The organism is Paenibacillus sp. MT86, from assembly GCF_058792535.1.
This window is the reverse complement of the sequence record NZ_CM179499.1, coordinates 152,501-267,843: the sequence shown is the minus strand read 5'-3', so window position 1 is coordinate 267,843 and position 115,343 is coordinate 152,501. Positions and strand designations below refer to the sequence as shown.

Annotated in this window: 97 protein-coding genes, 9 tRNA genes and 1 rRNA gene (2 of these 107 running past the window's edge); 20 read left to right on the top strand and 87 right to left on the bottom strand. The window is 52.7% G+C overall.

Annotated elements, in window-relative coordinates; genetic code table 11:
* Positions 1-249 carry the 3' portion of an ArsR/SmtB family transcription factor gene (locus AC3RCL_RS01240; RefSeq protein ID WP_492534245.1) on the top strand. It extends 870 nt beyond the left edge of the window, so the window shows 249 of its 1,119 coding nt (coding positions 871-1,119); the start codon falls outside the window, past its left edge; its stop codon occupies positions 247-249.
* A gap of 306 nt (positions 250-555) precedes the next feature.
* Positions 556-1,410, top strand: coding sequence for an alpha/beta fold hydrolase (locus tag AC3RCL_RS01235; protein ID WP_492534243.1), 855 nt, complete (start codon positions 556-558; stop codon positions 1,408-1,410).
* A 1,401-nt stretch (positions 1,411-2,811) separates the two neighbouring features.
* Here the strand turns inward: AC3RCL_RS01235 and metG are convergent.
* The 3 genes from metG to AC3RCL_RS01220 all read right to left on the bottom strand — a co-directional run bounded on the left by metG (position 2,812) and on the right by AC3RCL_RS01220 (position 5,374).
* Positions 2,812-4,452 (bottom strand): methionine--tRNA ligase, encoded by a 1,641-nt coding sequence (gene metG, locus AC3RCL_RS01230; protein WP_492534241.1) that lies wholly within the window; start codon positions 4,450-4,452, stop codon positions 2,812-2,814.
* A 368-nt stretch (positions 4,453-4,820) separates the two neighbouring features.
* Positions 4,821-5,141: a sigma-70 family RNA polymerase sigma factor gene (locus tag AC3RCL_RS01225; protein ID WP_096774927.1), complete on the bottom strand. Its 321-nt coding sequence runs from the start codon at positions 5,139-5,141 to the stop codon at positions 4,821-4,823.
* 56 nt (positions 5,142-5,197) lie between these two features.
* Positions 5,198-5,374: a hypothetical protein gene (locus tag AC3RCL_RS01220; protein ID WP_492534238.1), complete on the bottom strand. Its 177-nt coding sequence runs from the start codon at positions 5,372-5,374 to the stop codon at positions 5,198-5,200.
* Between the two features lie 158 nt (positions 5,375-5,532).
* Here AC3RCL_RS01220 and AC3RCL_RS01215 point away from each other — a divergent pair, with 158 nt between their 5' ends.
* A complete protein-coding gene (locus tag AC3RCL_RS01215; protein WP_492534236.1) occupies positions 5,533-6,450 on the top strand; it encodes an ArsR/SmtB family transcription factor in 918 nt (305 codons plus the stop codon).
* Positions 6,451-6,803: 353 nt separating this feature from the next.
* Here AC3RCL_RS01215 and AC3RCL_RS01210 read toward each other — a convergent pair whose 3' ends face one another.
* The 9 genes from AC3RCL_RS01210 to AC3RCL_RS01170 form a co-directional block, all read right to left on the bottom strand.
* Positions 6,804-8,150 carry a glycoside hydrolase family 30 protein gene (locus tag AC3RCL_RS01210; RefSeq protein ID WP_492534234.1) on the bottom strand — a complete coding sequence of 449 codons (1,347 nt, stop codon included), beginning with the start codon at positions 8,148-8,150 and terminating at the stop codon, positions 6,804-6,806.
* Positions 8,151-8,261: 111 nt separating this feature from the next.
* On the bottom strand, positions 8,262-9,905 hold the full coding sequence (locus AC3RCL_RS01205) for a type 2 periplasmic-binding domain-containing protein (RefSeq protein ID WP_492534232.1): 1,644 nt from the start codon (positions 9,903-9,905) through the stop codon (positions 8,262-8,264).
* 96 nt (positions 9,906-10,001) lie between these two features.
* Positions 10,002-10,886 carry a carbohydrate ABC transporter permease gene (locus AC3RCL_RS01200; RefSeq protein WP_090910332.1) on the bottom strand — a complete coding sequence of 295 codons (885 nt, stop codon included), beginning with the start codon at positions 10,884-10,886 and terminating at the stop codon, positions 10,002-10,004.
* Between the two features lie 23 nt (positions 10,887-10,909).
* The gene (locus tag AC3RCL_RS01195) at positions 10,910-11,899 is read right to left on the bottom strand and encodes an ABC transporter permease (protein ID WP_492534230.1); all 990 of its coding nucleotides are present in this window, start codon (positions 11,897-11,899) and stop codon (positions 10,910-10,912) included.
* A gap of 121 nt (positions 11,900-12,020) precedes the next feature.
* Positions 12,021-13,040 carry a LacI family DNA-binding transcriptional regulator gene (locus AC3RCL_RS01190; protein ID WP_492534228.1) on the bottom strand — a complete coding sequence of 340 codons (1,020 nt, stop codon included), beginning with the start codon at positions 13,038-13,040 and terminating at the stop codon, positions 12,021-12,023.
* A 174-nt stretch (positions 13,041-13,214) separates the two neighbouring features.
* Positions 13,215-14,027 (bottom strand): aminoglycoside phosphotransferase family protein, encoded by an 813-nt coding sequence (locus AC3RCL_RS01185; protein WP_492534226.1) that lies wholly within the window; start codon positions 14,025-14,027, stop codon positions 13,215-13,217.
* A complete protein-coding gene (locus tag AC3RCL_RS01180; RefSeq protein WP_492534224.1) occupies positions 14,020-16,239 on the bottom strand; it encodes a DEAD/DEAH box helicase in 2,220 nt (739 codons plus the stop codon). The genes AC3RCL_RS01185 and AC3RCL_RS01180 overlap by 8 nt, the downstream gene beginning before the upstream one ends.
* On the bottom strand, positions 16,236-17,573 hold the full coding sequence (locus AC3RCL_RS01175; RefSeq protein ID WP_492534222.1) for an ATP-binding protein: 1,338 nt from the start codon (positions 17,571-17,573) through the stop codon (positions 16,236-16,238). Before AC3RCL_RS01175 ends, AC3RCL_RS01180 begins: the two co-directional genes overlap by 4 nt.
* A gap of 62 nt (positions 17,574-17,635) precedes the next feature.
* A complete protein-coding gene (locus tag AC3RCL_RS01170; RefSeq protein WP_012818455.1) occupies positions 17,636-19,537 on the bottom strand; it encodes a TerB N-terminal domain-containing protein in 1,902 nt (633 codons plus the stop codon).
* Between the two features lie 139 nt (positions 19,538-19,676).
* Between AC3RCL_RS01170 and AC3RCL_RS01165 the strand changes: the two genes are divergently transcribed.
* The gene (locus AC3RCL_RS01165; protein ID WP_009590185.1) at positions 19,677-20,339 is read left to right on the top strand and encodes a M50 family metallopeptidase; all 663 of its coding nucleotides are present in this window, start codon (positions 19,677-19,679) and stop codon (positions 20,337-20,339) included.
* Positions 20,340-20,550: 211 nt separating this feature from the next.
* A complete protein-coding gene (locus AC3RCL_RS01160) occupies positions 20,551-23,232 on the top strand; it encodes an S-layer homology domain-containing protein (RefSeq protein WP_492534219.1) in 2,682 nt (893 codons plus the stop codon).
* A 156-nt stretch (positions 23,233-23,388) separates the two neighbouring features.
* Here the strand turns inward: AC3RCL_RS01160 and AC3RCL_RS01155 are convergent, their stop codons facing one another.
* Positions 23,389-26,157 carry a glycoside hydrolase family 2 protein gene (locus AC3RCL_RS01155; protein WP_492534217.1) on the bottom strand — a complete coding sequence of 923 codons (2,769 nt, stop codon included), beginning with the start codon at positions 26,155-26,157 and terminating at the stop codon, positions 23,389-23,391.
* Between the two features lie 147 nt (positions 26,158-26,304).
* Between AC3RCL_RS01155 and AC3RCL_RS01150 the strand changes: the two genes are divergently transcribed.
* The gene (locus AC3RCL_RS01150) at positions 26,305-27,237 is read left to right on the top strand and encodes an ArsR/SmtB family transcription factor (RefSeq protein ID WP_096777156.1); all 933 of its coding nucleotides are present in this window, start codon (positions 26,305-26,307) and stop codon (positions 27,235-27,237) included.
* A gap of 142 nt (positions 27,238-27,379) precedes the next feature.
* Here the strand turns inward: AC3RCL_RS01150 and fhuB are convergent, their stop codons facing one another.
* Both fhuB and AC3RCL_RS01140 read right to left on the bottom strand, forming a co-directional pair.
* The gene (gene fhuB, locus AC3RCL_RS01145; RefSeq protein WP_492534214.1) at positions 27,380-29,485 is read right to left on the bottom strand and encodes a Fe(3+)-hydroxamate ABC transporter permease FhuB; all 2,106 of its coding nucleotides are present in this window, start codon (positions 29,483-29,485) and stop codon (positions 27,380-27,382) included.
* Positions 29,482-30,516: an ABC transporter substrate-binding protein gene (locus AC3RCL_RS01140; protein ID WP_492534212.1), complete on the bottom strand. Its 1,035-nt coding sequence runs from the start codon at positions 30,514-30,516 to the stop codon at positions 29,482-29,484. Before AC3RCL_RS01140 ends, fhuB begins: the two co-directional genes overlap by 4 nt.
* Positions 30,517-30,833: 317 nt before the next feature.
* Between AC3RCL_RS01140 and AC3RCL_RS01135 the strand changes: the two genes are divergently transcribed.
* From AC3RCL_RS01135 to AC3RCL_RS01125, 3 genes are all read left to right on the top strand, one after another.
* Entirely contained in the window at positions 30,834-31,052 is a 219-nt protein-coding gene (locus AC3RCL_RS01135; protein WP_090910343.1) for a helix-hairpin-helix domain-containing protein, read from the top strand.
* 78 nt (positions 31,053-31,130) lie between these two features.
* Positions 31,131-31,532 carry an ArsR/SmtB family transcription factor gene (locus AC3RCL_RS01130; protein WP_374705890.1) on the top strand — a complete coding sequence of 134 codons (402 nt, stop codon included), beginning with the start codon at positions 31,131-31,133 and terminating at the stop codon, positions 31,530-31,532.
* Between the two features lie 116 nt (positions 31,533-31,648).
* Positions 31,649-32,773, top strand: coding sequence for an NADH:flavin oxidoreductase (locus tag AC3RCL_RS01125; RefSeq protein ID WP_492534210.1), 1,125 nt, complete (start codon positions 31,649-31,651; stop codon positions 32,771-32,773).
* A 108-nt stretch (positions 32,774-32,881) separates the two neighbouring features.
* On the opposite strand, the gene aroC is transcribed toward AC3RCL_RS01125, so the two are convergent.
* A complete protein-coding gene (gene aroC, locus AC3RCL_RS01120) occupies positions 32,882-33,940 on the bottom strand; it encodes a chorismate synthase (protein WP_492534208.1) in 1,059 nt (352 codons plus the stop codon).
* Positions 33,941-34,049: 109 nt separating this feature from the next.
* On the opposite strand from aroC, the gene AC3RCL_RS01115 reads away from it, so the two are divergent.
* Positions 34,050-34,934, top strand: coding sequence for a LysR family transcriptional regulator (locus AC3RCL_RS01115; RefSeq protein ID WP_492534206.1), 885 nt, complete (start codon positions 34,050-34,052; stop codon positions 34,932-34,934).
* A 168-nt stretch (positions 34,935-35,102) separates the two neighbouring features.
* On the opposite strand, the gene AC3RCL_RS01110 is transcribed toward AC3RCL_RS01115, so the two are convergent.
* The 13 genes from AC3RCL_RS01110 to AC3RCL_RS01050 all read right to left on the bottom strand — a co-directional run bounded on the left by AC3RCL_RS01110 (position 35,103) and on the right by AC3RCL_RS01050 (position 53,787).
* A complete protein-coding gene (locus AC3RCL_RS01110; protein WP_492534204.1) occupies positions 35,103-37,358 on the bottom strand; it encodes an FAD-dependent oxidoreductase in 2,256 nt (751 codons plus the stop codon).
* A 52-nt stretch (positions 37,359-37,410) separates the two neighbouring features.
* Positions 37,411-38,238 carry a carbohydrate ABC transporter permease gene (locus AC3RCL_RS01105; RefSeq protein ID WP_012818444.1) on the bottom strand — a complete coding sequence of 276 codons (828 nt, stop codon included), beginning with the start codon at positions 38,236-38,238 and terminating at the stop codon, positions 37,411-37,413.
* 12 nt (positions 38,239-38,250) lie between these two features.
* Complete coding sequence (locus AC3RCL_RS01100; protein ID WP_009593631.1) at positions 38,251-39,132, bottom strand: carbohydrate ABC transporter permease; 882 nt, start codon at positions 39,130-39,132, stop codon at positions 38,251-38,253.
* A 274-nt stretch (positions 39,133-39,406) separates the two neighbouring features.
* Positions 39,407-40,738 carry an ABC transporter substrate-binding protein gene (locus AC3RCL_RS01095; RefSeq protein ID WP_192570089.1) on the bottom strand — a complete coding sequence of 444 codons (1,332 nt, stop codon included), beginning with the start codon at positions 40,736-40,738 and terminating at the stop codon, positions 39,407-39,409.
* 152 nt (positions 40,739-40,890) lie between these two features.
* The gene (locus AC3RCL_RS01090) at positions 40,891-41,703 is read right to left on the bottom strand and encodes a response regulator (RefSeq protein WP_192570090.1); all 813 of its coding nucleotides are present in this window, start codon (positions 41,701-41,703) and stop codon (positions 40,891-40,893) included.
* A 70-nt stretch (positions 41,704-41,773) separates the two neighbouring features.
* The gene (locus tag AC3RCL_RS01085; RefSeq protein ID WP_192570091.1) at positions 41,774-43,558 is read right to left on the bottom strand and encodes a sensor histidine kinase; all 1,785 of its coding nucleotides are present in this window, start codon (positions 43,556-43,558) and stop codon (positions 41,774-41,776) included.
* A 302-nt stretch (positions 43,559-43,860) separates the two neighbouring features.
* Complete coding sequence (locus AC3RCL_RS01080) at positions 43,861-45,711, bottom strand: S-layer homology domain-containing protein (RefSeq protein ID WP_192570092.1); 1,851 nt, start codon at positions 45,709-45,711, stop codon at positions 43,861-43,863.
* Positions 45,712-46,545: 834 nt separating this feature from the next.
* Positions 46,546-47,835, bottom strand: coding sequence for a phosphopyruvate hydratase (gene eno, locus AC3RCL_RS01075; RefSeq protein WP_009593642.1), 1,290 nt, complete (start codon positions 47,833-47,835; stop codon positions 46,546-46,548).
* A gap of 49 nt (positions 47,836-47,884) precedes the next feature.
* On the bottom strand, positions 47,885-49,429 hold the full coding sequence (gene gpmI / locus AC3RCL_RS01070; protein WP_012818439.1) for a 2,3-bisphosphoglycerate-independent phosphoglycerate mutase: 1,545 nt from the start codon (positions 49,427-49,429) through the stop codon (positions 47,885-47,887).
* Positions 49,430-50,182: a triose-phosphate isomerase gene (gene tpiA / locus AC3RCL_RS01065; RefSeq protein WP_012818438.1), complete on the bottom strand. Its 753-nt coding sequence runs from the start codon at positions 50,180-50,182 to the stop codon at positions 49,430-49,432. It lies immediately after the preceding gene.
* A gap of 79 nt (positions 50,183-50,261) precedes the next feature.
* Positions 50,262-51,443, bottom strand: coding sequence for a phosphoglycerate kinase (locus tag AC3RCL_RS01060; RefSeq protein WP_012818437.1), 1,182 nt, complete (start codon positions 51,441-51,443; stop codon positions 50,262-50,264).
* A gap of 195 nt (positions 51,444-51,638) precedes the next feature.
* Complete coding sequence (gene gap / locus AC3RCL_RS01055) at positions 51,639-52,643, bottom strand: type I glyceraldehyde-3-phosphate dehydrogenase (RefSeq protein WP_009593640.1); 1,005 nt, start codon at positions 52,641-52,643, stop codon at positions 51,639-51,641.
* A gap of 100 nt (positions 52,644-52,743) precedes the next feature.
* The gene (locus AC3RCL_RS01050; protein ID WP_009593661.1) at positions 52,744-53,787 is read right to left on the bottom strand and encodes a sugar-binding transcriptional regulator; all 1,044 of its coding nucleotides are present in this window, start codon (positions 53,785-53,787) and stop codon (positions 52,744-52,746) included.
* Between the two features lie 257 nt (positions 53,788-54,044).
* Between AC3RCL_RS01050 and AC3RCL_RS01045 the strand changes: the two genes are divergently transcribed.
* Both AC3RCL_RS01045 and clpP read left to right on the top strand, forming a co-directional pair.
* Positions 54,045-54,119 (top strand) — tRNA-Arg (locus AC3RCL_RS01045).
* A gap of 162 nt (positions 54,120-54,281) precedes the next feature.
* On the top strand, positions 54,282-54,878 hold the full coding sequence (gene clpP / locus AC3RCL_RS01040) for an ATP-dependent Clp endopeptidase proteolytic subunit ClpP (RefSeq protein ID WP_009593635.1): 597 nt from the start codon (positions 54,282-54,284) through the stop codon (positions 54,876-54,878).
* A gap of 483 nt (positions 54,879-55,361) precedes the next feature.
* On the opposite strand, the gene AC3RCL_RS01035 is transcribed toward clpP, so the two are convergent.
* From AC3RCL_RS01035 to AC3RCL_RS01010, 6 genes are all read right to left on the bottom strand, one after another.
* On the bottom strand, positions 55,362-56,435 hold the full coding sequence (locus AC3RCL_RS01035; RefSeq protein WP_492534197.1) for a PdaC/SigV domain-containing protein: 1,074 nt from the start codon (positions 56,433-56,435) through the stop codon (positions 55,362-55,364).
* A gap of 627 nt (positions 56,436-57,062) precedes the next feature.
* Positions 57,063-58,115, bottom strand: coding sequence for an ABC transporter substrate-binding protein (locus AC3RCL_RS01030; protein WP_492534195.1), 1,053 nt, complete (start codon positions 58,113-58,115; stop codon positions 57,063-57,065).
* A gap of 65 nt (positions 58,116-58,180) precedes the next feature.
* Positions 58,181-58,987, bottom strand: coding sequence for an ABC transporter permease (locus AC3RCL_RS01025; RefSeq protein ID WP_096777144.1), 807 nt, complete (start codon positions 58,985-58,987; stop codon positions 58,181-58,183).
* A complete protein-coding gene (locus tag AC3RCL_RS01020) occupies positions 58,988-59,836 on the bottom strand; it encodes an ABC transporter permease (RefSeq protein WP_009593648.1) in 849 nt (282 codons plus the stop codon).
* Positions 59,833-60,804 carry an ABC transporter ATP-binding protein gene (locus tag AC3RCL_RS01015; RefSeq protein ID WP_009593655.1) on the bottom strand — a complete coding sequence of 324 codons (972 nt, stop codon included), beginning with the start codon at positions 60,802-60,804 and terminating at the stop codon, positions 59,833-59,835. Before AC3RCL_RS01015 ends, AC3RCL_RS01020 begins: the two co-directional genes overlap by 4 nt.
* Positions 60,805-61,209: 405 nt before the next feature.
* Positions 61,210-61,971 carry an SIMPL domain-containing protein gene (locus AC3RCL_RS01010; RefSeq protein ID WP_036664940.1) on the bottom strand — a complete coding sequence of 254 codons (762 nt, stop codon included), beginning with the start codon at positions 61,969-61,971 and terminating at the stop codon, positions 61,210-61,212.
* Between the two features lie 272 nt (positions 61,972-62,243).
* Between AC3RCL_RS01010 and AC3RCL_RS01005 the strand changes: the two genes are divergently transcribed.
* Together AC3RCL_RS01005 and AC3RCL_RS01000 are read left to right on the top strand one after the other, a co-directional pair.
* Entirely contained in the window at positions 62,244-63,683 is a 1,440-nt protein-coding gene (locus tag AC3RCL_RS01005) for an amino acid ABC transporter substrate-binding protein/permease (protein WP_492536236.1), read from the top strand.
* Entirely contained in the window at positions 63,676-64,404 is a 729-nt protein-coding gene (locus tag AC3RCL_RS01000) for an amino acid ABC transporter ATP-binding protein (RefSeq protein WP_012818432.1), read from the top strand. The genes AC3RCL_RS01005 and AC3RCL_RS01000 overlap by 8 nt, the downstream gene beginning before the upstream one ends.
* A gap of 1,331 nt (positions 64,405-65,735) precedes the next feature.
* On the opposite strand, the gene AC3RCL_RS00995 is transcribed toward AC3RCL_RS01000, so the two are convergent.
* The 8 genes from AC3RCL_RS00995 to AC3RCL_RS00960 all read right to left on the bottom strand — a co-directional run bounded on the left by AC3RCL_RS00995 (position 65,736) and on the right by AC3RCL_RS00960 (position 73,868).
* The gene (locus AC3RCL_RS00995; protein WP_492534192.1) at positions 65,736-66,815 is read right to left on the bottom strand and encodes a sensor histidine kinase; all 1,080 of its coding nucleotides are present in this window, start codon (positions 66,813-66,815) and stop codon (positions 65,736-65,738) included.
* Complete coding sequence (locus AC3RCL_RS00990; protein WP_492534190.1) at positions 66,815-67,495, bottom strand: response regulator transcription factor; 681 nt, start codon at positions 67,493-67,495, stop codon at positions 66,815-66,817. The genes AC3RCL_RS00995 and AC3RCL_RS00990 overlap by 1 nt, the downstream gene beginning before the upstream one ends.
* A 44-nt stretch (positions 67,496-67,539) precedes the next feature.
* Entirely contained in the window at positions 67,540-69,330 is a 1,791-nt protein-coding gene (locus AC3RCL_RS00985; protein ID WP_492534188.1) for an ABC transporter ATP-binding protein, read from the bottom strand.
* Between the two features lie 322 nt (positions 69,331-69,652).
* Positions 69,653-69,922 (bottom strand): HPr family phosphocarrier protein, encoded by a 270-nt coding sequence (locus AC3RCL_RS00980; RefSeq protein ID WP_006207570.1) that lies wholly within the window; start codon positions 69,920-69,922, stop codon positions 69,653-69,655.
* Positions 69,923-70,023: 101 nt separating this feature from the next.
* Positions 70,024-70,953, bottom strand: a complete 930-nt coding sequence (gene whiA / locus AC3RCL_RS00975; RefSeq protein ID WP_009593666.1) for a DNA-binding protein WhiA — start codon at positions 70,951-70,953, stop codon at positions 70,024-70,026.
* 5 nt (positions 70,954-70,958) lie between these two features.
* Complete coding sequence (locus AC3RCL_RS00970; RefSeq protein WP_175320789.1) at positions 70,959-71,900, bottom strand: gluconeogenesis factor YvcK family protein; 942 nt, start codon at positions 71,898-71,900, stop codon at positions 70,959-70,961.
* Positions 71,901-71,957: 57 nt separating this feature from the next.
* Positions 71,958-72,866: an RNase adapter RapZ gene (gene rapZ / locus AC3RCL_RS00965; protein WP_009593644.1), complete on the bottom strand. Its 909-nt coding sequence runs from the start codon at positions 72,864-72,866 to the stop codon at positions 71,958-71,960.
* 51 nt (positions 72,867-72,917) lie between these two features.
* Positions 72,918-73,868 carry an ROK family glucokinase gene (locus AC3RCL_RS00960; protein ID WP_009593637.1) on the bottom strand — a complete coding sequence of 317 codons (951 nt, stop codon included), beginning with the start codon at positions 73,866-73,868 and terminating at the stop codon, positions 72,918-72,920.
* A gap of 312 nt (positions 73,869-74,180) precedes the next feature.
* Here AC3RCL_RS00960 and AC3RCL_RS00955 point away from each other — a divergent pair, with 312 nt between their 5' ends.
* Genes AC3RCL_RS00955 through AC3RCL_RS00940 form a run of 4 tightly spaced genes read left to right on the top strand, consistent with a single transcriptional unit; the run spans position 74,181 to position 77,644 of the window.
* Positions 74,181-75,104, top strand: a complete 924-nt coding sequence (locus tag AC3RCL_RS00955; protein WP_012818426.1) for an ABC transporter ATP-binding protein — start codon at positions 74,181-74,183, stop codon at positions 75,102-75,104.
* A gap of 2 nt (positions 75,105-75,106) precedes the next feature.
* Positions 75,107-75,853, top strand: a complete 747-nt coding sequence (locus tag AC3RCL_RS00950; RefSeq protein ID WP_012818425.1) for an ABC transporter permease — start codon at positions 75,107-75,109, stop codon at positions 75,851-75,853.
* Between the two features lie 20 nt (positions 75,854-75,873).
* A complete protein-coding gene (locus tag AC3RCL_RS00945) occupies positions 75,874-77,100 on the top strand; it encodes a sensor histidine kinase (RefSeq protein ID WP_340962582.1) in 1,227 nt (408 codons plus the stop codon).
* Positions 77,033-77,644, top strand: a complete 612-nt coding sequence (locus AC3RCL_RS00940; RefSeq protein ID WP_340962580.1) for a response regulator transcription factor — start codon at positions 77,033-77,035, stop codon at positions 77,642-77,644. Before AC3RCL_RS00945 ends, AC3RCL_RS00940 begins: the two co-directional genes overlap by 68 nt.
* Before the next feature lie 125 nt (positions 77,645-77,769).
* Here AC3RCL_RS00940 and AC3RCL_RS00935 read toward each other — a convergent pair whose 3' ends face one another.
* From AC3RCL_RS00935 to AC3RCL_RS00860, 16 genes are all read right to left on the bottom strand, one after another.
* Positions 77,770-78,783 carry a serine hydrolase domain-containing protein gene (locus AC3RCL_RS00935; protein WP_096777136.1) on the bottom strand — a complete coding sequence of 338 codons (1,014 nt, stop codon included), beginning with the start codon at positions 78,781-78,783 and terminating at the stop codon, positions 77,770-77,772.
* Positions 78,784-78,925: 142 nt separating this feature from the next.
* Positions 78,926-79,273, bottom strand: a complete 348-nt coding sequence (locus AC3RCL_RS00930; protein WP_492534183.1) for a LytR/AlgR family response regulator transcription factor — start codon at positions 79,271-79,273, stop codon at positions 78,926-78,928.
* Positions 79,274-79,309: 36 nt separating this feature from the next.
* On the bottom strand, positions 79,310-82,390 hold the full coding sequence (locus AC3RCL_RS00925; RefSeq protein ID WP_492534181.1) for a hybrid sensor histidine kinase/response regulator: 3,081 nt from the start codon (positions 82,388-82,390) through the stop codon (positions 79,310-79,312).
* Between the two features lie 218 nt (positions 82,391-82,608).
* Positions 82,609-82,806 (bottom strand): hypothetical protein, encoded by a 198-nt coding sequence (locus AC3RCL_RS00920; RefSeq protein WP_012818421.1) that lies wholly within the window; start codon positions 82,804-82,806, stop codon positions 82,609-82,611.
* Between the two features lie 318 nt (positions 82,807-83,124).
* Positions 83,125-83,301: a hypothetical protein gene (locus AC3RCL_RS00915; protein ID WP_009595674.1), complete on the bottom strand. Its 177-nt coding sequence runs from the start codon at positions 83,299-83,301 to the stop codon at positions 83,125-83,127.
* Between the two features lie 103 nt (positions 83,302-83,404).
* The gene (locus AC3RCL_RS00910) at positions 83,405-84,154 is read right to left on the bottom strand and encodes a DUF3891 family protein (RefSeq protein ID WP_192570105.1); all 750 of its coding nucleotides are present in this window, start codon (positions 84,152-84,154) and stop codon (positions 83,405-83,407) included.
* Positions 84,155-84,179: 25 nt separating this feature from the next.
* Complete coding sequence (locus AC3RCL_RS00905) at positions 84,180-84,383, bottom strand: DUF4177 domain-containing protein (RefSeq protein ID WP_009595662.1); 204 nt, start codon at positions 84,381-84,383, stop codon at positions 84,180-84,182.
* 70 nt (positions 84,384-84,453) lie between these two features.
* A complete protein-coding gene (locus tag AC3RCL_RS00900) occupies positions 84,454-84,915 on the bottom strand; it encodes an NUDIX domain-containing protein (protein WP_492534177.1) in 462 nt (153 codons plus the stop codon).
* A 184-nt stretch (positions 84,916-85,099) separates the two neighbouring features.
* Positions 85,100-85,576, bottom strand: coding sequence for a hypothetical protein (locus tag AC3RCL_RS00895; RefSeq protein WP_012818418.1), 477 nt, complete (start codon positions 85,574-85,576; stop codon positions 85,100-85,102).
* A gap of 48 nt (positions 85,577-85,624) precedes the next feature.
* Positions 85,625-86,311 carry a cytochrome c oxidase subunit 3 family protein gene (locus tag AC3RCL_RS00890; protein WP_192570106.1) on the bottom strand — a complete coding sequence of 229 codons (687 nt, stop codon included), beginning with the start codon at positions 86,309-86,311 and terminating at the stop codon, positions 85,625-85,627.
* A gap of 35 nt (positions 86,312-86,346) precedes the next feature.
* A complete protein-coding gene (locus AC3RCL_RS00885) occupies positions 86,347-87,453 on the bottom strand; it encodes a VanZ family protein (protein ID WP_492534175.1) in 1,107 nt (368 codons plus the stop codon).
* A gap of 294 nt (positions 87,454-87,747) precedes the next feature.
* On the bottom strand, positions 87,748-88,161 hold the full coding sequence (locus AC3RCL_RS00880; RefSeq protein WP_492534173.1) for a hypothetical protein: 414 nt from the start codon (positions 88,159-88,161) through the stop codon (positions 87,748-87,750).
* A 120-nt stretch (positions 88,162-88,281) separates the two neighbouring features.
* Positions 88,282-88,851, bottom strand: a complete 570-nt coding sequence (locus tag AC3RCL_RS00875) for a GNAT family N-acetyltransferase (protein ID WP_492534171.1) — start codon at positions 88,849-88,851, stop codon at positions 88,282-88,284.
* Positions 88,852-88,894: 43 nt separating this feature from the next.
* The gene (locus tag AC3RCL_RS00870; protein ID WP_492534169.1) at positions 88,895-89,389 is read right to left on the bottom strand and encodes a GNAT family N-acetyltransferase; all 495 of its coding nucleotides are present in this window, start codon (positions 89,387-89,389) and stop codon (positions 88,895-88,897) included.
* A gap of 278 nt (positions 89,390-89,667) precedes the next feature.
* Positions 89,668-90,009 carry a DUF2642 domain-containing protein gene (locus AC3RCL_RS00865; RefSeq protein ID WP_492534167.1) on the bottom strand — a complete coding sequence of 114 codons (342 nt, stop codon included), beginning with the start codon at positions 90,007-90,009 and terminating at the stop codon, positions 89,668-89,670.
* 123 nt (positions 90,010-90,132) lie between these two features.
* Entirely contained in the window at positions 90,133-90,951 is an 819-nt protein-coding gene (locus AC3RCL_RS00860; protein WP_492534165.1) for a methyltransferase domain-containing protein, read from the bottom strand.
* 185 nt (positions 90,952-91,136) lie between these two features.
* Between AC3RCL_RS00860 and AC3RCL_RS00855 the strand changes: the two genes are divergently transcribed.
* Both AC3RCL_RS00855 and AC3RCL_RS00850 read left to right on the top strand, forming a co-directional pair.
* Complete coding sequence (locus AC3RCL_RS00855; protein ID WP_012818408.1) at positions 91,137-91,592, top strand: GNAT family N-acetyltransferase; 456 nt, start codon at positions 91,137-91,139, stop codon at positions 91,590-91,592.
* Between the two features lie 85 nt (positions 91,593-91,677).
* Positions 91,678-92,160 (top strand): spore coat protein, encoded by a 483-nt coding sequence (locus tag AC3RCL_RS00850; RefSeq protein WP_096777125.1) that lies wholly within the window; start codon positions 91,678-91,680, stop codon positions 92,158-92,160.
* Positions 92,161-92,281: 121 nt separating this feature from the next.
* Here the strand turns inward: AC3RCL_RS00850 and trxB are convergent, their stop codons facing one another.
* The 28 genes from trxB to AC3RCL_RS00710 all read right to left on the bottom strand — a co-directional run.
* Positions 92,282-93,235, bottom strand: coding sequence for a thioredoxin-disulfide reductase (gene trxB / locus AC3RCL_RS00845; RefSeq protein ID WP_071219455.1), 954 nt, complete (start codon positions 93,233-93,235; stop codon positions 92,282-92,284).
* A 123-nt stretch (positions 93,236-93,358) separates the two neighbouring features.
* Complete coding sequence (locus tag AC3RCL_RS00840) at positions 93,359-95,041, bottom strand: tetratricopeptide repeat protein (protein WP_251500858.1); 1,683 nt, start codon at positions 95,039-95,041, stop codon at positions 93,359-93,361.
* Between the two features lie 143 nt (positions 95,042-95,184).
* Complete coding sequence (locus AC3RCL_RS00835) at positions 95,185-96,135, bottom strand: ribose-phosphate diphosphokinase (RefSeq protein ID WP_012818404.1); 951 nt, start codon at positions 96,133-96,135, stop codon at positions 95,185-95,187.
* Positions 96,136-96,301: 166 nt separating this feature from the next.
* Complete coding sequence (gene hisJ / locus AC3RCL_RS00830; protein WP_492534162.1) at positions 96,302-97,141, bottom strand: histidinol-phosphatase HisJ; 840 nt, start codon at positions 97,139-97,141, stop codon at positions 96,302-96,304.
* Positions 97,142-97,153: 12 nt separating this feature from the next.
* Entirely contained in the window at positions 97,154-97,855 is a 702-nt protein-coding gene (gene hisIE, locus AC3RCL_RS00825) for a bifunctional phosphoribosyl-AMP cyclohydrolase/phosphoribosyl-ATP diphosphatase HisIE (RefSeq protein WP_492534160.1), read from the bottom strand.
* Positions 97,852-98,610 (bottom strand): imidazole glycerol phosphate synthase subunit HisF, encoded by a 759-nt coding sequence (hisF, locus tag AC3RCL_RS00820; RefSeq protein ID WP_096777122.1) that lies wholly within the window; start codon positions 98,608-98,610, stop codon positions 97,852-97,854. The genes hisIE and hisF overlap by 4 nt, the downstream gene beginning before the upstream one ends.
* A 70-nt stretch (positions 98,611-98,680) precedes the next feature.
* Complete coding sequence (gene hisA / locus AC3RCL_RS00815; protein WP_492534158.1) at positions 98,681-99,412, bottom strand: 1-(5-phosphoribosyl)-5-[(5-phosphoribosylamino)methylideneamino]imidazole-4-carboxamide isomerase; 732 nt, start codon at positions 99,410-99,412, stop codon at positions 98,681-98,683.
* A gap of 37 nt (positions 99,413-99,449) precedes the next feature.
* Positions 99,450-100,058, bottom strand: coding sequence for an imidazole glycerol phosphate synthase subunit HisH (gene hisH, locus AC3RCL_RS00810; RefSeq protein WP_192570114.1), 609 nt, complete (start codon positions 100,056-100,058; stop codon positions 99,450-99,452).
* Between the two features lie 3 nt (positions 100,059-100,061).
* Positions 100,062-100,667, bottom strand: a complete 606-nt coding sequence (hisB, locus tag AC3RCL_RS00805) for an imidazoleglycerol-phosphate dehydratase HisB (protein WP_009595657.1) — start codon at positions 100,665-100,667, stop codon at positions 100,062-100,064.
* 65 nt (positions 100,668-100,732) lie between these two features.
* Entirely contained in the window at positions 100,733-102,016 is a 1,284-nt protein-coding gene (gene hisD / locus AC3RCL_RS00800; RefSeq protein WP_492534155.1) for a histidinol dehydrogenase, read from the bottom strand.
* Between the two features lie 120 nt (positions 102,017-102,136).
* Entirely contained in the window at positions 102,137-102,778 is a 642-nt protein-coding gene (gene hisG / locus AC3RCL_RS00795; RefSeq protein WP_213579892.1) for an ATP phosphoribosyltransferase, read from the bottom strand.
* 53 nt (positions 102,779-102,831) lie between these two features.
* The gene (locus AC3RCL_RS00790) at positions 102,832-104,025 is read right to left on the bottom strand and encodes an ATP phosphoribosyltransferase regulatory subunit (protein WP_492534153.1); all 1,194 of its coding nucleotides are present in this window, start codon (positions 104,023-104,025) and stop codon (positions 102,832-102,834) included.
* A 347-nt stretch (positions 104,026-104,372) separates the two neighbouring features.
* Positions 104,373-105,599 (bottom strand): acyltransferase, encoded by a 1,227-nt coding sequence (locus AC3RCL_RS00785; protein ID WP_012818395.1) that lies wholly within the window; start codon positions 105,597-105,599, stop codon positions 104,373-104,375.
* A 180-nt stretch (positions 105,600-105,779) separates the two neighbouring features.
* The gene (locus tag AC3RCL_RS00780) at positions 105,780-106,286 is read right to left on the bottom strand and encodes an acyltransferase (protein ID WP_096777118.1); all 507 of its coding nucleotides are present in this window, start codon (positions 106,284-106,286) and stop codon (positions 105,780-105,782) included.
* Positions 106,287-106,299: 13 nt separating this feature from the next.
* Positions 106,300-106,950, bottom strand: coding sequence for a pyrophosphatase PpaX (gene ppaX, locus AC3RCL_RS00775; RefSeq protein WP_036663929.1), 651 nt, complete (start codon positions 106,948-106,950; stop codon positions 106,300-106,302).
* Positions 106,951-106,957: 7 nt separating this feature from the next.
* Complete coding sequence (lgt, locus tag AC3RCL_RS00770; protein WP_192572724.1) at positions 106,958-108,097, bottom strand: prolipoprotein diacylglyceryl transferase; 1,140 nt, start codon at positions 108,095-108,097, stop codon at positions 106,958-106,960.
* Positions 108,098-108,118: 21 nt separating this feature from the next.
* Positions 108,119-109,057 (bottom strand): HPr(Ser) kinase/phosphatase, encoded by a 939-nt coding sequence (gene hprK / locus AC3RCL_RS00765; protein WP_009595669.1) that lies wholly within the window; start codon positions 109,055-109,057, stop codon positions 108,119-108,121.
* Positions 109,058-109,583: 526 nt separating this feature from the next.
* Entirely contained in the window at positions 109,584-110,708 is a 1,125-nt protein-coding gene (locus AC3RCL_RS00760; RefSeq protein ID WP_012818391.1) for an ABC transporter ATP-binding protein, read from the bottom strand.
* Between the two features lie 108 nt (positions 110,709-110,816).
* Positions 110,817-112,031, bottom strand: coding sequence for a PucR family transcriptional regulator (locus tag AC3RCL_RS00755; RefSeq protein WP_492534149.1), 1,215 nt, complete (start codon positions 112,029-112,031; stop codon positions 110,817-110,819).
* A 151-nt stretch (positions 112,032-112,182) separates the two neighbouring features.
* A tRNA-Lys gene (locus tag AC3RCL_RS00750) sits at positions 112,183-112,255 on the bottom strand.
* 7 nt (positions 112,256-112,262) lie between these two features.
* Positions 112,263-112,348, bottom strand: a tRNA-Tyr gene (locus AC3RCL_RS00745).
* Positions 112,349-112,360: 12 nt separating this feature from the next.
* Positions 112,361-112,433, bottom strand: a tRNA-Phe gene (locus AC3RCL_RS00740).
* A gap of 206 nt (positions 112,434-112,639) precedes the next feature.
* Positions 112,640-112,716, bottom strand: a tRNA-Asp gene (locus AC3RCL_RS00735).
* A 13-nt stretch (positions 112,717-112,729) separates the two neighbouring features.
* Positions 112,730-112,805: transfer RNA gene (locus AC3RCL_RS00730), tRNA-Thr, on the bottom strand.
* A gap of 24 nt (positions 112,806-112,829) precedes the next feature.
* Positions 112,830-112,905: transfer RNA gene (locus AC3RCL_RS00725), tRNA-Val, on the bottom strand.
* Between the two features lie 9 nt (positions 112,906-112,914).
* A tRNA-Met gene (locus AC3RCL_RS00720) sits at positions 112,915-112,991 on the bottom strand.
* Between the two features lie 32 nt (positions 112,992-113,023).
* Positions 113,024-113,115 (bottom strand) — tRNA-Ser (locus tag AC3RCL_RS00715).
* Positions 113,116-113,197: 82 nt separating this feature from the next.
* Positions 113,198-115,343: ribosomal RNA gene (locus AC3RCL_RS00710) — 23S ribosomal RNA — on the bottom strand (it continues 901 nt past the right edge of the window).

The window sequence follows — 115,343 nt, the reverse complement described above, 5'->3', positions numbered from 1 at the left end:
TCCAAGCAGCTGTCCGTGGAAATTCGGCGTGACGGGAACATATACCGGCAGGAATACCGGCACGGCATACCGCAGACGGGTCTTTTGACGGTTGGTTTGACTCAAGAGACGGGAACCAGCGTGACGTTCAAGCCCGAGCCGGAATTGTTCAGCTCGGCCTTTGAATTTGACCGCATCCTCGAGCGCAAGGACGCGATTGCCGCGGATTATCCTGCACTTGCCCTGACCATTCGGAACACCGCTGAATAAAGTGGATTTTCGAAGCGGTCCTAATTTGTATACTTTGCTTTTTTTGCAGCAGCAGCATATTGGGTCGACAGGCATTCCAAGCATGCCCCGGCCACGTGCCGTGTGCACAGGGAGCAGTTTCGCACGATGTATGAAAGCCTGGTATCCGGTACACCGAGTGCCTGCGCTCCTATGCTATACTGAGCTTGAACGAACGTTAATCGAGGTGATATAGAATGCTGGAACGTTCTATGGAGAATGTAATGGAATCCGAACAGGAAAGGGGCTGGTGCGATTAAAATATAAAACGAAACGAGGACGATACACATGAATACGCAAGATACGGTAATGAGCGAAGGTTTTGCATTGAATGTTTCCATTCGCGGGAACGGCAAGCCCATATTGGTGGTGGGAAGCAGCGTTTACTACCCCCGCTTGTTTTCGGAGCAGCTTTATACGTCATTTCAATTGATTTTCCTGGACCATCGAGGCTTTGTGGAGCCTCCTCGGACACTGGAACCGGAAGACTGTACGCTGAATAAGGTTCTGGATGATATCGAAAGGGCAAGACAAGCGCTGGTACTGGAGGATTTTATCATATTGGGGCATTCGGGACACGCCTTTATGGCGCTGGCGTATGCCCAAACCTTTCCGGAACGCGTCAGCAAGGTGATCCTGCTGAATACGGCACCCTCCAATAGTCCGGAGCGGCAGCAGCAGAGCATCGCTTTTTTCAATGAGACGGCAAGCCCTGAGCGGAAACGGCAGTTCGAAGCGGATATCGCTCTGCTGGAGGAGGATATCCGAAGGGAGCCTGAACGGCGGTTTGCTCATATGTGCATTCGGATGGGAGCCCACAGCTTTTATGATTATGCCTTTGATGCGGCTTGGATGTGGGATGGGGTCTTCACCAGCATGCCCGTCTTGGATCATTTATGGGGAGAAGCCTTCGCGCGGCTGAATCTGATCGATTGCCTGGAAGAGGTCGATATCCCCGTCTTCATCGGTCTAGGACGGTACGACTATTTGGTCGGCCCCGTGTCGCTATGGGATGCCGTAGACGGCTTGCAAGCAAACGTGAGAAAGGTCGTTTTTGAGCAAAGCGGCCATAATCCGATGTTCGAGGAGCCTGAGCTTTTCAACGCCGTCTTGACGGATTGGATTCACGAAACGGATCGCTGATCTTGTAAAAGCTTGAATGAAGAGGAGCCCGCGGCATTCCCGCTGGGCTCCCTTTGTATTTACTGGTCTTCAAGCGGCGTACTCTCGCTTCATAAGGCTTCAAAGGCGCATCGTCCGATGCTCTACTCGCTCAAAGTCGCTCTTTTTGGGTCGGATGCGGACACTGGTTCCGTTATTGGGTGATATTCGGGTCTCTTTGGGGCCAATAAGCGGGTATGGACCCGCCATTCGCTGATTTTCGTTCCTTTTTGAGTCCATGTGGACACTGGTTCCGCTATTTGCTGATATTCGGGTCTCTTTGGGGCCAATAAGCGGGTATGGACCCGCCATTCGCTGATTTTCGTTCCCTTTTGAGTCCATGCGGACACCGGTTCCGCTATTTACTGATATTCGGCCTCTTTGGGGCCAATGCGGACATAGGATCCGCCATTCGCTGATTTTCGTTCCTTTTGAGTCCATGCGGACACTGGTTCCGCTATTTACTGATATTCGGGCCTCTCTTGGGCCAATGCGGACATAGGATCCGCTAATTCAGCTTTTACACGGTTGAATCCCAGTAAATTTTGAATATAGCGGATCTCCTGTCCTCAAATCGCTGCAATATGGCTAAAAACATAGAAATAACGGAACCATTGTCCTCCAAACGTCACAAATCCAGACCCATCCAAACCGCAAACCTCCATCACTCACGCGACGTTGCTTCATCAGTTTTCGCCCATTGCCAAAGTTCCCCTACTACTCTGCTCCATTGTTCCTCGACTCTTGATACTTTGTTCCATCGATCCGACCCTTGATACTCCGATTCCTCGATCCCCAACTCTTGATACTCTGCTTCATCAATCCTCGGCTCTCGATACTTTTCTTCCTCGATCCTCACGCTCTTGTTACTTTGCTCCATCGATCCTCGGCTCTTGATACTTTGCTCCATCGATTCCCGACGTGATACTCTGCTTCATCGATCCTCGCCTCTTGATACTTTGCACCCCCGATCCCCGACTCTCGATACTTTGTTTCCTTGATCCCCGACTCTTATTACTCTGCTCCCTCGCTCCTCGACTCCCGATACTTTTCTTCCTCGATCCTCACGCTCTTGTTACTTTGCTCCATCGATCCTCGGCTCTTGATACTTTGCTCCATCGATTCCCGACGTGATACTCTGCTTCATCGATCCTCGCCTCTTGATACTTTGCACCCCCGATCCCCGACTCTTATTACTCTGCTTCCTCATTCCTCGACTCTTGATACTTTCCTTCCTGACTCCCCGACTCTCGATCCCTAGACTCCTTGATCTCTACACACATCGCAGGGCTCAGACACGAACACGAATCGCATCATGACCACGATAGCTCCCACCCTCCTGCTGGATCTGACCCGCTGGATGGGCAGCGGAGAGTTCCCCCATTAAAGGGACAGCTCCCCCAGCCGACGGCTCTCCTCCTCAATCCGGCTTGGATCGATGCGCTCAAACAACAGCTCCACCCCATGAATCGGCCTGTCGGCCGGAACGTGGCACCACTTCCACGCAGGCGGCTCCAGCGAGAGAAAGTCCCGGATCCTATCGCAAGAGAACGGAATGAACGGCTGCAGCAGGTTTGCCAGATTGGCCATAATCAGAATGCAAGTGTACAGCGTGGTCCCACAGGCGGCTCGATCCTCCTTGACCTGAATCCACGGCTTCCGTTCATCAAAATATTTGTTAGCCTGGCGCACCACGCTGAAAATCAACTCCAACGCTTCTTTCAGTCGACCCTCCTCAATAAGCGCCCCGGCCTGTCGGTACAGTTCCTCCACCCGGCCCTGCCACTCATCGGATATGCTGCCCTCAGGCACTTTCCCGTCAAACGCTTTGTTCGCAAACACCAGGGTCCGGTTGACCAAATTCCCGAACGCGCCAAGCAGCTCGCCGTTATGGCTGTGAATGAACTCCCTCCACGAGAAATCCGCATCCCGCTTCTCGGGACCGTTTGCAAGGAGGAAATAACGAACCGAGTCCGGCTGATACCGGCTTAACAAATCCGGCACCCATATGGCCCAATTGCGACTGGTCGAGAATTTCTTCCCTTCCAGTGTCATGTATTCGCAAGAAATGATCCGATCCGGTTGATGCAAATCCCCGGCTCCCTTAAGAAGCGCGGGCCAAATCAACGTATGAAACGGGATATTGTCCTTTCCATGAACATAGTAGGCGGTCACTTCGCCCTGCCCCTTGCGCCAAAAGGGCTCCCAATCGCCGCCCGTCTCCGCGGCCCACTGCTTGCTGGCGGACAAGTAGCCACTGACCGCTTCGATCCAAACATAGATTTTCTTATCCTCGAAGCCCGGAACCGGGACGTCCACGCCCCAGGTCAGATCCCGCGTAGCCGCCCGATCCTGAAGTCCTTCCTCCAAGTATCTTCGGGTCATGTGCACGGCATTATCCCGCCAGCCTTGGGCGTTGCTCAAATCATCCGCCAGCTCAGCTTGGAAATGCGACAACGATACATAAAAATGCTCGGTGGGCCGCTCCACCGGCGGGTTCCCGCAAATTTTGCAGGTCCTGTTCGTCAGATCGGACGGATCAAGCATCGTGGAACAGGCATCGCATTGATCCCCGCGGGCCCTGCTCCCGCATACGGGGCAATCTCCTTCCACATAACGATCCGGCAGAAACCGCCGATCGGTTTCGCAATACGTTTGCAGCACGGTTTTACGGTACAGATGGCCGTTGTCCAGCAGCTTCAGGAACAGCTCCTGTACCACGCCATGGTGAAACGCCTGATCGGTTCGCGTGTATAAATCGTAAGAGAAACCCAGCTGTGCAAAGCACTCCGCAAACTCCGCATGGTACCGATCGGCAATATCCCCCGGCGTCACGCCCTCTTGAATCGCTTGCACCGCCACCGGCGTGCCGTGGCAATCGCTGCCGGATACGTACAGGACGCTATCGCCCTTCGCGCGGAAATAACGCGCCAACACGTCGCCGGGCAGGAGACTGGCAAGCCGCCCCAAATGTAAAGATCCGTTGGCATAAGGCCAGGCACCGCCGATAAAAATGTTCGTCATATCGTTCATCCTCCTTTTTTATGGACAACAAAAAAAGCCCTCATCCCAAAGGGACGAGAGCTTATGGCTCACGTGGTACCACCCAATTTCATTCATGCCTTGCGGCATTCACCTCTTCGGGTACGACGCCAATATATCGCGTGTATACCCTAGCACGTTAACGGGTGCGGGTTCCGGCACAGCCTACAACCCCAAGCAGGGTTTCGGTGCACAGCTCAGAGACCATATTCCCGAGGCTCCTTCTTTACCCCTTTTCACCTGCCGGGGCTCTCTGTTCAAAGACGCTGCCAAGGTACTCTTTCTCTTCATTGCTTTTGTCTCGCGTTATTCAAGTTACTGGAAATCATACTCGAATTTCACGGAAGAAGTCAAGGGGACGAATGCGCAGCTTTTCTTGCTCTTTCCCGGCCGTCCCGTATCGCTCCTAGCTTCTTGCCCAGCATCATTTTAAGCTTCTTTCGGGCTCTGCTCATGCGGTTCCGGACATTTTCGGGCTCAATCTGCAGCACCTCCGCAATTTCCAAGGTGTTGAAATCCTCGTAGTAGTACAAATACATCGGTTGTCTTAAGGTTTCGGGCAGCCTAAGCACGGCAGACAACAGCTCGTCATGGTTTTCTTCGCTGTACATTATCGATTCAGGCACCTGTACGGCGCACTCGCTTAAACGATTCTCAGCCAAAAGATCCATTCATTTCAACTCCTTATTCCCGTAGATGGATATGGATCGGTTCTTCCTTGTGCCCGTTAGTTCAAATTTCGAGCACTTTTCTTGACCGGCTGAAATTGCCTTCTCTTCGTTGGAAAGAAGCGTGCCAACAAACGTACCCGATCATGCGTATATTTCCAGGACTCTCCCGCCTCTCGATCCAACTCCGCCTGCTGCTGCTTGATGAGAGATTCCACAACGAACCAATTGGTCATATCCAGTCACTCCTCTTCCCTCGCTCGTTAGTTCATATTTTTTTGAACTAAATATTTAAGTTCAATTATATATGAACTAATAAAAAGTTCAATATTTATTTTCCTTGGGATGTGGTATCATAAAAATGGAATAATGAGTGCTGGAGGAGAGGATGATCATGACTCATATCAGAGTTGACTATTCGCCTGTTCACGAGCTGGTAACCAGCTTGTTCACATATGCAGATAATAAAAACCAAATGCATGATCTAGGGAATAAATGGAGGAAAGAAATTCAGAAGAATCTGCCCGCGTCTTTTACGGATAAGCTGGAAGAGCTGGACCTGTGCGAGATCGTTGCTTATCTGCACCTGGTTATCGTAGACAGCCCGAAAAAAGACAACATCGAGCGTTTTCTTGCCTGGTTTGCCGATTTAGGAGAAGGGCAATTGTACGAAATCCTAGCGCCTTATCTAGAAGGCGGATTTCCGATGGGGCTGAAAACATTCCGGGATCAGAGCCTTGAGATCATGACGGAGTGGCACCGGGCCTATACGATCTTGCCTGAGATTCACGACCTGCTGGGGCGTTCCGCCGCCCGCATGAAGCAGCGGAGCCGGGAGCTTTCCTGTATTGATCTGATCGATGAGGCAACGAACGGGATCGTGCTCGATCTTGAAGACGAATATAGCGCCATTCTTCTCATCCCTACTTATCACATCAAGCCGTTAAACCGGATTGACGAAGTGGGCAATCAACAGCTCATTATCAGTTATGCCGTAGACGATGAGCAGCAGGACGAGGATACGCCGACCAACCAACTGCTGCGCATGACCAAGGGATTGGCTGACGAGAAGAGGCTCGTGCTGCTGCACATTCTCGCTGACGGCCCCGTCACGTTTACGGAATTACAGCAGAAGACCGGACTTTCCAAGAGTAACCTGCACTACCACCTTTCCTTGCTTAAAACCGCGGGTCTTTTGCGCATGCACTTCAAAATGCCGAATGAACGATATAAATACAGCGCAAGACCGGAATCCTTCACTCAGCTCAAGTCTTTCCTGGAGTCTTACGTGTTCGGTCTGACAAAAGAATAAGCGTAACGTACTTTCCCGCACGATTTCGGGAACACAGCGACAGTCATGCAAGAACTACACGCAAAGAGGCTTCCCTCTTTAGGAAGCCGGTACAGGATGTAAGGCGAAATGGCGAGTATAAAATAGCCTGCCGCATTAATAAAAACATCGATCGATATCCCCGGAAGGCAGTCCGTATACCGGAACGGAGCGTTGTCTTGCGAGATCAGGACCATAAGCTCTAGAGGTTTATACGTTCCGTTCTCTAACGAAAAAAAGAAAAAAGCCTGGAACCATCGTTCCAGGCTTTTTATCATTCAGTTATAGAGGTCGCAGCTTTCAATCAGTTGCTGTTATAGAGGCCCCGCCTCCAATCAGTTGCTCTCCATCTTGACTGTCAGCGCGCTCTTGGCCGGCATTTCCAGCTGCAACGCTTCTTCCCCGCGCAGCTGGATCGCCACGCTCTCCGGAGCCTCGCTGTCGTTGAACAACACGACGGCAATCGAGCCGTCCGTGTTCTTGAAGGCTACCGAACGGATGAACTCATGGCTGGTAGATGCCACACGCCGCGCTTTGGGACGGATCACCTTGCTAAAGTGCGCCAGCGCGTAGTAATCCAGCGTATAGGTAAGCTCCTTCGTCTGCTGATTCACCGTCACGATGCCGCGGCAGGTGCTTTTGCCAAAGCCCGGCACGGTAGGTCCGTTCTTCTCGTCCAGTGCCATATTCCACAGCACGTAAGATTTACTGTGATTGCGGAGAATCTCGATTCCGGTCCGCATCACATTGGAGAAGGCTTGCTCAAACGGCGGAATCCACTCCCCGCCCGATCCTTCCGTAAAATGAACCTCTTTCCCCGGGAATGCCTCGAAGACTTCCGATTGGGCCGACGGCTTGCCGCCGTACCAGTGCCAGGCAACCCCATCCACCGCGTCGGCCGCTTGCTCAAATACGGTCAGCGGGTAGTCCGGCTTGTCCCAGTTATGGTCATAACAGAGAATCTTCGTACCGATGCCGTTCTTTACGAATTGCGGCTTCAGATGGTTCTTGATGAAATCGCTCTGCGCCTCGGGCAGCATGATCATGCCAGGATAATGACCAGGCGAGTATAATGCCTCATTTTGCGGTGTAATTGCATAGATTGGCAGCCCGTTGGCTTCATACCCTTTGATGTAACGTAAAAAATAATTAGCATATACCGAATAGTATTCGGGTTTCAGTTCTCCGCCGATCATCGACCCGCTCGTCTTCATCCAGCCGGGCGGGCTCCACGGGGAACCCATCAGCTTGACATCCGGGTTCAAGCGGAGCGCTTCCTTCAGGAGAGGAATGATATCTTCCTCGTCATGCGCAATGGAGAACTGCTCCAGCTCTACATCCGTCTGGCCCTCAGGCATATCATTGTAGCTGTAGAAGTCACGCGCGTAATCCGATGCCCCCATCGGCTGGCGGAGTACGGATAACCCGATCCCTTCGTTTGGATCGAACAGCTGCGTCATGAGCTCGGAACGCTGCTTCGTCTCCAGCACCTGATGGATCAAATAAGCAGCGGAGTCCGTGAAGGACGCGCCGAAGCCGTCCATCTCCTGAAACGTCTGCTCCTCATCGATGACAACCTTATGCTTCGCTGCACCCGTAGTTACGGGCGTCAGCTGCGCCTTGTCTTTCTTCACGAATAATTCTTCTTCACCGTTTGATTGGTAGATGGTGATGTTCAGCATGTTGTTTCCCTCCAGGTTTCTTGTGTCTTCCTACCCATGGCCTAACGAAGATAACTTGGAAAGAGCCCCTCTCCTGTCAAGAAAGGGGCCCCTCCATTCATTAACGCAAACTTATTTCAGCCCCAGCTTCTCTTTGTTCGCCTTCATCTTCTCGTTTCGGACTTCGACGATTTTCTCCCAGTTGTTATCGTCCAGGAACTTTTTATAATCGTTCAAGAGGCTATCGAAGGTTGCGTCGTCCTTCGAGCGAATCATGCTGACGAGCGTGGAGTTCCATTTCGTATTAATGGCCGTCAGGGAGCGCGCTTCCGGCGTGCCCTGATCCGGGTTGATATTCTCCAAAATAAAGTGCGGCGTCAGCTTGCCTTTGCCCCATTCCTGCATTTGCTTGATCGCATCCGGGAAAGCATCCCCGCTCAGCGCCTTGTGGCGGTCATGTCCGAAGAACATGAATTCGCCCATGCGGTAGTCCTTCTTGAACGTATCCGGATTGTTCATCTGAAGCTCCTTCACGTCTGGCAGGAATTCCACCGTTCCGTCCGCGTTCACTTGGTAAGTCTCACCTTCGATGCCATAGTTCATCAGCATTTGTCCTTCTTCGCTTAACAGGTACGTGAAGAGCTGAATGGATTTGGCAGGGTCTGCGTTCTCTTTCGTGATAAAGCTGATCATCCAGCCCGTGATACCGGATTGGTTCAAAGTCGGCGCATGTCCGACCGTGCTTTGCGGTCCGTCAATTGCGATGTACTCTTTGCCTTTGTTGTTGCTGTAGAAGCTCTGCAGGTTTCCGCCCTGCTGCGGCGTGCCGTCCAGCATGATCGTTGCGTATTTGCCCGCCTTCACCTTCTCTTCAAAAGCCGTTCCGTCATCGGCAAAGCTGTCATCGCTGATCGCGCCGTCACGGTATACGGTATTGAACGCCTTCACCCAAGTCAGATAATCTTCATCCAGGTTCCGGTTATAGAAGCCGCCGTTCTCGTCTTCCAGCGGCACGCCGATGAAATCCTGCAGCACGTCGCCGAGCGAGCCCGTTCCTTCGCCGATGGAGTTGAAGCCCAGTGGAATCAGGGCAGGGAATTGCTTCTTGATATCCGCGAGAGCAGCCTGGAATTCCTCAGGCGTTCCCATCGCAGGCTTGCCGATAGCCTCGTACACGTCCTTGCGGATGATAAATGCCGTTTTGGCAGGAATGTTGCCGCTGTCATAGTCTTCCTGCGTATTGGAATAGTTCGGGTATCCGTACGTTTTGCCGTCCTTCAATTGGAACCAGTTGAGGGTATCCTGCGCCGCTACCTTATTGAAATAAGGGTCATATTTCTCGGCCAGATCGTTCAGCGGCAGCGCCCATGTAGCCGCTTTTTGCACGATCGGGGAGTTCGAGTCAAACGTCGTGATCAAATCCGGCATATCCCCGCCGGCAAAAAACGTATTCAATTTGGTATCGTCACCCGTAATGAATTTGATATTGATATTCAGGTCTTCCTTGATCTTCTTGGTGACAACGTCCTTGCCGAAATCCGTGTTCCACCAGTCCGCATTCACGTACCAAGTCAGCTCGGTGGTCTCTTCTTTTTTGTCCAGCTGCCAAGCCGGCTTTTCCGGATCCGGCGTATACCGGTCCTCGATCGAAACCCAATTCTCCTTCTTGGAGCCGGAGCCCCCCGATCCGCCGCAGCCGCTCACAACCAGCACAACGGCCATCAAAGCCGTAAGCAGCGTAAGTCCTCTCTTACCCATAGCCTTGTTCATCAACATCCTGTAACCCTCCCTTTAAATAAAAGCGCTTTCTCAATAAACCCTTGTCTTTACAGGCTTGCTTCTGTTCCACTCCCTTAAAGAGCTGCGGCTTCGCTACTCTTTAACAGCTCCGAGCATCATGCCGGAGATAAAATATCTTTGTAATATTGGATACATCACAACAATCGGCAGCGTCGTCACGACAATTGTTGCTAGTTGGACCCCTTTGGTCGTCGTCTGAATCGCGACCGAACCGATATTTTGCATCGATTGGGTCTGGGACTGCACAATAATCTCATACAGCATCATCTGTAACGGATACAGCGACTGATCCGTGATATACAATTTGGTGGTCATAAAATCGTTCCACTGCCCGACTCCGTTAAAGAGGGCAATTGTGGCCATGGCCGGCATGGAAAGCGGAATGAAGATGCTCAGGAATATTCTCCAGTCGCCCCCGCCGTCGATCTTTGCCGACTCTTCCAGCGAATCCGGCACGTTGCGGAAGAAGTTCATCAGAATGATAACGTCGTAAAAGCTTAACAGAGCCGGGATGATATAAACCCAGAAGCTGTTTAGCAGCCCCAAGTCTTTGATCAACAAGTATGTCGGAATCATGCCGCCCGAGAAAAACATGGTGACAACGCCCATCGCCACGTAAAACTTGCGGCCGCGGACGTATTTTTTACTCAAGCCGTAACCCACCATGGCACAGAAGAACACGTGCGTGATGACCCCGATCACGGTTTTCGCCACCGAGATGAAGAAGGCATTCCATATGTTGGCATCCCTGAACACGGCCTGATAATTCTCAAGGGAGAACTCGGTAGGCCAGAAGATGAACCCGCCCTCGGCAAGGGACCTGCCCGAGCTGAAGGATGAGACGACGACGTTCCATAACGGAACGACGATGATGATCGTAAACGTAACCAGTAAAATGATGTTGATCGTATCAAAGATCCGGCTGTCGAGATCTCCTTTTGCTGCTTTGAAATTCACCGTTATACCCCCTTCTGCATGACCTATAGAACGGATTGATTATCGTTTAATTTACTGGTCACCTTATTCGCCGTAACGAGCAGAATGACGGAGATGATGGATACGCCCAAACCAACCGCTGTGGCATAGGAGAAATCTCCCTGCGTCATACCCATCCGGTACACGTACGAGTTAATGACTTCGGCCTTTTCACGGTTCTGCGAATTCATGAGCACCAAGGTTTGATCCAGATTCGATCCCAATAAACCGCTTACAGTCAGGATCAAATTCAAGCTGATAATCATCTTCATGTTCGGCAGGGTGATGTTCCAGATTTGTCTCAAGCGGCTGGCCCCGTCGATTCTTGCGGCCTCGTAGTAGGTAGGATCGATCTTGGCCATGATCGCCAGGTACAGAATCGTTCCCCAGCCGGCCTCTTTCCAAATATCCGACAGGGTTGCAATCCACCAATACTTGCTTGGATCGAGCAAAATGTTTTGCGGCTGCGAGATCAGTCCCAGAGCAAGCAATATTTCGTTGAACAGGCCGGATGTCGAGAACCAAGTAATGAGCATGCCGCCCAATACGATCCAGGACAAGAAGTGAGGCAGGTACGAGACGGTTTGGACGAATTTTTTGAAGCGCCCCATGCCAACCTCGTAAATCATAATGGCCAGAATAATCGGAATGACAAAGCCGATCGCCAATTTCAAGAAGCTGATGCCCAGCGTGTTGACGACGGAGTCCCAGAAATACTTGTCCGACATAATGATCTTGAAATTGTCCAGGCCAACCCACGGCGCGGAATCCAGCGTATCGATAACGGTGTAATTTTTAAACGCAATCGTCAAACCGTAAATCGGTATGTAGCAGAAGATGAACATGAAGATGACGCCGGGAATGATCATCGATTGAAGCTCCCATTGCCGCTTATAATCAATTAAGAATTCCTTGATCCTCTGCCCCATGGGCTTCTTCCCGGTGGGTTGAACCGCTCCCGTGCCGGTTGACTGAACTGCAGCTGTTTTGCTCACCTGCTTAACCCCCTTTGATCAAAAACGTTTCGCAATAAAAACGTTTTTATTTTTTGCGAAAAAAACCCCTAATTTTTAAAATCATTTAAAAAAAACAGTTTGACGCAATCGTTCCCTTCAGCTAAACCGGTTCATTCCGATTTATCTTCACATGACTGGAGCCGCGAACGACCAGTTCTCCCGGCAGCTTCTGAATCTTCCCCTTCTCTTTCTTCTGAATCATGCGCACCAGATGATCCACGACCAGAATTCCCTGTCTGGCAATCTGGTTGCGAACGGTCGATAGAGGCGGCGTAAAATACTGCGCGATATCGATATCATCGAAGCCCACGACGCTGACGTCTTGCGGAACCTCGTATCCGTGGGACTTCAGGGCCCGGATGCAGCCGATGGCGCTCACGTCGTTACCGGCGAGAAAAGCATCCGGCACTTTGCCTGGGTGTAAGTGAAGAAACGATTTGACGGCGTTATAGGAACCCTCTTCCTCGAAATAGCCTTGCAGTATGTAGTCTCCGTCGATCGGGAACTGACACTCCCGGAGCGCAGCCAGATACCCTTCCTTCCGCTGCACGCTGTCAAACATCGTATCCACGCCGGAGATGTAGGCAATCTTCTTATGCCCCAGGCTGATCAGGTACTTGGTTGCTTCATAACCGGCTACGTAAGAGTCGAATATGATGCTGCCCATCGTCTCGTTCTGAACCTCGCGATCCAGGAAAACGGCCTTGATCTTATCCTTCTCCATGGCAGCGATGTCTTTGTCGTCGATCTTCAGCTCTTCGAAGATAATGACGCCGTCCACCCGGCCGCCCATAATATTGCTCATGATCACCTGCTTATCCTTCGTCACAAACACGTTCAAACCATAACCCAGACGGTCACATTCCCGTGACATCGACTCCACCAATGTGTAGAAGTAAGGCCCTGACACGCTTGTTGTAAAGAAGCCCAGCATCTTGGTCTTGCCCGACTTCAACAGCTTTCCGTTCAGGTTAGGTACGTAATTGAGCCGCTCCGCCACCTTCAGCACATGGGATTTGGTCTCCGGGTTCAATACATCTACGTCATTCAATGCATTCGAAACCGTAGAAATGGAGACTCCGGCTTCTCTTGCCACATCCTTGATCGTTACTTTACCCATATAACCATTCCATTTCCTTTGCGATAAAAACGTTTTTATGTTCATAAGTTACCACATATGTGAGGTGAACACAATGCTTTTTTGGAAGGGGTTACAAATATTTTTTTCAGTTATGCTCCACAACCCTTGGAGGGATAATATGAAAAAAGGCAGGCACTCTTCAAATCGTACCCTTCATCGGTACCACTCTTCAAAGTGTGCCTGCAGAAATTGAATCTCTTTTTCGTAATGGGCCACATGTCCCTCATCGATCATGTTCTGGTAAGCCTTGTTGCCTTGTGCCGCACCGGTTGTAAGTGTATCGCATAATGCCTTGAGGCGTCTTATAGTCCATTCTTTCAAGTTGGGAGGCGGTGATATGCCATAGGATTTAAAGAACAGCGATATTCTGTGCGTGCGATCCGCAGCATGCAATTCCGATCGATAAGGTATCGATGTCCCTGTCATGTAATCTATTGCAAAGCTTGCCAGCGGGACTGAGGTGTACAGCATATAAACCATGTCCCAGATACGCGGACCTGGTGCAGCCAAATCAAAATCGATCAGTGCAACCGGTACTTCGTCTTTAAACACGATATTGTACAAAGCGGCATCATTGTGACAGATCACTTCATCGTCCCATTCCCCCGAAGCCTGAGAGGTATGTGCAACCTCTGGTTGGATTGAAGTTACAGCAAAGCCCTGTACGGCGTCATGATAACGCCGTAACAACGCTGCACTCTGGATAAGGGCATGGTTCGACCATATATAGGGTTTAAAATCAGGATATTGGTTTCCCGGCACCTCTCCAGGAATGAAGGACAAGATCTCGCGACCGACATGATCAATGCCTATGAACTTGGGGGCGCCTTCAAAACCCTGCTTATCCAAGTATCGGAGCAAGTCATGCACGAAAGAACTCCATTTCGTAGTTCGGTGAACGTTATTTCCGATACGTACGACTTCGTTAACATTCCCACCGGGAAGTATTTCTTCCTTGTCACCCATCCGCAGCTCCCCTTCCCGCTGCTCCACGTGCCAGCCCCAGCGCCTCTGCCAGCCCCTCCAGATCCAGTCCGTCGGCGGCAAAAGCGGTGCGAACGAGCTTCGGCGGGACGAACTCGTCATATTTGCCGAGATACGGCGCTTCGTCGGGATCGAGAAGCGCGCCTGCGTCCTCGCAGTCCGCCAATTCCTGCTTGATTTCCTCCATCAGCGTCTCGTTATCGACCTTGCCCGCGACCACCATGTAATACGGCTCCATCGGCACGATAGAACGGAGAGCAAGCCGCTCCGACAGATTATGCTTCAGCAACCGCTCCAACGTGCGAAATTGCTTGCTGCCTGCCCAAGGCAGAATGAACAGGGAGTCGCCGCCCGCCGGTATGACCACCTGCTTCAGCAGTCCGCTTTCCCGAGCAAGTCGACGGGCCCGCTCCAGGCGGTTCACCGCACCCGGTGCCAGGTACGGATAGATGGCGCTGTCAGCGAGCACCTCCCGCATCTTCTGCACCACGCGGGTATGCACATCGCCGCCTGCGCCAAGCCATAACGTATCGACCTTGCCCTTGGCCGACTTCACGTACAGGGCCTTGTGCTTCGTGTCGACTTCCTCTACCTTCCACAGCTTGCCTGCCAGCGAGAAGCAGTAGCCCGGCGGCGGCACGGTCGTAATCGATCCGATTTCTTCCGACCCGTTATAGACGACATGCTCTTCATCGTCCTTAAACACCGCATAGAAGCGGTAGTTGTTCACGATTTTCTCCCCGCCAAGGCCGATGATCAGGCTGCCTTCCTCCGTACGCTGGATGTGATCCGTCTGGAGCAAATACTGCAGGAACTCCTTGTATTCCTCCGGCTCGATGCCGCGGAAGGCCGGGAGCGTCAGCACCGCACGCGCCAGATCCGGCGGCTCGGCCTCGCCCATGCTCTTGAGCGTGCTCATCGTCTGATGGTAAAGCACGCCAACCGGTTTCTTCCGCAGGGCCAGCGGTTCGACCCATTTCTCGCGAATATACAGCTCAATGACGGCAATGGCCCGAAGCAGCATCCACGGCATGCGTGCAGGCAGCATGGCCTCCTCGTCCTCGTCCTCCGGACAGAGGAACATCATCTCGGAGGCCTGATCCCCCCGCCGGCCGGAGCGGCCCAGCCGCTGAACGAAGCTGGAGCAGCTGTACGGCGCGCCCAGCTGGATGACCCGCTCCAGCTCGCCGAGATCGATGCCGAGCTCCAGCGTCAGGGTGGCCGCCGCAACCGCCGGCCCCGGACCTTCGCGGAGCGCGGCCTCGGCTTCCTCGCGCAGCATGGCGGAGATGCTTCCATGATGCACATGGAAGACATCCCGCTGCTCGCGCTTGGCCGCAATCCGCCGCAGCTCGAGCGTGGTCAGCTCGGCATCCGAACGGCTGTTGGTGAAGACCAGCGCTTTTTTCAGGTGGGTGTTGTCGTATACGAAATCGTAGTAGGCCTTGCGCGCAAGCTCCAGCTGCTCCGCCTGCTTCTCGTCCCGGGCATCCGGGAAGGAGAAATGCTCCACCGACAGCCGCAGCTTCCGCCCCCCTTGCGGCGAAACGACCTCGACTGCGTGCTTCGTGCCTGCGCCCAGCCAGCCGGCTGCGGTTTCGTAATCGCTGAGCGTCGCCGACAGCCCGATGCGGCGAGGGGAGCAGGCAGCCATCCGCTCGATCCGAGTCAGCTGGCTCAGCACCTGAATGCCCCGGTCGGCTCCCATGAAAGCATGCACCTCGTCAATGATGACATACCGCAAATCCTGGAACAGCGCCGGGATGGCGTTCGGACGATTCATGAGCAGCCCTTCAAGCGATTCCGGCGTAATCTGCAGCACGCCCGACGGCTTCTGCATCAGCTTCGTTTTCTCGGCTTGGGACACGTCGCCGTGCCAATGCCATACCGGCACCTGACCTTCCTTCAGCAGATCGGTGATGCGTTCGAATTGGTCGTTGATCAGCGCCTTAAGCGGCCCGATATACAGGATCCCGACCGAGCTGGAAGGCACGTTGTACAGCTCCGTCAGCGCCGGGAAGAATGCGGCTTCGGTCTTGCCCGATGCCGTGCCGGAAGCGATCAGCAGATGATTGGGCGTATCGAACAGGACGCGGCAGGCTTCCACCTGCGCCTCGCGAAGGGCGTCCCATCTTTTTTTATAGATAAACTCCTGAATGAACGGGGCCAGTCTGGAAAACGGGTTCGCGCTCATAGCTCAAACTCCGCCAGCAGATCGTCCAGATCGTCCGAAGGAGCATCGCTTTGCCCTTTGCCCTGCGGCTGCGCTGCTGCCCGCTCGCCTAGCAGCTCTTCAAACGCGGCCTCCGGATGCTGATGCAGCGTATGCAGCAGATCCATGAAATCCCGCACCACCTCGCGGGTGGTTAGCAGCTCCTCAGCTCCCAGCCTGTTCACGGCCGTCTGCATGAACGCGATCAGCTGCTCATCCGTCAACTGCGCTTCGTACTTGAAATGCAGGGCATGGATGTCGCGCAGCTTTTGCAGGAGGATGAGAATCTCCTCATACGACAGCATGTCCAGCTTCAGGATAGGCGACGTGTAGGTTCTCAGCGAACTGCTGCCGTAGCGTCCGTCGATCAGGCGGGAGCGCAGCGCATCATAACTGAACAGTCCCCGGCGCTCATCCTCGACAAACTGCGGCGTTCCGCCCATATAGATGCCCAGATGCTCCGCTTTGCCCTGCATCGTGTCGTTGAACATGGTCAGCAGCTTCTCGTAGTTGCTCTGGCGGGACACGCTGTTGGTGATTTTGTAGAGGTTAACCCCTTCGTCAATGAACAGCAGCAATCCCTTATACCCGATGGCCGCCGTAAATTCGGACCACAGCTTCATGTAATCGTACCAATTGTCGTCATCGATAATGACCCCGACGCCAAGGTCCTTGCGGGCCTCCGTCTTCGTCGGAACTTCCCCGCGGAGCCAGCGCAGCGCAGCTCCCTTACGGTCATCGTCGCCAAGCTTATAGCCGTTCCAGTAAGCAGCGAGGACTTTCGCAAAATCAAAACCGTGCACCAGATGCTGCATACCGTTCGTCACGGCATAAATCTGCGTTTCCACCTTATCGTTCAGCGCAGGGTCATCCGGGCGCAGGCCCGTCTCCTGCATGATGTCCTGCTGGATCGCGGCGATCCATTTTTGCAAAATGGCCTCCAGCGCGCCTCCGTCCGGACGCGTTCTCGTGGACAGATGGGTCATCAGCTCGCGGTATGTGGCAAGTCCTTGCCCTTTCGTGCCCACCAGCCGCCGCTCCGGCGACAGATCCGCATCCGCCACCACAAAATCGCGATCCATCGCGTAGTTGCGGATGATCTGCAGCAGGAAGCTTTTGCCGCTTCCGTAGCGGCCGGTAATCAGCCGGAAGGCGGCGCCGCCCTCGGCGATATTATCCATGTCACGCAGGATCGACTCCACCTCCGGCTTGCGGCCGACGGCGATGAACTCCAGCCCCACCCGCGGCACGACCCCTGCCGTCAAAGAGTTCACGAGGGCGGTCGTGAGCCGCTTCGGTATTTTCAGTTCCGTCATGGTTCCACCTCTTTCAAGCATCTTACAGTCTTAACGATTCCAATCGATGTCAATCCGTCCGGTTATACGGACTTCAATGTTTCCAGCATATCTATATAATCATCCGCAATGGACTCCCCATCGATCAGCAGATCGCCGACGGTATCCATCGCGGCCTCGTTGATCTCATCAAGCAGCAGCGCCGGCATGGAGCCGGCCTGCTCCGCAATCCGCTGCAGCTGTGTTCGGTTCGGTCCGGACTTGAGGGCGTGCAGAACCTCCAAGTGTATAAGCTTAAGACGCTCTCCGAGCTCCTGCCATTCCTCATCCAGTCCGTCCGTATTCCAAACCACCGCACCCTCAGATGATTTACCAGCCGCCGGGACGGATGGTTCCTTACTCTCGGGTGCAGCCAGTGCTGTTCCTTCATCCTCCGCTGCAGCGATTGCCCTTTCTTCCTTCACGGTCTCAAAGAGCGTTTCTTGCTCCTTAGCTTGATTCCGGTCTGTCTCCGGAACTGGCATCTCTTCATAAATAACCGCATCAAAATCCATCACGGCCTGGAACACTTCCGGGTTCTTCGCCGCGGATTTTGGAGAGGAATGCCCCTTTGAAGACGCACCCGTTCTCCTGTTAGTTGCTGCAGGTCCCCCATAGCCCGAAAAGGCTCCCGCATCCGTTACAATTTCCGCTGCAGGTCGGCTGTTCTCCGCTTCAACCTCCTGCTGCCCGGCTTCCTCCGTAAGCAGCATGTCGCGGACCTGGTCCGATTCCCGCTGCAAGCGGCGCAGCTTCCCTGTATCGATCTGAACCTCAGGCAGGCTCTGCTTGCGCTCGGCCTCCATCTGCTCCTGAATCTCTTTTTTCAGATAACGGGTGATGATCTCTTCCACTTCGGGTTCTACCGCTTCCGCTCCGCGCAGCCGTCCCTTGAAGCCCCTCAATTCCCGCAGCTTATTCTCGGTCAAGCGGACCAGCCCGGTTATATAGGAGCGCAAAGGAGCGTGCTCGCTTAAGGACACCACCGTCAGCACGACGGTTCGGCCGTATAACCCGTGATCGTACACCGCGCTGCGGAATAAATGCCGTTTCACCTGCCGGGGCCGCGGCTGAAAGCGGTCGATAAGACGCTGCCCTTTCATTTTGGCCCAATAACTGTCCACGAGCGCAATCACCTTCGGGGCGTACCGTTCCAGGTCCTTGCGGCCCTTCTCCTGGTAAAAACGGCTCTTCTCCACGTCATAATCCAGCAAATCGAGCAGCAGCTCCCACGACAGCTCCACCGGCTGGAGGGAGAACCGGCGCTTCCATTCCTTCTCCTTCAGCTCAGCGGATAAGACGCGCGGAAAACGCTGGTACGTCTCCCGGATCGGCATATCCAGGCCATGCACGATCATAAAATCATATAACCACTCCCGCAGATACGTATCCAGCTTGGCATAACGCTTGCGGTAGGCCGTCCACGCTTGCTCCATCAATGCATAGCCCTGCAGGGGATCGCTCCAGCCCACGCCATGGATCAGCTCGTAAAAATAGACAAAAAGATAGGAAAGGTCCGTATCCGGGTACCGCCCGGACCTGACTTCCTCCCGCCAGTAAAAATACCATTTGAACTGGTCGCTGGCCATCTGGTCGTAGGTCGGCCAATAGCTTTTGAAGGCTACGAAAGGGGTCTCGCCCTCCACATGCCATGCGAGTTCCCTCGCCTTCTGCACGAATTGCTGTTCCTTGGTCACATAGCGGAAGTCCTCGCCCCAATTCATGTCCAGGGGGTGCTGCGGCTTCACAATCAGGGAATTCTTCGCTTGCGCGTTAGGATTAACGATCTCCTGTTCCTGGTCATCCGGCCGCTTGTCAAGCAGTGGAATATCCTGTTCATCACCGGCCAGCTCGAATTCGGCAAAACGAATCCCTTGGTCGGTCACGTGCGTAGTATGTCTTATCGAATTTATGTGATTGTCGTTGTTAGGCTTATCGTTTTTCATCGAACATGAACCTCCGTCACAACTTCAATTATACCATTTAACCTATAGGAGCCACCTGTGTTTTCACATGTTTCTCATCTGTATTATAATGGACGGAATGATAGTCTAGCGAATGACTTTATGCTGAAAGGACCTTCGAATGAATAAATGGCTGAAAGCATTGTTATTTCTGGCCGGCGCGGCTTTTCTGACGAGGCTGATCCCCTTCTCTTCCTGGTTCCGTATTCTGGATACGATGATCCATGAGCTGGGGCATGCCGCCATGACCCTTCTCATGTCGGGCCGGGTGCTCAGCATCGAGCTGAATCCCGATCATAGCGGCGTCACCTATTCCATGCTGGCTTCCGGCGGGTGGAGTCCGATCGTAGTCTCGCTTGCAGGCTATACGTCGGCATCCCTGTTCGCCATTCTGATGTTCTACGGCTATGCCAAGAAAAAACAGGCTACCGGCCTGATCACCATTACCGTGCTAGCCCTCATCATGATCATCTTCTTCGTTCGCGCCGGTTACGGATTATGGTGGCTTATCATATTTATGATCGTAAATCTGATCTTCTATTTCCTCGGCGATAAGGTCCGCAATTTCTATTATCTGCTGCTCGCCTTTCTCGTGCTGGAAGAATCCGTGGTCGGTCCGCTGACCCTCTTGACCATGGCGCTGACCCAGCCCAAGCAAGCGGGCGACGCGTCCAACCTGGCCAACATGACCGTGCTCCCGGCGTTCGCCTGGGCGCTGCTGTTCCTGCTGTTCTCCCTATGGTGCGCCAAGGTGGCGCTGCAGCTGTTCTGGAAGAAGCGGTGACGAATCGTAGATTGCTTTATATTTAATATAAAAGACCATTCCATGATGGAAATGGTCTTTTTTTCGTTCCAATATTTTCTTTGACTCTATCAATATTCCAAAATATAATAACATAGTCCTAGTATTTTAATCTCATATTAGGTATTTAGCAATGATCGAAGAGGGTTTTAAGAACTATATTCATATAAAATCTTACCAGGAGGCTACTAGAATGCACATCACGAAAGCACTAAAGAAACCCGTCTTTGTCATGATCATGCTCATCTTCTCGCTGTCCATCATGACGACGGCATGGGCCGCACAACCGAATGCGGACGATCTTCAAGGACATTGGGCGGAAACCCGGCTGCGCAGCTGGTCCGATCAGGGTCTGCTTCAGGGCTACAACGGGAAATTTAACCCCGATCGTCCTGTAACGCGGGCCGAATTGGTAACGCTGATCAACCGTTCTTTTGAAGTATCCGAACCAAGCAGCATCTCGTTTAAGGACTTGGAAACTTCTCATTGGGCTTATGACCAAATCGCCAGAGCCGTGAAAGCAGGCTACATCGATGGATATAACGACAATACGGTTCGCCCAGACCATACGGTTACCCGCGAAGAGGCCGCCGTCATGGTGGCCAAATTGACGGAGCTTGTCTCCGCCGAAACCGTGCCTGCAACCGATTTTAAGGACGACTCCTCCATTTCCAAGTGGAGTAAACCGGCGGTTTCCGCCTTGGCTGAGAAAGCCGTTATCACCGGCAACGCCAAAGGGAACTTTAATCCGCAGGGCAAACTTACTCGCGCGGAGGCCGTTACCCTGCTCGATAAATCACTGGAGTACAAGGTTCCGACGGATATTACATACGATAAGGCTGGAACTTACGGACCGACTGCCGGCGTCGAAACGATCAAAGGGAATGTCATCGTAGCCGCGCCGGGCGTTACCCTTCAAAATGTGGTGATCGAAGGGAATCTTACGCTGACCGAGGCCGTCGGAGAGGGTGATGCCTTCTTCAAAAAAGTAAACGTCAAAGGTACCACGACCATTCAAGGCGGGGGAGCCAACTCGGTCCACTTCGAGGACTCTGTATTGGTACGCGTATCCGTTGACAAGCAAACCGGCACCGTGCGTGTCGTTGTCGTCGGAGAATCCGCGATTCAGCATGTGGTTGTCCATTCTTCGGTCAAGCTTGAGGAATCCAGCGTGACCGACAGCGGGTTCGCCAATGTGGAAATCGCGAAGAACATGCCTCAAGGCTCCGAGGTTCAGCTTGTCGGCCAATTCGAGGATGTTCGCGTGCTTTCATCGGACATCAAAGTCAGCATCCCTAGCGGGTCCGTTAAGCAGTTGAACGTGGAAGAAGGAGCAAAAAATACGGAGATCAACGTCAATGCCAATGCTTCGGTCATGGATCTCGTTCTGAACGCCGTTGCCAAACTGCTTGGTCAAGGCACCATCGCCAATGCAACGGTTAACGCGGATGCCGCCGGCTCTACATTCCAGAAGCGCCCTGGCGCGGTTGCCGGCGATGCGGCAAACACAATAACAGCACCGCCCGCAAGCGGCAGCACCACGGGCAGCGGCAATAACAGCGGCAACAATGGCGGCGGTGTAGTGGATGGCGGCTCCGGCGGCGGCAATAATGGGAGCAACCCGGGACCAGGCAACGGTGGCGGAAACGGCGGAGAACCCGTTCCTTGCACAGGAACGGCAGACCAGTGCAGAGACGCCCGCCTGGTGGATCTCACCGTATCCGGCTTCACCATGAACCAATTGGATGCGAACGAGTACACTACGGGAGTCACCGGCTTTAGTCCGGACACGTTCGAATACAGCATCGTGACGGACCGCAGTATGACTCAGCCCGTACCGGCTACGGTATCTGTCACGAAAGCGACTTACCACAAGGTAGACTATACCGTCTGGGAGGATGGAGCGAATACCTTGGCTTCCGGGACGATCACCGACGAGAATCCTGCATTCAACCTGGAGATCAAAGGCATGAAGGATGTACGGGTTCGCTTGACCGTCACGAGCGGAGACGGAATCGGCAAGAAGGTCTACGAAATTTTCATTCAATACCCAAGAACGATCCAAGAGGGTCTAAAGATTGGTTCCCACAAGGGGACGCACAGCAACAACGGAGTGCTGGTAGGGGAAAAGATGTACTACAACCTCATTAAAGGCAATGTAGGCGGAATCAAGCTGGGGGAACTGTACACGGTTCTCTTATATGAGCCGAACGCTTCCACGCCGTTCCTGACCTGCCAATATACCAGCTGTAACCTGCCGGACGGCAAATTTGCTAAGGATACCGCAGGTACCTGGAGGGTAGAGATTCTTCGCGACGGTGCGGTTGTAGACTCCGGCGATTATCAATACGATTTCATGACGGCGCCGATGCTGACCAACGACATCGGATTGCGGGCTTCTGCCGTTACCAAGCAGGAATTGATCGATTTCTTCTTGAGCGGAGGAAACTTCACCACGCCGTTTAAGTACGGTTATCTCGTCTACGCGGACATGTCCAAGCTTCGCGCCGAGTTTCCGACAGCCAAATTCTTCGTGGAAGGGTCGTATGAGATGTACATGCCGACCTCCTCGCTCCCTTCGGGATTGAGCGTAGACGAATTGAAGGGCAATTTGCAGCCGTACGGGTACCAAGCTTACCAAATGAGCAGCTTGCGCCCGATTCCATCCGGTTCGGGAGAGGTACAGCTCACAGGGGGATACTACCACCAATCCGACTATGATAATGAAAAAATAGTCAACGATAAAGTCGTGTACCTAAGTCTATACGATGAAAATCGCAACATCATCGGTCAATACGTCACCATCCTGGAGTTCGACCAGGACCATGTTGCTGACGGGTTTACGCCGTCTGAAACCTGGCAGCCGACTCCGTAAGTAGGAGTTAACTAAAAGAGGAGCATCGTTGTAGCTTACGCTACAACGATGCTCCTTTGCTGTTCCCTGGGTCGGTCCATGGGCCGGTCGCCAATGATCGCCTCCCACATTCCTCACCACTAAACTCAAGGCTGCCATTCATCAACCTTTCTTATATCACCGGCACCGCACCAGCAAATCGATCGGATAACGGCCTGCATTCCGACCATACAAACTGATGCCGCCCTCCTCGGTGCGCAGCTCCAGACGGAAGCTCCGCTTGCGGTCCAGCTCTGCCGCGAGTCTGCCCGGCACCTGCGCCTGGCACAGATAGCCGTACGAACCGGCCTCTTCCAGAAGGTTATGAACCGGCTGATAGTGCCACGACAGCACGCCCCGGCTGTCGGCAGGGTCATCCGCGAGCACGGCCTCGCCGATTTTGACATCCTCCACCCACACCGATACACGGGATTCATGCAGCTCTTCATCCGTCATATAATAGGTGCTGCGATTATATTCCACGTCCGCCGACGCCCCGTGCATAAAGTCGATTCCGTGAGCACGTTGCCGCGCGCCCTCGATATTTCTTGCCAATAAGCGCTTCGCGCCTGCCTCGAAAACAATGTCGATATCGCGGATCAGCGGCTGTTCCTCACGGTCCGGCAGCTGCACGTCATAGACGAACCGCCCTTCACCTCCGCCGTTTACTTTGGAGCCTAGAAGCGCCTCCCACATGTAGGCAAAGCTTTGCTCACGGAACGAGTTGACGGGAATGCTTAGGGTAGTGACATCCGCTCCATCGTTCTCTTGTTTCTCTGCACCACGCACATCAAACGTCGTAAAGTTACGCGTTACGACGACGCCTCCTGCATTCAGGAGACGAACACCGAGGATCGCGACCGCATCGGTCTCCGGCATGCGAAGCTGCAGTTCGGTCAGCGGCGCCACGCCGTAGCCGTCCCATGCCACTTCCAGGGTTCCTTGATCCGCCACGACCTTCGTGCCAAGCCGGTCATAGGATAACTCCCAGGCTACGGTCAGCTTCTGCCCGTGATATTGATCCGAATAACTGGAACGCAGCAGCGGTATGGTTTTCTCAGCCCCTTGGTCCAGCGTCTGGCACGGCGGTGCGTCGATCACGATAAAGTCCGGCGTGTGCAGATCGGCGATTGTCATGCCCGGCACAAAATCCTCGTACCCGAATTTTTTGTCCGTCCCATCCAGCCGATAATAACCGTTGAACTCGTTCGTGACGTCGCGGAATTCCGTGAACACGAAGCCGCACAGCTTATCATGGCGGCGGAATTCGTTGAGCATGTAACGATAGTGCCATGCGAGATCGCTGTCCCCGGCTCCCCCGTCGATTCCCCACACATTTCCGCATTCGCTGTTCATGAGCGGAGCATCGCCTTGCTGGTTGCCGCCGATGTAGTTATGCTCCGATCCAGGATACGTCTTCTGTACAATTTCCTCGATATGATTACGCAGCGGTTCATAACCGTTGATATAAAAATGCCAAGTGTTGATATCTGTCTCCACATGATCATAATTGCATGGCGAATTGTCCTCCACGATCCGGGTAGGGTCAACACTCTTGGCCCAGCGGTACTTCTCCCGCACCCACTCCTGCGTCTCCGGGAGATAATAATGTTGCTGTCCTTCGCCGCCTGTCAGGCCGGCAGCCTCGCTATCCGTGCGAAGCCCCCAAGTTTCGTTAAACATAACCCACGAAAAAATCGACGGATGATTCCGGTCCCGTTCAATCACTTCCAGCGCCTCGCGCTCATAGGCGGAACGCGCCGTCTCGTCCGGGTTGCCCCAGAAGCACGGCATATCCTCCATCACCAGAATCCCGAGTTTATCCGCCCAATACAGCTTGCGGGGCTCCTCCGGCTTAATATGAATCCGCACGAAGTTCAGCCCGAGCCGTTTCATCAGGTAAATCTCGTCCCGCATCTCCGTATCCGTCGGGTAAGTGAAGAATCCCGTCTGATGGTAAGACTGGTCCAGCGTTCCGTTTAAATATACCGGCTTCCCGTTCAACGTAATCCAGCGGTAATCCCGGCCGTCGAACTTCGCCGTCCCGATCTCGCGTATCCCAAAATAAGTATGAACGACATCCTCGCCGGCGGAACCCGCAAGGCGCAGCTCCCCTTCGTATAAATGCGGGGTTTCGGGACTCCAAAGCTGCGGATCGTCAACCTGGAACACCGTTATCCGTTCATTCGCGCCTTCTTGCAGCTCCCACTCCGCCTGATGGGTGATCGAACCCCCAGCGAACGAGAGCCCGAGTGTCACGGTGCCTGCTTCCTGCGCCTGGATTTTGGACTTCAATTCGATGCGGCCGTCCATGGAAGTCGTAAAGGTTGCTTGCTCCAAGTAGGTTTGCGGCCGGGCCTCCAGCCAAACCGGCTGCCAAATCCCTCTGATCTCGCCGTACCCCTGTTTCCCGCGGGCTTGGTAGTTATGGTCGTAATCCTCGGCACGAACCACGAGAATATTGTCTTGTTCCGTATTCCAAACGGTTGTCACCTCAAACTCGAAGGTTCCGTATCCGCCTTGATGCGAGCCGACATGCTTGCCGTTGACCCATACGTCGCACAAATAATCCACGGCGCCGAATCGCAGGAAGATCCGCGATGGCTTCTCGGCCGGCTCCCATCTCACGGACCGGCGATACCAGCCAACTCCCTTCTCGTCTCGTGCAATGCCGGATAAGGGACTGACCCACGAGAACGGCACCGTGATCTCCGAATCAAAAAGACCGGCGTCTCCCCCTTGCAACCGTTTCGAGCCCGCGCCGCCTTGCTCCAAAGCGCCGCCGGTCTCGAGCGTGAACGACCACGGCCCGTTCAAATTCAGCCAGTCTTTTCGTTCAAAATCCGGTCTCGGATACTCGGGACGTGGAATGTCCGTACGGATGGGCGCTGCCACAGGAATCTTCATGAAGCGAACACAACCTTTCCTTGTTCTGAATTTGACCCTATTCTAGCACCTATATATAATTATTGCAATGTACATTATACTTTTACAATATAACAAATTTATTGTACACTTGGAGTCACTATAACGCTTCAGAAAAGGAAGGGAATTATGAACGAATCGAAGCTGGAAACCAACCGTTATCCGGCATCCCGGATCGTGGAAGTCGCCAAAGCCTTATCCAGCGATGTCCGGGTCCGCATCCTTGAAGCGCTCGGCGATAAACCGATGAGCGTCGGTCAGTTGGCGGAGGCGCTGGGGATTGCCCAGCCTACGGTGTCCATTAATGTCCAAATGCTGGAGCAAGCCGAGCTGATCGTCTCTTCGCAAGGTGCGAATCGGGAAAAAATCTGCGCCGTCACCTGCCGCTCCATTCTTCTCGAGCTGCCCTCGAAGCCGGGAGAAGGGCTGCAGCGCACGGAAGAAATCCACATGCCGATCGGCATGTTTTCCCACTGCTTCATCGAGCCTACGTGCGGCATGGCGGCTCGGGACGGCTCGCTGATCGGATCGCCTGACGATCCGCGCGCCTTTTACATGCCGGAACGAACGGAGGCTGCGCTCCTCTGGTTCTCGGGGGCGGGATACATCGAATATTATTTTGCCAACCCCATGCCGCCCGGTGCGGCCCTCGATGAGCTGCGCATCCGCGCGGAACTAAGCTCCGAGGCGCCTTCCTTCCAGCAGGAATGGCCGTCCGACATCACCGTCAGCATCAACGACCTACCTGTAGGTACTTGGAGAAGCCCCGGTGATTTTGGCGACCGCAAAGGGAAGCTCACCCCGGATAAATGGAGGAGCGGCAGCGAGTACGGCATGCTGACGGAATGGCGCGTGACGAAACAAGGCAGCCAGGTCGACGGCCATGCATCCAGTGCCACGACCATCGATTCGCTGGACCTTGCTTTTAACCGGCCGATCCGCGTCCGCTTTGAGGTGAAAAAAGATGCGGAATATCCAAACGGACTGAATCTATACGGTTCGGGCTTCGGTGATCATCCGCAGGATATCATCCTGTCGTTTGTGCGTTACACAGAAGCCTGATCCTTATACGCCACGACGAACGGAACGATCGTCAGCTTGTCCACCCCCGGCAGTCCAGGGGCGATGGTACGCAAAAAGGCTATTCCATGTCACCCCTTGGCGACGATGGAATAGCCTCTTTCGCTATTACAATCCTAACGGTTTATTTCTTCTTCAGTTTATTGGATTTCCCCATTAAATATAACAGATACGGTGCTCCCAGGAGCGCGGTAACGATACCCGAAGGCAGCTCCTTCGGAATGATGACCACCCTGCCGATCCAGTCTGCCCCGGCCAGCAGAATTCCGCCGAGCAGCGCCGCAATCACCATCGATTGCCGGTGACGGGCACCGACCAGCATTCTGGCGGCATGCGGCGCAAGCAGCCCGATAAAGCCGACCGAGCCGACGTTCGCGGCAGCGATGGAAGCCAGCAGCACCGCAATGATGGCGACATACATCCGGGTATTCCGCACATTCAGTCCAAGTCCGGTGGAGCTTTCTTCGTTAAACGTCAGCAGATCCACCTTCCGTCCGAGCCATGCCGCCAAAGGCAGCAGGATGAGGATCGCCGGAACAATCCGCTGCACCTCCGTCCAGCCCCGGTTATAGGTACTCCCCGCCATCCAGGATAAAGCGGGCGCAACGTCGACCTTCGCATGGACAATCATCAAATTGATGATGGCCGAACCCAGCGCGGCGACGGCAATGCCGACCAGCGTAAGAATTGTCGGGTGAAGCCCTCTCTTCCAGGACACTGCATATACCAAAGCCGCGGCAGCCATTCCCCCGATCACCGCGCCGACCGGTACCCAGCCGGCCGACAATTGCGGGAAGCCTACCATCAGGAGCAGCGCCCCGGCTCCGGCCCCGCTGGTTACCCCGATCACCTGGGGATCTCCCAGCGGGTTGCGGACCGCATTCTGCAGCAGGCTGCCGCTGACGGCCAGCGCTATGCCGGACAAGCCGGCCGTGAGCAGCCTTGGCAGGCGGAAGTCCAGCAGAATTTGGCGATACATCTCCTCGCCGCCTCCGGTAAGCACGGCCACCACTTCCGTAAAGGGGATGCGCAAGCTGCCGCTCACCAGACTGAACACCCAGACGAGCATCAGCAGCACGCTGAACAGTGCAACCAGGACTGGATACGGAATCCGGCGCAGGCTTGTGCCCGCCATCATCGATCCCCCCGAGGCTCCGCGTCCCCCGATCAACGAGCGGGATACCCGAAGCGCAAGCCAGATCAGGCAAGGGGCACCGATCATGGCCGTAATGGCTCCGACCGGGAGTTCCCCGTAGGCGTTCACGAACATCCTGGCCACCGTGTCGGCCCCGACAAGCAGAGCAGAGCCCCATAACGCGGCCAATGGAATTAACCCTGCATGCCTAACTACGCCGGATAAGCGGACCAAATGGGGAGCAATCAACCCGATAAAGCCGATCGGACCGACAACGCTCACGGTCACGCAGGCCAGCACGATAGCTGCCCCCATGGCAAGCAAGCGGGTGGTGCCGACCTTTTGGCCGAGGGAGCGCGCCGACTCCTCATTGAGCGTGAGGATGTCCCATTGGCGTACCGCCATGCATAACACGACTAACCCGCCGATGATCCACGGCCATGAAAAAACTACGCCATCCCAATCGTTCTGGATCAGCGAGCCAGAACCCCATAGTAAAATGCCCTGTGTTGTCTGCTGATTCAACAGCAGCAGCGCACTCGTGACGGACGATAGGACCAGGGTTACGATCATGCCGGACAATGCAATCCGCAAGGGAGAGCCGTGCGTCCTGCCAGCCAGCGCATAGACGGCTACTGCCGCCAGCGTTCCGCCTGCCACTGCCAGTGGAAGGGCATATTGGTGCAGCAATCCCGGCCAGAAGATCATCCCGGCCACGACAGCCAAATAAGCGCCCGCATTCACGCCAAGCGTCGTTTCCGAGGCAAGCGGATTGCGCGTTACGGTTTGCATGAGCACGCCGGACACCGCCAAGGCCGCACCCGCCAGCAGGCCCATGACCGTTCGCGGAAGGCGCACGCTGCGGATCAGGTGGTGATCTGCAATATCCTGCGGAGACACCAGCGCCTGCACAACCGTTTTGACCGATATATCCGCAAGCCCTTGCGTTAAGCTGATAAACGTAAGAAATAGCAGTGCCGCAAGGCCTCCAGCCAGCATCCATAACGGCTTCCAGCCCCTACCTGAGGCAACAGGCGGGGCCGGATGGATGCTCACCGGCGTGGAGCCTTGAGCTGGTTTCTCGCCGAAACTCATTGCGTGAGCAGGTCAGCTGTCTTTTGAGCCATGGTCTGGGCAGACAACGGGCCGCCGTAAGGCCACATGTCACCGCCAAGTGCATATACGCGGTCTTCTTTAACAAAGTTCAGGCCTTTCCAAACCGGATTGTCCTTCAATTGATTCTCGATAACGTTATCACTGTCCTGGATAATGTGCAGGAAATTCGCGTCCTGAAGAGCCGGCAGCGCCTCGACGTCCGCAGTGGTGAATCCGTAGACCTCAAATTGACCCGGCTTATGGGCGTTGGTCAGCCCGATGTGCTCAAGAATTTTTACAGCGAGGGAATTATCCGTCGATATTCGGAATACCGCCGCATTCTGGTTGCTGTACCCCATCGCCAGCGCAAACGGTTTTTCCGTCATGCCCGCAGCTTCAAGCTTGGCTTTGGCATCGGCATAGGTTTGATCCAAATCGCCAAGCACTTTTGCGGCTTCGTCTTTTTTATCAAGCACGTCAGCAATCGTATTAAAGGTATTGATCATTTCTTCATACTGATCCCCTTGTCCCTCAGCCGGATAAGGATCAAACACCAATGTTGGCGCAATGCTGTTGTACGTTTCAAAACCGGCTTCAAGATTGGATTTCAAACCGATGATCAGGTCCGGCTTCAACGAAGCGATAAGCTCCAGATTCGGCTCTTGACGAGTGCCGACATCGGTTACGTCCGAACCGATCTCCACCGGAATGTTCACCCACTGTTTCATCCCTTCGATGTCTGCAATGCCGACAGGCTGAACACCCAGCGCAAGAACATCTTCTGCATAAAGCCATTCCAGCGCCACCACGCGCTTCGGAACACCCGTAATTTTCGTGTCGCCCATCGCGTGCTTGATGGTTCGGGTTTCCGGCGCGGCCTCGGTTTTATCCCCGCCTTGGGCGGCCCCTTGATCCGAATTCTGCGCTGCCGTGGAGCCGCTTCCTTCATTGGATGCCGCCCCCCCGCCGCAGCCGGCTAAAACCACAGCAAATATCAATACAATAAATACCAGACCCTTCATACTCCGCATTGAATTTCTCCCCCTATACCCTCTATGTATTGTAGATATTGTTTATTAATAATAATTATTGAGAACAATTATCATTATCAATACTCAGCACAATGATAATCATTCTCATTGATAATGTCAATAGATTTATGAAGATTATCTGAACCCTTCATGAATCGTTTACTTTTCGCCATGAAGATCGGATTAACTCTTTACAGCCAAGTCATTCTGTAACATAATCTTACTGATTGTTTTATGCACGCTTAATCTCAGCCATCGACTCATCCACGGAAGTCCGTGGCTCTTTTGACAAATAACCGAAAAAGTGAGGGATTTCCATGCGTGACAACCCCCCTGCAGCTGCGGCCGAGAGCGACTTTCCCGTTAAAGCCGGCAATCCGGCACGGCGAGCCCTGATCGTTGCCGGCTATCATCGGCTTGCCGATCTTACCCGGGCGACGGAGAAAGAGCTGCTTGCGCTTCACGGAGTTGGTCCAAAGGCGATCGGAGTATTGCGCGCCGCTTTGGCCGAGAAGGGTCTGGCCTTCAAAGAATAAAAAAAAGAGTGAATACATAAGGTACCTACATAGGATGGATCCCCAAGCCGCAAAAAGGTTCAGGGATCCATCACGTTTATGTTTGCTCCAATACGTCAAACCTTACCGAAGGCAGAACATTCACAAAAAACATATTTACATTTCTATAAAAATAGATATAATGAGCTTATGGATACCTTACAAACCATCAAAGCACTATCAAACGAGTCCCGGTTCAAAATCCTGGAGTGGCTGAAGCACCCGGAAGAACATTTTGATCCGCAGGAGCACATGCCTTCCAAATGTGATTTTCATGGCGGTATCTGCGTGGGCTCCATTTCAGAAAAAACAGGACTCGCTCAGTCGGTCGTTTCTGGCTACCTCGTAAAATTGCAAAAGGCTGGTCTACTGGAATCCCATCGAGCGGGCCAGTGGACATATTACAGACGTAATGAGGAGGGCATTAAGCGTTTTATCGAACAACTCAAGGAAGAGCTTTAGGCTTAAAAAGCAAATCAACCTGAAGATTAAGCTTAAAAGCTCTTTCTTTTTATCATATATATCTATTTTTATGAAAATACAGAAAAGCATATTAAACATATTGGAGGATTCCATACATGAGCAACCAAAATCAAAGTATCCGATCCACCGCACCCCTATTCGAGCCCTATACCATCGGTAACCTTACCCTGCCTTCCCGCGTGGTGATGGCTCCCATGACCCGAGGCTTCTCCCCGAATGGCGTTCCGGGCCCGGATGTGGCTGCTTACTACCGCCGGCGTGCGGAGAACGGCGTCGGATTGATCATTACCGAAGGAACGCTGATTAACCACCCGGCGGCTACCGATAACCCTAATATACCTAATTTCCATGGAGAGGCCGCATTGAACGGCTGGGCCGAGGTGGTCCGTCAGGTCCATGAAGCCGGCGGTAAGATCATGCCGCAAATTTGGCACATCGGCATGACAAGACCGCTAGGTGCCGAGCCTAACCCGGAAGCACTTCCGATCGGGCCATCCGGACTAGACCTGGACGGCAACGTCGTCACGAAACCCATGACCAAGGATGAAATCGAGCAGGTGATTCAAGCTTATGCCGATGCAGCCGCGAATGCCAAACGCCTTGGCTTTGACGGCGTAGAAATCCATGGTGCCCACGGTTACCTGATCGACCAATTCCTTTGGGAAAGAACGAACCGGCGTACCGATGAATACGGAGGCGACATGCTGAAGCGTGCCCGCTTTGCGATCGAAGTCGTAAAGGCAGTCCGTCAAGCGGTGGGTCCTGACTTCCCTGTTGCCATCCGTCTATCCCAATGGAAGACGACCCAATATGAAGCCAAGCTGGCAGATACGCCTGAAAAGCTAGGGCAGTTGTTAACCGCGCTGTCAGACGCTGGCGTCGACATATTCCACTGCTCGACCCGCCGCTTCTGGGAGCCTGAATTTGAAGGCTCTGACCTGAACTTTGCCGGATGGGCCAAGAAGCTGACTGGAAAAACGGTCATCACCGTCGGTTCCGTCGGTCTCGATGAAGTATTCACCAGCCTCTTCACCCAAGGTAAGGGTGCCGGCCAAAGAGACCTCGAAGAGCTGCTGAATCGTCTTGAGGAACATGAATTTGACCTGGTTGCCGTCGGCCGTGCTCTGCTGGCGGATCCGCAATGGGCTGCCAAGGTTCGAGACGGGCGTTTCGACGAGCTTGCCCCTTTCACGCCGGAATCCTTGCAAACCCTGGTTTAATGCGATTTCAGCTCCCCAGCCCCCTTGGGACCTGAGCGCCGCATTAGATCTTCAAATACAAAACCGGAAGCAGACTGCTTCCGGTTTTTTGCCGTATGCTGTTCATGGCTATTCGTCATGCAAAGCGGCTTGACGTTTGTAATGATCCTCGATGACCATGCAAGCCATCGCTTCGATCACGGGTACGACGCGGGGACAGATGCATGGATCGTGCCTGCCGATCGTCGCAATCTCCCGTTCGTTGCCGTCTACATCGACAGTCTGTTGAGGGATCGAAATGGATGAAGTCGGCTTGACGACGACTCGGAACACGATGTCCGCCCCAGTGCTGATACCACCGATGATCCCGCCGGCATGGTTCGTCCGGAACCCTCCTGCGTCCATCTGATCGTTGTGTTCGCTTCCGCGCATAGAGGCCGCTTGGAAGCCCGTCCCGAATTCGATGCCCTTAATCGCTCCTACGGACAACATCGCCTTCGCCAGCTCAGCGTCAAGCTTGTCGAATACGGGTTCTCCCAATCCCGCAGCGATTCCGCTGATACGGCACTCGACGATTCCCCCGCAGCTGTCGCCCTCTTCGGCCAGTCGTTCTATCCTCTCGATCATGCGAACGGCCGCTTCAGGATCACATGCCCGTACAGCATTGCGTTCGATGGCATCGACGTCGAATTGCTCGCATCGGATGCCGCCGATCTCCGTCGTATAGGCCAGGATCGAGACCCCCCGACGTTCCAGAAGCTTGCGCGCCACGGCACCGGCAGCCACTCGCGCAGCCGTCTCCCTTCCCGAAGCTCTTCCGCTTCCTCGATAGTCGCGTATCCCGTATTTTTTCTCATAAGTGAAATCCGCGTGCCCGGGCCGATAGGCCGATTTGATGGTGTCGTATGCCGATGGGCGCATGTCGGTGTTATTAAGCATGATGCACAATGGGGTCCCTGTTGTACGCCCTTCAAAAAGTCCAGATAAAATGCGGATCTTATCGTATTCCTTGCGGGGAGTTGTAACTGAGGATTGCCCCGGCCTTCTTCGATCCATCTGAATCTGAATATAGGCCTCATCCAGTTCAACGCCCGGCGTGACGCCCTCCAAAATGACGCCGACTGCTTCTCCGTGCGATTCCCCGAACGTAGTCATTTTCAATCGTTCTCCAAACGTACTTCCTGCCATGTCCCTACCTCCCGAATACTTTCGATTCCTTTTCATTTAGTTTAAGGGTATAGTTGAAATAAATGAAATCGTAATATCGAACAGTTGCCATAGAGAGGATTGATATCAAATGATTGCAAACACGGAGTGGTATCGAGTGTTCCTGCATGCTGCTGAGACTTCCAATCTCACGAAAGCCGCGCAGAATCTCCATATGACACAGCCTTCTGTAAGTTATGCCATCAAGCAGTTGGAAGAAGCCCTCGGCGTGGGGCTGTTCGACCGGTTATCCAAGGGCGTCCGTTTAACGCAAGAAGGCGAGGCCTTGTATCAGCATGTCCGGCAAGCCTTTGACGAACTCGATTCAGGCGAGCGCCGATTGAGGAAGCTAAAGCAGTTCAGCGAAGGCAGGCTGAGGATCGGCGCGAACGGGGCTATCGTTAAGGACTTTCTCCTCTCCTTGCTCGACCGATTCCATGCCCGCTATCCCGACATCCGCATCCAGCTGTCACAGGAGCGAACCAGCAGCATCGTGGAGCGCTTAAAGAAAGGCTCGTTGGATCTCGGCTTTGTTCACCTTCCCGTATCGGACGAGGAAATCCATATCATCGACTCCCGTACTTCGCCTTATTGCGCCGTGGTTGGAACGGCCTTCGCAGATTGGGCTCGCAGGCCTCTACGGACGGAAGAATTGACGGAGCTTCCCCTCTTGTTGTTATCCCCTGGCAGCTCGACCCGATCCTTCATCGAAGGGTGGTTCCGATCGCAAGGGGTGGAAGTGGAAGCCGACTTCGAGTTGAACAGCCTGGACATGTTAGCGGAATTTGCCGAGCGCGGTTATGGAACAGCCTTCTTGCCGCGGGCCTTTGTCTCGCCCCGCATCGCGGACGGTTCCTTGCTGGAGCTTCGAACAGATACTCGGTTACCGGATCGATATATCGGCGTCGCCGTTCGGAAGCACCAGTCGCCATCGCTGGCGGCAGGAGCATTTTTGGAGATGCTGCAGCAGAACTGACGATCTTCCGCCGACATTCCCAACTGAACAAGGCAGCCGGATGAACGGCTGCCTTTGCTTCGTTTGTATTGGCAACGGTTTAGCAGATATAAGCTTGCTGCTCATCAAGTCCTATCCAGGCAGGCTGGCACCTGTTGAATACACACAAGAGCTGTTAGCTTTGAAAAACTACCCGTAAGCCCTCACTTCAATAACCTCGGCATAATCAGAGCCGTTCGTGCGCTCCACCACCAATCGAAGCGCCGCGCATGGAACGGGCTCCTCCAAACGGTGGACAGTTCTCCGGCGGCGGTTCAACGCCTCCGAGGCAAGGGTGATCCACTTCCCTTCCGAATCCAGCGCTTCTAGTCTGTAGGCACAGACCAGCTCAGGGATGATGTCGAACGGCGTACGATGATGATGCAGATTGATCAGATCCTCGTTGACATCATCGTTGAAGATCAGGTGAATCTCGCGGACCGACTGCACTTCCTTCCACTCCAGCTTCAACCAAGGCGTCTCCCCGTCTGCGATTCGCTCCGATACCCACATATGCGGACCGCCGTAAGGACGCTTGTATCCATCAATGACATGCTCCGGTTGATACGCCCTTGAACCGATCGCCGACCGCAGGCAGAACAGCTTGCGGACCAGCCCCTTCATGCTCCACTCCACCACCGGCTGGCTGTCATCATGGTCTTCCAACTCCTTGGAGACGCGGGCTGGCGCCCCCCGTTCGAAGGCAAGCAGCCCGCTCATCGGCTTGGACGACAAATACAGCGTCAGATCCGGATTTTTGCGCACGATGATAAAGGCGTTCTGCGGCTCCGCCGGCTGCCAATCCAGCTGGACGGGGACCCACTGTCCCTGCCCCGGGATGATCCGGACGGAGGTGCGAAATTCTAACGCGGCCGGCACGTAATTCTCCGGACGTCCCGTGCTCCAAACCTCCACCATCATGTCGGTCTCCTGCTCCGCATCCACCAGCCATGCCACCTCGCCCGCCAGCCCCGGATCGGCCGGCATCAGCACGGCGATGTCCCGCTCCAGCGGGTAAGGCGCCTCCGCCTCCTCGATCGCGATCCTGGACAGGTGGGACGATGCGCTGACCTTGGCGCTTCGGGCCAGATCCAGCGGATCGCGGTTTGCAACCCCGAGCACGGAGGCATCCTGCTTCAGCAGCGTCTGCCCAAGCTCCCCGCTCCGGCTGCGGGACAGCTCGCGCGGGGAGAGGCTGTGCTGGACGCACAGCGCCGCCGCCGTGCCGGCCGCTTCGCCCAGGACGGCGCAGGTCGCCATCACCCGCGTGGTGCCGAAGGCCACGTGGGTGGCGCTGATGTTGCGCCCGGCGAACAACAGGTTGGCCACGTTCGCCGAGTACAGGCTGCGGAACGGTATATGGTAATTCCCGTCCGCATGCATATGCTTCGAGCCGCTCTCTTCGGCGTACATGCCCTGCGGCGGATGCAGATCGATCGACCAGCCGCCGAAGGCCACCCGGTCCCCGAACGGCTCTTGGGCCATAATATCGTTCTGCGTGAGCACATAGTCGCCGACAAACCGGCGGTATTCCCGCTTGCCCGGCTGAGCGCCGACCCACTCCAGCGTCATATTGGCGGCATCGAATTTGCCGGAATTTTTGATATAGTCCCATATGCCATATATGACTGACCACAGCTCATCGCGGATGCGCTCATTGTCATGCACGGTGTCGAGCTCGCCGCCCCATTCGATCCACCAGTAATGGCAGCCCGAGTCGCCGCTGCGGATGACCCGTTTGATCGGGATCGGCGTCTGCGTAATATCCTTGGCAAAGACGGGCGGCACGAATTTTACCGGATGTCCGGCATCCTTCGTGTAGAACAGCAGCGTGCTGCCGAGTGTCACATCGTCCGCCGTCTCCGGCGCCCACTCTTCCCCGTATTCATCGCGCGCTTCCCGTCCGAGCCGGTATTTCGCTCCCGCCAGGAATCCGACCAGCCCGTCCCCCGTGCAATCCAGGAACACGGGACTCTCAAACCGGATGCGCCGCTCCGAGCCCATCATCCAACCGGTAACCGAACGGATCTGCCGCGCGTCAGAATCTCCGTCCGCTTCTACCTCATGCACGTCCGTATTCAAGAACAGGGTGATGTTCGGCTCGGCCCGCACGGTCTCCAGCACGATCAAATCCCATAGATACGGGTTGCCGTCCGGATTCCGGTACTGGTTCTCCACGAACATCTCGCCCATAATGCCGGTTTCCCGGGCATAGCGGTTGATCCCGTGGGCCGTCGCGCCGCATACCCATACGCGCACCTCGCTGCTGGAGTTGCCGCCCAGAACCGGGCGGTTCTGCACGAGCGCTACCTTTTGTCCGAGCCTCGCGGCCGCCACCGCCGCGCAGACCCCTGCCAAACCGCCGCCAATCACCGTTATGTCGCTTACTTCCGTTTCGTTTCTCATGCTCTTTCTCCTTTCATTTTCGTCCAGCTCATCTGTGAACATGGATTATGGGCTATCCTTTTACAGCCGAGCTCGCCACGCCCTGAATGATATATTTCTGACCGATCAGGAACACGAGAATCATCGGAATGATACCTGCGGTCGCCGCCGCCATCATGCCGTTATAATCCACCGTATTTTCGAGGATGAAATTTTGCAGCCCCAGCGGAACGGTATACAGATCCTGATCGATCAAGAATACCAAGGCGTTCTCGTAATCGTTCCAGTGCCAGGAGAAATCGATAATGGCCAGCGTGGCCAGCGAGGGTTTCGCCATCGGCAGAATGATCCGGGAAAAAATGCGGAAATGTCCTGCTCCGTCGATAAAGGCAGCTTCCGAAATTTCATGCGGTACGGAGAGGAAGAACTGCCGCATCATGAACACCCCGAATATCGTGAATACGCCCGGCAATATCAGAGCCCAATGCGTGTTGTAAATGCCGACCCAGTCGAACATGATGAACTTCGGCACAAACAGGACCTGAGGAGGGACCATCATCATCGACAAATAGATCATGAACATGGCATTCCGTCCCTTGAACTCGATCCGGGCAAAACCGTAAGCGGCTAAAGCGGACAGCAATACCGCGCCGACGGTGCTGATCAAGGCGACTTTAAGCGAGTTGAGGTAGTAGTGGCCAAAGCTGTTCGCTCCGGTCCACACTTTCACATGATGATCCCACATGAATTGGGCGGGAATCCACTTAATCGGGTACTGGAATACTTCCGCCGGCATCTTGAACGAGGTGCTGATCATCCAGAGGAAAGGAACGATCATAACCACGCTGAAGAACAGCATAATGAACGTGACGATTATTTTGGTGTATAAGGCTTTGGTCATTGTCCTTCCTCCTTAATAGTGAACCCAGCGCTTCTGGCCGATCCATTGAATGACGGTGAAGATCATGATGATCAAGAACAGCGCCCAGGAGATCGCGGATGCATAACCCATTTCGTAGTAGCGGAAGGCATTCTGGTATATGAACAGGGATAACACGGTGGTGCTGTTGCCCGGGCCCCCTTGCGTAATGGCTTGAATGATCCCGAACTGCTTGATGGTCATAATGAGACCGGTAATAAGCAGCAGGAAGGTCGTGGGGCTGACGAGCGGCCACAGGATGCTGCGAACCGTTTGCCAGGCGCGGGCCCCGTCGATTTTGGCAGCCTCCAGCAGCTCCGTTGAGACCTCCTGCAGCGCGGCCAGGTAGATGATCATGTTATAACCGAGCATGAACCAGATCCAGATGATGTCGATGGCATACATGGACGAATCCATGGTGGACAGCCATCCCGGGGGATTGGTTATCCCGAACGACTTGAGGATTCCGTTGATCGGGCCGTTATTCGGATGGAACAGCAGCATCCATACGAAAGCCACGGCGACGCCGCTGGTGATGTAAGGCATGAAATATAAGGCGCGGAGCAGCTTTTTTAAATACACCGAGCGGTTCAGAACCACGGCAACGATGAAAGCCAGTCCGATCGATATAGGAACGGATAACAGAAAGAACAGCGTATTTTTGATCGAAATGTAGAAGACCTCGTCGCCCAGCATTTTTTGAATGTTGGCCAGGCCCACGAACTTCGTGTCCGAGCTCATAAATTTGTAGTCCGTAAACATGAGATAGAACGAATACAAGGCTGGCACAATAAAAAACAGCATCACGCCGACCATGTTTGGCCCTATAAACAGATAGCCGAGATACTGTTGCCGTTTCATCCAGGATGTTTTCACATAGCCCCACTCCTCTTGGTCTTTTTCATCTCAAGCATAGCAGTCGGGACCAAGCGGGGATAAGGAACAAAACCTTTGAATTTATGCTACAGAAGTATGCAATTGCAGGGGTGTGAATTTCAACGTCTCCGTAGATTTGTTCTATGGCTGACGAGAAAAAAGCGGCAATCAACTCCCCAGCCCGGATCATGCCGAGATAGGCAGTGTCGAAGCCGAACAAAAAGGGGACCGCCGCCCGAAGCGATAGTCCCCTTCTATTGGAGCCGACAGCTCCTTATTTGCCTTCTTTTAAAAACGTATTGTGCCGGTTCACCATGGCCTCCAGCGTTTGATCGAGCGATTGGGCGTTAAGGAAATACTTCTCATACTCCTGAGCCCGCATATCCATCACCTCTTGCGGCAAGCTCCTAACGTACGTAGGCGTTTTGTCTTCGAACAAGACGTGCATCAAGGAATCCAGGTCATACGTGTCTTTCTTATCACCGAGCAGGTTGTTTAACGCCTCATCCTGATCGGCGTCCTTCGAAGCCGGCAATCTTCCGCCCGCAGCCATAGGAGCCATGCCTCCGTCCGCATACCACTTCAGGAATTCCCAAGCTTCCGCTTGTTTTTTGGATTTGGCATTAATGGAGATGTAATCACCGAGTCCGCCCCTTGTCACGTAGCTGTCCGCACTGTCCGTTAATCTCGGCACTTGGGCGAACGCGATGGTGAAGTCGCGCGGGAAGTCCGTAAAGTTATTCGAGCTTCGCAGCAGCCAAGCCCCGATATTCAGCATAGGCACTTCCCCGCTCAGGAACACTTGCTCCACCGGCATTTTGGAAGTCAGCTGCTCTCCGAGCGGCGGCGTGGTCTTGTCCTCCTTCATCATGACGTTCAGGGTTTCCAGCCATTTTTTGACCAGCGGGTGGTCCAGATTCGAAGTTCCGTCCGCCTTGGTGTACCCCTCTTGCGATAACACCGAATCAATCGGATCGACGAACGGCTCCATATTTTGAATAAATCCGTAGTTATTGCCGACTTTGAGCTTCTTGGCATATTCGCGCAGTTCATCCCACGTCCAGTCCTTCGGAACGGGCAGGCCGGCCGCATCAAGGGCATCCTTGTTCAGCGCGACGAAGAAGGCGCTTTTCGTGGTCGGCATCCCGTAATACTTCCCGTTGATTTTCCAGCCTTCGGCGTCGGGCCCCATTTTCTCGTCGATATTGTAATCGTCGAATTGGCTCAGATCCAAGGCCAAATTGGACTCCACCCGTTTGGACGTTTGAGAAAGCGTGTAATTCACGAACAGGTCGACATCCTGCCCTGTAATCATGGCTGTATCGAGCTTCAGGTTCCCGTCATCGTCATTGACGTAGCGGACATACTCGACTTGAATATCGGGATGCTCGGCATTCCACGCGTCGATGACCTCTTGCGGTCCGGCCTCCGGCGGTACGCCGCCCCACATGGTTAGTTTGACCGGATCGCCTGATGAAGGCGCTTTCGAATTGTCCGTTCCTTGTCCCTCATTCGCGGATGACGCTGTTTTGCCGCTGCAGCCTGCAAGAAGACCCATTAGCAATACGCCGATGAGAAGCATCGCCCATCCTTTTTTATTTCTCACATTAGAGACCTCCCCGAGAATCATATTGGTGTGATGCCCTCTCATCGTAGCAGGGAACGGGAGCCGCTTTTAAGCTACATATCCATTCAGATAATGGAACAAAACGATGGAATTCCTGTTTCGGCGAATCCTATGCCCTGCATGGAATCGTTCTATTTAGCGTCTTTGTTGTGTTGTCTGTATTTGCTCGGCGTGAAGCCGGTCAACCGCTTGAATATCTTTATAAAATAATTGTCGTTCACGAACCCCACCCGAAGGCCGATCTCGTGAACAGGGAGGTCGGTTTGAAGCAAATACGCGATGGCTTTATCCACCCGGACCTGGTGCAAATAATGAATCAAGGTGCGTCCGGTCTTTTTCTTGAAGAGCGCGCTGACGTAATTCTCGCCCATCATCACGTAGCCCGACATCGATTTTACCGTAATGTCCTGCTCGTAGTGCTCATGGATGTACTGCAATATTTTCTGTACTTCCGGGTGCGACGTGATTTCCTCGGGGGAGGCATGATGCGCCGGTTGTGGCGGCACCGTCTCCGTGGACGCGACCGGAATCGAAACAGGTTGGCTTGGGTTCGGGCTCGGGTTACTCTTGGTCAGCTCGGCATTCATTTTGTGCAGCGTCTCCCTCAGCGTATTCACGCTCATCGACAGCTTCAGGATATAGTTGGATGCCCCGTATTCCATCGCTTGCCGGACATACTCGAATTCACTCATGCAGGTCAGCATCACGAACTTTGAGGCATACCCTTCTTCCCGGGTTCTGCGGAGGAGCTCCACGCCGTCCATCTCCGGCATCACGATATCGGTCAGCACGAGATCGGGCGGATTGCTCCGGATCATCTCCAGCGCTTCGGCGCCGTTGCCTGCCTCTCCCGCCACCTTGAATCCAAGCTCCTCCCACGCGATGATCTCCCGCACGGACTCTCGCACAAACACCTCATCCTCCACCAGCAGCACCTTCCACATAGGTCTCTCCTCCTCGCAGCTTTCAATCCGGTTCCAAGCCTACATAGGCCAGAGGCGAATAATCTGCCCGTTATGATGAAATCAAGTGATCGTTCTGATAAGGCGTTGAGATTAACAGCGGGATAGAAAATCGAATTCGCGTTCCCCGCTCCGAAGAAATAATCTCCATGCTGCCCTCTTCCTTAAATAGCAGCCGCAGCAGCTCTTGGACATTGTTGAGACCGATGCCCGGACGTTTACGCATTCCGCCCGCCTGCCGGGACTGCTCCATGCCGACGCCGTTGTCCTTGATCTCCACCGCCAATCGATTCGGTCCCTCCCGGGTAACCGTAATTTCAATGAGACCCTCCTGCTCCGGCAGCGGCCCGATTCCGTGTAGGATGGCATTCTCCACGAGCGGCTGCAGGCAGAGCTTGGGCACAAGCGCATAGAGGATGTCCTCATCATACGCAAAGGTCACGTCAAAACGGTGATTATAACGCACCTGCTGAATATGGACGTAAGCCTGCACCAGCTCGATTTCATCCTTCAGGTGCACCAGATCCTTCTCCGTATTCAGGCTCGCCTCCAGCAGCTTGCCCAGAGACAGGGTGATATTCGTGATATCCTCATTCCCGTGGCGAATGGCACTCCACTTGACCGTATTTAGCGTATTGAGCAGAAAATGCGGGTTCATCTGAGCCAGCAGCATATGAAAATGCACCGCTTCCTTCTGCCTTTCCTCGGCCTTCAATCGCTGAATCAGCATATCCATGTCGTTGAGCATGGAATTGAACGTCTGCGTCAGCTCCAGAATCTCGCCCCGGAACTTGTGCTCCGGCAGACGGATCTTCAGATTGTTGCGGACAACCGCCTTCATCTTATTCTGCAAATGGGATAACGGCCGGGTAATCGTGGCGGCAATAATGAAGGTCATGATGAGGAAAGCGCCGGTCAGCAGGAAAAAGGTCATGAAATATTGGCCCTTCAGCTCCTCGATCTCGTTAAAGAGCACCGTCAGCGGAATCCGGTTCACGATATACCAATCCAGCGATTCCACGTAAATGTAATTCACCAGGGTGTTGGAGGTTTTATCGATAAAATACTTCTGCCTGGGCTCGGCCGCAATCCTGGCTTTCACCTCGCCGGTCAGACTGCTGTTCAAGATCGATTGGGATACGTTCTCGCCAGCGCTCGTAATCAAGAAATACTCCTGCCGCAGCGTCGACTGCTTCAATACCGATTGAAACCAGAAGGAGTAGTCGATGCTGATCCGGGCCATGCCGTACGGCTTGTTGCGGGGAGTTTCCATGTAAGCGTACAGCGACAGCAGGTAAGGACTCGTCGAGATATCCCGCAGCACGTAGTTCGCATCGCTGGAAACCCAATGATACGACACGCCATCCATCTGTTCCCTATCAAAGCCAGGGTTGTCCCGCAGTTTCCTGTAATCGAGGGCCTCCCTGGGAGAATAAGAAGTGTAAGCGTTGCCATGAAAGTCGAGAATCGTGAAGTAGACTGACGGATTATATAGGAAAAAGCTGTTGTTCAAATTTTTGAACTTTTCCTCCATCAGGTTTTTGTTCTCGAGCCCCTGCCGCTGTCCGGGATGGGTCAGCACGGAGGCCACCGTCGAATCCTGCTCCAGAAATATCAGCGTTTTGAAGGCTACGCTCAACTGATCCTCCAGCGTTCGATACATCTGCTCCAGCTGGCTGTGGCTCTGCTGGCTGATTTTCTCCTGGACCAAGGTCTCAATCCGCTGGTAGTTGTACAAATTCAAAATGCCGAAAGGCAGCAGTATGACCAGAACGAACGCGGCAAACAGACGGTATTTCAGCTTGTGTGGAAACAGGGATCGTATTCGGTTCAGCACCCTCCCGCACTCTCCTTTTCGCTCGCTTGTTCTTCAATTATATCAGCACCGGTTCGCTTGAGAATGACAATGCCTGAAATTGCATGGATATGTGCGGTCGATGCCGGGGGCAGGCGCAGTGGATGTGTAGATTTGTTCTATTTTTATCAGACAAAAAAGACCAAACTCTCCGTAAGAGAGCTTGGTCCTCATCGATTGCATCAACGCATTTCGTGCTCAAGCGCGTTAACGATCGCGCCCGCTAACGTCGAGGTCAGCCACTCCCGATCATGCGTGTTGCATTTGATATCGGATTTAAGGACTTACTTTTCCATCAGCATTTCAAAGCAATTTAACAGCAGCACATACGTCTGCTCAAAGGTGAGCTCCCCTTTCGGGTTGAACTGATTCTTGGCCATGCCGTTCATTAAAGAGAGGTTTATCGCTTGGTATACTTGTTCCTTCGCCCATGGCGAGATGCTGCTGTCGTCCGCGAACCGAGAAGCCGAAACGGATCCGGTTGATGCCGCTCTGCCTTTCAATTCATTCGTCTTGGCATACACCTGAAGGATCAGCGCGGCAGCCTGTTCTCTGGTGATGGTCGCTCGCGGCGAGAAGGATTGCGGCGATGTGCCGTTGATGATACCGTTTTGGTTTGCCCACGTCACGGTCCAATCATCGACGTCCTTAAACGGGGTCTTAACGCCGGTGACGTCCATATAAAGATCCTGTCCCAGCATGGTCTCGATCATATGTACCGCCATCTCCGTAAACTCCACTCTGGTAATCGGCTGCTGGTAGGATCGGTCAAACGGCCAGCCGATAATGCCATTCGCTTTTGCCTTCATGTAATCCGCTTGAGCCCAGTTACTCACTTTGCCATCAGCCGGACCGTCATTCACGTTAACGTGGACCCGGCTTCTTGACTCCAGATAATCATTGACAGAGATCCATGTCGATCCCTTGCCTACGGCTTTGACCTTGCCGTTTGCATCAATCTCCACGATCCGGTTATCTCCGCTTTTGAACGTATTGCCGCTGGTCTGCAGTCCGTCGGTGAGGCCCATTTGAAGGGTTTCCCCCTTTTGAAGCTGAATATCGTAGCGGGCCAACAAACCAGGCATCATTTTGAAAAACGTCGTGGTGAACTCAACCTGTGCCGCGCTTCCGGAAGCGGTATATAGACCCGTGATCTGAACGGTGAAGGCATCGTCCGACGCAAAATCGCCTATGCCGTCAGGCCTAAAAATGACGGCAAACGGCACGCCGTAATAGCTGGTCTGCACATTGAAATATTTGCCCGATTTATCGTTGTCGCTTTTGTCAAAGCTCCACTCTTTCCCGTCCCTGACACGGGTCAATTTCACTTGAATCTGATCCGTTCTTGTCCGGTCATACTTTTGCGGGTTCAACGACACCGACCATGGATCGTTTGTCTTAAAAACCTCTTCCGGAAAATATCCTGCAGACGGCCAGGCGATGTAATCATACTGAACTTCGGAAGCCGGGCGGCCCTTGTCCATCGAGTACATCGACGCATAGGCAACGTTGTTGGCGGTATGTACCATACCGAACATGGTCTGTTTCATCTCCGGATTGATGATCCACCGGCGGTGTCCGACGCGATCGATATTCGTAGCCCCGCTATCCGCCATATAACCAAGGACATTGTCATAAAAGGTCGGGCTGCCTCCGTAAAGGTTGCTTGTCCTCGCTCCTTCCTTCGCTGAAGCGTACAGCGAATCGTCCATGCCGGCCGGCATGGTTGGATAATGGCTCAGCTTTTGATGCAGAGCGTTTACAAGCGCTGCCGCCTGCTGTTGCCCTGCAAGCGAAGGGTTGGCCGTCACGTCATCGGGCAGGCCGGATAGGTACCTTACAAAGTTGACGGCGCGAATGCCGTCCTCGATATATTCCGGTTTTATCGTCCCTGCCTTATAGGGTACGGCGACGCTTGGCGATTCCATGTAAATTCGTTCAGGCCCCATGTAGGATGTGCCGGTATCCATGGGTTTGTACTGCTGCCATTTATTCAGGATATCCTGCTTCGTTCGATCTCCCGTCAGCTGCTGAACGTCAGCTGCATGGGCATCGGGGGCCGATAAGACTGCTGCGATCAGCATAGCCGCAGGCAGAATCAGCCATTTTCTCGATCGTTGGAGTGATCGTTTCATAGATTCAAGCCACCTTACTTCTAGTATTTTTCCTATAACTTCCGTCTTCATCATTATAACGGCTAATATAGGAAACTTGAACTATAAAAAGATAGGCTTGTAGATCTAATAGAGTATTCCGTTCGTCGCACAGCTTGTCCCATTCCAGCTTCCCGATTTTAACAGCGACCGGAGACGATATACGCACCGCCCCACAGCTCCCTATCAAGTGTGCAGCCCTCGATCTCTTCTTCTCCCACGCCCAAAAGCCCGGCTCATGTGACATCACAGAGCTGGGCTTTCTTCTTTGCACTCCTATGAAATACTCACAATTGGCTGCACACCTCCCCCCCTGCTCAGGTGCGTATATCGGTGGAGGAGCAGCGCGTTCGCCTTTAACATCGGGAAGCTTCCCCAGCTTGTCCCATTCCAGCTTCCCGATTTTAACAGCGACCGGAGCCGATATACGCACCGCCCCACGGCGCGATACTAGAGTGTGCAGCCCTCGATCTCTTCTTCTCCCACGCCCAAAAGCCCGGTTCATGTGCTTCACAGACTTCACAGAGCTGGGCTTTCTTCTTTGCACTGCCATGAAATACTCACAATTGGCTGCACACCTCCTCCCCTGCCCAGGTGCGTATATCGGTGGAGGAGCAACGCGTTCGCCTTTAAAATCGGGAAGCTTCCTCAGCCTACTCCATCCAGCTTCCCGATTTTAACAGCGACCGGAGCCGATATACGCACCGCCCCACAGCTCCCTATCAAGTGTGCAGCCCTAACGCCCCGGCTCCTCAAATAAATGCAAAAAAAGCCCAGCTCCCTCAAAAGCAGGAGCCGGGCTTTCTCTTATTTCAATTATTTTTGCTTCAGGTTGTAGAACGACTTCAAGCCGTTGTATTGAGCAAGCTCGCCCAATTGGTCTTCGATGCGAAGCAATTGGTTGTATTTCGCCACACGGTCGGTACGGGAAGGAGCACCCGTTTTGATTTGGCCTGCGTTAGTAGCCACTGCGATATCAGCAATCGTGCTGTCCTCGGACTCACCGGAACGGTGGGAGATGACAGCCGTGTATCCTGCGCGTTTTGCCATTTCGATCGCATCGAAAGTTTCAGTCAATGTACCGATTTGGTTTACTTTGATCAGGATGGAGTTACCGATACCCTCGTTGATGCCTTTTTCCAGACGCTCCGTGTTCGTAACGAACAGGTCGTCACCCACGAGTTGAATTTTGTTGCCCAATTTCTCGGTGAGCAATTTCCAACCTTCCCAATCGTCCTCGGAGCATCCGTCTTCGATGGTTACGATCGGGTATTTGTCTACCCAAGAAGCGAGCAGGTCAACGAATTCTGCCGGCGTGAAGGATTTGCCTTCGCCTTCCAGAACATACTTGCCATCTTTGAAGAACTCGGTGGAAGCAACGTCCATACCCAGCAATACATCTTCGCCTGGCTTGTAGCCGGCTTTTTCGATCGCTTCGATGATGGAAGACAGTGCATCTTCGTTGGACGTGAAGTTAGGAGCGAAGCCGCCTTCGTCACCAACCGCCGTGTTCAGGCCTTTGCCCTTCAGAACGGATTTCAGGTTGTGGAAGATTTCAGCGCCCATGCGAAGAGCTTCTTTGAAGCTAGGTGCGCCAACAGGCAATACCATGAATTCTTGTACGTCAACGTTGTTGTCCGCGTGAGCGCCACCGTTCACGATGTTCATCATAGGTACTGGAAGTTGTTTGGCGTTGAATCCGCCAAGGTATACATACAGCGGAAGATCCAATGCATCAGCAGCAGCGCGAGCTACAGCCATGGATACGGCCAAGATGGCGTTCGCACCCAATTTTCCTTTGTTTGGCGTACCGTCCAAAGCGATCATCAGCTTGTCGATGCCGAGCTGGTCCAGAGCGTCCATGCCGATCACTTCAGGAGCGATGATTTCGTTCACGTTCTCAACGGCTTTCAGAACGCCTTTGCCCAGGTAACGGGATTTGTCGTCGTCGCGAAGCTCAACCGCTTCGTGAACGCCAGTGGAAGCGCCGGATGGAACGATAGCGCGACCGATTGCACCGGATTCCAGGTATACTTCAACCTCTACGGTTGGATTGCCGCGGGAGTCAAGGACTTCGCGTGCATATACATCAGAAATAATAGTCATGTGTATAGTCTCCTTTGAAATGTTATGTTTATGTTCCATTATGAACTACTTATTTACGTGCTGCAATCATGGAGGTTCCCGTCATCTCGTCAGGCTTCGGCAGCCCCATCAGATCAAGAATCGTTGGCGCGATGTCGGCCAGAATACCGCCTTCACGCAGCGTTACGTTCTCATCCGTTACGATGAACGGAACCGGGTTCGTGGTATGCGCGGTGAATGGACGGCCATTCTCATCGAATACCATGTCCGCATTTCCGTGGTCAGCCGTAATGATAACCACGCCGCCTTTGGCAAGAACGGCATCCACCACTTTGCCAACGCACTCATCGGTGGTTTCTACCGCTTTAACGGTAGGCTCCAGCATACCGGAGTGACCAACCATGTCCGGGTTCGCGAAATTCAAGATGATCGCGTCATGCTTATCCGCTTCGATTTCTCTCACGCAAGCATCCGCCACCTCATAGGCGCTCATCTCCGGCTTCAGATCGTACGTCGCCACTTTCGGCGAGTTGATCAATACGCGCGTTTCGCCTGGAAGCTCAACATCGCGTCCGCCGCTGAAGAAGAACGTCACGTGCGGGTACTTCTCCGTTTCCGCAATGCGAAGCTGCTTCTTGTTGTGCTGAACCAGCACTTCGCCCAGCGTGTTGTCCAGATCCTTCGGCTTGTAGGCGACGAAGCCTTCCACCGTCTCGCTGAACAGCGTCAAGCAGACAAAATGCAAGCTTTGCGGGAACTTCGGTCCGCGATCGAAACCACGGAAATCTTTGTTCGTGAACACTTGGGACAGCTGGATCGCACGGTCAGGGCGGTAGTTCAGGAAGATGACGGAATCTCCGCTCTCCACCAGACTTACCGGTTCTCCCGCGCCATTGACCATGACGGTCGGCTCTACGAATTCATCATAAACCGATTTCTCGTAGGATTCGGTGATGGCTTTCAGCGGATCCGTATATTTAGGGCCTTCGCCGTACACCATCGCACGGTAAGCCTTCTCGACGCGGTCCCAACGCTTGTCGCGGTCCATTGCGTAGTAACGACCGGAAAGCGTAGCGATTTGGCCAACGCCCACTTCCTCAATCTTCGCAATCAGATCCTTAACGAACTGCTTGCCGCTGTCCGGTGCCACGTCGCGTCCATCCATGAAACCATGGATGTATACGTCATGGAAATCTTCCTTCTTGCAAAGATCCAGCATCGCAAACATGTGCTCAATGTGACTGTGAACGCCACCGTCGGATACCAGCCCGTACAGATGCAGCTTCTTGTTGTTGTTCTTGGCAGCGCGAACGGCTTCCACCAGCGTTTCGTTCTCGAAGAATTCTCCTTCGCGAATCGACTTCGTGATGCGGGTCAAATCCTGATACACGATCCGGCCTGCGCCGATGTTCAAGTGACCCACTTCGGAGTTCCCCATTTGACCTTCCGGCAAGCCTACGGCTTCGCCGCAAGCGGTCAACGTGGTGTTCGGATATTGCTTCAAATACCGGTCGTAGTTAGGCTTGTTCGCTTGAGCGACCGCATTGCCCACCTCGGTGTTGCGAAGCCCGAAACCGTCCATGATGATCAGAGCTACGGGTTTTGGAGCAGACATTTACTTCGCCCCCTCAACGAGTGCGATGTAGGAAGCCGGTTGTAGACTTGCACCACCAACGAGCGCGCCGTCGATGTCGCTTTGTCCCATATACTCCGCTACATTTTCAGGCTTCACGCTGCCGCCGTATTGAATGCGGACTTGGTCTGCAACGGTTTCGCCGTACAGGCCTTTAACGAGTTCGCGAATATAGGCGATGACTTCATTCGCATCCTCTGCCGTGGAGGATTTGCCCGTTCCGATTGCCCAGATTGGCTCGTAAGCAATAACGACATGAACCGCTTGATCAGCAGGAACACCTGCGAACGCTGCTTCCGTTTGTACTTTGCACACGTCTTTGGTTTGGCCGGCTTCGCGTTCTTCCAGCTTCTCGCCAACGCATACGATCGGAAGAAGACCATGACGGAATGCCGCATGTACCTTCTTGTTCACGATCTCATCGGTTTCAGCAAAATACTGGCGGCGCTCGGAATGTCCAATAATGACGTAGTCCACGCCCAGGTCTTTCAGCATCAAGCCGCTGATTTCACCCGTAAAGGCGCCATTGTCTTCGAAATGAAGATTTTGTGCACCGATTTTGATGTTCGTGCCCTTTGCCGCTTCAACCAATGCAGGAAGATTGGTAAACGGCGCGCAGATCACGCTTTCCACGCCTTCTACTTCCGCTTTGCCCTTCACATCTTCAATAAATGAAGTTGCTTCCGGAACAGTTTTGAACATTTTCCAGTTACCAGCTATGATAGGTGTTCTCACACGATTCACTCCTTTATTCCCCCGAAGATTCTCCAGGGTCCAAACTTCATCCACTTGCTATCCAATGCAGTTCCTCATTCTATTTATCGTTCAGTGCCACAACACCAGGAAGTGCTTTGCCTTCCATGAACTCAAGAGATGCGCCGCCGCCTGTCGAGATGTGATCCATCTTGTCGGCAAGGCCGAATTTCTCCGCTGCTGCAGCCGAGTCGCCGCCGCCGATAATCGTGTAAGCTTCCGTTTCCGCACAGGCCTGTGCCACTTCACGAGTACCGTTGCTGAACGGAGCGATTTCGAATACGCCCATAGGACCGTTCCACACGACAAGTTTGGAGTTCTTGATCACTTCTGCATACTTGGCGCGAGTCTTAGGACCGATGTCAACGCCTTCCCAATCGGCTGGGATGCCGTCGATATCAACGACCTTGGTATTGGCGTCTGCGCTGAATTCGTCCGTAACGACGATATCTTCCGGCAGGTAGAAGTTTTTGCCCAGCTCTTTGGCTTTTTCGATGAAACCGAGTGCCACATCAAGCTTCTCTTTATCAAGCAGAGATTGACCGATTTCATGGCCTTGAGCTTTGAAGAACGTGTAAGCAAGTCCACCGCCGATGATGACATTGTCAGCAAGCGTAAGCAGGTTGTCGATCACGTCGATTTTGTCCTTAACCTTCGATCCACCGATGATGGCGGTAAAAGGACGGTCCGGATTCGAAAGGGCTTTGCCGAGAACGGACAGCTCTTTCTCCATCAACAATCCCGATACGGCCGGAAGATGATGAGCAATCCCCTCTGTCGAAGCGTGCGCGCGGTGAGCAGCACCAAACGCGTCGTTCACGAACAGATCGGCCAGCTCAGCGAATTGCTTCGCAAGTTCCGGATCATTCTTCTCTTCACCAGGGTAAAAACGAACATTTTCAAGTACGAGCACATCGCCGTTTTGCAGCTTCTCGACTTGAGCTTTAACGGCTTCTCCTACCGCTTCATCCGCTTTGGCTACCGGTTTGCCGAGCAGTTCCGACAGACGCTGACTCGCCGGAGTCAGGCGCAAAGATTCTACGACCTCTCCTTTGGGACGACCCATGTGGCTGGCCAGGATGACTTTTGCTCCTTGCTCCACCAGATACTTAATCGTCGGCAAAGTCTCGCGAATACGAGTGTCGTCTGTAATTTTACCATCTTCGAGCGGTACATTGAAATCGACGCGGACAAACACCCGTTTGCCGCTTACTTCTACATCACGTACACTTTTCTTGTTCATCTCCACGTTCCTCCTAAGAAAACTATTCTCCTCACCGACAGCATGCAGTTGCTCTCGTATCTCTCTCTATCGTCTAACCAGCGCCCGGATTCTTATCTATTCTTCCCAGTGCTCTGGCATGAAAACAAGGAAAAACCATGAACCAAAGAGGAGACCCGTGAACGGAACTCCTCTTCGATTGAATGGCTAGATCAATTACAGACCTTTGCTTGCGATGTAAGCAGCGAGGTCAACGACACGGTTGGAGTAGCCCCACTCGTTGTCATACCAAGAAACAACTTTCACCATGTTGTCGCCAACTACCATAGTGGAGAGCGAATCGATAGTGGAAGAAGCTGGATCGCCATTGTAGTCGCTGGATACAAGCGGCTCTTCGGAGTAGTTCAAGATGCCTTTCAGCGGGCCTTCAGCAGCTGCTTTCAGAGCTCCGTTTACATCTTCAAGGGTTACGTTTTGGGACAGCTCAACTACGAGGTCCGTTACGGAAACGTTCTTCGTAGGTACACGCATTGCCATACCGTTCAATTTGCCTTTCAATTGTGGCAGAACGAGGCTAACCGCTTTAGCAGCACCCGTTGTGGATGGAATGATGTTTTCGGCAGCTGCACGAGCACGACGCAGGTCTTTGTGCGGAAGATCAAGCACTTGCTGGTCATTCGTGTAGGAGTGAACCGTAGTCATCATGCCTTTAACGATACCGAACTTCTCGTCAAGAACTTTAGCAAAAGGAGCCAAGCAGTTTGTTGTACAAGAAGCGTTGGAGATTACAGTATGGTTAGCTGCATCGTATTTGTCTTCGTTAACGCCCATAACGATGGTGATATCTTCGTCAGTAGCTGGAGCGGAGATGATAACTTTCTTAGCGCCGCCTTTCAAGTGAGCGGAAGCTTTGTCTTTCGCTGTGAAAATACCAGTGGATTCTACAACGATTTCAACGCCGTACTCAGCCCAAGGCAATGCTTCAGGGTTACGCTCAGCGAATACTTTCACTTCGCGGCCGTTTACAACGAGTGCGCCTTCTTTAGCTTCAACAGTTGCATTCAGTCTGCCGTGAGTCGTGTCATATTTCAAAAGGTGTGCCAGCGTTTTTACGTCCGTCAAATCGTTGATTGCCACGATTTCAACTTCGCTGTTGTTCAGCGCAGCGCGGAATACGTTACGTCCAATACGTCCAAAACCGTTAATACCTACTTTAACCATGAGTAGTTCCCTCCATATTTGTAAAATTTATATATTCAAGATTGGCCGTTAAGCCAATCAAGACAACAAAAAATGAAAAATCTGTTGTACGCCCGCGGACTCAGATGCCGGCGTCAATTTCCTTCTCGACTTCCAATGCTGCGGCTTCATCCGTAACGAGAATGTCCTCGTGTCCGAATTTCAGCACCGCGTGAATCGCTTTGCCCTTGCCTTGCCCTCCAGCAATGCCGATGATGGTCTCCGTCCGCATAATATCCTCAAGCCGGAGTCCAAGGGTAAGCATTTTGTGGACAACTTCGCCATCTTCGCTGAAATAATAGCCGAAGGATTCCGCGATCGCGCCATCTGCCTGCAAGTTCCGGATAGAGCCTTCATCCAGCTTCCGCCGTCTGGCCATCTCCATGGCATCCCCGATGCCGTGAATAATGACGCGGCTGCGCCTGATCACATCCACGATCTCCTGGATGTGCTGATCCTGAACCAACGATTGATAAGCATCCTCGCTGAGCAGATCCGGTACATGAAGCAATCGGTACTCAGCACCAACGCGCTTAGCCATTTTGGAAGCGATGGTGTTCGCTTGAATCTCCATGCTCTCCCCGAGGCCGCCTCGCGCCGGCACAAACCAAGTGCTTGTCAACGGTTCGCCGCCAGGCAAAGAGGACATCTGCTCTGCCACTTCGGCGAGCGTGGAGCCGCCTGTTACGGCAATCGTATCTCCATCCTGGACAAAGTTAAGCAGCGTTCTTGCTCCGGCCCGGCCAAGCTCACGTTTGACTTCCGGAGATGACTCGCTGTCACCGGGAATAATGACCACTTTACGAAGCCCGTAAGCCTGACGAATCTTCTCTTCCAGTTCAACCAGTCCGAACAACTCATTCATGACCGGTTCCAACTCCTCCAGCAAGCATATCCCTGAGCCGCTGATCCGCATGCCGAGCGTTTCAATCTCGATCAGCCCTTGCGCTTTCAGAAGATCAGTCTCTGCTCTGAGAACACGCTCGGTCATCGATAGCGATGAAGCCAGTGTTCTTCGGCCAACAATTCCGGACAACTTGATCTGATGAAGGATGGTATACCTTCGTTTAAGTGTGTCCATCAGATCCGGCAGAAGTTGCTCTTGTATTTCTAATAGGTTACGCATGCATTCCACTCCTGCAAACTTCGTCTCGGCTCTCCTACCTGGTCGTAAAATGTCCCAGTTAAACTTTTTAAGTCCCACCCTTATTCTAACCAATAATCATGCCGGTTGCAAGTGTCCGAAAGTATATTTCTCTACCCCAGGCATTCTTATACATTATGGCCAACTACCGGCTCGTCTATATAATAGGAACAAAGTTTTGTCCGCTATTGTATTTTTGAAATAGATGCGGTATAATCAACTTCGTTGCTGATTTTTGTGCGCCCGTGGTCCAATGGATATGACGTAGGCCTCCGGAGCCTGAGATCGAGGTTCGATTCCTCGCGGGCGCGCCATTATAACATTTATTCTCTATACTGATTACCCTAAAGTGCCCATAACGGCTCTTTTTTTTACTCAATAGTTTGACTTTCTTTGACTTTTTGATTTAAATTGTTTATCATGTGGGTAATACGGTAACAGTATTTATATGAGGTACTTAAGAGGAGGTTTTCCACGTGAGTTTTATACCTATGGTCGTTGAACAAAGCAACCGCGGTGAGCGGGCGTACGACATCTATTCCAGATTGCTGAAAGACCGCATTATCTTCCTCGGCTCCGACGTAAATGACGTGGTCGCCAATTCCATCATTGCCCAAATGCTGTTCTTGTCGGCTGAGGATCCCGAGAAGGATATTCATCTTTACATCAACAGCCCTGGCGGTTCCATTACCGCAGGTATGGCGATATTCGATACGATGCAGTTCATCAAGCCAGACGTCTCGACGATCTGTGTCGGCATGGCTGCTTCCATGGGCGCATTCCTGCTTAACGCAGGCGCCAAAGGCAAACGCTACGGTCTCCCTAACAGCGAGATCATGATTCACCAGCCGCTCGGCGGCGCACAAGGTCAAGCCACGGATATTGAAATCCGTGCCCGCCGCATTCTCAAAATGCGCGACAAGCTGAACCGCATCCTGTCCGAACGCACCGGCCAACCGCTGGAGCGCATCGAGAAGGACACGGATCGCGACTACTTCATGACGGCTGACGAAGCCAAAGAGTATGGCCTGATCGATCAAGTACTGGAAAACACACCGCCGCAAGGCTTATAAAAGAAATGAAGTAAAGGGCAGGCGCCGTTATCCGGTGCCTGCCTTTTCTTATCCGCTGGATTCATCGAAAACTTCGAATACTAAATAGTGAGAGTATCCCCTTCGGTCGCTGTTGAAATCGGGAAACATGAATGATTAAATAAGGAGGTTTCCCGATTCCAAAGGCGAACGCGTTGCTCCTCCAAGGATACTCTCACTTCGGTACGATTTTTTCAATAAAACATAAAGACGGTAAGGCCATCCCCCTCCTAAAAGGCCTGTCTTAACTTGAGGGGAGGGGAAAAAGGGTACGCCTATGGTGAGATACACAAAAAATCCCCTTGATCATAGGGCGCAGGAGTATATGCTCCACGCTCAATTGATCAGGGGATTTATCGCAACGGGTTCCAGCACAATGTTACATCAGGACAGCATCATGTATCTAAACAAGCTATAGTATGAAATTTAGTATTACAGTTTACACAAACCGCCTATGATATACTCTTACTTCCACTCTTTCAGCTTCAGCTCAAACTCAGGAAATCCATAGGCATAGGCGGTGTATTCATAAAGCTGGAAGTACAGCACCGCCGCGTTATCCTTCACATAGAAGTCGGCATCGGCAGGCACTCCCTCAAAACCGCCGAGGTAACCTCCCTCTTTCTTCATCTTGCTCAGCACAAGGTTGTTCAGCTTCTGCTTGTTCTTGCCCTGCATGTTGATGAAATCGCCCAGCTTCATTTGCTTGCCGTCCTTCAAGGAGAACGTGAAGCTTTTACGGAAGGTCATGCCATGGGCACCGCCGGTGTACGAATAATCATACGCCGTAATGCTCAGGATGTCGTTCTGGTTGTAATGGACCACGAAGTCACCGCTGAATTCGTAAGGGAAACTGGATTCCGACGGCGGGAATTCCTCGGCGTTTCCTTCCGCGCCGGTGATTACGCCGGACGCATTTTCTTTCAACACTTTGTTGATTTCGGCTTGGACCTCCGCATTATCGAGTCCGTTGATTACAGGATAGTTCACAACAGCGTCTACGCCCTGAATATTCTTCTTGAGCGCAACCGATTTAATGGTAATGTCATTCAGCTTCTTCTGTGTCATGCTCAGTGTTTTCAAGGAAGGATTCCATTGTCCCTGAACGCCCATGTATTCGCTGATCGTTTTGAACGGCAGATACAGACGTCCATTGATGATCTGTCCGCCAGGCTCGCCGGCATACGAACCGTTCACCAGAATGCCGATTTCGCTTGCAGCATACACGGCGGCGCTCAGCTTGTTATAGCCGTTACCCAGTGTATACGTGCGTTTTTTGGAATCATATTTAAGAGGCATCCCCAGACCATCCCGCAAAGCTGTCGCTGGCACATAAGTTACCCCATGCAGCACTAGACCTTTTTGTGACAAGGTTTTGCCGTTCCATTTCAGTACAACTTCATTTTTCGACGTTTTTTGGCTGGCGGAAACGGGTGCCTTAGCGGCGCTTGCATCGATGACCTGTCCGCTCAAACCAAGACTACCAAGCAGGACACTAGTTGCAATTAATGATGCACATACACGAAATTTAGGATTCATATCAGAATTCCACCTTTGTTAAATTAAGTTTCCGTTAGTTGTTAATCTATTACCCTTAATCATTATAAGGAAAGCTTTCAATGTATTGGTAACAAAGTGAATGACAATTTTGACTCCATGCCATAGGACCTATACATTCTCATGATTCTTTCCGGACGAACGCCGCTGCGCTAAGAAACACACCGAACAAGAGAGCACTTGAACCCGCAAGCAGCAGTAGTTCACTGCCTTGGACAACGTAAGCAAGAAGAATCAAACCGATGCCAACGAGTGCACTGTGAATGCTCGTCAGCAGCAGATGCAGCGCGCTTTTCCTGAAAAAATTCAGAAAAAAACAGCAGCGATGCCTGCAACAATCAAAGCAATAAACCCCATGCTCGTCAGATCACTCAAGCTGCTTCTTCCTTTCTGGGATACCCCATTTATAAAAAACGGGCCTAAACGGTATACAACCTCCTTATATATAACAACGAAAAGGATCCTGAAGTTGTGGTGGAATTCCTGAAAATCGGCCAATTCTTCCCGCTTTGGGACTAATGTCTCATTCTGCTCTGCAAAAAAAAGAGCCCATCCCCTTTAGGGGACAGGCTTCCTTTATTACAAAAAGATGAAGAACTGAAGCTTATACTAACGACCGCTCTTCAGTTCGGTCCATAAACGATCATAGACGGAGAGCGAGTCACCGACATTATCGAGCCACTCGGTACGGCCCAGCTCCTCTTCCGTCAGGTTGATCATCGTATTGGCGCGGTATTCCTCGCTATGGAATTTCATCGCTTTCGTGTTCGGATTGCTGTATCCGATAAATTCATAGTTTTTGGCACTGACTTCAGGCTCCATCATGAAGTTGATGAATTTCTCGGCCAGCTCCTTATTCTTCGCACCTTTTGGAATTGCGTAGTTGTCCGAGAATATGGTCGCTCCTTCTTCAGGCACCACATACGCTACATCCGGATTCTCCGCCGCGATGAACGCCGCGTCTCCGGACCAAACCGTGGCAATCCAGCCTTCCTCCTGAATCATCTTCTGCTTAATATTGTCCGTATCAAACGCAAGGACATTCGGCAGCAGTGTCTTCAGCTCATCGGATGCAGCCGTGATTTCCGCCTCATCCGTGCTGCTGTTGGATTTCCCTTGCTTTTTCAGCGCCATGCCGATCATTTCCCGGTTGTCGTCCAGAAGCAGGACTTTGCCCTTGTATTCCGGATTCCAGAGGTCTTCCCAGCTGTTGATTTCGTCCTTCACATACTTCTTGTTATATGCAATTCCCGTTACGCCGGACGTGTAAACGATCGAATATTTATTGCCCGGGTCATAAGACGGATCTTTGAAAGTATCCGTAATATTGACGAAGTTCGGGATATTATTCATGTCAAGCGGCTCAAGCAGCTCCGATTCAATCATCGTTTTGACCATATAATCGGACGGCTGAATGAGGTCATAACCGCTGCCGCCAGCCTTGATCTTAGCCAGCAGGTCTTCATTGTTCGCGTAGTTGTCGTAGGTTACCTTCACGTCGAACTTCTCCTCAAAGTCCTTCAGCACCTCGGGATCGAAGTTATCCGCCCAGCTGTAAATATGAAGCGTCTCCTTATCCGAGCCGCAGCCGGCCAGCAGTCCTACAGACAATACCGCAACCATGCCTGCCGTCAGCAGGCGGGTCCATCTTGATTTTTTCAATTCAATATCTCCTCTCTTTCCACTTGCATGTTTTAATTTTATTTCGAAAAAAGCGTTTCTATCGCTTAGATCGGTAATGTTTTGTGTTTCTTCTGCCCATTGCCGCGGTTAAGAATATATTGGGCTAACAGGATCAGCGTGATACTGACCAGTATGAGCAGCGTACACAGCGCGTTGATCTCTGGCGAGATGCCGCGCTTCACCTGAGCGTATATATAGATCGGCAGCGTTGTTGAGCTTGGGCCGGCGACGAAAAAGCTGACCATAAAATCGTCCAGCGACAGCGTGAAAGCAATCAATGCGCCGGAGATAATGCCCGGTGCAATCTGCGGCAGCGTGACGTGCCGGAACGTTTGCCAAGGCGTGGCGCCCAAATCCTGGGCAGCCTCGTCCAGCTGTTTGCCCATCCCTGACAGTCGGGCCGTTACCACGACATAGACGTACGACAGGCTGAACGTAATATGGGCGATGATCACCGTTGCCTTGCCAAGCGGCATGTTCAGTTGACTGAACAGCACCAGCAGCGACAGCCCCATAATAATATCCGGGATGATGACCGGCAGATACAGCAGGCCATTCATGCCGCTGCGGCCTTTACGCCCCAAATTCCGAAGCGAGAGCGCCGCTGCAGTCCCGAGCAGGGTGGAAACGATCGTCGAGATGACGGCCACCGTCAAACTGTTCATCAGCGCTTCCATCACGTGCCGATTCTGGAATAGCGACACATACCAATCCATCGTAAAGCCTTCCCAATTGCCGCTAAGCCGCGTATCGTTAAAGGAATAGATGATAATCATGACGATGGGTACATAGATGAAAGCCATCATAAGGAAAGAGTGAACCCCGAGCAGCGGGTGATTCTTCTTTTTCACTTATCTCCCCTCCCCTACGCGTTGATGGCGGGCTTGCATCGCCCGGTTAAAGAGCAGGATCAGCACCAAGGACGTAATCACAAAAATAACCGATAACGCCGCTCCAAAGGGCCAGTTGCGCGCACCCAGGAACTGCTGCTGAATGATATTGCTGATCATGGAGGACTTGGCGCCCCCCAATATATCCGTGACGACAAACATCCCGGAAGTCGATACGTAGACCAGAACCGCACCCGTCATGATGCCGGACTTGCTCTGAGGCAAGGTAATATGTCGAAATGCCTTCCATCTGGAAGCGCCAAGATCGCTGGCCGCATCCAGCAGACGTTTGTCCATCTGCTCCAAGGCCACGTAAATCGGCAGCACCATGAACGGAATGAAGTTATACACCATCCCGAGCAGTACGGCGCCGTACGTATACAGCATCTGAATCGGCTCGTCGATCCATCCCGCCCACAGCAGCAGGCTGTTCACTACGCCTTGCGTCCGGAGCAGCAGAACCCACGCATAGGTTCGGATCAAAAAGTTGATCCAGAACGGAACCGTGATCAGAATCAATCCCCAGGTTTGGATACGCGGGGAAGCGTTGGCTATATAATAGGCCAAAGGATAGCTGACTAACAAGCAGATCACCGTAGTCAGCAGCGACAGTACCAAGGTATCCCAGTAGATGCCCAAATATAATGGATCAAAAAAAGTCTTGTATCCTTCCAGACTGAAGGAAAACACGACATTCCCGAGCGAATCCCGCGAGAGAAAGGAAATGCCGACCACGATCAGCATCGGAACGATTAGGAACAGGGATAACCACAGCAGCACCGGAGTCAACAGGAACCTTGATTTCCTCATGGCCCGATGATCACCTCATCCTTGGCGTTCCAGTTCACCCCAACCCGTTCGCCAACCTCCCACGGATGGTCATCCGAGATATCGAGGGCAATCGTGACCTTCATCGGCTCATCGTCCAATTGAACCAGCAGCTTATGAACGCTGCCGAGGTACTGCACATCCTCAATCACGCCGCTCTTCTTGGCACCCGATTCCCGCTGGGGAATGAGTTTCTCCGGCCGTACGGCAAAAAGCCCCTCAGGCGAGGAGAAGACGTTATTCTCCCCTACAAACGTGGCGGCAAACAGCGTTTGCGGTCTCGCATAGATCTCGCGCGGCGTGCCGATTTGCTCTACCCGTCCATGGTTCATGATGACGATCCGGTCGGATAGCATCATGGCTTCCTCTTGGTCGTGCGTTACATATACAAACGTGATCCCGAGCGTCCGCTGCAAATGCTTGAGCTCGGACTGCAGGTTCTTCCGCAGCTGCAAATCCAGCGCGCCGAGCGGTTCATCCAGCAGCAGCACCTTCGGCTTGTTGGCGATGGCGCGCGCAATGGCCACGCGCTGCTGCTGTCCGCCGGACAACTGGTGCGGGAAGCGTTCCCGCAAGGCGGTCAGCTGCGTCATCGCAACAGCCTCGTCCACGCGCTCCTTGATGAGCTGGCGCGGCATTTTTTTCATTTTCAGTCCAAAAGCGATATTGTCTTCTACGGTCATATGCGGAAACAGAGCATAGTGTTGGAATACCAAATTCAAATCCCGCTTGTTCGCAGGCATATCCGTCACATTCTGACCCGCCAGCCATACCTGTCCTTCGGTCGGCTGCTCGAATCCTGCTATCATTCGGAGAATCGTCGTTTTGCCGCAGCCGCTGGGGCCCAGCAAAGTCAGGAATTCCCCTTCTTTAATGGAGAGCGACAGCGGATGCACGACCGCTTGTCCCTGAAAATGCTTCTCGATCTGGACAAGTTCAATCACATGCATCAACCCCTTCTTCAAAATGTGACCTGTTCGTTCCATGTGTACATCCTACTACCAGTATGCACAAAAACGTTCTCCACTAAGAAGAAACGGTCCTACTGCCTGTTATGCTCAGGTTGGCAGAATCCGTTTCTTAAGGGTGGAGGCGGTTAGAAGTCTCTACTAAGAAAAAAAAGCCATATCCATGGGTATGGCTTTAAACGTTAGATCAAAGTTCAGTTTTTCGCATATTCACTATACCTCGTTTTCCCCCTATACACAACACTTTTCTGAGTATTTCGACAGGGGAAGGGCCGGATATGGCACCGGAAAATGGTATTTCATTTTTTAAATGACATGCTAAAAAACCGTTCGCCCGATAAAGACCGGAATGAACGGTTTTCTCGCATGCTGCGTCGATTACAGCGACTACTTCAGCTGGTATTGCACGTACAGCTGTGTCGTGATTTTGATCTCGCCCGGCTTCACGGAGGTGTTTGCGCCCGCGTCCGCTGCCGTGGACTGTGCTTCCATCGCCATTTTTTCGAGGCCATAGATGGTATCTACGCCAACGGAACCTTCCACAATGTTCAGCACGATACCGAGCTGACGCTTGGACGCCTTCGCCATCGCTTGTGCCTTCAGGTCTGCATTCGCCATCGCCTTATCAATCACTTGAGCCTCGAACGCATCGCGGTTCTCAACCGAGAAACGGGCGTTGCCGATGGAATTGGCGCCGGCTTCGGATGCTGCATCCAGCAGATCCCCGACCTTGCTCAGATCGCGAAGCGTAACTTCCAGGGAATGATAGGCGGTGTAATTTTTCACTTTACGTCCATTCTCATCGGAGTACGTATAGTTCGGTTGTACATAGAACTGCTCGGTTTTGATATCCTTGTCGTCGATCTTCCAGGTTTCTTTCAACAGCTTCGTAATCTTATCCATTTTCAGCGCATTGCTCTTCTGTGCGGATTTTGCGGTTTCCGCATATGATTCTGCCCCGATGGAAAGATAAACGATATCTGGCTTCACCGAGATCTCGCCTTTACCAAGTACGGTAAGAAGGTTTTGCTGTGCTGCCTCCGCCGCGTGCACCTCGGTTGCTCCGCTCAACCCGACCCAAGCCGTGCTGCCAGTCAGCAGTGCGCCTGCAATCATGATAGAACCTACTTGTTTGACCCATCTTTTCATCTTTGTCAGCCTCCTTCGATATTGGCATCGCTGCCATGCTTGCCTTACCCTTCTAACGTGAGGGCATTGGTAAATGTTGCATCCGAATCGGAGCGTTTTGATATTTTTCTTGCAATAAATTTTTTACGCCCAATTCATTGGTATTTCTAGGCATGATTGGCTATTTAGCCAAATAAGATACCGAATGAAGCCGGAAGCTGCTGTTTAACATGGAAGCCTTAATGGGTAACTAACTTACACGGTGTTAAGAACAGGAGGTCATTATGAAATCATTGCGTGTATTCTACGTGTTCATGTCACTGCTGCTCCTCATGGCCGTTGGCGTTCCCTATGGATCGGTAAGCGCGGCGGGAGAGCCAGCCTCCGGCAAAACCTATCAGATCGGAACAGACGTTACGTTCGCCCCGTTTGAATTCCAGGATGCGAGCGGCAAATTTGTCGGCATCGATATGGATCTGCTGGATGCGATCGCGAAAGACCAGAACTTCAAATACGAGATCAAGCCGCTCGGCTTCAATGCGGCGGTTCAGGCGCTGGAAGCCAATCAGGTGGACGGCGTCATCGCGGGCATGAGTATCACGGATGAACGGAAGCAGAAATTCGATTTTTCCGATCCCTATTTTGATTCGGGCGTTGTCATGGCCATCCGCCAGGACCAGGAATCCATCAAATCCTATGAGGATTTAAGTGGGAAAAAGGTTGCTGTCAAAACCGGTACGGAGGGCTACAGCTTCGCGGAATCCATATCCTCCAAGTACGGCTTCACCATCGTGCCTTTTGACGATTCGGCCCAAATGTATGACGATGTCAAAACCGGCAATTCCGTTGCCTGCTTTGACGATTTTCCCGTACTCGCTTATGGAGTGGAACAGAACAACGGTCTGAAGATCGTTACGGAGATGGAGCCCGGCGCCTCCTACGGATTCGCCGTCAGCAAGGGACGGAACCAGGAGCTTCTGCAGAAGTTCAACGCTGGTTTGGTGAATCTGAAGGCAAGTGGAGAGTACGATCGCATTAAGGAAAAATATATCGGTGAGAATGCCGTAAGCGCACCGAGTCAAAGCCGCTGGGGACTAATCGTGGAGTCGCTGCCTTCCCTGCTGAAGGGCCTTGGCAATACGCTGCTGCTGACCATCGTGTCGCTGTTTTTTGCGTTTTTCTTAGGGCTGATCTTCGGTTTCATGAAGGTCGGTCGCAATCGATGGCTCCGGGGCATCGCCACCGTATTCGTGGACATCTTCCGCGGCATTCCGCTGCTGGTGCTTGCCTTCTTCATCTACTTCGGCATTCCGCAGGCGTTCGGCTTCACGATGTCGCCGATCGTCGCAGCGGTCCTGACGCTGAGCTTGAATGCCGGCGCTTATGTCACGGAGATTATTCGCGGCGGCATTCAATCCATTGACCCCGGACAGCTGGAGGCGGCCCGCTCGCTCGGACTGCCATACCGCAAAGCCATGATGAAAATCATCATTCCGCAGGCGATCAAAGTCATGATTCCGACATTTATTAACCAGCTGGTGATCACGCTGAAGGATACGTCCATCCTGTCGGTGATCGGTCTGGTCGAGCTGACCCAATCCGGGAAGATCATCATTGCGAGAACGTTCGCCTCGTTTGATATCTGGCTCGTGGTGGCCATCATGTATCTGGTCGTGATCACGATTCTGACGAAAATTTCGGACCGTCTGGAAAGGAAGGTGCGTCATGGATAAAATCCGCATAGAAGGACTGAAGAAGAGCTTTGGCACGAACGAGGTGCTGAAGGGAATCGATATGCAAGTCCAGGAAGGCGAGGTTGTCTGCGTGATCGGGCCATCGGGCTCGGGCAAAAGCACCTTTCTGCGCTGCATCAACCGGCTGGAGGAAATTTCGGCTGGCAGGGTCTTTGTCCATGATCAGGATATCAATGACCCTAAAACGAACATCAATAAGGCGCGCGAGAACATCGGCATGGTGTTCCAGCATTTTAATCTCTTTCCGCACTTCAACGTGCTGAAGAACATTACCTTCGCCCCGGTCGAGCTGGGCAAGCAAAACGCCGCCGAGGCACGTGCCACGGCGCTGAAGCTGCTGGACCGAGTAGGCCTCTCCGATAAGGCGGAGGCTTTCCCGAGCCAGCTGTCCGGCGGCCAGAAGCAGCGCGTGGCGATTGCCCGGGCTTTGGCGATGAATCCCGACATCATGCTGTTCGACGAGCCGACCTCGGCCCTGGACCCGGAGATGGTCGGCGAGGTGCTCGGCGTCATGAAGGACCTGGCGCGCGAGGGCATGACGATGATGATCGTTACGCATGAGATGGGGTTTGCCCGCGAGGTTGCGGACCGGGTCATCTTCATGGACGGCGGGTATATCGTAGAGGAAGGTCCGCCGGAAGAGGTGTTCGGCAGCCCGAAGCATGAGCGAACCATCAGCTTTCTGGAGAAGGTGCTGTAACGGTGCAGCTGAACCAGCTTCACCGATCTGTTGCCGTGCGGCTGCATACACCGTGCCTACTACACCTGTGCGCACGGTGAGTGGCTTCTGGGTGCGCTTGGATGGCTGTCGACATATCAAAGCAGTAACCTAATGATCCGGCTGGCCCGATAGAGTGAACCAGCCGGTTATTGTACGGCTATGGAATGACATCTGTATGTTATCGTGTGGCTACGGAATGACTTCTACATGATATCGTATGGCTATGGTATGGCATCTGCATGATATCGTACGACTATGGTTGGCATCTGCTTGTTATCGTACGGCTATGGAATGATATCTGTATGTTATCGTGTGGCTATGGCATCTGCATGATATCGTATGACTATGGAATGGCATCTGCATATTATCATTTAGAGCCCACTTCGATAGTTATAGGATGGCTGCATGCTGCTTTAGAGCAGCTAACGGACCGAGAGGACCTTATTCGAGGAAAAATAGGGACTTTTCGAAAATTACCGGACCGAGGATCCGTTATTCCTTCAAAAAAGCGGCATTTGCCGATACAAATTCTTGAATAACCGATCTAGTGTCCGCTATTTCCAAATATGGCCATGATTTTGGCAAATAAGGTCTATGGTGTCCGATAAATCCCCAAGATTGCCAGGAAAAGCTTATATTGCTCTCGTATCATCCCTGTAATGCCTTGAATCACTTGTTGCTGGAGTTGCTGGGTTTCTTGAGTTGGTTGACTTACTTGTAATGTCTAAACTACTTGTATTACTGGTTTGGCTTTTATCGCTTGTTTCTTATATTGCGTATAATGCTTGTATTGCTTGTACTGCTTGTATTGCGTGTACTCCTATGCTTGAATCACTTGCATTGCTTGAATCATTTGCATCCCTACCTGTTTTTTGTATTGCTTGCATTGATTGCTTTTGGTAATGCTTGACTTCCTGTATTCCTATTAATGGTTGAATTGCTCATATGCTCATATGACTTGTATTGCTACTGCTTGTACGAACGTGCTGCTATCTGCTCGGTTTTAGCTAATCACATACTCTCCCCGTCAACGGAAAGCTTGTACATATCGCATCGCGTATAACTCCATAAGGAGTAAGGACGACAAGTCCTTACTCCTTATTTATGGCTATGACCCGCCCCCTACTAAAAGTGCCTGGAAGCCAGCCATGTTCCCACGCAGTGACCACCTTTGCTCAGAAAAGACAAAACACTCCGCCCCATGCCCTCCCCAGTTCCTGAAGGAGAGCCCGCAACCATCACCGATTTCTTGGGTTATCCAGCTCCGGCTGCCTCAAACTTTATAACTCCAAGCACCAAGCCGCACACGATCACTGCTTTGTATCGCCGGAACTCTTGTATGGCACCACCACGGTAAATGCCGATCCCTTCCCCGGCTCCGATTGGACCGTTATTCTCCCTTGGTGGATATCCACGATCCGCTTCACGATCGACAACCCAAGCCCGCTGCCGCCAGCCGCGCGATTACGCGATTTGTCCGCTTTGTAGAAGCGCTCGAAGATATGCAGCTGATCCGAGTCCGACATCCCGACCCCCGTATCGGTCATGGTAACCTCGGCTCCGTCTTCCCCTGCTTTCAGCACAATGGTGATCATGCCGTCCTCGGGCGTGAACTTGATGCTGTTGTGCAGCAAGTTGGTCCACACTTGACTCAGCAGATCCTCCGTCGCCTCAATCTCGACCTCGGCGAGATCCAGATCCACCTGAATCCGTTTCGCCAGCCACTGCGGCTCATGCGCCAACACGACGGCGCGCAGCTGCCCGTCGAGCCGGTAACTGGCCCTTTCAAAGGCAGGCTGATCGCCTTCCAGAGACGACAGCTTCAACAGATTGTCACTCAGCTGCGACAAACGGCGGCCCTCTCCCTCGATGATCTCCAGGTAACGGGCTCTCTTCTCCTCGGTGAGACGTGGATTTCGGAGCGCCCTTGCGAACCCCCGAATCGAAGTGAGCGGGGATTGGATTTCATGGGACACGTTGGAGATGAAATCCTGCCGCATCGTCTCCATGCGCCCCAGCTCGCCGGCCATGTCGTTAATGCCGGAAGCAATCATCCTGAACTCCCCCCGCCATTGTTGTTCATCCATCTTCACACTGAAATCCCCTTGGGAGATCCGGCGCATGGCATCCGTTATGGAATTCAGCATGGCCATTTGCCGGTGCTTGAAGAACATCCCCACGACCAGCATGCACAGGAAGAAAATGATGACGCCGACAAACAAGTCGATCAGCTGGACGGCATAATCCCATGGCGGCGTTCCCGTCCAGTTGTAAACAAACCGCGTTACGTAGGTCGCCGCCGTCCATGAAGCTCCCAAGACTGCGAAGATTAGGATGGTCTGAATCGTTTCCCGAACGATTTTCCACAAGATTTTGAGCGGTCTCCTCATCAGCCCTCACCTGCCTCCAGGCGATACCCCAGGCCGCGCACCGTTCGAATCCTGAACCGGTACTTCTCCTCCGGGAACCGTTCCCGCAGGCGATTCACGTGAACGTCCAGCGTGCGTTCGTTCCCTTCAAAGTCATACCCCCATATATCCTCGATCAGCCGGTCGCGCGTCAGCGTGCTCCCCGGATAACTGGCCAGCTTGAAGAGCAGCTCAAACTCCTTTAACGGCAAGGTAAAAACCTCATCGCCGGCTTTGGCCTCATAGGTTTTGCGGTTCATCTGCAGGTTGCCGATCGTGACCGTCTGCGATGCGGCTACCTGATATCGCTTCAGCAGCGCTTTGACGCGTACGACAAGCTCCGCGGGCTCAAAAGGCTTCACAAGATAATCGTCCGTCCCCAGCTCAAAACCCTTCACGATCTGTCTCGTCTCCCCTTTTGCCGTCAGCATCAGCACAGGAATGCCGGTATTCCTCCGAATCTCCCGGCAGAGCTCCCATCCGTCCATATTGGGCATCATGATATCCATCACGACCAGATCGACCGAAACTTGCTCCATCACGGACAGGGCCTCGACGCCATCCGAGGCCTCCATCACCTCTTCCATCCCCGCCTCCTCCAGGAACACCTTGATAAGTTCGCGGATGTTCGGATCGTCGTCCACAACCAATATTTTTGCCATGATGGCCCCCCTTCCTTCTATGGCTCTACAAGCTGCCTTTAAGCCTAGATTGCCTCATTCATCTGCAGCTGCTGAACGGCAAACTCCCTGTACATATCATGCTGCCCGATCAATTCATCATGCGTTCCCCGGCCGGTCACCGTTCCTTTTTCTATAAATATGATCTGATCGGCCCCCACCACCGTGGATAACCGGTGCGCGATAATGATCGTCGTCCGTCCAGCCATGAGGTTCTTGAGTGCCTTCTGCACCTCGATCTCGGAACGGCTGTCCAGGCTGGAGGTGGCTTCGTCCAGCATCAGGATCTTGGGATCCCGCAGCAGAGCCCTGGCGATGGCAATCCGCTGCCGCTGTCCGCCCGAGAGCTTCACGCCCCGTTCGCCCACATCCGTATCAAAGCCGCTTGGCAGCTCATCTATAAATCCATCGGCATACGCCATTTCTGCCGCTCTTCGAAGCTCAGCGTCACTCACTTCCCGGTCCATTCCGTAACATAAGTTGTCGCGTATGGTTCCGGCAATCATCGGACTTTCCTGCGATACATAGCCGATCAATCCGCGCCAGGAGCGTAAGGAGAAGGTATCTATGGGCGTCTTGCCCAAGCGGATCTGTCCCTTCTGCGGCAGATAGAAGCGCTCCAGCATGGAGAACAGCGTCGTTTTCCCTCCGCCGCTCGGCCCAACCACGGCCGTGACCGTCCCCGGCTCCATCTGGAAGCTGATATCATGCAGCACAAGCTCATCGGGCTTATACCCGAACGAAAGGTTCTCGATCGACACCCGCTGGTTGGCATCCGCCACCTCGTCACCGGCCGTAATGGATTCTTCGTCTGCATCCAGGGTTTCCAATATTCGCTCCGTCGCTCCCTTCGCCTTCTGCAGCTGGGTAAAAAACGTCGTTAACTGCGTCATCGGCATGACGATCTGAATCAGGTACAGGATGAACGCAACCAGCTCTCCCGCGGTCAGTGCTCCGGTGGATACCTGCAGTCCGCCATACCCGATCACCACCACCAGCAGCATCATCAGCACAAAAGACATCAGCGGTGCGATCCAGGCAGAGACTACGCCTTCCTTGATACCGAAATTCAGCAGGTTGGTGATGCCTTTGTTCCCGTTCTCATACTCTCTATTCTCCGCATTAGAGGCTTTAACCAGCCGAATCTCCGACAGCACCTGGCTGATATTCGCCGTAAACGACGCCGTCTCGTCCTGCATGCCCAGCGATATTTTGTACATCTTCCTGCCGAGCGGGACAAGGATCAGCGCCGCTATCGGAATGACGATAAACATCGTCAGCGTCATTTTCCAGTTTAGATAAAGGAGCACCCCAATGGAACCCACAATGGAGATGATCCCGCTGAAGAATCCGGCCACATGGTCTGATATGAGGCTTTTGATCACTCCTGTATCATTCGTCATCCGGCTGACCGATTCCCCCGAACGGTTATGATCGAAATAGCGGATCGGCAGCACAAGCAGCTTTTTCCACAGCCGCTCCCTCAGGGCAGCCACCATCTTTTGTCCCGTATAGCTTAACAGAAAAATCGAGACCCCGGCAGCAATCGTCTGTACCACAAACGCGATGCCGAGCCCGATGATATGGGACCGATTCATATCCGTCAACGAGAAGCCATCCACCAGGCTTTTCGTAAACATCGGTATGACAAGCCCGACCAAGGTCGAGATCACATTCAGCAGGATCGCCCCGATCAGCAGCAGCATCGGCGGTTTCGTTTCCTTCAATAACCGGAAGAACGCCTGGGAACCTGCTTTCTTGCTCCCGGCCTGTTCTTCGCGCGTGATTTCCTGTATAGCAGTACCCGTTGAACTCATTGTATTCCCTTCCCTTCCCATCCCTTTATATTGTCTGTAAGAAGAGAATATATCAGCAAGTTAAACTGAAGTTAAACGAAGGCTTACGATTCGGAAAACAACGCAAAATAACCCCACCAAGTGGAGCTTATGCTTCGATGCTTATTCCCAATGCTTTGCGGCGACCCCAAAAACGGATTTAAAAAAGGACGGATGTCTCCGCCCCTTCTCTTCAATCCATTCTTATGTACGCGACAAACAAGCGAGAATCCCAAGGCAGCGCCTGATAGCAAAAAAAGCCTTGCTGTAACAAGACTTTTCTTAAACTTGAATCACGGTTACCCTATTGGTTCTCGAGTTCCTCTTTGCTCACCAAGTTCACGAGTGAAGTAACCGCTTGCTCAGCGTCAGCTCCCTCAGCACTAATGTAAACTTCCGTTCCTGAGCTGATCGCAAGGCTCATAATTCCCATGATACTTTTGGCATTTACTTTTTTATCATCTTTTTCAACAAAAATTTCAGATGAGTATTTATTCGCTTCCTGAACGAACAGCGCGGCCGGTCTGGCGTGAAGACCCGTCTTTAACCGAACGACTACCGGGTGCTTTGTCATGAAAATTACCCCCTATCTAATAAATCTGCTGCATTGAAAGCGCGATTGACATTTTATAATATTATACCATTTTACCATACAGGACACTAGAAGAAAAAATCTTAAGCATTCCGAATCTTTTCGGCCAATTCATCGATTTTGCGCAGACGGTGATTGACGCCTGATTTGCTGACGGTTCCTTTGAGCAATTCGCCGACTTCCTTCAGGTTCATATCCGGATGAGCCAGCCGAATCTCTGCCACTTCCCGCAGTTTATCGGGCAAATTCTCAAGACCCACTTCCTTTTGGAGCAGCTTGATGTTCTCAATCTGACGGACGGCCGCGCCGATCGTTTTGTTCAGGTTGGCGGTCTCGCAGTTTACGATCCGGTTCACCGAATTGCGCATGTCCCGCATAATCCGGACATCCTCAAACTTGAACAAGGCCTGATGGGCACCGATCAAATTGAGGAATTCGATGATTTTTTCGCCTTCCTTGATGTAGAAGATGAAGCCCTTCTTCCGCTCGATGCAGCGTGCGTTCAGATGAAATTCATTCGCCAGGTCCACCAGGGACTGGCAATGCTCCTCATACATCGAGGCAATTTCCAGATGGTACGAAGACCCCTCCGGGTTGTTCACGGATCCGCCTGCCATGAAGGCACCTCGCAGATAAGCCCGCTTACAGCAATTTTTGCGAACGATCTGCTCGTCGATGCGCGATTGAAACAGAAAGCCTTCGGAGACGATGCGAAGCTCTTTCAGGATCTCCTGAACTTGGGCGGGAATACGAACGATATATACGTTATTCTTCTTCAAACGCATTTTTTTACGCACCAAAAGTTCGGTATGCGCCTGGAAATGCTTCTTAATTAAGGAATAAATACGTCTTGCAATCGCGGCATTTTCCGTCGAAATATCCAGGATTACCTTTTTGTTCGAAAGCTGAACAGAGCCGTTCATCCGAATGAGCGCGGACAGTTCGGCTTTTTCACAGCAGCTCTGGCTTTCGATCATCGTCAGTTCTTTCTTCGTCTGTGCCGCAAAGGACAAGGTACTCACCCCTTTCGTGTAATCCAATCCTGTACCAGCTGAAAAATATGATTGCTCAGCTTGTCAGCATCATGCCTTAAGTATGTTCTAAATAGCACAAGCTTATCGGCAATAAGTTTATATCCTCGGCTGGTCACCTCATCGCGGTCCAGCAGCACGGGCTTCGCGCCCTTCTGTGCATACTTGTCCTGAACCTGAGGCGGAATCTCACCATCATTAACAATAACATAATCGAACAGATGAAGACCAATATGGTCGTAAACGGCCTGCAAATGATCGCTCACCGTATAATTATCGGTTTCTCCCGGCTGCGTCATCACGTTGCACACAAACATTTTGATCGCTTCGGACGAGACAATGGCTTCGGCAAGCTTGGGAACCAGCAAATTGGGCAAAATACTGGTGTACAGGCTGCCCGGACCGATCAGAATCGCATCGGCCTGTTGAATCGCTTCCAGCGCTTCCGGCAGCGGTTCCACATGTTCCGGCTCCAGGAAGATCCGCTTGATGCGGCGCCCGGCCTCCGGGATTTTGGATTCGCCGGTCACAATCGTGCCGTCCTCCATCTCCGCATGCAGAATGACAGCTTCGCCCGCTGCGGGCAGCACCTGTCCGCGAACAACAAAAACCCGGCTCATCTCCTTGACTGCCGTGACAAAATCACCGTGCAAATCCGTCATGGCAGCCAGGATCAAATTGCCGAGGCTGTGCCCGGCCAGTCCCGAGCCATTCTTGAAACGGTATTTCAATATATCGGATAACAGCGGCTCCACATCCGCGAGTGCTGTCAGTACATTACGAATATCTCCCGGAGGCGGCATCTGCAACTCGCTACGCAGTATGCCGGAGCTACCCCCGTCATCCGCAACGGTGACGATGGCCGTAATATCGAGAGGCTTTTCTTTGAGTCCCCGCAGCATGACGGACAGCCCGGTTCCTCCACCCATCACGACGATGCGGGGGCGCTTTCTAGCTTGCACAGCCACATTTATCACTTCCCTTAATTAATGCCGATCCCGCTCAGAGTCGCGGTGGCTCACCGATACCGTCTCCGTTTCGCTGACGCCCAGCATTTTGCCGAGATACTCGGCAATCGCTACGGAACGATGCTTCCCGCCGGTACAGCCAATGCCGATGATCACCTGACTCTTGCCTTCCTTGCGGTACTGCGGGATCAAGAAATGCAGCATATCGAGCAGTTTGGTCAGAAAAGCTTGCGTCTCCGGCCATTTCATGACGTACTCGTAAACATCGCTGTTTTGGCCGGTATTGGGCCGCAGATGCTCCACATAATGCGGATTGGGCAGAAAACGCACATCAAACACCAGATCGGCGTCAATCGGAATGCCGTACTTAAATCCAAAAGACGTAATGTTGACCGATAACGTGCTGCTCTCCAAATGCGTGAAGCGAGAGATGATCTTCTCCTTCAACCGCACAGGCTTCATGTTGCTGGTATCGATGACCTGGGTGGCCGAATTTTTCAGTTCATCCAGCATTTTGCGCTCCAATCGGATACCGTCGAGCGGCATGCCTTCCGGAGCGAGCGGATGGCGGCGACGGCTTTCCTTGTAACGCTGAACAAGCACGGAGTCCGTGGCATCCAGGAACAGAATCTCGCAGTGGATGGTGAAGTGGTCCTTGATGTAATTCAGCGACTCCGATAAAGCGGTGAAGAATTCGCGGCCACGCAGGTCGATGACCAATGCAACCTTGCCGATCTTACCCTTCGATTGATCGATCAGCTCCGCGAATTTCGGAATGAGCACCGGGGGCAGGTTATCGACGCAAAAGAATCCAAGATCCTCCAGACTTTGTACGGCCAAGGTCTTACCTGCTCCCGACATCCCGGTGATGATGATCAGGGTGGCCATGGATGATGTGTTGCTGCCGCGGTCGGCTGCTTCCAGCATCAGCTTTCCCTCCCTTATAAGTTTAGATCAGACGATGTATGGTGAATAATACTACGAACGCAAGTGTAAACCGGCTGCGCCAACAACGCCGGCGTCGTTGCCAAGCTCAGCTGGAACGATCCGTACGCCGCGTTGAAGCGGTTCCGGTGTCAGTTTAGCAAATACGGCACGAACTTCATTAAACAGAATGTCCCCGGCTTTGGATACGCCGCCGCCGATGATAAACGCTTCGGGATTTAACACGGCCGCAACGGCTGCCATGGATTTGCCGAGGTAATAAGCTGCGCGATTCACGATGCGAATGGCGACTTCATCGCCCGCTTTCGCAGCATCAAACACTTCCTTCGCCGCAATGCTCTCCACATGCGCAAGGGAAGTGCGGTCGCCGCGCTCAACGGCATCCTTCGCCATGCGGATAATGCCGGTTGCCGATGAAACCGTCTCCAGGCAGCCCATTTCGCCGCATCCGCATTGAATGGCTTCCAGATCAGGCACGACCGAGATATGCCCAAGCTCGCCGGCCATGCCGCCGAAGCCTTGATAAATTTTGCCGTTTACAATAATGCCGCCGCCCACGCCGGTTCCCAGCGTGTAGCATACGCAGTTCTCAACGCCGCGTCCTGCGCCGCTCCAAGCCTCACCCAGGGCAGCCACATTGGCGTCGTTGTCTATTTTGACGGGCTTGCCGAGACGCTCTTCAAGCAGTGCGCGAATCGGTACATCTTTAAATCCTACATTCGGTGCCAGAATGATGATGCCTTCACGTATATTCGTAAACCCGGCGAAACCAGCTCCCACACCAGCAAGTTGATCCCAGCTGTATGGCGATTCTTCCACAATGTGACGCACATATTTCTCAATGTTGTCAATAACCGTGTCAACGCCTTTGGCTGTTTCCGTCGGCCCTTCGTACTTCTGCAGAAGATGCCCTTCTTCGTTACATATTCCAACTTTAATAGCTGTTCCGCCAAGATCGACACCGACGTAGATGTTCTCAGACATGTTTCAAGCCACCTTTTTCCTTCTATATTATAGATTGCTCCTACTGTACCCACTATAATTGAAGGCACTCCTGCGGTCAAGAGAAGACAACCGGACGTGAAACTGGAACCAGCCCTTTAAATTCGCATGTGTAAACGCATACACGCACATCCGAAATCGCCCCTGTTTGTTCATAATCTTGCTTCCCCAACTCCCCCCGATAAATCCAACATGACAAAAGTCACTCCGAAGTGATGACATCCTTTACTAACGGCAACTCCTTCGCTTTCGTATGATGAGAACAGATCATTTCGATTACGGAGGAGCGATTCCATGACAAACCCAATCCATGAACCTATTGCAGAGCTGCGGCAGGTAACCAAGATGTTTGGCAGCAAAAAAGCCGTCAACCAAGTGTCGTTTACGATAGAAAAAGGATCCATCACAGCCATTCTCGGTCCTAACGGCGCCGGCAAATCAACCGCCATCTCCATGATGCTGGGCCTTAAGGACGCCAGCGAAGGCAAGGTTCTCCTGTTCGGCCAAAGCCCGAAGGACTTGAAGGTCAGAGAGAAGATCGGCGCCATGCTCCAAGAAGTCAGCGTCATGGACGGGCTTCGCACACGCGAGATCATCAACCTCATTCGCGGCTATTATCCGAATCCGCTGTCGCTTGACGACATCGCCCTGCTAAGCGGGCTTACACCCGAGGAGCTTAACAAATGGGCCATTAAAATGTCCGGCGGCCAGAAACGCAAGCTCAGCTTTGCGCTGGCGATTGCAGGCAATCCCGAGCTGTTATTCTTCGACGAGCCGACGGTCGGCCTGGATACCTCGGCACGCCGGTTATTCTGGCAGACGGTGCGCAAGCTGGCCGATCAAGGAAAAACCATCCTGTTCACCACGCACTACCTGCAAGAGGCGGACGATATGGCAGACCGCATTCTGCTGTTCCATCAGGGTCAGGTGGCTGCAGACGGCACGCCGGAAGCGATCAAAGCCAAGCTGACCCGAAGGTCGGTCTCCTTTATCGTGGATGCAGACCACCGGCAGGTCAAGGAGCTGCTGCGTGAAGTACCCGGCGTCACCGATGTGTTTGAGAACAATGGCCGTTTGAACGCCGTCACGGATGATACGGACACGGCGCTGGCTGCCTTGTTCCGAGCCGGGCTCGCCGTACGCGACGTTCGCATCGATCAAGGAAGTCTGGATGAAGCATTTGACCAATTAACGATGGATCAAGGGGAGGCCGTATAATCATGACAACCTGGAAACTGATTACCTTACAATGCAGAATGGAATTGCTTCGGATGGTACGCAATCCGTATTATATTTTCTGGTCGCTGGCGATGCCGATCCTGTTCTATTTCATTTTTACCCGCGTCGTGAATACGGGGGCGGACGATGCCGGACAATGGCAGGCGCATTATCTCATGTCGATGGCATCCTTCAGCGTCATGGGGACCGCCATCATGTCCCTCGGCATACGACTCGTTCAGGAACGAGTACAGGGCTGGGCCGTATACATGCGTGTAACGCCGCTTCCCGGCAGCGTGTACTTCTTCGGCAAAATGTTTGTGCAGACGGTTATGCATCTGCTCTGCATCATCGTGATTTTCGTAGCCGGCTACCTGATTAACGGCGTCTCCCTCACCTTCGGACAGTGGCTGCTAAGCGGACTGTGGATTCTGATCGCATCCGTTCCGTTTCTTGCCATCGGCACCCTGATCGGCTCCATGAAACGGGTCGATACGGCAAGCGGCGTCAGCAACGGCATCTACTTGGGACTGGCCGTTACGGGCGGGATGTGGTTCCCGATCGAAGCGATGCCTTCTATCATGCAGGCCATCGGCAAGTGGATGCCTTCCTACCATTTCGGCGGAGGCGCCTGGTCGATCGTGCGCGGAGAAGCGCCGGGCCTGGACAATTTCATGGTTTTGGCAGGATATTTGGTCGTATTTATGTTACTATCCACCTATATTCGGAAAAAACAACAAGCCGATTAAGGAGATAGGATGATGGCTTCATGAAAAAATTGAAAGAGGCAAAATCCGCAGGGTTCGAGGTGTTTCCAACGCAGCTGGGGTTTTTCCCCTATTTATGGCTCATTTATATGTCCCTTCCCGTGATCAACATGCTGCGCGAGGAAGGCTGGAAGATGGGGATCGGCTTTGCGCTGATCGGCTTGTTTCTTGTCACCTACCGCCAGCTCTACTTCGCCGCGGGTACCCCTCGTTTCTTTGTGTGGCTGGGCATTCAGATGTCCATCATTTTCATTCTCTGCATGTGGTATCACCCGACCTACATGTACATGGGCTTTTTTACGGCCAATTTCATCGGCTGGTATACCGACCGGCGCAAATTCACGATATCCCTTGTACTGTTTGGCATCATCGAGACGATTCCTTTAATCAAGAACGCGAGCATGCTGGGAAAGGATCTGCTCTTTATGATTCCTTTCTTTCTCATCATGCTGTTTTCGCCCTTCGGCATCCGCTCGCTGAACCGGCGACAGGAGTTGGAGAGGGAGCTCGCCGAGGCTAACGAGCAAATCCGTAATCTGATTAAAGGCGAAGAGCGGATGCGTATTGCCAGGGATCTTCACGACACCTTGGGTCATACCCTGTCTCTCATCACGTTGAAGAGCCAGCTTGTGGAGAAGCTGGCGGCGAAGGACCCCTTGAAGGCCCAACTGGAAGCCCGGGAGATCCAGAATACCTCGCGGGCCGCGCTTCGCCAAGTGCGTGAACTGGTATCCGACATGCGGACCGCCACCCTGCCCGAGGAATTATTGGAGGCCCAGATCATTCTGGAGAGCGCCGATATCCAGCTGGTCTCCACCGGTGATCCCAAGCTGGAGGGCATATCCGACTTGGCCCACAACATTCTGAGCCTCTGCTTGCGGGAAGCCGTGACCAACGTGGTAAAGCACAGCCAGGCAAGCCAGTGCCGAATCGACATCGAGTCGCTGGATAATGAATGGCGGCTGTTGGTAGCGGACAACGGAATCGGCCTTAAGGGCAACGATGATGGGGCATCTAGTACCGACAGCAATGGCTTGAAGGGGATGGCGGAACGACTGTCCCTCATCGGGGGCACCGTTGAGGCCGTCTCCGAGCCGCAAGGCACGAAATTGAGCATTCGCGTTCCGATCATCATCAAGAACCGGAAGGAGGAAACCACCCATGAGCATCAAAGTGCTGATAGCCGAGGACCAGCGAATGCTGCGCGGCGCTCTGGCTTCCTTGCTTGATTTTGAAGACGATATCGATGTGATCGGTCAAGCCGGCGACGGCGAGGAAGCCCTATCGCAGATTGCCTTCCATCAACCGGATGTTTGCTTGCTGGATATCGAAATGCCTGTGCGCAGCGGCCTCGAGGTGGCGGAGGAAGTAAAGCGGCGCGGGTATGCCAGCCGGGTTATCATCCTGACTACGTTCGCCAGGCCCGGTTATTTCGAGCGGGCCGTACAGGCCGGGGTCCAAGGATACCTGCTCAAGGACGAGCCCAGCGAACGGCTGGCGGAAGCCATCCGGAGAGTGATGGATGGGCGCCGGGAAGTTTCCCCTGAACTCGTATTCGGGACGTTGTCCGGTGCGGGTGCCAACCCGCTTACCGAACGCGAACGGGAAGTGCTGCGGCTGGCCGCAGACGGAAACAGCTCCAATGATATCGCAGCGAAGCTGCACTTGTCCTACGGAACGGTCCGCAACTATATGTCCGAGATTCTAAGCAAGCTGAATGCCAAGAACCGGATCGAGGCCATCTCGTTGGCGGAAGAGAAGGGATGGATATAGGCCGGCAGCCCCTGGAGGCCTTTGCGAGGCGCAGGCGGTATGGCTTAATACGGTTTGTAAACGACCGTCCCATAGAGAAACAGCCCCGGGCGTGTTCATTGCCCGGGGCTGTTTTTATCACGGTATCAATTGAATAAAGCTTCCTCTATGGTTTGCATCATTTCAAAAGCGCCGTCGCTGGCATTGGATGCCACGACCAACGTATGCCCGGTGTCCGGATAATACGCGGATCGGAAATTCACGCCAGGGTCGTAGCCCATGACATGATATTTGTACACATTTCCATTCTTCTCGGTGATCCAGACGCCAAGCCCATATTTCAGGTCACTGTCCGGGTCGTGCGAATGGGCAGCCAGCAGCTGCTCCGTCATCGATGCCGAGAGCAGCGTATTGGACAAGAGCCCTCTCCATAGCTTTGCCATGTCCGGCGCCGTCACATATGCCCCGCCATCGGCATAACCCTGAATCGGAATGGCATACTGATTCGTTCTCCACGTACCGTCCTCCTCATCGATATACCCGTAAGCCGTATTCGCGGGCAGGCGATCCAGCGGGAAATATCCCGAATCGTTCATGCCGCAAGGCTCAAAAACAAACTGCTGGACATAATCCCGAAACGACAGGCCGGCATGCTGTTCAACGATCAGGCCAAGCAACACAAATCCTGCATTGTTATAGTGGAATCTCTCACCGGGTTGAAATTTCATGGGCTCATTCTGGAACAAAGGGAGAAAGTCTCTTCCACTCCGGAGCGTATACATCGGCACGGCCTTCCACAAATCCTCAAAGTCGTCCATGACCTCTTCATCAAAGTAATCAGGAACGCCTGAGGTGTGGCTTAGTAGATGAAACACCGTAATCTCCGGGCTAACATGCGGCAGGCGAATATCCAGACACTCGCTCAGCTTGCTGTCCAGCGACAGCTTGCCTTGTTCAATAAGCTGACAAACCGCAATCCCGGTGAACAGCTTGCAGCCTGAAGCGATGCCGAACCTGGTGTCCGCTTGATTCGGGATGCGGTCGGCCCGATTGGAATAGCCGAAGGCGGCATTCCATATGATGTTGCGATTTTGATCCGTTAAGAGCACCGTTCCCGAAAAATGGCTGTTGGCAGCCCATTCCTCCATTTTATGTATCATCTGTTGATCCCATCCTTTATCTAGGATAGGCATATTTTAACATGAATGAGTAAAGGGGATCCCGGTACAAGACCAGTTTAACGAAAAAATACCCCGAATTCCGGAATTGCGTTCCGCCCATCAGAGGGAACTCCTCTCATGTCTACCGCTGCTCCAACCGCGTAACCGTGAGGCTGAAACGTTCCGGATCCACCGGCTTCAATAAATAATGGCGGGCATCCCACTCCGGCGAATCCGCGGCTTCGGCCGTCACATAGACGATATGAACGTCAGGCTCAAGCCGTACCAGTCTTTCGCCTGCTTCCAGCCCGGTCATTCCAGGCATATCGATGTCCAAAAATACAACATCCGCCTTGCAGGATCGCCATTGCTCTATTGCATCCTGAGCCCGAGTGAACATGCCTGCCACCTGCAGGCGCCCATCACGTTCAATGAGCCGCTGCATATGCATCAGCGCCGGATTCTCATCATCAATCACGATGGCTTTCATGTCGTCAATCCCTCCCCCTATTCGTTGTTCGTCACATCACGGACGAGAAAAAGGCACCTCAAAGCTTACGGAAGTACCGTTCCCGGGCCGACTCTCGATTTGAAGGCCTTTGCCGTACAGCGTAAGCAATCGGGCGTGTATGTTTCGAAGCCCCACGCCACCACCCGAATCGGACGCGGCGGAGAGCAAGGCGTTAACCTTCTCCTCGCTCATGCCGACGCCGTTATCCGAAACGGAAATGGTAATGTGCCCTTCGCGTTCATGAATGGAAATATGGACCGTTCCCCCGGATATCCGCTTCGTAATCCCATGCCGCACCGCGTTTTCCACGATCGGCTGTATACTGAGCGGCGGTACCAAGGCATCTAATGGCGCATGAACATCATATTCAACGGTTAAACGATCCTCGAACCGCGCCTGTTCCAGGAACAAGTAAGACTGCAATAAGGCCATTTCCTTCTGCAGCGGGCCAAGCTGGTCGCGGTTCTGGAAGTCGAAGCTGCCACGCAGATAATGGCTCAGCTCGATCAGCAGCCGCGTCGCTTTGTCCGGATCCGTATACAGCACGGCCAGAATGGTATTCAACGCGTTCGACATGAAGTGCGGCTTGATCTGGGCTTGGAGGAAAGCCATCTCCGCCGAAATGGTCTGCCGAACGGACCGTCGGAGCTCCAGCAGATTCCGGACCCTCGCTCGCAGCTCATCGGCTTCCACCGGCTTTCTCAGGAAATCGTTCGCCCCCGCCTGCAGGCCTGTTCGAACATCGTCGGGCAAGCTTCGGGCTGTCAGCATGAGCATGGGCAGCTCGAAGAGCGTGAATTGCTGCCGGACCGTCATGCACAGCTGCAATCCGGACATCCCCGGCATCATCCAGTCCGTGATGACCAAATCGATCCCTTGCCCCGACCGGATGTGCTCAAGTGCCCGGGCTCCGTTGCCTGCGGTAATCAAATGGTAATTTTCCGCCGATAGCAGGCTGCGAAGCACCTGCAGATTAACCGGATCATCGTCAACCAGCAGCACGGTAGACCCCTTCGAATGCTTACTAGGCTCATCCTGCTCGGGAACGCGTTCCTTTGCTGCGGCGACCAGGACTTCCTCCGTTCCTCCGAAGCCGGCCAATGTTGCCTGCGGGGGGATTTGCGTAGACGGCAGCGTAAAGTGAAAGGCTGAACCCGCACCGGGCATAGACTCGGCCCAAATTTCCCCTCCGCCCAGCTCTACCAGTTTTTTCGTAATGCTCAGTCCGATGCCCGTGCCGCTATATTCCCGATCGGATGCATATCCGATCTGATCGTAGGATTTGAACACATCGATCAGCCGCTCCGGTGAGATGCCGATCCCCGTATCCGTCACCGATATCCGCACATGGCCGTTCAGCGCATGAGCGGTGACCTGTACCGTCCCCGTCTCCGTGAATTTCACTGCATTCCCAAGCAGGTTATACAGAATTTGCCGCAATCGATCCTCATCGGTATCCAGCCATGGCAGATTGTCCGGCCATTCCTGCTTCAGGGAAAGCGGTTTGCCCGCGGCAAGGTGCGTCACCACTTCGAGCACGGATTGGGTGACGGCTTTCAGGTCGACCGGCTGCCGCTTAAGCACAATCTCCCCATTTTTCAATTTGCTAAAATCGAGAATATCATTCACGAGCGTGGATAACCGCTTGCCGGTGGACACAATCATGGACAGCTCCCTGGACTGTCGATCGCTCACGGAGCCTGAGCTTCCGTCCATCAGGGACTGGGCAATATTCACGATGCCATGCAGAGGCGTTCGAAGTTCATGCGATGTATTCGCCATAAATTCGTCCTTCAAACCATCCAAGGTCAGCAGTCTTCGGGAAAGCTGGTCTACGTCGGTAAACGCCCTGGAGAAGCGCTGAGCAAGCAGCATCGCCTGCGTTACCACAAACAGCAGCATCTCAAGCGGAACGATGGCCAGGCTGTTGTAAACTCCCATTAAGCTGAGTACATGGACGGCAATCACCACCATAATGCTCAGAATGCCGATCACCATAAATTCCGTATCCGCAGACCTTCGCCAAATTCCCCTTCCCATCACGAACGTGATATATCCAATGATAAATACCGAGAACATATAAATGACCGGCTCCATTTTCGAGAAGACAACCGTGGGCAATGCAAGCCCGATTCCAACGGCTATCATCGTTGCCGCATTGCTTAAACGCAGGGCCCATCGGTGAACAAGGCCATGAACGGCTTCCGCTATATACCGCAGCAAAAAATAATACACGAAGGCGGAAAAAACCAGCTGAATCCGGATGAACCATTCATATGAAAGATCGGGCCATACCGAAGACAACAGCTTCTGGCCGTGCGTAGCCACGTAGATCATCGAGGACAGACAGAAGAGCCCCAGATACAGGAGCGCTTTCTCGTTCCGCTGCATTCGGTACAGCAGCAAAAAGTACATAGCAGGAATCAGGAAGCCCGCGAGGGTCATCAGATCGACAAACGCGGCGGTTTCACGGCTCTTCATCACCGCTTTCATATCCCCGAATATCAGCGGTGAATAGATGCCGCCTGAAGAATAGATAAAGTTGGTCACCTGGACCAGGATTTCAACTTCCTTCCCGCTTATCTGGGCATAACCGACGTAGGGAATATTGTTCGGTGTGCTCCCCGCTTCCGACATGCCGGGGGAGCCGCTGGCCCCGATCTCCTGACCGTTCATAAAGATCCGGTTAGCCGTCCGTATGTTGCCGGTATGAAGGCCGTAAATGCCTTCCTCCGCCTTTAATCGAACAACCATCCTAAACGTTCCGACACCCTCAGGCCCGGACTCGCCGTTCTCCGTAACATAGCGGTTCCACTTGCCGGGTATCGATACGACGCTTGTGGGAGACGGTCTCTTCTCATTCGGTGTTCCGGGTCCAAAGCTCTCCGGGGTTAACAGCTGTCCCCGATAGAACTCCCACTCCCCGTTGAGCGGGACCCCGCCTTCCTTCGAAAAGTCCCACGCTGTTAAATCAAGTCTTCCTTGGAAAGCTTCAGGACTTACATTCGGGGTCACGATAAACCGAACGATAAACCATATGGGCAAGAGTATAACCAATGCCAACCCCGCAAACATCACGCGCCGCTTTTTGTTCATGACTGACCTACTTCTCTATATAAATGTTAGGATTCTGCCAACATAGAGCTGCAAAGCTACCCCATATATCGGCATTTGGAATCAAGATGAAGAACCCCCTATAATCTATTCTCTGCAAGCATGAAAAAAACCCTCCTGCCAACCGTGGCGAATTCATCATTTATGAATCCGATTCACGGCTTGCTAGAAGGGCTGACTTATACAATTTACATATTGGACTAATATTTCGCCCACATGGTCAGCAGAATTACCGGGACCGCAAAAATAAGCAAACCGACCCCGATCATCGCGGCGACCTGCAGCATAAATGCTTGTTTGGATGGACCGGACGGCTGCGGTATTCCGCATTGAACGCAACGATTGGAGGCAGCATATACCTTACCGCCGCAGCTGACACAAATCCCATGATTCCTCATGATTAACGCTCCTTTGCTTGTTAAAACAACATCGACATCAAGACATTTCTATATCGGTTAACATGCTGTGATGAATCGAAGCCCGGCCGACCGCCATTAAAAAGCAATCATGGATGCCGGATTTTTATTTGTGAATATTATCACATAAATACGATCACAAGTAAAGACATGAATCGTTTATGATCCATGTTATCGGAACCTCCCCCTTCTGCTGATAAGATCAAAACCTGGAACCGGCACAAAACCAGGAAGCCTGCGGCTCCCTGGTGTATGCTTCTTTCCTGAAATCTAATCCGGACCACCCTGCGGGGAGGGGGGTTATTTGTTCTTGGCATGCAATACCAAGTTTCCTACTCCACCAATCGCAAACAACAAGGAAACGATTCCGAATCCCCATTGCCATGAGCTTCGATCCGTTATGAAAACAACCACCAAGAACGCTATCGCGGCCAAAAAATTAAGCAGTGCCACGATCAAAAATTCTTTTTTCTTCATTGTTCATCCTCTACATTCCTACAGAATCAAGTCTGTCCAGTCTACGTGCCGCTGTCGTGATCATATCATATTTTGGGCTGCGAAGTATGATTGCTTATTCAGGCTACCGTATAAATGTTATCGTCTGCTCGGTCCACGGCGCACCATCAAAAGCCTTCGCCACTCCCTGAGCAACAATCTCCGCCTTCAGCACGTATTTCCACTTCACCGTAGCCGACCATGCTCCTTCGAACAGAAACGGACTCAATCTGATTTCATGTTCGCTGGCCCAAGCCGCCAAGACCCTTTCCCCATCGATCGTCATATCGAAGCCCTCTTTGAACCATGGATGCTCCTGATCCTTGGAAACACCCGGCGCGTTCATGTTCACATAGAGCGAGATGTCGTCGCACAGCTGCAGCAGGCCAAACTGCCTGTGAATCACGGCTTCGCCCGGAAACGAATAATGATCACGCAGCCGTTTTTGCCGATCCAGCTCTTCATGATAGAATTCCACCAGCGGCGCTTCGGTGGCGTTTTTCATAAATGACGCGAAATGAAGGCTGCAGAGATACCCTGCATACGGACTCATCGCTTCGATCTCATCTACGCCCCTGGTATACATCAGCATCTTCGGCATGACCGGATAATCGATAAAAGTGAACGGAGTCCGGCTTGCATCATTCCAGATCGGCGTATCATCCATCCGAAGCCAGGCGCGGTCATGCTCGGTTATAGCCAGCAGCACTTCTTCCCTAACCGTCTCATCCATAAACAGCTCTCTCCGAAAGCCCCGGGCCACATCGCCGGAGAAGCGGCCATGGTCGTCCTGGGTCGTCATAACAAAAGCATCTTCCGTCTCGCGAATGATCATCCGATCATCTCCCTTCGATTCGTCCTTACCCCAGATAAGCCTTTCGTTTCATCACGGCAATGATATCTCTGGACTGGCCTTGATGCACGCTCGTATCGAAACACGAGATCAATTCCCAGCCGTCAATCCCGTAGCTGTTCAGTAAATCTTCGAATTCTTCTTCGTTCACTTTCCCCCCAAGGAATCCTCCGGTTTTGTATTTCAGCGTTTTGTATTCCCATTGATCCATAGTCGGCATCCCCCGTTATCCCATTGATTTTGACAACAAACCCCGAGACCTTCCAACCTGCAGACATCCATCAGTTCGTATCCCCGACATAGCAAACCGCTGAGCGTCCCGCTTTATTCATCAGCGGCTTGACCAGCGAGCGGGGATATATTCGTATCCCATCCAATGAAGACAAATCGATCCATTCCACGCCCACCTGGTATTCATCCGGGTTATGTCCTTGAAACAGATCCCCCTCATCCGCCAAACGGCATTCAAAATAAAACTCCACTTGGTGCACGTCGGAATCCCATTCCGCGAACTCGTGGTTGGACCCTATGTATTCACGGACATGCAGCAGATCTTGAACTTCCACCCTGCGCCCGATTTCCTCCAGGCACTCCCTGACCACGGCTTGCACCAAGGTTTCGCCCTTCTCTTGCCCGCCGCCTGGGAACAGATAGAAGTCCCCCCATTGGTCTACATTCTTCGTTAAAAGGATTTGGTGATCTCGGACAATCATCGCTTTGGCCGAGTTTCGAATCGGTTTCATGGGCAATCTCCTTATCGTAACATTTCTTTCTATTTTCTATTGTAGCAAAAATAAATCCTCTATAGGCGAACCCACTGTCTGCATATTGGTACAAACCGATAACAAGCCGGTATACCATGAGCATGCTCAAAGAATACCGGCTTGTTTTGCGCTGGAAGCATAACTCTCGGTCCGGCTCTTTTTGCTAGCGCCTGTATGAGCCATCCTTCCGCTTCTTTAATACGATGACCGCCACGCACCCAACGATCAACAGGATCAGCCCTGCGGCAATCCAATCCTTGATGACCATCCACGAAACACGGGCACCCCCATACTCGCCCTCATAATGAGCCATGAGATAGCCGGCCTGCGTCTCAACCGCTATGGCGGTTTCGGGGGCGATTCCCTGGACCGCATAGTATTTCGTACCCTTCGGGTACACATTGGAGAAGTTACCGCCGTAGGTCCCTTCCCGATCCGTATGGTAGGTGACCTTTCCCACCACGTCTCCAAGCGCAGACGCTTCCACGGGATTTTCCGACATGACATAGATCTTCCCGTCATTCACGACAAACGAATAAGCCCATGAGGCAAGCGCAGCGGGCGATGAACACATGACCAACAACAGAAGCGTAATCAGCGATATTTTCATATACCTTTCCGTGCGAAGAAAATTCGGCATGGTCCACCTCGGATATCAGAGTCATGTACCTTCGTTCGTAACGGGAGGCTATTTCACCTGCTTGCTCCTGCCATCGACGATCAGCTCGATGCCCGGCTCGTTCGTTCCGCCGGACATACTGTAGGAAGGGTCCGGCTGATCCAAGAAACCGTCAAAGGTTTCGCGAATCTCTATCCGGCCTCGCGGCCGAACCGTAACCACCTTAGGCTCGAAATCAATCGTCCTTCCGCCAATATCAAGGCTTAGCGGGCGTACCGTTACCTGCCGCTCGGTGCCGTAACTGTAAATTTGAATCTGGCAGCGTGCCAGAATAGCCTCGTTCTCTGTACGATAATCGCATTTGCTGTCTTTTTTGGTATAGGCGACGCTGGATATACCGCTCGAATTGAAATTCGCCACAAACATGACGGACTCCGACACGAATGGAAAAACGACGATCCATGCGACACAGCCGATCATTACCCGGCTCAAAATCTTCGGATAAAGCGGGCGATAAATGCTCGTTACCCGCAGAATGCCGATCGTCAATAAGATAAGACCTGCAATAACGGGCAGATGAAGACCATAGTTGCCTTGCTTAGTCCATGGGGAGATCCCTGCCCAGCGGAACAGATCATCCCCGAACGAATAACCCAGATGCTGATTGGAAATGAAGAGCAAACCCAGGATGATGGCAGAAATGGAGAGGATTTTGCCTTTCAGTTGTATCTCCTCCTCGACGAATCCATTTTCCACATTATAACAAATAAGAAGACCTGTGGTAACCTGCTTTACTCCGCTTTATTCACGGGTTTATTCTCTACGATAGCGAGCCTTGTCCCACTCTTGGCTTCATGCAGCAGCTTCCGGTCGCGATGGATGAGACATAACAGCACGTGAAGGAACACAACTGCGTCCAGCAGCAATATCCCCAGCGCGTACATCGCAAGCAGGACATTAGAACCCGTGACATTAACCGCAATGAACAAAGCATGGAACCCGCCCCATACCACATACAGCAGGCCGTTGCGGACAATCACTTCCTTCAGCTTCAGATGTTCGCCCGCTCCGCGGATCTGGACCCGGACGACCCATTTCCCCAGCGTCTGCCCCTGCATCATATAAGGCAGCACGATATAATATAAAATCACGGCAAAGAAGTATGCACCCCTCACGTTTATTACGGTCAGCACGCCAATGATCGGCAGTATGACCGCTGCATCAATGCCAAAAGCAATGGCCCGGCGCGTATAACTGACCCGCTTCTGCGACAGATCCACCTTCTCATCCAGACGATCCAGGCGGGGCAGGTGATTTTTCATCCAATCGGCCAGCACGAGGCCCATCATTCCGCCCAGGGTATTCATCAGCAGATCGTCCACGTCAAACAATCGGTACGGGTGATCATAGAAGCCGTAAATGCCGGTCACCTGGGTTACCTCAAAGAACAACGACAAGCCGAACGAGGCCGCCAGACACGCAACCCAGGACGCTCTCGCATAATAACGAAGGAACATGCCGAACGGCACCACGAGTAGGACGTTAAACACGACCTGCAAGAAGGCTCTCTCCTTCAACAAATGCGTGTAAGTCGATGGCACGCCCCATACCACCTTGGTCTCCTTTAAGATGTCCTGTATGAAATTCAGCGGCATCCACTGCATAACCGAGGCCACATCCATCGGAGCATTATGGCGCGAGGCAGGCAAAGGAAGGAGCACAAGATACACTGCGTTCATCATGTACAGCAGGAATAAATACAGCAGAAATCCCCGGAATTTATTAAAATAACCATATTTGCGATACTGCACGATCAGAAAGGGAACTGCGCACAGCAAAGCCGCTATGGGAAAGGTTAAAAATGCATAGGATATCGGAAATAGATAGGCTTCCAGCATGCTCTCGTTCACTCCCTCCGTGATGTTCTACTTCTTATAAAGTACAGGACCAAGTTTAAATGGCGGGGATCCCTTCGTTTAAAATGCGTTTAAAAAACGCATAACCGCATCAAGGCCGACATGCCTGTCAGCCTCGCGCGTCGCAAACCGAATAACCCACACCATCAGTGTGGGCAGGTCACCATATACAAAGACGCATGGATTCAATGTCATCGGAATAACATGGTCGTTATTCCCGCCTTACGCGTTTATGTTGGCGGGAGTCGGCCCCAGTCCTGCTTCCATGAAGTCCCGTTATTCCTTCCGTTTGCCGACGGCTTTTCCAAAGCTAATCTTTCGCGGAAGTCTCAGCTTGAATTCTTCACGGTGCCCATTCCACTCTATCTGGATCGTTAGATCCTTGTTCGGGTTCATCATATCGAACAGATGCGCCAAATCCAGCCCACCCTTGGTCTCCTTCATGGCAGCATGGTCGGTCCCCACGACGATTCCGCCTTCCTGGAAGCGGCCCGTCATGTCCTCCAGCCGATAGTTAATCTGCCCATGTTCCAGAGGCTCCTTCCCCGAGTACTGAAGCTTCAGCTTTCCGCCAAGCGCATCCTGAAACACGGTAAGCTTCGCATTGACCCTATCCTGATGGGAAACGACATAAGTCGCTTTCCAAGACTCACCCTTACCTATCAAGGTCATGGTTTTATTTCGATTCACGGGACACCCCTCCTCACGCGGAACGACCAGCTATCTCGATTAGGCTTATATACATGATAACGAGCAAAAGAATGAAATGGTTTTTCAACTTTTCAAATAATGGAGGATTGTTGGTGGTCATCATCGACTCGGACCGGATCTGCCGCGCTCCGTCCGTAACTCCATAATCCAGCAGTCCCGCAGCTCTCCTTCATGCCGTTCATGCTTCTCCAGCAGCCTGACCTTCCGAAACCCGCACTTCTCGTAACAAGCGATGGCCCGTTCATTCCAAGCCTGCGGGTCCATCACGATCCGGTCGGCCTGCCTCTGAAACACGAGGTAATCCACCATGGAAGTCATAAGCTTCGTACCGATGCCTCGATTCCAATAATCCGGCTCCCCGATGAATTGATCCGTGGCGAATGTTCTGCCGACCGCATCGTTCCCGTCATACCCATACTCGCCTAACGTATCTTCATCGAGAAGATAGAACTGGATATACCCGACCGGTTTCCCCTCATATTCGATAATGCAGCGAGTCTCATCATCATCCACATAGAAATGCTCCCGCACCCGCTCCACGTCGTGAGGATTGTCCCGTCCCTCGTAATACTGCAGCACATCCGGATTGGACAGCCAAGAAGCTAAGGACGTTTCATCTTTCTCCTCCAGCTCGCGAACCGTAATCGGCCCTGCCTCATATACCAGCATCGTTATCCTCCATCCTTCTCATGGGATCATCCCATTGTTCGTTTCAGATTACATCCGCAACCATCGTAATAGAGGTTCTGCACATGCCTGCCTCCTGGAATCCGAAACGCTCATACAATTTCATAGCTGCGGCATTGTCCGGAGCGACGCTTAACGATACCTTTTGAATCCCCCGCTCCTTCATCCCTCTGAACAATTCCTTCATCAGGGCGGTTCCTAGCCCTTGCCCGCGGGATTCGGGAATCAGCGCCATGCCCAGCTCCGGGATGTCATCGCTCACGTAACCGAACCCTTTGTTCCCTTCATCAAAATACCGGATGGTAATTGAGCCTGACGGCTTCCCTGCTGCATTCACGGCAATGTAGCCCAGATCGCCCGCGCGCCCCCAGTCCTCCACGTATTTTTTCATGAACGGCTCCTCAAGAATATCCCGGCTAAAAGGCTCCCCTCCCTCGGGCACATACAGGGACTCGTACAGCATCTCCCGCAAAAAGGGTGCGTCCTCCCGGCCTGCGACTCGAATATGATATGAATTCATGTACATCTCCCTTTCCGCCTAGATCATCTCTGTCAGCGCCGTCCGTAACGCGAGTCTTTCCGCAGCCAAATCGGACCGTCCCGAAATGATCTAGAATCATCTCCATCGTTCCTCCATACCGACCCATCCAATCGTTCGGCCTCAATTGCAATCGAATAAAAAGACGTCCCCAATCGGAACGCCTTCGGATCTGTACTCTATGAATTGGCGATTCACCGGTCTAATCCTGCCCTATCAGCCGGTATTTTTTCGTTTAAACTATTTTGGATCCCTGTTTGTCAGAATGGAACTCCCTCGAAGTACACCACTTCGGCCAGCCGAATATGCAGTGCTTTGTTATCCCCGATCGTCAGTTGGACATGGTCGACCACCACCCCGGATAAAACCCCCTCTACTTTCCCCGCGGTGGTCATGATGACCACCTTGGCCCCTTTATGCCGGAGCAGATGGTCAGTAAATACCGGTTCAACCAACGCTGCGTAGTTCACCGGCTGCGGGATTGCCGGCGTTCGGGGCGCGTAATACGGCGGTATGGGCTGGGGCAGAGGATAGGCAGGGTACCCCGGTGCATAACCTGCAGACGGCGCCGGATAACCGGCTGTGTTGACATGGTTGTTCAATGTCAGACCTCCCTTGCGATTTGAACCCTACACCTTTATGTATGACCGGAAAGGGTCGCCTATGTTATCCCTCTCATATTTGTATAAAAAAGCAAGGATGGCTTTGATCTCAATCGCCGCCCGTTACGCCTTCTGAGCAATCAACTTACTCATCGCATGCCGGTGCGGTATACCCGATGAGTTGCAATCAAAAATGACCTCCGGGCAGCTGTGAATCAGCCAATCGTGATAATGCATCATAAGCTCTCCGGACTTCCAGTCATAAGCATACGGCTCATCCTCGGGAGGAGGCGCAATGAACGGCTTCTGCACGAATACATTCAGGCAGTGGAATCCCTCTGCCGAGGTGAATTTTTTGTAATTGGCAAAAATCTCCTCGCGATACTCGGGTCGGATATAATGCAGCACGCCGCTGGAATACAGCACGTCAAACTCCGAATCCAGACGGTAATCCGATATGTCCGCCTTGAATACGTTCACGTGTACCCCGATGTGATCGGCCAATCGCTTCGTTTTCTCGATCCCCGCATCCGAAATGTCGAATGCCGTGACCTCATACCCGTTGCGGGCAAAAAACACGGCATCCTTCCCTTCCCCGCACCCGATATCCAGCAGCCTTACTCTTTTTGTCGGCGGGATCCTTTCAAGCACCTGATAACAGGCTGCGTTCGGTTCCGTGCCCCAATAGTACTCCGGCGTTTTGTACTCTTCTTCATAGATGCTGATCGGCTTGCCCGTCGAAGAATAACCAAACAGCTTATCGATGCTGACGTCCAGCAGCCGGGACAGCTCCGGAAGCAGCGCGATATCGGGCATGGTCTGCCCGGTCTCCCATTTGGATACCGCCTGGAACGTAACGCCCAGCTTATGCGCCAATCCTTCCTGGGTAAGTCTCCGTTCTTTACGGTAACGATTAATATTTTTGGCCAACATGTCTCTCATATGGATCACGCTCCTATATAACCACATTGTAGGGGTTGCGCGGGGCATACAATAACCTGGTCATTGAATCCCGGAAGAATTCAACCGCCCGTTGAAATCATCCAATTCCAGGAACTTGGCGATGCAGGCGTGGTACAATAAACCTGTTTATAACACCACTATCGAAATCATAAGGGAGAACGCTCGTGAACATTAGAAAGCTGAATACTCATGAAGAAACGCCCCCTATGGACCTGCTCCTTCTTGCGGATCCATCGATAAGGCTTGTCAAAGAATACGTAAACCGCGGTCACTGCTATGTCGCTGAAGAAAGCTCACAACCCATCGGGGTCTATGTCCTGCTGCCCACCAGACCCGATACCATCGAGCTGGTGAACGTTGCCGTAAGCGAGAATCTGCACGGCAGGGGCTATGGCAAACAGCTCGTGAATCATGCCGTTGATCAGGCCCGGGAGCTCGGATATGCCACGATTGAAGTAGGAACAGGAAGTACCGGGGTGGCACAGCTGGCGCTGTACCAGAAATGCGGATTTCGAATGACAGGCATCGACCGGGACTTTTTTGTACGTCATTATGATGAAGAAATTTACGAGAACGGCATGCGGCTCCGGGACATGGTGCGGATGTCCTTAGATTTGTAAGGTGATTCGGGTTGTGCTATGCACCGTTCCTCCATTCGGTGAATAGGCTATCGCATATTGATTTTTGGAGGAGAACCTATTGAGCATGAGTCACAATCCGAGACATCTCGCTTGGCACGAAACACTGGAGATTCATGAATTAACTGCCTTTCAGGCGAATCACTTGATGGCGTTCAAGATGTCCGTGCATGATATCAAAGACCCGGAGCTCCATGGACTGTATATGGAAGCGATTCAAGGGGTTGAACAGAACCTGAAGGAGCTTCTGCCTTATTATTCGGAAGCGCCCACGGGAACCCGCAGTCTCTCCGGTCCCGATCTGACGGCGTATTACGCAGGTCATCTGCTGGGGTTTGCCAAAACCTCGGTCCGAAGCTACGCCATTGCCATTACCGAGGCAGCAACTCCAAGCGTAAGAGAAACACTTCAGAAGCAGTTGAACAAAGCCATTGAACTGCACGGAAAAATCTTCTACTTCATGTATGCGCGCGGCCTGTATCCGTCTTACAATTTGAAGCAGCTGCTGGAGAATGACGTGAAAAATGCGAACAAAGCTCTGAGCTTGTAACTCAGCAAAAAAAGCCCCTGGCTAAACAGGTACGGATTTTACGAGATGTTCTCTCGCAAACCCGTCCGCCGTATAGCTCTGGGGCTTCTTCTTTTCAATAGATAATCCCTTAGGCAAGGAATTACTTATTCAGCGTCTCGCTCCAATCATGGACCATGTGGCCCTCGAGATATTTCTCGCAATCCATAGCGGCCATACAGCCTGTTCCTGCAGCCGTGATGGCTTGGCGATAACGCGTATCCTGAACGTCGCCGCAGGCGAATACGCCCGGGATGTTCGTCTCCGTCGTTCCTGGTTTAACCAGGATGTAGCCGGTCGGATCGGTTGTGATCTGATTGCCGAGGAAGCCCGTGTTCGGCGTATGTCCGATGGCCACGAACACGCCTTCCGCTTCGATCAGTTCTTCCTCGCCCGTTTCGTTGTTGCGGACCTTCAGCCCTTTAACTCCGGTTTCGCTGGTTACCACCTCAACCGGCGTGCGGTCCAAAGCCCACTGGATCTTCTCGTTCTCGCGCGCGCGATCCTGCATGATCTTAGATGCACGCAGCTCGGTGCGGCGGTTCACCACCGTTACGCTGGAAGCGAAACGCGTCAGGAAGCTGGCCTCCTCCATTGCGGAGTCACCGCCGCCGATGACAATGATTTTTTTCCCGCGGAAGAAGAACCCGTCGCATGTGGCGCATGTACTTACGCCCCGTCCAACGTTCTCCTGCTCTCCCGGAATTCCGAGATACTTCGCGGAAGCTCCCGTCGAGATAATCACGGACTCGGCCAGAAGCTCGCCCATGCCCTCGACATTCACCTTGAACGGACGCTCGGAGAAATCAACGGACTCGACCCAGGCACTCTTGAACTCTGCACCGAAGCGTTCCGCTTGTTGACGCATATTATCCATCAGCTCGGGACCCATGATGCCCTGCGGGAATCCAGGGAAGTTCTCGACCTCCGTCGTTGTCGTCAGCTGGCCTCCCGGTTGCATTCCTTCGATCACGAGCGGCTTCAGGTTTGCGCGTGCCAAGTAGATGGCTGCCGTCAATCCGGCAGGTCCTGTTCCGATTACGATTGATTTGTACATAGAATACGGCCTCCTTTAAGGTGTCGATTTCTGTTGCATGCTATTATCCTATTCAGGACTTACGGAATCTTCATGTACCATCATGTACCAAGGTCTCCTAAGTATCCGAATATGGGCTCTTACTTAAATGTTTTCCGTAAATGGCCGGAAACTATCATCCGGTTGTGCTTTCGTTTCACATACGCTATCCATTTGACGTGCATAACGGCTCACGGTGGATGGGGAAATCCCGTAACGGACAGCCACCTGTTCATAAGTCAGGGTACGTCCGCGCTTCTTGGCCGTCAGATATTCCAATGCCGCTGCCCAACCCTCGACATTCCGAATGTTCGGAATATCCGGGTACAGCCGGCTCAGGAATTCGGACCAGAGATTCTCCATCTCTTTTTTCCAAAAGGCGTCAACCCGCATGTCCATGGTTTGCTCGGCCTTCTCCAGCACCGCCTTCCAGGAAGGCAGCCAATCCGGGAGCACCTCGCGGGTCTTGCCCCCGGATAAATCGCGATCGTCGCGACGCTCCTTCAACCGATTGCTTGCGGCCTCCATCTGCTGGAGCACCAGGCGGGCGGCATCCTTCAGCTCCGCGTCCTCTCCCGGTTCCTGCAGGAACGATTGCAGCGCATGCTGCACCTCTTCATCGGCGATCAATTCCAGCGTCCGGATCACCTGCAGCTTGGTCTGGGGATCGCCATGCCGGAGCGCCCAGAAGAACGATGAACGAATCAGCGGATTCTGCTTCGCTTCCTCCGTCAGTTTATCGCCGTCATGCTCCCAGCGTTTGAACTGCTCTTCGAACGGAAGGTGATAGTGGTAACTCACTTTCATCTGATCGGTACCGGTTTCTTTACGCTTTTGCAGCTGGGCCAAATAGAAATCCGGAATCACCGAATCTCCGTCCAGCTTCAGCGCCTGCCGCCAATATTTCTCGGCCTTGTCGTAATAACCGCTGTTGCAGGCCGCAACGGCCGTATAATGATACAGGCTTGGATCTCCGTTAAACTCATCCTCTTTCAGCAATCGGCGAAAATGACCGTAGGCAATTTCGTGCTGCCCCAATATGCCCATCGTCGTAGCAAGCTTAAACACATGCTCCAGATGAAACGGAACCGTTACCGTTAGCATGTCCATCAATCGGTCGCGCTGCTCCTGATTTCCCTCATGCTGAAAGAAGATGGCCAGATTGCATAAACCGTGCAGATTGCCCGGCTCCTGATCCAGCACCTCGCCAATGGTGCGCTTCGCGGTATCGAAACGTCCCATATAGTAGTAAGCCAGGGCCAAATTGTTGCGCGCAGCCAGAAAATCCGGATTATCCTTGACGATTTCCTCCAACAGCTTGACCGCTTGGGCGAATTTCCCTTCCTCCAGCAGTGCCCGGGCATGCTCATGTTCGACCACGCCTTCGCGGCTCTTGATCCGGTTCAGCTTGGCAGGACGATTCAGCTCGTAATGGAGCAGCTCCATCATTTCCTCGGCCTCATCCAGAAATTGACCGTTAGGATCTTCCTCCAGATAGGTGACAAGCGCTTCTTCCGCCTTCTCAAACTGTTCCATATTGGCATAATTGTTCGCCATATAGAAATAGCATTCCGTCATCAACGGGTCAACCTGCTCCAGAATATGAGCCAGCACATCGTTGGAGGCTTTATAATCTCCCGTCTCTGATAATATACCCGCCATATTGCAATGATTCACCGGATTATCGGGTTCATATTCAACAGCTTTGCGAAAATATTTCAGAGCCTTGTCATATTGGTAACGATCTAGCGAACGAACCGCGCGATCGAAGAAGAAATTAGCATTCATTTCGATAGATATAACATTGTGGGGGTCACTGGACCCATATGGATGACCATTCACGAAAAGCAAGGCACCTCCTTTAACTTGCTCCTCTATCCACAACAGTATAACACAAGTTACGACGTCATTTGCAGAAAAAAGACACCAGTTTACACACCGGCGTCTTTGAATAAAGTGGCGATCGATCCGCCCTCGATGATAATGTGAGTGGCCTGGGCCAGCATAGGCGCAACAGACAGCACCTTTAACCGCATCTTGCAGTGATGGTCCGGGAGCACGATGGAGTCCGTGACCACGATCTCCTCGATATGAGCATGGTCGAGACGGTCAAGTGCTTCACCGGAGAACAGGCCATGGGTCGCGCACACAATGGCATCATTGGCCCCCCGTTCCTTTAAGCTTTCCACCACCTGCACGATGGTGGTTCCCGTGTCAATCAAGTCTTCGATAATAATCGGCGTGCGTCCCGCCACGTCCCCAATGACATGGGTTATAACCGCTTCGTTATGGGCAGGACGCTGCTTGACCATCATGGCAAACGGCGATCCCAGGCGGCTCGAAAGCTTCTCGGCCGTCTTCGCCCGTCCGGCATCGGGAGAAACGATAACCGGATTCTCGATATTCTTGGACTTCAGATACTCCGTAATCAAATCCAGCGCAGTCAGATGATCCACCGGTATATTGAAGAACCCCTGGATGGCAGGTGCATGCAGATCAATGGTTATCACGCGGTTGGCACCGGCTGTGGTTAGCACGTCGGCTACCATTTTGGCCGATATCGGCTCTCGCGGCGCGGCCTTTCGTTCCTGTCTGGCATAACCGTAATACGGAACAATGATGTTGATCGTTCTGGCGGAAGCACGCTTGGCGGCATCGATCATCACGAGCAGCTCTACGAACATTTCGTTGATAGGGTGAGAAAAGGACTGCAGCAGAAAAACGTCGCAATTGCGGATGCTTTCTTCATAGTGGACATAAACCTCGCCGCTTTGAAAGCGGGAAATCTTGATCTTTCCCAATTCAACGCCCAACTGCTGGCTGATGCTGGCGGCAAGCGCCGGATTGGAAGTTCCGGCGAACAATCGTAATGAACGATACATGAGGACCTCCTGACGAGAGTGGTTAGTAGTCGGCCGATGCAACGATGGATTGAAAGCGTTATCGTCAAATCAGGCCGTTCCCGCCTCCGCAACCCGTCGAGGGTAGTGTCTGGAGGGGAAAACAGCCGTCTGCAATGAACCTGTTTGCAATTAGTGCTTGTCTTTATTATACATCGTTTCCTTCCACATTCCAAAGCACCATCTCCCGCTTCCGGTTACGGAAGGTCGCAAGCTCCCGAACGCCAAGCTCCGACAGCAGTGCCCGGGCCTGATCCAGATGCTCGCCAAGCTTCATGGGCTGATGAGCATCCGACCCTAAAGTCAACGGAATGCCCAGCTTGATCGCTTCCTCCAGCATTCGCCGGCTTGGAAACATCTCCTCGCAGGCCTTCGATAAACCGGATGCGTTCAGCTCCATCGCCTTCCCGCTCCGGGCCACGGCCGCAAGCGCTGCTTGCTCCAATTCGATCACGTCCAGCTTCTGTTCGGGGCCCGGCCCATAACCGAACCGCTTGATCACGTCCAGATGTCCCATGATATCGTAGAAGCCGGTTGCGGCAGCCTTCTGCACCGCATCATAATATTGTCGATAGACTTCAAGCGGATCCTTGCCCTCCCAGCCCTGGGTCTGGCGGTAATCCGTGATGTCCCATTCGCCAAGAAAATGAACCGATCCGATGACATAATCCCACGGATAGTCCTTCACGATCCGCTCGATCTGTTCTTCATAGCCCTCGATATAATCGCCTTCGAGTCCGATCCGAATGTCAATCTGCCCTCTGTAGCGCTCCTTCAGCTGCAGGCATTCTTCCACGTAACGCGGCAGCTCATCCATCGGCATAGCCATCTCCGGATAGTATGCCTCCGGATTCACGTGTATCAAAGGCATATGGTCCGATAAGCCCAGTTGATCCATCCCGAGTTCGATGGCGCGCCGTACATACTCCTCCAGCTGCCCTTCGGCATGTCCGCACCGGGCATGGTGGGTATGGTAATCAATATGCATCGAGCAGGCCTCCTAATCGCGGCGCGGCCGTTCATGGCGGCGGCTCAGCTCATCCATGATCTCATCCAGCGGGAGCTTCCGCTCCTGGAGAAGCACCAGCAGGTGATAGATCAGATCGCTGATTTCAAGCTTAAGCTCGGCATTGTCTTTATTTTTGGCGGCGATGATCGTTTCCGAAGCTTCTTCGCCCACCTTCTTAAGGATTTTGTCCACGCCTTTATCGAACAAGTAGGTCGTATAGGCCCCTTCCGGCCGTTCCACTTCACGCTGGGCAATGACCTCTTCCAGCTCGGCAAGTACCGCGAAGCGCTCGCCGGATACCGCTGTACCTTGATTAGCTGGCTCGCTCTTCTGCCCTTGAGCGATAATCTCATTGTGGAAGCAGGTCGTTTGTCCGGTATGACAGGCAGGTCCATTCGGATTCACCTGCAGCAAGAGGGTGTCTCCGTCGCAATCGTATGTCATCGATACCACGGTCTGTACATTCCCGGAAGTTGCCCCCTTATGCCACAGCTCTTCGCGCGAGCGGCTCCAGAACCAAGTCTCGCCGCTTTCCAGCGTCAAACGCAGCGATTCCCGGTTCATATAAGCCATCATCAGCACCTGCTTGCTCTCTGCATCCTGTACAATCGCCGGCACCAGGCCCGCGGCATCCCAACGGATATGCTCGCTGACCTGCTCCAGGGATAAATCTTTCAACATATCTTCGCTCACCGTATATCCACTCCTTTTTGGCTAAGCTGCAACTTGAGATGAGGGATCGAGATCTCTTTATAGTGGAAAATCGTGGCGGCAAGACCCGCATCCGCCTTGCCCTGAGTGAATACGTCATAGAAGTGATCCTCTTTGCCGGCGCCGCCGGACGCAATGACCGGGATCTGAACGGTCGAGGCGACGGCCGATGTCAGCGGCAGATCGAAGCCGTCCTTCGTTCCGTCCGCATCCATGCTGGTCAACAGAATCTCGCCCGCACCCAGGCTTTCCGCCTGCTTCACCCAATCAAGCGCCTTGATGCCGGAAGGCGTACGTCCGCCGTGCGTGTACACTTCCCATTCTCCCCACGCATCGTTGTACTTGGCGTCGATCGCCACGACGATGCATTGGGACCCGAATTTGCGCGCCCCGGCGGAGATGAGCTCCGGCTGCTTGACCGCCGCCGTATTCATTCCGATTTTATCCGCGCCCGCCCGCAGAATCCGCTTCATGTCCTCCACGGACGAAATGCCTCCGCCCACGGTAAAAGGAATGGCGATTTCCCCTGCCGTTCTCCGAACGACTTCTTCCATCGTCGCCCTGCCTTCGACCGAAGCCGATATATCCAAAAAGACAAGCTCATCTGCGCCTTCCCGGTCGTAGAGCGCCGCCAATTCCACGGGATCGCCCGCATCGCGGAGATTCACAAAGTTTACGCCCTTCACCACCCGGCCGTCCTTCACGTCCAGGCAAGGTATGATCCGTTTTGCCAGCATGCCTTTCCCCTCTTCCCCTATATGAACTCTATCGATCCATGATGATTCGAACAGACACTGGTTCAAATCCTCATTGGATTCGCGTAATAGCCTCTTTCAGATCAATATTGCCTGTATACAGCGCCTTGCCCACGATCGCTCCGCCTACACCGTCCCCGCTGTGCGCGCTGAGCGCCAGCAGATCGTCCAGCTTCGTCACGCCGCCCGAAGCGATGACCGAGCGGCCGCTGGCTTTGGCCAGCGAGACAATCGCCTCTACGTTTGGTCCTTGCATCATCCCGTCGCGGGAAATGTCGGTGAAGATGAAGGTTTCCGCTCCTTTGGCCGCTAATTCTTTTGCCAACACCTCGGCTTGAACCTCCGACGTTTCCAGCCAGCCTCTCGTTGCGACGTATCCGTTGCGCGCGTCGATGCCGATGGCCACCTTATCCCCGTATTTGCCCAGCACCTCTTCCGTAAAGACGCGGTCTTCGATCGCTGCCGTGCCGATGATAACCCGGCTGACGCCGAGCGACAGCAGCCGCTCCACATCCGCCAGCGTGCGCAGGCCTCCGCCTACTTGAACCGGAACCTGGACGCGGGATGCAATCTTCCCGATTATGTCGTCGTTCACCGGCTGACCTGCCTTCGCGCCGTCCAAATCCACGAGATGAATAAATGTGCCGCCCTGCTCTTCCCACGATTTGGCTACCTCGAGTGGATTGTCATTGTACACCGTTTCTTGATTATAATCGCCTTGGACCAGCCTGACGCATTTGCCGCCGCGAATATCGATTGCCGGATATATGATAAAAGAGGACATCCCCATTCCCACTTTCCAATTGGTCTATTCGTTCGTCTTACGTTAAAGCCAAAAAATTGCGAAGCAGGCTCATCCCAAGCTCCCCGCTCTTCTCGGGATGGAACTGCATGCCGTACACCGAACCGCGGCCCACGATGGCCGTTACTGGCTGACCGTAATCGGTAACCGCCAGCAAATCAGCCTGAACCTCAGGAAGAACATGATACGAGTGGACAAAATACACATGACCTTCCTCAAGTCCCGCAAACAGCGGGTGCTCCCGCTTCTCGAACTGCAATGAATTCCAGCCCATATGCGGCACCTTGTAGTCCCCACCCGCAAACCGCACAACCGATCCGGGCAGGATATCCAGCCCTTCATACTTGCCATGCTCCTCACTCCGGCTGAACAGGAGCTGCATGCCGAGACAGATCCCCAGCAGCGGTTTTCCCGACTCCGCTGCTTCCTTCATGACCGAGTCCAGTGCGGCTTCGCGGAGCTGCTCCATGGCATCTCCGAATGCGCCGACTCCGGGCAGAATGATGCCATCCGCCGCCAGAAGCTCCTCCCGCTCCCCCGTAACGAGCGGCTGATACCCAAGCCGCTCTACCGCTTTGCTCACGCTGTGCAGATTGCCCATGCCGTAATCCACGATTGCAATGGCCATCGTTTAGAGCACTCCCTTCGTGGACGGTACGCCGGTCACCCGCGGATCCACGGTGGTCGCCTCATCCAATGCACGGCCGAGCGCCTTAAACACCGCTTCAATCATATGATGGGTATTGTGTCCGTAATGAACGATGACATGCAGCGTGATCCGGGCCTCCAGCGCCAATTTCCACAGAAATTCATGGACAAGCTCGGTATGAAAAGAGCCTACCTGCTGCGAAGGATACTCCGCCCGGTATTCAAAATGCGGGCGGTTGCTGATATCCACGATGACTTGAGCAAGCGCCTCATCCATCGGCACAAACACGCTGGCATAACGTTTGATGCCTTTTTTATCGCCCAGCGCTTCGCGGAACGTCTGCCCTAAGCAGATCCCGATATCCTCCACCGTGTGGTGGTCATCGATCTCGATATCGCCCTTTGCCTTGACGCGAAGATCAAACTGTCCATGCTTTGTGAACAAATCAAGCATATGATTCAGAAACGGTACATCGGTCTCCAATTCCGAAATCCCGGTCCCATCGACATTGAAATCCAGGGCAATGTCGGTCTCATTGGTTTTGCGGCTCACGCCGGCTGATCTTGCTGCTGCATCCAAACTGCTCACGTGGATTGCCTCCTCTATACGGAATATTTATGATGAACAAATGATGCTTGTTCTGGTCTGATTTCTTATCGTTCTTGTTCAAGCCGGATTTCGATCGCCCGGGCATGGCCCTCAAGCCCCTCGCGCCGGGCCAGCTCCATGATCTGTTCGCCGTCGCGCAGCAGCGCTTCTTTACTGTAGTAGATCAAGCTCGATTTCTTAATGAAATCGTCCAGATCCACTGGCGATGCGAACCGTGCCGTCCCATTCGTCGGAATGATATGGTTCGGTCCTGCAAAATAATCGCCTACCGGCTCCGAGCTGTACGGTCCCAGGAAGATCGCGCCTGCGTTCTCGATCTGGCCCACGATCGCCATCGGCTCCTCCGTCACGATTTCCAGATGCTCCGGCGCTAAACGGTTAATGACTTCAATCCCTTCCCGAAGGGATTCCGTGACGATCACCGCGCCATAGCTGTCCACGGAAGCACGGGCGATGTCCCGCCGTGGCAGCAGCTCAAGCTGCCGCTCTACTTCGGCGGCAACGGCCTCGCCCAGCTTTCGGGAAGGCGTCACGAGAATGGCCGATGCCATCTCGTCATGCTCAGCTTGGGAAAGCAGATCCGCTGCAATATACGAAGCATCTGCATGTTCATCGGCCAATACCGCAATCTCGCTTGGACCGGCCAGGCTGTCAATATTGACTGCGCCGTACACTTCACGTTTGGCCAGGGCAACGTAAATATTGCCGGGCCCGCAAATCTTATCCACGGGGGAAATGGTATCCGTGCCGTAGGCCAATGCCGCAATGGCTTGTGCTCCTCCTACGCGGTAGATTTCCGTAACGCCTGCCTCCGCTGCAGCCACCAGAATATAGGGATTGATTCCGTCCTTCCCGCCGGTTGCCGGGGGAGTGACCATGACGATTTCGGGCACGCCTGCCACTTGGGCCGGGATCACGTTCATCAGCACGGATGAAGGATAGGCTGCCTTTCCACCGGGCACATAGACACCGACGCGTTTCAACGGACGAATGATTTGTCCCAAGATGCTGCCGTCCGGCTGTAGATCCATCCAGGAATTCCGCTTCTGCTTCACATGAAATGCGCGAATGTTGTCTGCCGCGGTTTGTATCGCCTTCACGAACGAAGGCTCCACATGATCATAAGCTGCCTTGAGCTCCTCATCCGTTACGCGAAGCTGACCTGCGGTCAGACGGACACGGTCCAATTGTTCGGTATGCCGCAGCAAGGCGGCATCTCCTTCGGACCGAATATCCCGCACAATCGCCTTCACGACTTCATTCTGCTCTGGTGTGCCGTAATCATTTTCCCGTTTCAGCTCAAAGTCCCGTGCTGACACTACCTTCATCTTAATCTCCCCCAATCCCGCTCCATCATGTTACATGTACATGCATAGCGTTTCTTAATGAATGAAGGATGATCCATTCGATCATCCATGCTCATCCAGTTGGTGCCTTATTTCTTAGCGCTAAATATTCACTCCCTCAGACATAATGACCGTTTGCAGCCGATCGCACAATGCCTGAATTTCATCATTCTTCATCCGATAACTGACGCGATTGGCAATCAGGCGGCTTGTAATTTCAAAGATGCTGGTCATCTCTACAAGTCCGTTCTCTTTAAGCGTTTGGCCTGTTTCCACCATATCCACGATCCGGTCTGCCAAGCCGATGAGCGGTGCAAGCTCGATGGAACCGTTCAGTTTAACCACTTCAACCTGCTGGCCCTGCTCACGGAAATACTGTGAAGCCACGTTCGGATATTTGGTGGCAACCCGCTGCCTGATGCCCGGCTTCCAGTCCGGCAAGCCGATGACCGACATCCTGCACCGCGCAATGCCGAGATCAAGCAGCTCATAAACGTCCTTGTTCTCTTCCATCAGCACGTCCTTGCCGACGATACCGATATCCGCCACGCCGTATTCCACATAAGTCGGCACATCCACCGGCTTCGCCAGAATAAATTCCATTCCTGCCTCCGGCAAGGGAATGACCAGCTTGCGCGTCTCATCCACGTCGAGGGGTATCGGAAGTCCGGCTGAACGGAACAGCGCGGATGCTTTTTTATATATGCGCCCTTTGGGCATCGCTACTTTCAACGTTTCCGCCACGTTCGAATCCTCCTGACCTTAAACTCATATGATAATCGTTATAGATCCGCTTCCTACCGAAGGGTAATGACCTCTCGGTATCCTCTATTGAGCAGACTGCCGGACACAACGGGTACCTCGACATCTCGGGCATTAGCCGAATCCGGTATGATCGAAGTGATGACGGAATGTCCCTGCGCCCGAAGTTCTGAGGCTTTAGCCAGTCCTTCCTTTCGATGGGAAGCCGTGTACCGGATCAGAATGGGCAATTCCTCGACAATCTCCTCTCCTTGCACCCCATCGAGAATGCGATTGGTCTTGAGTGCAAAGCCTGTTGCCGGAACGGCACGGCCAAACTGCCGAAGCAGCTTGTCGTAACGACCGCCGCTTGCGACGGGAGAGCCCAGCTCCGCAGCATAACCCTCGAACGTCATTCCCGTGTAATAGGAGAAGTCTCCGAGCATCGTCAAGTCAAACAGAACATGTCTGGAGACGTCGTAAGCCTCGAGCACTTCCCATACCTTGCTCAGATGCTCGATAGAAGCTCTCGCGAGTTCATTGCTGCTAATCTCGAGAGCTTGCCCGGCAATCTCCCTGCCTCCGCGCAGCTTCAGGATTCCCTCCAGCTGGTCCTGCTGTACCTCCGTCAGGCTCAGGCTGGCAATGGTGTTGCGGTATCCGACGTAGTCGCGGTTCAGCAAATCCTGCTTCAGGCTCTCCTGATCCTCCGTCCGATCCGGCAGCACTTCTTGAAGCAGGCCATTCAGATAACCCATATGACCCATCGCGATTTTGAATTTCTCCACGCCCGCCGCCTTCAGGGATTCGATGGCCAGCGCAATCACTTCGGCATCGGCTTCCGGCGTATCATCGCCCACAAGCTCGACGCCGGTCTGGAAGAATTCCGCTTCCCGCCCTGCTTCCTCCTCAATGGCGCGAAATACATTAGCATGGTAAGACAAACGCACCGGAAGCGGCTCATCCTTCAGCAGCGAGGACATGACCCGCGCTATGGGAGCGGTCAGATCGGAACGCAGCACCATCGTCGTTCCGCGTTTATTCAATAGTTTAAACAGCTTCTGGTCCGACGTAGAGCTTGCCACGCCTACCGTATCGTAATATTCCATCGTTGGTGTCATAATCTGCCGGTAACCCCAGCGGTCCATGCATGCAAGCACTTCGCGTTCAATCCGACGCAGCTTGGTGACCGCATGAGGAAGATAATCACGAACACCTGCCGGTTTCTCGAAGCCTTTCGGTTTAGACATGACGCTCCACCTCAAATTCAGTAAAAGTCTTTAATATGGTAAAGTGGTACCTTGCTAATAAATTAAAGGATATTGGCTATATTACCATGAATCCTGCCTGATCGTCAATGCATACGCATGCGTTCTGCTATGTATCGTTCTCTGTCGGTACCCGCCTTACGCATCAATAGATCCGTCTAACTTCTGGGTATAATTGTAACACAAGAACGGACCAGCGTGGCTTGCTTGTCTAATTGGCTGAACCCCTGCATGGATCCGGATGGCGCCAATAAAAAAACCGCCCGGCAGCCCGGACGGCTTTGCTTCATGATGAAGGATAAGAAGTTTTAACATTAGGCCTGATGTTCCTATAGATCGACCGATTTCTTGCTGTCGCCCGTAACGGTGTCTTTTCTCTGCGATGGTGTCGCAGGTGCTTTCGAGGATGGCTTCAATGATCGAGGAACGCTGCCCAGCAGCATCCACGACCCTGGAATCCACCGGAACACCGTCTGCACCACTAACGCACTGACGATCAATGCCGTTACCATCCCGCCGTATATCCAGATCAGATAATCATCGGTTACCGGATTCAGCTTCGGATCGAATTCCCGATACAGGAACAGCCAGAGCGGGTGCACGAGATAGATCGCGAAAGACAGCTCGCCAATCCGCGTCAGCACTTTCACGATGAGTTTCCAGCCGCTGCTATACAGCCAGCTCGCCAGCTGCATCAGCACGATCGCGGAGAACACGGTGTGCAGATTCCACAACAGCTCGTACAATAGGGAATCATATTTGGCGCCATGCAATCTCTGATTGTACCAAATCTGCACATGCGTCAGCGCCATCGCGAGCCAGCCGGCCCATAACACGATCGTGCCTGCTCTTTGACCAGAGGTTTGCTTTTTCCATGATGACGTCAGCCAGCCCTTGAATTTATCGTAATTCATCGCCAGATAAGCGCCCAGCATATAGTAGGCTAAATACGAAATGGCCAAGCTGCCTTTAAACGTGTACTGCAGCTCGTATTTGTTCCAGATGATGAAACCCCATTGCAGCAGGAATCCGATCGGCACCGCCCACCTTACGAGAAACCGTGAGGATTTGAACAGCTTGAGGAAGATCGGAAACAGAATATAGAACTGCAAACTGATAAATACAAAGTATAAGTGCGTATAATTCTGCCCTCGAGCCAAGCGTTCAAAGAATAGCGGCATCTGTGCCCATAGATCAAACGAACTGTTCAGCATCCCGTTCTGATACATCCGCACAAAGAAGTAGATGATCGAGAACAACACGTACGGCAGCAAAATGTACAAGAGCCGCCGTTTGTAGAAGTTTTTGATCAAGTCCTTGGTCAGCGGCCGGTCCGCATAGTTATAGAACAGCACAAAGCTGCTTAGGAATATAAAAGAGGGTGTACCGTATTTAAAGAAAATATTCAAAAAATTAATAATATAATAGAATCGCGAATCAATCGCATCCACCGTTGCAAATGAAGTCGCATGAACGTGAAGCACGCCCAGGATGGCCAGCGCACGATAGATATCGAGCTGCGGCAGCCTTTCCTTTTTGTTCAGCGTTGCACCCATGTCAGGCGTCGCCTCCTTGTTTTCGAGTTTGTTGATAGAGTCAATGTATGCGAATGGACGGGCAAAAAAGTCCCTCAAGGCCATCATACCCCGGGGACTATTGTTCGCTTTGTGTCAGGTTATCCTTTACTCATTCTACAACAATTCAGCAAGCTTGAGAACCTGACTTGTCACATTACCTCAAATTGACTCGCTTTCCGTCGATGTCCTCTTCAGCTCTCGCAATGGATTCCCGCCTACAAAAACACCTGGTGCCACATCCTTATGTACGACAGATCCGGCAGCAACGACCGCGCCGTCTCCGATCGTTACGCCAGGCAAAATCGTGGTATTCGCGCCGATGAGCACGTTCTCCCCGATCCGCACTTCACCCAAACGATATTCCTTTATTAAATACTCGTGAGCCAGAATGGTCGTGTTGTACCCGATGACCGAATTCTCGCCGATGGTTATTTTCTCCGGAAAAAACACATCCACCATGACCATCAATCCAAACGCGGTATGCTTCCCCACTTTCATCCCGAGCATATGGCGATAGATCCAATTCTTCATAGGCAGGATAGGACAATACCGGGCGATCTGGATAAAAATGAAGTTCTTGACGCCCTTGAACGGGCTCACGGTGCGGTAGATTTGCCATAACGCGTTGGGGCCTTCTACAGGATAACGGGTAATCTTTCTGGCCATGCTGCCAAAACTCCTATTCCTCTTGAAGTCCTACGATTTCATACAGATCTCTCATATCCTTCAATATAAAATCCGGCCCGTACTCCATCAGCTTTTGCTCACCCTTGAGGGACCAAGCTACAGCGGCGGCCTTCACGCCCGCCGCCTTGGCAGACTGAATGTCCACCGGACTGTCTCCGATCATCAAAGTGGTGGCCGGATTGGCCCCCAGCTGCTCAATCGCCGTCAGAACGGGCTCCGGATGCGGTTTCGGATGCTCCACGTCGTTTACCGTAACAATCGCCGACATGAAGCGCTCCAGATCGTACTTCTCCAGCGTCATCATGGTGGAAGGACGGATCTTCGTGGTTACGATCCCGAGCGAAAGCCCGTGACGATGAAGGCGCTCCACGACTTCGTTCACATGCGGGAATGGTTTGACCATGTCATCATGATGGATCGTGTTGAAAGAGCGATAGGCTTTGATAAGCGGACTGACATCCTCGACGCCCCCTGAGAAAGCCTGCAGCTGCTGTTCCAGCGTGGTTCCCATATGCGGAATGATCTGCTCTCTGGTCAACGGTCCCGGGGCCTGCGCCTCGAAAACATGCATAAACGATGAGATAATCAATTCATTCGTGTCGATAATGGTGCCGTCCAAATCAAACAGTACGGTTTCGATCATGCTGCAACTACTCCTTTTTGTCCTCCGTATCCGGTTTTATTGTCGGAGTGTCTTCTTCTGCCCGTGGTGAGGATTTGACTTCTGTCTCCTCTGCTTGGGTAACAACGTCTTTATCCGCCATTTCCTCCGGTTCTGCGGCCTGTTTATGCTGTTTAGCAGGAGCCGGCGCAGAAGACTTGACGGTTTTGTTCGTTTGAAGATCGGCTTCCGGCGTTGGACCTGCTCCCGTCTTCGTCGACACGATTGGGTCCAAATAACGCACATTGGCACGGCCCGTCACACGGCGCACGATGATCAGCACGATGCCTCCAATGACGATCAACACGGACAGCAGCTGGGAGATTCGAATGTTGCCATAAGCCGGATCCAGGTGGCCCAGTTCAAAGCCCATCCAAGTCATCGGTGCCCATAACGTATTGTTAATGAAATCGGCAAGTCCTGTGGCCCCTTGGAAAGCCAAGCTGTCCGTCCGCACCGCTTCAATAAAGAACCGGCCGATGGAATACCAGATGAAGTACCCGATGAAGAGTTCGCCTGCCCGCAGAAATTTCTGTCTGCGAATGATAAGCAGTATGACGATACCCAACAGGTTCCACAGCGATTCATATAAGAAGGTAGGGTGATGGAATACGCCCTGTACGTTCATTTGATTCACGATAAAATCAGGCAAATGCAGCTCTCCGCGCAAGAAAGACTCGCTGACAGGACCGCCATAGGCTTCCTGGTTAACGAAGTTACCCCAGCGTCCAATGATCTGGCCGGCCAACAAGGACGGCGCACAGATATCAGCAATTCGCCAGAAGTTGTAGCCTTTTCGGCGAACATAGATCAACGCACAGATAATGGCGCCGATCAAGGCGCCGAATATCGCAATCCCGCCATTCCATATTTTGAACACATCCAGGAAGTTATCCTTATAGTCTTCCCATTTAAAAGCTACATAATAAATACGAGCACCGATAATAGCGGAAGGAACCCCAAGCAAGAGCAAATCCATGAAAAATTCCTGCGGAATGCCAAAACGCTTCCCTTCGCGAATGGCCAGCAGCAGACCTGCCAAGGCACCCAGGCCCAAAATCAAGCCATACCAATGAACACGCAGCGATCCGATGGAGAACGCCACCGGATCGATGAGCAATGTTTGCATCACTTATAACCCTCCCTAGTCCTAGTCCAAATCGTCCATATCTTCAGCAATCGTTGCCGTCAGCTTGTTCGTAAACTGCAGTGCAGCATTCAGTCCCATTTGCTTCAATCTGTAGTTCATAGCTGCCACTTCAATAATAACCGCAAGGTTACGTCCTGGACGAACCGGAATGGTGACCAGAGGGATATCCGTCTCTATAATTCGTGTTGTCTCTTCATCTAATCCCAGACGATCATACTGTTTATCCTGCTGCCAGGCCTCCAATCGAACAACAAGCGTAATCCGTTTATTATTCCGAACGGCGCCTGCACCGAATAACGTCATAACGTTAATAATACCGACCCCGCGAATCTCCAGCAGATGGCGAATCAGCTCAGGCGCTGTTCCATGCAGCTGAAAATCCGACGTCTGGCGGATCTCCACCGCGTCGTCCGCGATTAAGCGGTGTCCGCGTTTGACGAGCTCCAGAGCCGTTTCGCTTTTCCCGATACCGCTCGAGCCCGTGATCAGCATCCCCACGCCATACACATCGCACAATACCCCGTGGATGGTCGTCGTTGGCGCAAGTCTGCGTTCCAGGAAACTCGTGAATCGGCTTGTCAGGATGGTCGTCGCCATGCTGCTGCGCAGCACGGGCAAACCTCTTTCATTGCCGAGCTCCACCAGCTCTTCCGGCACTTCCAGGGAACGCGTAACCACGATGCAAGGCGTTTCTTCCGTACACAGGCTGCGCATGCGTTCTTTCCGCTCTTCCGGCTTCAGCATTCCGAAGAAAGCCAGCTCCGTGCGCCCCATAAGCTGAACCCGTTCCCGCGGATGGTATTCAAAATAACCGGCCATTTCCAATCCCGGGCGATTCAGATCGTCCGTTGTAATCTGACGTTTCAAGCCTTCCTCACCTGCGATGACCTCCAGCTGAAACTGCTGGACCAGCTCGGATACCTTCACTTTCTTGGCCATGGTCTTACCCCTCTTCTTCCATTGTATGTTGACATCACAACGCAACCGGCATGCTGCACGGTTCGTTTTGGATGATATATTTCATGATCGGTTACTTTACTAATTAAATAGGACGTCACAAGCCTTGCCGGCGGTCGGTCATGCTTCATGGAATACGCCCCAACAACCCATACGTTCAATGCTTATGTATGCCTTGCTTTGTGCTTATCTTATCGAAAAAAGCCAATGAATGCAATTCTAACCGGCTATCCGATAGCAGGACATTGGACTTATCCAGGAGTGAAGCTACGCTGCTATGGCATACTGCGACTAAAAAACAGATGTTCTATTACGAAAGATAACTCTCTTTCTATATCGACAATTGGTCGTCTGCTTTACACACTTTTACCCTAGGACCACTTCTACCGTCTGCTAGAACTGCCTGAACCCTTCGGATAAGGGCACAAACTGCCTAGTTTTATGTCTTTTTCTCCTAAAAAAACCGCCCCTTGAGGGGCGGTTTTCAAGAGATCTCGATTGCTGAAGATTAATCTTCGAGCAATACGTTCAATTCAGACTCTTTATCAAAGATATGAACTTTGTTCATGTCGAGTGCCAATTTCACATTGTCGCCTTCGCGAGTAGTCGAACGTCCGTCTACACGGCCGATAACTGTGTCGGTGCCCAAGCCGCTGAGGTACAAGAGCATTTCGTGACCAAGGTTCTCGGTTACGTCCACTTTCGCTGTGAAGATTGTGTTCGGGGAAGCTTCCAGGAATACTGGCTCTTCATGAATATCTTCCGGACGAACACCCATGATTACTTCTTTGCCAATCATGGATTTATTTTTGAGCAATTGTGCTTTACCGCCTGGAACTTGAACGTTCAAGCCCTGGGAAGTGAAGTATACGCCACCGTTTTGCTCGGACAATTTACCATTGATGAAGTTCATGGTTGGGGAACCAATGAAACCAGCAACGAACAGGTTGTTCGGATTATTGTACAGCTGCTCTGGAGAATCCGCTTGTTGAATGATGCCATCCTGCATAACAACGATACGGTCACCCATCGTCATAGCTTCTGTTTGGTCATGCGTTACATAGATACAAGTGGTTTCAAGACGCTTCACCAGCTTAGTAATTTCAGCACGCATCTGACCGCGGAGTTTCGCATCCAAGTTGGAAAGCGGCTCATCCATCAAGAAGACTTGTGGATCACGGACAATCGCACGGCCCAAGGCGACACGCTGACGCTGACCACCGGAAAGAGCTTTCGGTTTACGCTCGAGCAAATGCTCGATATCCAGGATTTTCGCTGCTTCACGTACACGCTTATCGATTTCGTCTTTCTTCACTTTACGGAGTTTCAAACCGAATGCCATGTTCTGATATACGTTCATATGCGGATACAAGGCGTAGGATTGGAATACCATCGCGATGTCACGATCTTTAGGTGCTACATCGTTAACAACGCGGTCGCCAATGTAAAGTTTACCCTCGGAAATTTCCTCAAGACCTGCGATCATACGAAGTGTCGTAGACTTACCGCAACCGGAAGGACCTACCAATACCAAGAATTCTTTATCTTTAATATCCAAATTAACGTCAATTACAGTTGCTTTATCTGCACCTGCATACTTTTTGTAAATATGCTCTAAGCGTACACCAGCCATGTGCATTTGCCCCCTCATATGAATGTTATGAAATCGAATACAATTAATTTATAATCTTATATTACCCCATAGGCACCTGACTTGCTATACACAATCTGCACAAAAAACCTATTTCCTTTTCGTCACTTTATACAATAGAAGCGTTATTTTCACCAATACCGCGTCACTGAAGCTGCGAACGTCAAGCCCCGTCTCCTGTTTGATCTTATCCAGTCGGTACAGCAGCGTATTTCGGTGAATATACAGGTGTTTGGCCGTCTCGCTCACATTGCAGTCCAATTCAAAAAAAGACTCCAGCGTCGATAAAGTCTCACTGTCCTCGAATAAGTCGGTATGTCCGGCAGCGTACTCCCGCAGGAATTGATTCCGTTGATACTCAGGAATGCTGTAGACCAGACGTTCCAGATGAAGACCGGTCGACAGATGAATATGCTCCTTGACCTGAAAAGTACGCCCAATGGTCATGGTCTCTCGCAGCATGCCAACCGTCTGCGGCAAAGCATGAAGCGCATTGACTGCCGGGATCGCCGAAATATGAAAATCGCCCACCCATTCCGTTGAAATGAGCTCGTACAGCCCCATACAGAATAAGGACAGCAAATCCTGATCGGCTTCCGAGGATGCTTCCTCTTTATCATCCGTCGTTATGCCGCCCAACAGCTCTTGATTGGCAAGGATAATCCATTCCTTATCCAGCAGCGGCACAAGAACGATATCCCCGTCAAAATAACTGCGCAACAACCGCAGCAGCGCTTTATAACTTGGCGTGGGAGCATGCTCGCTCTCATGAATGAGTAGAAAGGGGACCATTTCCTCCGTCAAGCTTGTCCGAATCAGCATCTCATCCGGCAGTTCAGCAAGCAGCTCGCCGGCTTGAAGGCGCTCTTTCAACCAACCGCTCAACTGCTGGGCGCGCCGTTCTTCTTCAACCTTGGCTGCATTCTTTGACATCGCGCCTGAAGGCGTTTCCTGAAGGTTCGCCAATAAAAGAGCGACAAGCCCAATCTCCGACTCCGTCAAAGCATTGGAATCCGCCACGAGTACTCGGCTCAGATCCTGTTGATTAACGGGAAACCAAATCTCACCAAGCTCCTTATGCACATAAGCACCATCAACCATTCGTGTTGTGTTTGAGCTTACTTTTTCTCCATGGCGATTTGAACTTGCAGCACTTTCTTCTCGACCTAACCGGTCACCGTATCGCGAAGTGATCGCCATCGATTCCGTGAGCCATAGCGATTCCTGCTCATTCAATGTTTTTAAGCCGAGTGAGGTACCCAAGGTCTGCTCCAGTTTCTGAACGATATGCTCCATCTCCACCATTGATGACTCCACCACTTTATCGTTTTTTCTTATTTTAGCATATCATCCTGCACAAACGACAATTCCTTCTCTTTAAGTCCGTGTGCCTTAGGAAATAGTTCAGTAAAACAACACAAAAAGAGCCGTCAACAACGTTGACGACCCTTTCGGATGAGCCATGAAGGACTCGAACCTTCGACACCCTGATTAAAAGTCAGGTGCTCTACCAACTGAGCTAATGGCTCTTATTACTGGTGGAGGATGATGGATTCGAACCACCGAACTCGGACGAGAACAGATTTACAGTCTGCTGCGTTTGGCCACTTCGCTAATCCTCCAAAATATAAAGGTGGCTCGGGACGGAATCGAACCGCCGACACGAGGATTTTCAGTCCTCTGCTCTACCGACTGAGCTACCGAGCCAAACATGAATAACATTAAAATAAAGTGCGGAGTGCAACACTTCCCACTTTAATCTGTGGAAAACCGACCATTTTTATTCCTTAGGAGTAATAATGGCGGAACTGACGGAATACTCTCTCTTCGTTCGAGACTGCGAAGTCTGTGCTAACGAGGATATGCTCCGACGAACCCGGTTATGGATTCTCATCCCTGAAGCTTGTAAATAATGGCGGAACTGACGGGATTCGAACCCGCGATCTCCTGCGTGACAGGCAGGCATGTTAGGCCTCTACACCACAGTTCCGCATTATTAAAGATGGTGCCGGCGAGAGGACTTGAACCCCCAACCTACTGATTACAAGTCAGTTGCTCTACCAATTGAGCTACACCGGCATGGCAAGGTAATAAAAATATACATGGTGGAGGCTGAGGGGATCGAACCCCCGACCCTCTGCTTGTAAGGCAGATGCTCTCCCAGCTGAGCTAAGCCTCCAGGTATGTATGGTAGCGGCGGAGGGGATCGAACCCCCGACCTCACGGGTATGAACCGTACGCTCTAGCCAGCTGAGCTACACCGCCAAATAAACCTTATTGCATCCAAGTTATTCAAATGGCGGAGAGAGAGGGATTCGAACCCTCGCACCGCTTACGCAGTCTAACCCCTTAGCAGAGGGTCCCCTTATAGCCACTTGGGTATCTCTCCATCATAACTTGTATGCAGTTACAGAGATTGATTCCCTGAAAACTAGATACGAAACGATATTTGCAGCACATTGAAATATATTTTGGATAAGCCCTCGACCGATTAGTATTGGTCAGCTCCATGCATTGCTGCACTTCCACCTCCAACCTATCTACCTCGTCGTCTTCAAGGGGTCTTACATACTGGGAAATCTCATCTTGAGGGGGGCTTCACGCTTAGATGCTTTCAGCGCTTATCCCGTCCGTACGTAGCTACCCAGCCATGCTCCTGGCGGAACAACTGGTGCACCAGCGGTACGTCCATCCCGGTCCTCTCGTACTAAGGACAGCTCCTCTCAAATTTCCTACGCCCACGACAGATAGGGACCGAACTGTCTCACGACGTTCTGAACCCAGCTCGCGTACCGCTTTAATGGGCGAACAGCCCAACCCTTGGGACCTACTTCAGCCCCAGGATGCGATGAGCCGACATCGAGGTGCCAAACCTCCCCGTCGATGTGGACTCTTGGGGGAGATAAGCCTGTTATCCCCAGGGTAGCTTTTATCCGTTGAGCGATGGCCCTTCCATGCGGTACCACCGGATCACTAAGCCCGACTTTCGTCCCTGCTCGACTTGTAGGTCTCGCAGTCAAGCTCCCTTATGCCTTTGCACTCTTCGAATGATTTCCAACCATTCTGAGGGAACCTTGGGGCGCCTCCGTTACTCTTTAGGAGGCGACCGCCCCAGTCAAACTGCCCGCCTGACACTGTCCCCGTACCGGATCACGGTACCAGGTTAGAACCTAGATACGATCAGGGTGGTATCCCAACGTCGCCTCCACACAAGCTGGCGCTCATGCTTCTAAGGCTCCCACCTATCCTGTACAGATCGTACCCAAATCCAATATCAAGCTGCAGTAAAGCTCCATGGGGTCTTTCCGTCTTGTCGCGGGTAACCTGCATCTTCACAGGTATTAAAATTTCACCGGATCTCTCGTTGAGACAGCGCCCAAGTCGTTACGCCATTCGTGCGGGTCAGAATTTACCTGACAAGGAATTTCGCTACCTTAGGACCGTTATAGTTACGGCCGCCGTTTACTGGGGCTTCGGTTCACAGCTTCGGATTGCTCCTAACCGCTCCCCTTAACCTTCCAGCACCGGGCAGGCGTCAGCCCGTATACTTCGCCTTACGGCTTCGCACAGACCTGTGTTTTTGCTAAACAGTCGCTTGGGCCTTTTCACTGCGGCCCCCTCGGGCTATTCACCCTACCGAGGCACCCCTTCTCCCGAAGTTACGGGGTCATTTTGCCGAGTTCCTTAACGAGAGTTCTTCCGCGCGCCTTAGAATTCTCTTCTCGCCTACCTGTGTCGGTTTGCGGTACGGGCACCTTCACCTGACTAGAGGCTTTTCTTGGCAGTGTGAGATCATGACCTTCGCTACTATAATTTTCACTCCCCATCACAGCCCAGCCTTATCGATGTGCGGATTTGCCTACACATCAGCCTCACTGCTTGGACGGACATCCATCAGTCCGCGTCACTACCCTCCTGCGTCACCCCATCGTTCATAACGGTTTACGGTGGTACAGGAATTTCAACCTGTTGTCCTTCGATTACGCCTTTCGGCCTCACCTTAGGTCCCGACTTACCCTGAGCGGACGAGCCTTCCTCAGGAAACCTTGGGCTTTCGGCGGATCAGATTCTCACTGATCTTTTCGTTACTCATACCGGCATTCTCACTTGTATGCTGTCCAGCGCTCCTTACGGTACACCTTCAACCTACATACAACGCTCCCCTACCCCTGAATCGACTTCACTCCGCCTTCGAAGTGTGTTTATCCCCTGAGAACATTTGGTCATTCTTGATTTCATCTCAAGTCTGACAAAAATGTTTCTCTCAGTCTCACTACCTCAAAGAAGCAGTGAAGTCGATTCAAGCCATAGCTTCGGTGGTGTGTTTAGCCCCGTTACATTTTCGGCGCAGAGTCACTCGACCAGTGAGCTATTACGCACTCTTTAAATGGTGGCTGCTTCTAAGCCAACATCCTGGTTGTCTGTGCAACTCCACATCCTTTCCCACTTAACACACACTTGGGGACCTTAGCTGATGGTCTGGGCTGTTTCCCTTTTGACAATGGATCTTAGCACTCACTGTCTGACTCCCGGATATAAGTCTATGGCATTCGGAGTTTGACTGAGCTTGGTAACCCTTGCGGGCCCCGCACCCAATCAGTGCTCTACCTCCACGAC

Coding starts and splice junctions, on each gene's coding strand:
- rapZ (WP_009593644.1), bottom strand. CDS start 72,866: ATGCTGGAAGCAGCCGACCGCGGCAGCAACACATCATCCATGGCCACC.
- AC3RCL_RS00995 (WP_492534192.1), bottom strand. CDS start 66,815: ATGAGGAGACCGCTCAAAATCTTGTGGAAAATCGTTCGGGAAACGATT.
- AC3RCL_RS00860 (WP_492534165.1), bottom strand. CDS start 90,951: ATGAGAGACATGTTGGCCAAAAATATTAATCGTTACCGTAAAGAACGG.
- AC3RCL_RS01115 (WP_492534206.1), top strand. CDS start 34,050: ATGATTGCAAACACGGAGTGGTATCGAGTGTTCCTGCATGCTGCTGAG.
- AC3RCL_RS00895 (WP_012818418.1), bottom strand. CDS start 85,576: ATGCCGAATTTTCTTCGCACGGAAAGGTATATGAAAATATCGCTGATT.
- AC3RCL_RS00960 (WP_009593637.1), bottom strand. CDS start 73,868: ATGTCTGAGAACATCTACGTCGGTGTCGATCTTGGCGGAACAGCTATT.
- hisD (WP_492534155.1), bottom strand. CDS start 102,016: ATGAAGGTAGTGTCAGCACGGGACTTTGAGCTGAAACGGGAAAATGAT.
- AC3RCL_RS01010 (WP_036664940.1), bottom strand. CDS start 61,971: ATGAAAAGATGGGTCAAACAAGTAGGTTCTATCATGATTGCAGGCGCA.
- gpmI (WP_012818439.1), bottom strand. CDS start 49,429: ATGTCTGCTCCAAAACCCGTAGCTCTGATCATCATGGACGGTTTCGGG.
- AC3RCL_RS00835 (WP_012818404.1), bottom strand. CDS start 96,135: ATGTATCGTTCATTACGATTGTTCGCCGGAACTTCCAATCCGGCGCTT.
- AC3RCL_RS01140 (WP_492534212.1), bottom strand. CDS start 30,516: ATGCGGAGTATGAAGGGTCTGGTATTTATTGTATTGATATTTGCTGTG.
- AC3RCL_RS01205 (WP_492534232.1), bottom strand. CDS start 9,905: ATGTTGATGAACAAGGCTATGGGTAAGAGAGGACTTACGCTGCTTACG.
- AC3RCL_RS00930 (WP_492534183.1), bottom strand. CDS start 79,273: ATGAAAGCCATCGTGATTGATGATGAGAATCCGGCGCTGATGCATATG.
- AC3RCL_RS00885 (WP_492534175.1), bottom strand. CDS start 87,453: ATGCTGGAAGCCTATCTATTTCCGATATCCTATGCATTTTTAACCTTT.
- AC3RCL_RS01180 (WP_492534224.1), bottom strand. CDS start 16,239: ATGAGCGCGAACCCGTTTTCCAGACTGGCCCCGTTCATTCAGGAGTTT.
- AC3RCL_RS00940 (WP_340962580.1), top strand. CDS start 77,033: ATGAGCATCAAAGTGCTGATAGCCGAGGACCAGCGAATGCTGCGCGGC.
- AC3RCL_RS01105 (WP_012818444.1), bottom strand. CDS start 38,238: ATGACCAAAGCCTTATACACCAAAATAATCGTCACGTTCATTATGCTG.
- AC3RCL_RS00920 (WP_012818421.1), bottom strand. CDS start 82,806: ATGAGGAATCATGGGATTTGTGTCAGCTGCGGCGGTAAGGTATATGCT.
- AC3RCL_RS00785 (WP_012818395.1), bottom strand. CDS start 105,599: ATGGGTGCAACGCTGAACAAAAAGGAAAGGCTGCCGCAGCTCGATATC.
- hisH (WP_192570114.1), bottom strand. CDS start 100,058: ATGGCCATTGCAATCGTGGATTACGGCATGGGCAATCTGCACAGCGTG.
- AC3RCL_RS00790 (WP_492534153.1), bottom strand. CDS start 104,025: ATGTCTAAACCGAAAGGCTTCGAGAAACCGGCAGGTGTTCGTGATTAT.
- AC3RCL_RS01050 (WP_009593661.1), bottom strand. CDS start 53,787: ATGCGTAACCTATTAGAAATACAAGAGCAACTTCTGCCGGATCTGATG.
- AC3RCL_RS00870 (WP_492534169.1), bottom strand. CDS start 89,389: ATGAATTCATATCATATTCGAGTCGCAGGCCGGGAGGACGCACCCTTT.
- AC3RCL_RS01185 (WP_492534226.1), bottom strand. CDS start 14,027: ATGGGTGACAAGGAAGAAATACTTCCCGGTGGGAATGTTAACGAAGTC.
- AC3RCL_RS01175 (WP_492534222.1), bottom strand. CDS start 17,573: ATGACGGAACTGAAAATACCGAAGCGGCTCACGACCGCCCTCGTGAAC.
- AC3RCL_RS01125 (WP_492534210.1), top strand. CDS start 31,649: ATGAGCAACCAAAATCAAAGTATCCGATCCACCGCACCCCTATTCGAG.
- AC3RCL_RS00970 (WP_175320789.1), bottom strand. CDS start 71,900: ATGGGTGGAGGAACCGGGCTGTCCGTCATGCTGCGGGGACTCAAAGAA.
- AC3RCL_RS00990 (WP_492534190.1), bottom strand. CDS start 67,495: ATGGCAAAAATATTGGTTGTGGACGACGATCCGAACATCCGCGAACTT.
- AC3RCL_RS00935 (WP_096777136.1), bottom strand. CDS start 78,783: ATGATACATAAAATGGAGGAATGGGCTGCCAACAGCCATTTTTCGGGA.
- AC3RCL_RS01160 (WP_492534219.1), top strand. CDS start 20,551: ATGCACATCACGAAAGCACTAAAGAAACCCGTCTTTGTCATGATCATG.
- hisA (WP_492534158.1), bottom strand. CDS start 99,412: ATGTCCTCTTTTATCATATATCCGGCAATCGATATTCGCGGCGGCAAA.
- AC3RCL_RS00945 (WP_340962582.1), top strand. CDS start 75,874: ATGAAAAAATTGAAAGAGGCAAAATCCGCAGGGTTCGAGGTGTTTCCA.
- AC3RCL_RS01165 (WP_009590185.1), top strand. CDS start 19,677: ATGAATAAATGGCTGAAAGCATTGTTATTTCTGGCCGGCGCGGCTTTT.
- AC3RCL_RS00760 (WP_012818391.1), bottom strand. CDS start 110,708: ATGGCTGGTGTACGCTTAGAGCATATTTACAAAAAGTATGCAGGTGCA.
- AC3RCL_RS01225 (WP_096774927.1), bottom strand. CDS start 5,141: ATGGATCTTTTGGCTGAGAATCGTTTAAGCGAGTGCGCCGTACAGGTG.
- AC3RCL_RS00850 (WP_096777125.1), top strand. CDS start 91,678: ATGAGTCACAATCCGAGACATCTCGCTTGGCACGAAACACTGGAGATT.
- AC3RCL_RS00905 (WP_009595662.1), bottom strand. CDS start 84,383: ATGGATCAATGGGAATACAAAACGCTGAAATACAAAACCGGAGGATTC.
- AC3RCL_RS01110 (WP_492534204.1), bottom strand. CDS start 37,358: ATGAGAAACGAAACGGAAGTAAGCGACATAACGGTGATTGGCGGCGGT.
- AC3RCL_RS00875 (WP_492534171.1), bottom strand. CDS start 88,851: ATGCTGGTATATGAGGCAGGGCCGATTACGGTTCGCGAGCTGGAGGAG.
- AC3RCL_RS01060 (WP_012818437.1), bottom strand. CDS start 51,443: ATGAACAAGAAAAGTGTACGTGATGTAGAAGTAAGCGGCAAACGGGTG.
- AC3RCL_RS01015 (WP_009593655.1), bottom strand. CDS start 60,804: ATGCATGTGATTGAACTTGTCCAGATCGAGAAGCATTTTCAGGGACAA.
- fhuB (WP_492534214.1), bottom strand. CDS start 29,485: ATGAGTTTCGGCGAGAAACCAGCTCAAGGCTCCACGCCGGTGAGCATC.
- AC3RCL_RS00900 (WP_492534177.1), bottom strand. CDS start 84,915: ATGAAACCGATTCGAAACTCGGCCAAAGCGATGATTGTCCGAGATCAC.
- AC3RCL_RS01130 (WP_374705890.1), top strand. CDS start 31,131: ATGTTTGCTCCAATACGTCAAACCTTACCGAAGGCAGAACATTCACAA.
- AC3RCL_RS00910 (WP_192570105.1), bottom strand. CDS start 84,154: ATGATCATTCGCGAGACGGAAGATGCTTTTGTTATGACGACCCAGGAC.
- hprK (WP_009595669.1), bottom strand. CDS start 109,057: ATGGCCAAGAAAGTGAAGGTATCCGAGCTGGTCCAGCAGTTTCAGCTG.
- AC3RCL_RS00925 (WP_492534181.1), bottom strand. CDS start 82,390: ATGAACAAAAAGCGGCGCGTGATGTTTGCGGGGTTGGCATTGGTTATA.
- AC3RCL_RS01020 (WP_009593648.1), bottom strand. CDS start 59,836: ATGAGGAAATCAAGGTTCCTGTTGACTCCGGTGCTGCTGTGGTTATCC.
- AC3RCL_RS00950 (WP_012818425.1), top strand. CDS start 75,107: ATGACAACCTGGAAACTGATTACCTTACAATGCAGAATGGAATTGCTT.
- hisF (WP_096777122.1), bottom strand. CDS start 98,610: ATGCTGGCAAAACGGATCATACCTTGCCTGGACGTGAAGGACGGCCGG.
- AC3RCL_RS00955 (WP_012818426.1), top strand. CDS start 74,181: ATGACAAACCCAATCCATGAACCTATTGCAGAGCTGCGGCAGGTAACC.
- AC3RCL_RS01000 (WP_012818432.1), top strand. CDS start 63,676: ATGGATAAAATCCGCATAGAAGGACTGAAGAAGAGCTTTGGCACGAAC.
- AC3RCL_RS00915 (WP_009595674.1), bottom strand. CDS start 83,301: ATGAAGAAAAAAGAATTTTTGATCGTGGCACTGCTTAATTTTTTGGCC.
- AC3RCL_RS01235 (WP_492534243.1), top strand. CDS start 556: ATGAATACGCAAGATACGGTAATGAGCGAAGGTTTTGCATTGAATGTT.
- eno (WP_009593642.1), bottom strand. CDS start 47,835: ATGACTATTATTTCTGATGTATATGCACGCGAAGTCCTTGACTCCCGC.
- AC3RCL_RS00840 (WP_251500858.1), bottom strand. CDS start 95,041: ATGAATGCTAATTTCTTCTTCGATCGCGCGGTTCGTTCGCTAGATCGT.
- aroC (WP_492534208.1), bottom strand. CDS start 33,940: ATGGCAGGAAGTACGTTTGGAGAACGATTGAAAATGACTACGTTCGGG.
- AC3RCL_RS00755 (WP_492534149.1), bottom strand. CDS start 112,031: ATGGTGGAGATGGAGCATATCGTTCAGAAACTGGAGCAGACCTTGGGT.
- AC3RCL_RS01220 (WP_492534238.1), bottom strand. CDS start 5,374: ATGACCAATTGGTTCGTTGTGGAATCTCTCATCAAGCAGCAGCAGGCG.
- AC3RCL_RS00985 (WP_492534188.1), bottom strand. CDS start 69,330: ATGAGTTCAACGGGTACTGCTATACAGGAAATCACGCGCGAAGAACAG.
- AC3RCL_RS01090 (WP_192570090.1), bottom strand. CDS start 41,703: ATGTGGAAGGTGCTGCTGGTGGAGGATGAGGTGTTTGTGCGAGAGTCC.
- AC3RCL_RS01035 (WP_492534197.1), bottom strand. CDS start 56,435: ATGAATCCTAAATTTCGTGTATGTGCATCATTAATTGCAACTAGTGTC.
- trxB (WP_071219455.1), bottom strand. CDS start 93,235: ATGTACAAATCAATCGTAATCGGAACAGGACCTGCCGGATTGACGGCA.
- AC3RCL_RS01155 (WP_492534217.1), bottom strand. CDS start 26,157: ATGAAGATTCCTGTGGCAGCGCCCATCCGTACGGACATTCCACGTCCC.
- AC3RCL_RS01210 (WP_492534234.1), bottom strand. CDS start 8,150: ATGCTGAACATCACCATCTACCAATCAAACGGTGAAGAAGAATTATTC.
- gap (WP_009593640.1), bottom strand. CDS start 52,643: ATGGTTAAAGTAGGTATTAACGGTTTTGGACGTATTGGACGTAACGTA.
- AC3RCL_RS01135 (WP_090910343.1), top strand. CDS start 30,834: ATGCGTGACAACCCCCCTGCAGCTGCGGCCGAGAGCGACTTTCCCGTT.
- lgt (WP_192572724.1), bottom strand. CDS start 108,097: ATGCAAACATTGCTCATCGATCCGGTGGCGTTCTCCATCGGATCGCTG.
- metG (WP_492534241.1), bottom strand. CDS start 4,452: ATGACGAACATTTTTATCGGCGGTGCCTGGCCTTATGCCAACGGATCT.
- AC3RCL_RS01215 (WP_492534236.1), top strand. CDS start 5,533: ATGACTCATATCAGAGTTGACTATTCGCCTGTTCACGAGCTGGTAACC.
- AC3RCL_RS01150 (WP_096777156.1), top strand. CDS start 26,305: ATGAACGAATCGAAGCTGGAAACCAACCGTTATCCGGCATCCCGGATC.
- AC3RCL_RS01190 (WP_492534228.1), bottom strand. CDS start 13,040: ATGGGTAAAGTAACGATCAAGGATGTGGCAAGAGAAGCCGGAGTCTCC.
- AC3RCL_RS01170 (WP_012818455.1), bottom strand. CDS start 19,537: ATGAAAAACGATAAGCCTAACAACGACAATCACATAAATTCGATAAGA.
- AC3RCL_RS01080 (WP_192570092.1), bottom strand. CDS start 45,711: ATGAAACGATCACTCCAACGATCGAGAAAATGGCTGATTCTGCCTGCG.
- hisJ (WP_492534162.1), bottom strand. CDS start 97,141: ATGCATATTGATTACCATACCCACCATGCCCGGTGCGGACATGCCGAA.
- AC3RCL_RS00780 (WP_096777118.1), bottom strand. CDS start 106,286: ATGGCCAGAAAGATTACCCGTTATCCTGTAGAAGGCCCCAACGCGTTA.
- ppaX (WP_036663929.1), bottom strand. CDS start 106,950: ATGATCGAAACCGTACTGTTTGATTTGGACGGCACCATTATCGACACG.
- AC3RCL_RS00980 (WP_006207570.1), bottom strand. CDS start 69,922: ATGACAAAGCACCCGGTAGTCGTTCGGTTAAAGACGGGTCTTCACGCC.